Source organism: Halobacillus kuroshimensis DSM 18393 (assembly GCF_000425705.1).
In the GTDB taxonomy this organism is placed as follows: Bacteria; Bacillota; Bacilli; order Bacillales; family Halobacillaceae; genus Halobacillus; species Halobacillus kuroshimensis.
The window spans coordinates 344,099-440,086 of the sequence record NZ_AUDY01000010.1; the positions used below are offsets into that span (position 1 = coordinate 344,099).

A 95,988-nucleotide genomic window follows, 5' to 3' on the forward strand; every position below is an offset into this window, starting at 1 on the left:
GGAATCCAGCCCTGTATCCTTTCTGCGGTTGCGGATCATAAGCTGACCGACAAGGGAGTGGATATGCTGGATATGCTCTTCTTCCTGGGCATGCTTTTGATATTTCTTTTTAAAGTCCGTCAGGTTTCCTAAATATCCGGGCTTCAGGATGGATACAAGGTTAAATAAGTCACTCAGTTTATTCTGAATGGGGGTGGCTGTGAGAAGAAGGCAGTAGGTCTTTTTTAAAGACTGGACAAACTGATAATTCTTCGTTTGATGATTCTTCAGCTTATGGGCTTCATCAATGATGATGAAATCGTATTCCTGGGAAAGAATCTCCTCCCTGTGATGGTCCCTTTTAGCCATATCAATGGATGTAACTGCCACATCCCATTCTTTCCAGGACGCCTGCTTTTTTCTCGGGGATGCTGCCCGGATGTAGAATTTCTCATTCAATTCCTGAATCCACTGATTGACGAGGGATGCAGGAGTAAGTATAAGAACTTTTTCAGCTCGGCCTCGAATCATGTATTCTTTTAAAATCAATCCGGCTTCCAATGTTTTTCCGAGTCCGACCTCATCAGCCAGAATCGCACGGCCGTTCATATGATGTACGACGGTTTCAGCCGCTTCTACCTGATGATCCATAAAGTCCACATGAGGAAGGTGATCAAGCGCCAGCAGACCCCCGAATTCCGGCACGGTTTTGAATTGGGCGGCCTGGTAGGCCAGTTTAAATCCTTCCCAGGAGGCCAGATGTTCCGAGTGGTCAAGGTGGCTGGACAGAGAGTGAATGAACGTTTGATCTGGATGAATAGTAAACATGGAAACAACCCTCCGTATTCCGATATTTTAAGATTGTGAATTGTTGTAGAATTTTCGTGTTCTTTGCCGGAGACGCATGATATAATGAACGGGAAAAGATGTGTCATCCATACATTACACGATAGTATGCCCGGTAAAATCTAGGAAAATACAAACGCGAATGACTGCAGAGGGAGAGACCCTTGTAAGGGCGCCGAAGGAGCAAGCAGAATTGTGAATCTCTCAGGCAAAAAGACCTCTGCAGGACGCAGCTCTGGAGAGCGTCTGCCTTCTACGGGCAGACCACCCAAGAAGCAAACACCCTCTACAGGTGTGAAACTTTCTGGTTCACGGACAGAGACTCCCGCTCATAGCGGAGGAGTCTCTTTTTTTATGGGCGGAACGACGTAAAGGAGTGGTTGAATTGACAGAATTGAAACGAACACCTTTATATGCAGAGTATGAAAAGCTTGGAGCGAAAACCATTGATTTCGGAGGCTGGGATCTGCCGGTGCATTTCTCCGGCATTAAAGATGAGCATGCTGCGACAAGAAATGCGGCTGGTCTTTTTGATGTGTCTCACATGGGGGAAATCATGATCGAAGGATCCGACAGCCTGGCTTTTCTGCAGAAAATGCTGACGAACGATGCTTCTAAGCTCGTCCCTGGAAAAGCGCAGTACACGATTATGTGCTATGAAAACGGCGGGACGGTTGATGATTTGATCGTTTATCACCTTTCTGAAAACACGTATCTATTAGTCGTTAATGCGGCGAACAGGGAAAAGGATTTTGAATGGCTTCAACGTCACGCAGAGGGCGATGTGTCTGTGAGAGACGTTTCCGATGCATATGTTCAACTGGCTGTCCAAGGGCCGAAGGCAGAAAAGATTCTTCAGAAGCTCACGGACACAGATGTGTCCACCATAAAGTTTTTCCGATTTGAACAGGGCGTTTCCTTTAATGGAGTGAAAGACAGCGCCATTGTTTCCCGTACAGGCTACACAGGGGAGGATGGATTTGAAATCTATCTTCCTTCAGCTTCAGGGCCGGATCTCTGGCAGGTTTTATTAAAAGCAGGTGAGCCGGAAGGGCTGCGTCCGATCGGTCTCGGTGCAAGAGATACGCTCAGGTTTGAAGCGAATCTCGCTCTTTACGGACAGGAGTTGAGCAGAGATATTACACCGATTGAAGCCGGTCTGAATTTTGCCGTCAAAATAAAGAAAGAAGAGGATTTCATTGGAAAGGAAACTCTCATGAAACAGAAAAAAGAGGGGCCCGAGCGGAAGCTGGTCGGTATTGAAATGCTCGATAAAGGTATTCCGCGTACTCATTATGAGGTATATGATAGAGATGCGAAGATTGGTTTTGTAACAACCGGGACCCAGTCGCCGACCTTAGGTAAAAATGTCGGACTCGCGCTTCTTAACCGTGCGTATACAGTGGAAGGGACAGAAGTAACTGTTCAGGTGCGGAAGAGACGCCTGAAGGCCAGGGTCGTCCCGACACCTTTCTACAAAAGATAAATACCTGAGGGGGATGGAACAATGGAATTTCGATATTTGCCTATGACGGAAAAAGATAAAAAAGAAATGCTTGAGACCATCGGTGTCCAGACATCTGAAGAATTGTTTGCTGATATTCCTGAACGCATAAGGTTTCAAGGTGATTTGAATATTAAGCCGCCGAAAAATGAATACCAGTTGATGAAAGAACTGGCGGATACAGCCGGTCGGAACGTCAATCTCAAATCCCATACGTCTTTTCTTGGAGCAGGGGTTTATGATCATTACATTCCTTCCATTGTTGACCACGTCATATCAAGGTCTGAATTTTATACAGCTTACACCCCTTATCAGCCGGAAATATCCCAGGGGGAGCTGCAGGCCATCTTTGAATTTCAAACGATGATTTGTGAATTGACAGGCATGGATGTGGCCAACTCTTCTATGTATGATGGCGGAACAGCACTGGCAGAAGCCGTTAACCTTGCTGCTGGACAGACGAAAAAGAAAAAAGTGCTTGTATCCAAAGCCGTCCATCCAGAATCTCTCGCTGTGATTCATTCCTACGCCAAGGGGCCGGGGGTTGAAATTATCGAAATCGATCACAAGGAAGGCTTGACAGACCTTGAACAGCTGGACCATCACCTCGATGAAGATACAGCTGGAGTAGTCGTTCAATATCCCAATTTCTTCGGCCAGGTGGAGCCGCTTGAGTCTATCCGCCGCCTCGTAGACAAGCAGAAAAAGGCGATGATGATTACTTCAAGCAATCCGCTTGCGCTCGGGTACTTAACTCCTCCTGGAGCGTTTGGCTCTGATATTGTCGTTGGCGATGCTCAAGTGTTTGGAATTCCTGCTCAGTATGGCGGTCCACACTGCGGTTATTTTGCAACAACGAAAAAGCTGATGAGAAAAGTGCCGGGCCGGCTTGTCGGCCAGACGGTGGATGAGGATGGACGCAGAGGTTTCGTCCTTACCCTTCAAGCCCGCGAACAGCATATCCGCCGGGATAAGGCGACCTCCAACATCTGTTCCAACCAGGCATTGAATGCGCTGGCGGCTTCTGTTGCTTTGTCGTCCATAGGAAAACAGGGATTGAAGAAGATGGCGGCGATGAACATTAAGAAGACGTTATACATGAAACAACAGCTTCAAGCCAGGGGCATCGAAGTTTTGTATAAGGGAGCCTTTTTCAATGAGCTGGTCATCCGGTTGAAGAAGCCTGTGAAAGACATCAATCAACAGCTGCTCGAGAAAGGGTTCATCGGAGGATATGACCTTGGACGGACGGAGGAGCGTCTGGCAGGCTGTATGCTGGTTGCTGTTACTGAAATCCGTACAAAAGAAGAAATCGACACCTTCGCAGGGGAAATGGGGGATTTGAATGGCTAATCAAGACTTTCCATTAATTTTTGAATGGAGCCAGGAGAGCCGGACAGGGTTCAGTCTTCCTGAACTGGATGTGCCGGATACCGATATTGATGAGATGTTTGAAGATGCGTACGTGAGACAGGACGCACCTCAACTGCCGGAGGTCAGTGAACTGCAGATTATGCGGCATTACACAGGTCTGTCCAAACGTAACCACGGGGTGGACTCCGGATTTTATCCTCTTGGATCGTGTACGATGAAATACAATCCGAAAATGAATGAAGATGTAGCCAGACTGGCTGGATTCAGCCATATCCATCCGTACCAGCCGGAGGAAACGGTTCAGGGGGCGCTCCACCTCATGTATGATCTCCAGGAATCGCTGGTGGAAATTACAGGAATGGATACCGTCACGCTTCAGCCTGCGGCAGGTGCTCATGGCGAATGGACAGGACTGATGATGATTCGTGCCTTCCATGAGGCGAATGGTGATCATCAGCGAACAAAAGTTATTGTGCCTGATTCTGCCCACGGGACAAACCCTGCTTCTGCTACGGTAGCTGGATTCGAAGCCGTGACGGTAAAATCAGACGAACGGGGATTAGTGGACCTTGAAGACCTGAAGCGAGTCGTAGACGAACAGACAGCTGCACTTATGCTGACAAACCCGAACACGCTCGGTCTGTTTGAAGAGGATATCGAAGAAATGGCGGCCATCGTCCATGAAGCGGGTGGCAGGCTGTATTACGACGGAGCCAACCTGAATGCTATATTAGGGTATGCAAGGCCGGGGGATATGGGCTTTGATGTTGTCCACTTGAACCTGCATAAGACCTTCACAGGCCCTCACGGCGGTGGTGGTCCGGGATCAGGTCCTGTGGGTGTTACGGCAGAGCTTGAGCCGTTTCTTCCAAAACCGATTCTTACGAAAAAAGACGGCCGGTACAAATTTGATGACGATCGTCCCCGTTCCATCGGCCGGGTGAAGCCTTATTACGGGAATTTCGGAATCAATGTACGAGCCTACACGTACATTCGCACCATGGGGCCGGAAGGGTTGAAAAAAGTAAGTGAGTACGCTGTTTTGAACGCCAACTATATGATGCGCAGACTGCAAGAAGCATTCGATCTTCCTTTTGACAGGCACTGTAAGCATGAATTTATTCTGTCGGGCCGCCGTCAGAAAAAACTCGGCGTACGAACACTGGATATGGCCAAGCGCCTGCTTGATTTCGGCTATCATCCGCCGACGATCTATTTCCCGATCAATGTTGAAGAAGCGTTGATGATTGAGCCGACGGAAACGGAGTCCAAGGAAACTCTTGATGACTTCATCGACCGTATGCTTCAAATAGCCAAGGAAGCAGAAGAAGAGCCCGAGACGGTTCAGGAAGCTCCTCATACGACAATTGTAAGCCGAATGGATGAAACTCAGGCGGCAAGAAAGCCTGTTCTTCGTCACCCGATGGAATAGAGAAAAACCGGCCCCTTCGTGGGAGCCGGTTTTCCTGTTTTGAGATATCTTCTGTTATTTCTTCGTCTTGATTTTACCGGTCCATTTCTTGAAGCCGCCTTCAAGCATGTTCAGGTCATTGTACCCTTTTTTATGAAGGGTCATTGCCGCACGTGCAGACCGTGCGCCGCTCTGGCAGTACAAGTAGACGGGTTTGTCCTTGCGGATTTCCACGAGCCTGTTGTTCAGCTGTGAGAGCGGAATATTTCTCGCTCCGAGGATGTGACCCCCGTCAAATTCCTTTGGTTCACGGACATCTATCAGCTGAGCTTTGCGGTAACCCTGACGGAATTCTTCTTCAGATATCGTGTTCAAGATTTTTCTTGTCTTGAAGAATCTATACAAACCGAAAGCAATAAGTAGAACTAGTGCTCCGAGTAAGATCCATAATTCCATTTTCATTTCCCCCCTGTTTTCTCTATTCTTTTATCTATTATAGAAGGGAAGGGCAGGTATTTCAAAAAAATTTTTCTTTCTTCCTGAAAAAAATGCCGTTTTGAAGGGGATTATATCGATTTAACAGATGCAAGACAGGAAAAATCGAAAAAAAAAGACATGAGAGGTGCTTTCCTCTTATTCCCTGCTTTTTTCTACCTGTATCTTACGATTTTCTGATTGACAAATTTCAACACATTCGTTCAATAACACAATATATGGTGATCGAATAATAAACAAACACAATATATTGATTAAAAATCTGTATATGTGGTATGTTACATATATCAATTATGGAATTGGCTTTTTCAAGATAAGGGAGAGATGCGAACATGCAGACTACAACTTCTAAAGATGTGCATACAAAAATCAACATAGACCGGCTGAATGCCGATATCAGACAGTTCCCACAGGTCCACCCGGTTACGGACAACATGTCCATTACCCACAAAGGGGTATCCAGGCTTGTCATGCTGGACCGTTATGCGTTCAAAGATACAGAAAAGCTGACGTTGTCCGAAGGGGATTTTGTCGTACTTACTGTAAAGGACGATCCAAAGTTCCCAGCCCGCGGCTTCGGTTTCATTCAGTCCGTTGACTGGCAGACCCATGAAGCGTTTGTAAAAGTGGAAGATGAGTTCGTGAACGTTCTCGACCGTGAGGAAGAAAGAGAGACCGGTGTCATCAAACGAAATCTTGATACCATCGATAAACCGCTGGAAGTCTATTATGAGCAAATTGCTTTAAGAAATGCGACAGGACTATCAGAGGTTGAAACAGATCCGGAAAGACAGACGCAGAGCTTTGAGGAATTTTACGAGGAGCTATCCAGCCTGAACTTCATTCCTGCCGGCCGTGTGCTGTACGGAGCAGGATCCAACACGGATGTGACCTACTTCAACTGTTACGTGATGCCTTATATCCAGGATTCACGGGAGGGTATTTCCGATCACCGTAAACAAGTCATGGAAATCATGTCACGCGGCGGTGGTGTCGGGACGAATGGATCGACCTTGCGCCCGAGGAACACGCTCGCCCGCGGGGTGAACGGGAAGTCATCCGGTTCCGTTTCATGGCTTGATGATATTGCTAAACTGACCCACTTGGTGGAGCAGGGAGGATCCAGACGCGGTGCCCAGATGATCATGCTGGCAGACTGGCATCCGGACATTCTTGAATTCATTATTTCCAAGATGCAGAACCCGCGTATCCTCCGTTTTCTCATCGAAAACACGGAAGACGAAACTATTAAACAACTGGCGAAGGACAAGCTGAAATTCACGCCGTTGACCGAAGTGGAAAAAGACCTTTATCAAAGTGTGGTCAATTACAAGCACATTCAGGGTCAGGGTGGTTTTACAGATCAAAGCGTGCAGGAAGCACAGGAAAAACTGGCTCTCGGCGGGACGTATTCCGTTCATAATTCAGAATTCCTGACAGGAGCCAACATTTCCGTCTGTATTACGAATGAGTTCATGGAAGCCGTGGAAAACGACGACGAATACCAGCTTCGTTTCCCTGATGTAGAGAATTACACAGCGGAGGAAATGAACGCCTATAATGAAGAATGGCATGAGAGCGGCGATGTACGTGAGTGGGAAAAACGCGGCTTCGGTGTGCGTGCCTACAAATCCATTAAAGCGAAAGAACTGTGGAATCTGATCAATGTCTGCGCGACGTATTCAGCAGAACCGGGGATTTTCTTTATTGATAATGCCAACGAAAAGACAAATGCCACAGCTTATGGACAGAAGGTCGTTGCGACCAACCCATGCGGGGAACAGCCGCTTGCACCATATTCCGTCTGTAACCTGGCTGCTGTAAACCTGGCGTCTGTAGCGGATAAGGAAAATAAAACGGTTGATTTTGACAAGCTTAAACAAACCGTTAAACGCGGTGTCCGTATGCAGGATAACGTGATTGATGCTACTCCTTACTTCCTGGAAGAAAATAAAGTACAGGCCCTTGGTGAGCGTCGTGTAGGCCTGGGTGTCATGGGTCTCCATGATCTTCTGATCTATTGTGAAACAACCTATGGATCAGAAGAAGGCAACAAACTGGTGGATGAAATCTTCGAAACGATTGCTGTAACCGCCTACCGCGCATCCATTGAACTTGCAAAGGAGAAAGGCAGCTTCCCGTTCCTTGTCGGAGCAACGGATGATGAAACACGACAGCTTCGTGAAAACTTTATTCAGACAGGGTATATGAAGCAGATGCCGGAAGACATTCGACAGGATGTTCTGGCTTATGGAATCCGTAACTCCCACCTGCTTACTGTAGCTCCAACCGGAAGTACAGGAACAATGGTAGGAGTGAGTACAGGTCTTGAGCCATACTTCTCCTTCTCCTACTACCGCAGTGGTCGTTTAGGCAAGTTTATTGAAGTGAAGGCGGATATCCTTCAGGAGTATCTGGATGCGCATCCAGAGCAGGATCCGGAGCAGCTTCCTGAATGGTTTGTGACGGCGATGACGATGTCTCCGGAAGCCCACGCTGATACACAGTGCGTCATTCAGCGCTGGGTCGACAGCAGTATCTCCAAGACGGTCAATGCACCGAAAGGATATACGGTCGAACAAGTGGAAAGCGTCTATCAGCGCCTGTACCGTGGCGGTGCCAAAGGTGGTACAGTGTACGTGGATGGGAGCCGTGACAGCCAGGTGCTTACTTTGAAAGCCGAGGAAAACGCTTTTGATGGAGAGCAGACGGAACTGTTTGAAGATGACAAGCGTCCTCGTGTTGTCCTGGTCGATACAGTTCATGAACTGGATAAGACTAACGTGACAATCGGATCAGAAGTCGGCGATACATGCCCGGTCTGCCGTCAAGGAACCGTGGAAGACATCGGTGGCTGTAACACATGTACCAACTGTAATGCTCAGTTGAAGTGCGGTTTGTAATAAATAAAAAATCAGCCCTTCAGATTTGAAGGGCTGTTTTTTATGTTAAACAGAGGCTGCTTGTATCGCATAAGAAACTAGTGTATCATTTTTCTATGTAGTCATCAGCAGATCACAAGCGTTATATCTACATAAAGACAGGGTATTGGAGGTTCATCATGCCAACACCAAGCATGGAAGATTATATTGAACAAATTTATATACTCATTGAAGAAAAGGGTTATGCCCGCGTCTCGGATATTGCTGAGAACCTGGATGTTCACCCGTCTTCCGTGACGAAGATGGTCCAGAAACTCGATCGCGACCAGTATTTGAATTATGAAAAATACAGGGGATTGATTTTGACTCCGAAAGGGAAAAAAATCGGGAAGCGGCTGGTATATCGCCACGAGCTGCTGGAACAGTTCCTGGAGCTGATCGGAGTAGATAAGGAAAACATCTATGAAGATGTCGAAGGTATTGAGCACCATATGAGCTGGAATTCCATCGACCGCATCGGCGACCTTGTCCAGTTCTTCGATGAGAATAAAGGGTATGTCGAAGCTTTGAGAGAAGTGCAGAAGAAAAACGAAGACCAGAATAACGAATAGAGTGCCTGAGACACGGATGTCCGTGTCTTTTTTTTGTGTCCAACAGCTCATGGGAGGGATCTTTGAGGAAGGGTGGAATTCTTCCACCTGCGTTCTATTTAGTGGACCCGCTGTTTATAATGAATTAAAGCGGGGTGAAGCATGGTGAAAGTAGATGGAGTGTTTTCTGGAGGTGGGGTGAAGGCACTCGCTTTTATAGGAGCCGTTGAGGAACTGCAGAGTCAGGGCTATGTGTTCAGACGTGTTGCCGGTACCTCCGCAGGAGCGATTCTGGCAGCATTAACAGCAGCGGGCTATACAGCCGGGGAAATCAAATCCCGCCTGATGTCCATGTCTTTTGAAGAGATGATCCATGTTCCACTGACAGACCGCGTCTTCCCTTTTATGAAATGGTTGTTCCTGTATTATCGTCTCGGCCTATACAACGGAGCGCAGATGGAAACCGTAATGGCTCACTGGCTGGAGGAAAAGGGTGTGCGTACGTTTGCAGATCTCCGGCCCGGATCGTTGAAGATTATCTGTTCAGATCTTACTTTAGGGAGAATCGTCGTCCTCCCTGATGACTTGAAGAGCACTTATGGCATTGATCCTGCTACCTTTTCCGTGGCAAAATCTGTAAGGATGAGCTCGAGTCTTCCATACTTCTTTATTCCTGTGAAGATTCATGGAAAGCGCGGGAAATCAGTGATTGTCGATGGAGGGGTCCTTAGTAATTTTCCGCTGTGGATATGGGAAAAGCAGGATGGGTGCCGGACGAGACCAGTAATCGGCTTAAAATTAAGTGATGAGCCGGATAAGCTTCCTGAACAGAAAATCAGAAACGCCATCCAGATGTTTCATGCGCTGTTTAAAACAATGCAGCGGGCTCATGACTCCCGCTACATTTCAAAATCCATCAGTAAGGATATTCTTTTCATCCCTGTAAGCGGCATTGAAACCACTGATTTTCATATGACGAATGAGGAAAAGGAACATTTGATGAATTACGGACGCCAGCATGCATTGGAGTTTTTAAAAAGGTGGACAAAATAAAATCGAGCCTTTAAAAAGAGGCTCGATTTTTGTCTTTGTTTTTATTTCCTTCAATGACCCGGAGTTGTGGCCCATTGGTTCTTCTGCTTTTTTTGCGTGGGAACGGAGCGGATTTAACAGCTGTTTTGGCAGCCGGACTTTTCTTAACGACCGGTGCAGGCTGTTTGTACTTCTGTTTGGATTGTTTAACGGCCTGTTTGTATTTTTTCATTTCATTGCGGTTGCCGGAACCCCCGCCAAATCCGCGTCCGCGGAGGAAGAAGTAGTAGATGGCTCCATAGAGGATAGCCGCCATCCCGATCATAACCACTATGTTTGTTAAGAAACCTGATGTATTGGTAAACAGCTGAACGCCTACAAAGAAAATGGCAAGCCCGATCAAAATGTACATGACTGGTGTCATCCAGTTACGCATATCAATGTCCTCCCTTCTAGTATTAGGTCACCTGTACGACATCTATTAGTTATATATACCCTGGATTGTACACTTTTCAACATTTCCTGTGGCGGGTATGTGCTATTTTCAATTGTTTCCGTAGTAGATGAATTTATGCAGTATTTATACTCAAAGTTCAGGTGAAAGATTCGGGGTTATTCTTTTCTTTCCTTTAGACTGTCACCTCTAAACTAGAAACATAATAAGTATCTCTGGACCTTTATTTTACAACAAATGGAGAAGAATCACTAGGTCTATTATGAAAGCAGGCATGAAAAAATGCGGGTTGGTTAAAATGAGGAAAGAGGTGATGGAGATGGCAGAACAAACTAAAGATCAACGGAAGCAAGAGCCTCGGCAGAGTGTTGCCTCAAAAGCGGCAGCAACAGGTTTTGCCGGGGGGCTTTTATGGAGTGCTCTGGGTGCCGGCGCCTATTATTTTCATTTTACGGAAGTGTCCGCAGCATCCTTTATATTCCGGTCCTTCTGGCAGACGGATTGGACTGGAACATGGCTCGCAGAAGTTCTGTCGGTGCTGATTGTTGCGCTTCTCTCAATCGGAACGGCGTTCGTTTATTACTTTACTTTAAGATCAAGAAAAGGGATTTGGCCGGGCGCCATTTTCGGACTGCTTCTGTGGGGCGTGGTCTATTTTGTGTTAACCCCTGTGTTTCCAGCGATCCCTGGTTTCATGGAACTGAGCAGTGATACGTGGGTGACAACGGCCTGTTTATTTATCTTATACGGTGTGTTTGTAGGGTATTCCATATCTTATGAGTATCATGAATTTAATCAAACGGCAGATTCTTATTCAAATAAGGAGGGAGTATGATAAGATTTAAATGTATGATCCTTTGGGGAACGGTGGGGATATGGAATGGAGAAAAAGAAGATTTATTTACTGAATGGGCCGAACCTGAACCGCCTGGGTGTCCGCGAGCCCGGTACATATGGTACCGGTACACTTGAGGATGTGGTCCGGCTCGTTACAGAGACCGCTCAGAAAGCCGGCTTCGAGGTGGAGGCTTACCAATCCAATCACGAGGGGGATCTCGTAGACTGGATTCATCAGGCTGAAGGAATGGCGGACGGCATCATCATCAATCCTGCTGCCTACACCCATACGAGTGTAGCCCTTCGGGATGCAGTGAGTTCTGTTTCCCTGCCTGTCATTGAAATCCACATTTCCAACGTCCACGCGAGAGAAGCTTTCCGGCACACGTCGATGCTTGCTCCTGTCACGGCAGGGCAGATCGTAGGATTCGGAATCGATGGGTATCGACTGGCGGTAGAAGGGTTGATTCAAAAGCTGAAGTGAGAGAGGAGACCACTAATATGATGAAATTGACAGGACTGCGTACAGCAGCTGCTTCAAAAGAACTGGATGGACTATTGATCACGAGTTCGAAAAACAGACGCTACCTTTCCGGCTTTACAGGTTCTTCCGGAGCTTTGCTCATTACAGACCGTGATTCTTTTCTAATTACAGACTTCCGATATACCAAGCAGGCCGCAGATCAGACGGAAGGGTTCGACATTATCGAGCATAAACGTCCCCTGCACGAAGAGGCGGCTGCCAAAGCCAAGGAACTTGGTTTGAAACGGATCGGCTTTGAAAAAGATCACGTTACATATTCGTCCTACGAGCAGTACAAACAGGTGATGGATGCTGAACTTGTCCCAACCTCAGGGCTCGTTGAAAAATTACGCTTGATTAAGACCGATGAGGAGATTAGTATATTAAAGGATGCTGTTAAGATTGCCGATGACGCTTTTGACCACATTCTAAGCTACATAAAACCAGGTGTGAAGGAAATTGATATTTCCAATGAACTGGAATTTTTCATGAGGAAGCAGGGAGCTGTCTCTTCCAGCTTTGACATTATAGTGGCGTCCGGTTACCGCTCAGCTCTTCCGCACGGCACAGCGTCGGAAAAGGAGATTCAGTCGGGGGAACTTGTCACGCTGGATTTTGGTGCTCTTTATAAAGGGTATTGTTCTGATATTACGAGAACCGTCGCTGTTGGGGAAATCAGTGATCAGCTTAGAGATATATATGACACGGTTTTGCAGGCCCAGTTAAGAGGTATGGAAGGAATTAAAGCAGGCATTACCGGTAAGGAAGCGGATGCTCTCACCCGTGACTATATTAAAGAAAAGGGATACGGAGACTATTTCGGGCACTCGACAGGCCATGGTATTGGACTTGATGTTCACGAGGGTCCGGGGCTTTCCTTCCGTTCTGAACAGACGATCCTTGAAGAAGGCATGGTCGTTACTGTAGAGCCGGGGATTTATGTGCCGGATGTCGGCGGATGCCGTATTGAGGATGACACAATCGTAACGAAGACCGGCAACGAGCGTCTGAGTCATTCAACGAAAGAGCTAATTACTTTGTAAGGAAAGAAGGAGGAGCAACGTATGATTTCAGTAAACGATTTTCGTACAGGTTTAACAATTGAAGTAGATGGTGGAATCTGGCAGGTCATGGAATTCCAACACGTAAAACCGGGCAAGGGAGCTGCTTTTGTTCGTTCGAAGCTTCGTAACCTGCGTAATGGAAACATCCAGGAAAAAACGTTCCGCGGCGGAGAAAAAGTAGAACGTGCTCATATTGAAAACCGTAAAATGCAGTACCTTTACGCTAATGGGGACATGCACGCATTCATGGATATGGAAACGTATGAGCAGGTGGAAATTCCTACTGCGACTATTCAGGAACAGCTGAATTATTTGAAGGAAAACATGGAAGTTCAGATTCAGTCATATCAGGGTGAGACGATCGGCGTCGAGCTTCCGAAAAACGTTGAATTGAAAGTAACAGAAACAGAACCGGGCATCAAAGGTGATACGGCAAGCGGAGGTACGAAGCCTGCGACGCTTGAAACAGGATTATCGGTTCAGGTACCTTTCTTCATTAATGAAGGAGAAGTACTACTCATCAGCACAACAGACGGCAAATATGTCTCCCGTGCGTAATGAAATAGATCATCAAGCGTGTTCCCGTTGGGAGCACGCTTTTTTTTATGTCCGCCCTCCTATTAGCATTAGATGCCCGCTCTAGTAGAACTCTAGTACGGGCTGATGTTCTTCTACTTTTATATGATTTGACCTGTCATAAGTATAAACGTGGGACATACATATGAAGTAAACCAAATAAAGGAGTAGGAGAAGGATGAAAGAGATATTACGTCTGTTTCCGCCTTCATTTCAGAAGGTTTTACTAGAGCAGGTGGATTGGAGGAGAGTCCAGGAGATCCGTTTAAGGGTGGATCGCCCCATAGAGATGATCAGCAGTTCAGGCTATTCCGTTATAGAGTCTCTCTCGATGACCGCGGATCATCTCTCCTACGTTTTGAACCAAATCAGCCAGTTTTCTCTCTATCGATTTAAGGATGAACTGAAAGAGGGGTTTATTACTATTGAAGGCGGCCACCGCGTTGGGCTGGCGGGCAAAGCGAACACACAGGAAGATAAAGTAGAGACGCTGAAGCATATTTCTTTTATGAACATCCGCGTCGCTCGGTCCACGAGGGGGCAGGTATCCTCTCTGCTTCCTTATCTTTATGACGATATGGGATGGAGAAGTGTTTTGATTATAGGCCCGCCTCATTCCGGAAAAACGACACTGCTCCGTGAACTTGCCTGTGTTATTGGCGCAGCAGCTGGTTCCTATTCACCGTCAAAAGTTGCCATTGTGGACGAGCGGTCGGAAATAGCAGCCAGTTTACGGGGAGTTCCGCAGCTGGATGTCGGCACCCGCACCGATGTGATGGATGCCTGTCCAAAAGCGGACGGTATGATGATGATGATCCGTTCCATGTCCCCGGATGTTTTAATCGTCGATGAAATCGGCGGTGAAAGGGATGCCCTTGCTGTTCAGGAAGCGGTTTATACCGGAGTGAAGGTCATATGCAGTCTGCATGGTAACGGGGTGGAATCCGTCAGCCGGCGACCGTCGGTTTCGCAGCTTATGCACGACCAGGTATTTGAACGTTACATCACACTCGAACGTCTGCGTGCAGGATCGGTCATTACGTGGAAGGTGTATAACCACCTTGGACAAGTTCTTGGTGAAGGGGAAGGAGGGCGGATGGATGGAGTGGATCGGCGCCGTCATCATTTTAACCGTTACAACACTGGGCGGGTTTGAAATTGCATCCCGGTTCAAAAAAAGACCCGGCCATATTAGACAGTGGAAAAATGCTCTTCAACTGATTGAAGCGGAGATGGTTTATGGTCAGTCTTCACTCTGGGAGGTGTGTGAAACCTTATCGAGGCATCTGCCTATGCCGGTAGCTGGATTTTTTGAGCAGCTTCAAAAAGAGCAGGACAGCTGCCGTGATTTTTCCGTTCTCTGGGAAACCCTCTTGAAAAAACATTGGCCCTGGAATGCCATGGGCAAAACAGAAATGGAAATTCTGCTTCAGTTTGGCCGGACCCTCGGACAACATGATCTGGAGCAGCAGCAGAAACAGATCCAATTGACCATCCACCATTTAGACAGAGTCCTTCATGAAGCATTGGAGGTAGGCGAGCAGTACCAGAAGATGGCCAGAGGGATGGGGGTTTTAAGCGGTCTTCTCGTCATCATTTTAATTATATAGAAGGGGGAAGGACCATTGTGCTCCAAGATGCCACAATCCTTTTTCAAATAGCGGGAGTAGGAATTATCGTCGCCATGATTCACAGTATTCTAAAACAAATGGGAAAGGAAGAGATCGCCCAGGCTGTCACATTGACAGGATTTATCATTGTACTGTTTATCGTCCTGCACCGTCTGGCTGACTTGTTCCAACAGATCAAATCCGTCTTTCTCTACCAGGGATAGCTTTATGGATATTATCCAGGTTGTTTCGCTGGGGCTTGTTGCGGCTATGCTGATCATTCTGCTGCAGGAACAGAAATCATCAGCCGCTTTTCTTCTTCTCCTTTTTACCGTCATCGTTATTTTCCTGACCGTCCTCGATCAGCTGACTTATGTATTTACATTGCTTTCCTATATGGCTGACCAGGCCCAGGTGGAACCGATGTATTTCAAAACGATTTTGAAAATCATCGGTATTGCATACATTGCTGAATTCGGTGCCCAGCTGATCCGGGATGCCGGCCTCAATGCTTTGGCATCGAAAGTGGAACTGGCTGGGAAGTTATTCATTTTGATGCTTGCGATCCCGATTGTTACAGCTGTTATTGAAACCATTCTTCAATTTATACCCGGAGGTTAGGGAGGCGGGGAGCAGATGAAACGTCTATGGATGTGGCTGTGTGCAGGAATCATCGGGGTTATCCTTTTTCCTTCGGCTTCTTCGGCATCCCCTGAAGCTCCGGAAACGACAGGACCTTCCATGTCGGAATACATTTCAACAGAAGATATGGAAGCGAACTGGGAGGACCTGCAGCAGCAGTATGGAGATTATATTCCGACTTTTCAACATGACAATTTTATGGAGTTTATTCAAAAGGAAGGGGCGCTCGAATCCTCCGACTGGTACTCCGGAATGGTGGAATTTTTCTTTCACGAACTTCTTTTAAACGGCCGGCTGCTCTCTTCTCTTTTATTTCTAACCTTATTCAGCACGCTCCTGCAGTCTGTGCAGTCTGCCTTTCAAAATTCAGTCGTAAGTAAAGCAGCGTACATGGTCGTCTATCTTGTCCTGCTGACTCTTGCATTGGAAAGTTTCAGGCAGGTGATTGTCTATACATTGGATGCGGTGGAGCGGATGAGCAGTTTCATGATCGGTCTGATCCCTCTTCTTCTTGGTATCATGGCTTCCTTCAGTCATCTCATGTCCATTTCTTTTTTCCATCCCATCATTATCGCTCTCGTTCAGTCCAGTGGTCTGCTGGTCAAATACCTGCTCATTCCGTTATTTACATCATCAGCTCTTTTATTGATTGTCGGGAGTTTGAATGAAGACTTCAAGGTCGATCACTTAGCAGAGCTCTTAAGGAAGACGGGGATGGCTGTCATGGGGATCTTCCTTACCGTTTTTCTTGGTGTCATTTCCGTCCAGGGAACCGTTACGGCTGTACAGGACGGCATCACGATGAAAACAGCCCGGTTTGTGACCGGAAATTTTGTGCCTGTTGTCGGGCGTTTGTTTACAGATGCCACCGACACCATCCTGGGGGCTTCCCTTGTATTAAAAAACACCCTTGGGATTGCAGGAGTGGTCATTCTCCTCGGTATTGCTGTTTTTCCGTCAATCAAAGTCCTTGCTATCGCGATTATCTATAAATTGGCGGCTGCCCTGCTGCAGCCTCTCGGCGATGGACCGGTCATCCAGGCGATGGATGTAGTCAGCCGGCACATTTTCTACATTTTTGCCGCGCTGCTTATGGTCTCCATGATGTTTTTCCTTGTCATAGTCATTATGGTGGCGGCAAGCAATATTACAATGATGATCAGATAGGGGGGAGCGGTAATGGAATTATTTATTGAGTGGATTACAAGAATTGTATTATTCCTTCTATTGGCAATGGTCGCAGATGCGCTCCTGCCATCGGGTGTCATGAAGAACTATGCAAGGCTTGTGATGTCCATTTTACTGCTTCTTGTTTTCCTTGGCCCCCTGCTTCAACTCCTGCAGATTGACCCTGAGCGTCTGTTGCAGTCGGCCGATCAGAAAATGGAAGAACAGTGGGATACCGACGGTTTGGATGACACTATTGAATCGAAGAAAAATGAAATACTGCAGGGACAAGATGCATATAGATTAGAACAGGTTACCCAAGCTCTATCTGCTGAACTGCAGCCTTCGTTGGAAGAAGAGAAGGATGTCATGCTTCAGGATACGTCGATGACTTTTACCGGACAGCCATACAGCGTGAAAACTCTTGAAAAGGTGACACTGACGATATCACGGAGCCAGGAGATGGGGGACGTGGAGAATGTCGATATCTCCTTTATGGATGAGCCCTCCCCGGCAGTCTCTTCAGAAGAGGATGCGGAACTGGTGAACTGGGTGGCTGGCAAACTGGACTTGAAGCCTGAACAAATAGAAATCCACTGGGAGGATCAGGATGAATAAATGGTGGAATAAGATCACTCTATCGTCCGATAAGGAAGGGAAGAAGGTGAACAAGACCAAGTATTTGATTGGTCTTGGAATGATCGGGGTTCTTATCATTCTTGTCAGCAGCTGGTTCCAGCCGGATGCAGAGCCGCGCACCCCTCCCGCGGCAGGGAGTACACAGGAGCAGGCGGCATCGGAAACTTCTCCATCTCTGGAACAGACCGATTCCATCACACAGCTGGAGGGAGAATATGAAAAACAGCTCAAGCCGCTTCTTGAAAATATTCAGGGTGTCAGCGCTGTGGACATTATGATAAATCTATCATCCACACACAAAAAGGAGTATGACAAAAACTTAATCATAGGCAAACAGAACACAAAAGAATCCGATAAGAATGGAGGAGAAAGAGAAATTGAAGATTATACGAGAGAACAACAGCTGGTTCTAGTCCGACAGGGCGACCGTGAAGTTCCGCTGCTCACCCAGACATCCAAGCCTGAAGTCAGCGGAGTTTTCGTAACGGCCAAGGGGGTCGATCAAATTCAGGTGAAGGAATGGGTGGTCGAAGCTGTTTCCCGGGTGCTTGATGTACCGACACATAGAATATCAGTTCTGCCTAAACAATAAGGAGGGATTACCTTGGTAAAAAAACAAACGGTGTGGCTGTTGACAATGTTGAGTCTTTTGATTGTGCTGAGTGTTTACTACATGACATCCCCGGAAAACGGAGAAATGGCTTTTATTCAGGAAGAGGACTGGGCTGAAATGACCAGTGAAGAAGCAGAAGGGGAAAATGTTGAAACAGCAGGAGACGGGACAGTGATTTCTCAAATTTCCACCGATGAATTATTTTCAGCTATCCGCCTGGATATGAAAAACCAGCGTGACCAGGTCCAGGAGCAGCTTTCCGAAATTGTAGCGTCCAGTGATTTCACGACTGAGGAGAAAAATGAAGCACTGGAAAAAATGGAAACGATTAAAACCAATCAATCAAAAGAATCCATCATCGAAAATACAATTCTGGCAAGTGCCCAGTATGATGATGTGCTCGTCCGTGCTGAAGATGATGTCGTTCACGTAACCGTCAAAGCCCAGGAGTTATCCAAGGAAGAAACGAACCAGATTATCCAGATGGTCTCCGATGAATTCGGACATAAGCAGGTCCAGGTTCAATTCCAGCCTGCAGGCTGAATAAAAGAAGCTGCCGTTGAAAACGGCAGCTTCTTTTTGTGCATGGTTAAAAAGCCGGCTGTATGGAAATAGTGGTGGAGAAAGAAATCCACAGACCTATAGAACTGCCAATTGTTAACGGATAAGGTCTGTCTTTCTACCTTCTTTCAGGAGGTTCAGTTGCAGGGAAGCAGGAATTTATAATAGAATGTTAAGAGGAGTTATTAGTACCAGTTATAAAGCAACTATACATAAAAGGGGTGCCAGCTATGTTAAAGGTACAGGAAATCAGAGAAATTATTAAGCTGATCGATCAGTCTTCCATCGATGAATTCAGCTATGAAGCTAATGGGACGAAAGTTTCGATGAAAAAACAACAGGAGCAGGTTGTTACAGAAGCTGTACAGCCGCAGCAGGCGGTCCAGGCACAGCCTAAACCACAGACTCAGGAGCCTGCACAGAGCAAGGAAGTAGAACAGGAGCCCGCTGTAGAGGAAGCACCTAAAGCAGATACATCCTCCAGCGATTACGATGCTGAAATCAAGTCTCCGATGGTTGGAACATTTTATGTATCTCCGTCACCGGACCAGGATGCCTACGTGAAACTCGGCGACGATGTCAAAGAGGACTCTGTCGTATGTATCGTGGAAGCGATGAAGCTTTTCAATGAAATTGAAGCGGAAGTTTCTGGTGAGGTTGTAGAAATTCTTGTTAAAGACGGCGAACTGGTCGAATATGGACAGCCGTTGTTCCGAGTGAAGTCTAAGTAAGCGGGGGATGAGACGTTGATAAAAAAAGTTTTAATAGCCAACAGAGGTGAAATTGCTGTCCGGATCATCCGTGCCTGCAAAGAGATGGGCATCGAGACGGTCGCCATTTATTCTGAAGCAGATAAAGAAGCCTTGCACGTCCAGCTGGCGGATGAAGCCTATTGTGTTGGACCTACATTAAGTAAAGACAGTTACTTGAGCTACACCAATATTTTAAGTCTGGCGACGCTGACGCAGACGGATGCGATCCATCCAGGATACGGGTTCCTTTCTGAAAACGCAGAGTTCGCCGAGATGTGTGAAGAATGTAACATCACTTTCATTGGCCCATCCGCCTATGCCATTCAAAAAATGGGGACGAAAGATGTGGCCAGAGAAACGATGAGAGAAGCAGGGGTTCCGGTTGTACCCGGTTCCGCTGGAATCATCAACAGCGAGGAAGAAGGCTTGAAGGTAGCGGAAGACATCGGATACCCGGTCATCATCAAAGCGACAGCCGGCGGTGGAGGAAAAGGAATCCGTGTAGCCCGTAATGAAGATGATTTGAAAACAGGAATCCGCATGACCCAGCAGGAAGCGGAAACGGCGTTCGGCAACCCCGGCGTCTATATTGAGAAGTTCATAGAGGATTTCCGCCACGTGGAAATCCAGGTGCTTGCCGATAATCACGGGAATGCTGTTCACCTGGGAGAGCGCGACTGTACGATCCAGCGCCGTCTTCAGAAGCTCATTGAAGAAACGCCATCTCCGGCTATTTCCGAAAAGATGAGGAAGAAGATGGGGGATGCTGCAGTCAAAGCCGCTCTTGCTGTCAATTATTCAGGGGCCGGTACCGTAGAATTCATTTTCGATAAAGAGTCGGACTCCTTCTACTTTATGGAAATGAATACGCGTATTCAAGTGGAGCACCCGGTGACCGAAATGGTAACAGGCGTAGATCTTATTAAAGAGATGCTTCTGGTTGCCAACGATGAAAAACTTTCCTTTAAACAAGAAGACATCGAGTTTGAAGGCTGGTCCATTGAATGCCGGATCAATGCGGAGAATCCTTATAAAAACTTCATGCCTTCTGCAGGTAAAATTGATATGTACCTGCCGCCGGGTGGTCTCGGCGTGCGTGTGGATTCTGCAGCTTACCCGGGTTATACCATCCCTCCCTATTATGATTCTATGGTGGCCAAGCTCATTACGTACGGCCGTGACAGAGATGAAGCCATCCGCCGTATGAGACGTGCTCTCGATGAATTTGTCGTAGAGGGTGTCCATACAACGATTCCGTTCCATCAGCGTATGATGGAGCATGAAGTCTTTGTAAATGGCGACTTTAATACGAAATTCCTTGAGAAGTATACGATTATGAAAGATGAAGCTTAAAAGGAGTGGTCATAAATGACTGATAAGCAATTGTTGAATGTGACAGATGGATCGACATTAGGCAATATTGAGATTGCTCCTGAAGTAATTGAAGTCATCGCGGGCATTGCCGTATCCGAAGTGGCTGGAGTTGCTTCGATGCGGGGGAACTTTGCCTCCGGTGTTGCAGAACGACTGGGTAAGAAAAATCACGGCAAGGGTGTCAAAGTGGAGCTGACAGAAAGCGGCATTTTGATTGATGCCTACGTCGTTATGGATTATGGCATCAGTATTCCTGATACCGCCCAGAAAATCCAGGACAATACCCGCCAGGCATTGAAAAATATGACAGCTCTTGAAATTAGTGAAATCAACGTGCACATCGTTGGTATCCAAATGGATGGAGCAAAAGAAGAAGAAAACGAAACGGAAGCCTATTCATAGGAATCAGAAAGGGGAGACCCTTTCTGATTTTTCTTTTTGCACAAAGGAAACACCAGGCTGTATATCCCTGTTATCATGGCTTTTATCCAACTAAAATGTTATGATTCTAACGGATATTACCTTAAAGGAGAATGAACATGAAACGACGCACAGCACGAGAAAAAGCATTTCAGGCGCTTTTTCAAACGATTACAGAGGATATTGATACGGATGAGGCCATCCAGCACGTGGTAGAAGATCCGGAGGTTGATCCATTTTTGCACGACCTGGTTCACGGAGTCATGGACTACAGGGATGACCTGGATCAGTGGATTGCCGACCATTTGGACAACTGGACGTTCCCACGTCTTCCTAAAGTAGAGAAGACCGTTCTTCGAATGGCCGCGTATGAAATGAAACATAACGAAGATGTCCCGACACAAGTAGCAATCAACGAAGCAGTAGAACTTGCTAAAATCTTCGGTGAAGAAGATTCCGGGAAGTTCGTCAACGGCGTTTTATCCAAGATGATCTAACTTTGAACAGGGGGAATCGGAGATGGCAGCAGAAGTTATTTATGGAAAACAGTTAGCGGAAGATTTACGGGAAGAGATGAAGCAGGAGGTGGCGGTGCTCCATGAAAAAGGTGTACACCCTAAACTGGTTGTCGTCATTATCGGAGAAGATCCTGCCTCAAAATCTTATGTAAAAGGGAAGCAGCGGGCTTCTGAAAAAATCGGTATGGATTCTGATCTCATTGAACTTTCTGAGGAAACCTCCGAGCAGGAGCTTCTGGATTTGATTCACCGGTTGAACCAAGATGATACGGTTCATGGTATTCTGGTGCAGCTTCCAGTTCCGGAGCATATTTCTGACCAGAAAATAATTGAAGCAATCGACCCTGGCAAGGACGTGGATGGCTTCCACCCTGAAAACGCAGGCAGGATGCTGACAGGCCAGGATACCTTTTTCCCCTGCACACCATATGGGATTATGGTGATGCTTGAACGTGCGGCTATTGATGTGGAAGGAAAACACGCCGTCATTATAGGACGCAGCAACCTCGTCGGCAAGCCTGTTGGACAGCTTCTTCTCAATAAGAATGCAACGGTCACCCACTGTCACTCCCGTACAAAGGATTTAAAATCCCATACGAAACAGGCAGATATTCTGATTGTAGCCGCAGGCAGGCCGGGACTTGTATCCGGGGAGCATGTGAAGGAAGGCGCTGTCGTCATTGATGTCGGAGTCAACCGTGTCGATGGGAAATTGACCGGCGATGTTGACTTTGAATCAGCAAAGGAAGTGGCCTCCCATATCACTCCTGTTCCAAAAGGGGTGGGGCCGATGACCATTACCATGCTGCTCCACAATACCATTAAGGCGGCGAAGCAGATTCACCGCGTGTAAGGAGGCGTTGTCGTGCAGGATCAGTATTTGACGGTAACGGCTTTAACCAAATATATCAAACGGAAACTATCCGGTGATCCTCATTTGAAGACCGTATGGCTCAGAGGAGAAATTTCCAACTTCAAACATCATTCCAGAGGGCATATGTACATGTCCTTAAAAGATGATCAGGCAAGAATTCAGGCGGTTATGTTTGCCGGAAGCAACCGCTCGCTGAAATTCATTCCTGAAAACGGTATGAATGTCCTCGTAAAAGGTGAGATCAACGTATACGAACCGATGGGGCAGTATCAGCTTTATATTAAGGAAATGCAGCCGGATGGAATCGGTGCCTTGTATTTTGCTTTTGAACAGCTGAAGGAGAAATTGGAGAAGGAAGGTCTGTTTGCTGAAGAACGTAAGAAAAAGCTTCCTACATATCCAAAGCATATCGGTGTGATCACTTCTCCTACCGGTGCGGCCGTCAGGGACATTTTGACAACGATCAAGAGACGCTATCCGATTGTGCCGGTATCTATCCTTCCGGTTCTTGTCCAGGGGGAGCGCGCAGCAGAATCGGTTTCCAACGCCATAAGGTACGCCAATGAGCATCTGGATTGCGATGTTTTAATCGTCGGCCGCGGAGGTGGATCTATTGAAGATCTCTGGGGATTCAATGAAGAAATAGTCGCCCGGGCGATTGCAGCATCTTCGATGCCCATTATTTCTGCCGTCGGTCACGAAACGGATACAACCATCAGTGATTTTGCAGCTGATTGGAGAGCTCCGACGCCTACCGGGGCTGCAGAAGTAGCCGTACCTTCCATTACGGAACTGAGAGAACAGGTGCAGCAGTTCAGACAGAGGCTCATAAGATCCATGGACGGGCAGCGGACTGAATCAAGGCAGAAGCTGAACCGATTAAAAAAATCCTATGCGTTTAAGTATCCGGAACAGCTGATGCGTCAAAAAGAACAGGACCTGGACCGAGTGCTGGAGCGTCTGACCAAACAGATGAACCGTCAGCAGTCGAGCCGGCGTGAGCAGCTGGGTTATTTAACCAAACGGCTGGAGCAGCAGGGACCGGATAAAAAAATCAAAGAAGGAACAGAGGCTCTTCAAAGGGATACGAAACAGCTCCAGAAAGCTTTCGATACCATCGTCTCCCGGAAAAAAGACCGTTTTCATTCGACGCTGGATAAGCTGACCCTGCTGAATCCACTTGAAATTATGAAACGCGGCTATGCCATTCCTTTTGACGAGGAAAATAAGGTCATTAAAAAGGCTGCTCAGGTGTCGGAGGGAAACAGTCTTTCCCTTCAAGTCCAGGACGGTTTCATTCAATGTCAGGTTACATCGGTGAAGGAGGATGAACATGGAGGAAAATAAACAGGAAATCAGTTTTGAAGAAGCCATGAATCAGCTTGAGGAAATTGTCGAGAAGCTAGAAACCGGCGAAGTCCCTCTTGAAAAAGCTATTCAATACTATCAAGAGGGGATGAAGCTTTCAAAGGTATGCAGTGAAAAGCTCGGAACAGTGGAAGAGCAGATGCAGCAGATTATGAATGAGCATGGGAATTTTGAACCTTTCACCGTACAGGAGGAAGAATAGCCTGTGGACTTGAATGCTTATTTAAAAGATAAACAAACATTCATTAACGATCAGTTGACCATGTATGTGAGAGATTATACCGTGCCGGGCAGACTTCAGGATTCGATCCTTTATTCCATTGAAGCCGGTGGGAAAAGGCTGCGTCCTATTCTGCTTCTGGCCACAGCGGAAGCCTTTGGCGCGCCGGTGGGAAAAGGGCTGAGCGCCGCCGCCGCTCTTGAAATGGTCCACACGTACTCCTTGATTCATGACGACCTTCCAGCTATGGATGATGATGATATCAGGCGCGGGCTGCCTACCAATCATAAAGAATTCGATGAAGCAACAGCTATCCTTGCCGGAGATGCCCTGCTCACCATGAGTACCCAGCTGATTGCAGAAGACCCATCCCTTGAACAGGAAGAAAAAATATTTCTTATTCAGGAGCTGACTAAAGCCGCCGGTCCAAGAGGTATGGTCGAGGGTCAGATGCAGGATATGCTGAGTGAAGGAAAAGAGATTTCTCTGGAATCTCTGGAAGCTATTCATAAGAATAAAACCGGCGAGTTATTAAAATATGCGATCCGTGCAGGTGCAAAGCTCGGAAAGGCCTCAGAGCAATCCATGCAGCAGATGAGTGAGATGGCGGAAGCGCTCGGCCTTATTTTCCAGATTCAGGACGACATTCTGGATGTGACCGGCGATGCAGAGGTGATCGGTAAGCCTGTAGGCAGTGATGTGGTGAATGATAAAAGTACCTATCCGGGTCTTCTCGGTCTGGACGGTGCAAAAGAGCAGAAGAATCATTACGTCAAAACAGCTGAGTCCGCTTTAACGGAAGCAGGTGTTAAAGGTACGGTTCTGTCACAACTTATTCAATATTTGAGCACGCGCGATCATTAATCGGAAGGATTTCGATTGAGGTGTGTGCTGAAATATGATATATTATTTTTACAAAAGGAATGGTGCAGTATTCTAGTCGGTCCTCCGTTCCTGAAGGCGGGCCTAAAAATCCGCCAAAGGGCACATCGATGAAGTTCCTTGTGTTGGCTTGAGGCGCCCAGCCTTGGGTCGATGCTGGGAGTTAAGGTCGCAGGGCGATCCACAAAGGCATGTGGGCGTTGACCCTGCTTCCGCGGAGGCCCATTCTTGTAACGGGCTCTGAGCCAGATACCGTTATGAAATGGGGTATGAACCTGCAGCATATGGAGTAACATCTATATGCGCAGCGTAGCCTGCCTTGAGTGGTTTTTGAGGGGATTACAGTCCATGAGCCCCTGTGACTACAGATGGCCACTGTGGTCCTGGGACGTAAGCTGTATGAAATCACAACTGCAAAAGAGGCTAAGGAACGGTCAAAGGCTGTCGGGGAAATCCCCTAGACTGTTCTATGGACATAAAACGGGAATTATAGTGCGGACTAAGTGGCAATCTAGTCCAGTTATCGGAAACGAGGCTGAGTCGAGTTTAAAGGGGAACCGCCAGAGTGGTGACACTCGGTACTTGATTGGGAAAACCTACTAGACCTAAGCCGCAATTTTTACCCGTTTTGTGACCATTCCTTTCTGTTTACATAAACAAATTATGATTATATATAGATATAGAGGGTAAGAATGGATAATAAATTAAAAAAAGCCGTAAATTTCAGTTTGAGCATTGCCGTTATCACATTTGTGTTAGCGGCTATTTTTTCAGTTATCTCTTCTTCCGTTTTAAGTGGAGTCATGTGGGTCATTGGACTGATCATTGTATTTATCATCGTGCTTACCGGTGTAGTCTTTGATATGCTTGGTATAGCAGCTACAGCTGCTGAAGAGAAGCCCTTCCATGCGATGGCTTCCGAGAAAGTCCCGGGCTCCAAGGAAGCTATTGCGATTGTCAGAAATGCGGATCGATTCGCAAGTTTCTGTAACGACGTTATAGGGGATATATCTGGTATAGTTAGTGGTACGGCCTCCACTGTCGTCGTACTTCAGCTCGCTTCGAGTTTCGGGTATACAGAAGGGTCTGCCGTCCAAATCGGTATTAACGTGGCCCTTACCAGTATCGTGGCAGCAGTGACGGTGGGAGGAAAAGCCATTGGTAAATTCTTCGCCATCAATAAATCCACGCAGATTATCTTTTTCGCTGCCAGGGTGATTGCATGGTTAGAAACCAAATTAAATGTAAGAATATTATCAAATGTCATGTCGTCCACTAAAAAATCAAGATAATTACAAGGGGGTCCTTCAATGGATCTGAGCAGAATCAACGACCCTTCGTTATTGAAGGATATGAATACGAAACAATTGGAAGAATTTGCAGCAGAAGTGAGACAGTTTTTAATTGAAAACCTGGCCACAACAGGCGGCCACCTCGGTGCGAACCTGGGGGTAGTGGAGCTGACCCTGGCTCTTCATAAAGTATATAACAGTCCCGTCGACCGTTTTATTTGGGATGTCGGGCACCAGTCGTATATCCATAAGATTCTGACCGGCCGTGGAGGGCAGTTCGACACACTGCGGCAGTATAAGGGACTGTGCGGGTTCCCGAAGCGGGATGAAAGTGAGCATGATGTATGGGAAACCGGCCACAGTTCAACTTCATTGTCCGCTGCCATGGGGATGGCTATTGCGCGCGACTTGAAAAAACAGGATCATTCCATCCTTCCCATCATTGGTGATGGAGCCCTGACAGGGGGGATGGCGCTGGAGGCGCTGAACCATATCGGGCATGAGAAAAAGAATGTAACCGTTATCTTGAATGATAATGAAATGTCGATTGCCAAAAACGTAGGAGCCCTGCATGGTGCGCTCGGACGGATGAGAAGCGCAGGGAAGTACAATCGTGCCAAGGATGATCTCGAATGGCTTCTTAAGAAGATTCCCGCCGTTGGAGGAAAGCTGGCGCAGGCAGCAGAGCGCTTGAAGGACAGCATGAAGTACTTTGTTGTTCCGGGAATGTTCTTTGAAGAGCTCGGGTTTACGTATTACGGACCGGTGGATGGGCATGATTTTGAAGACTTGATGGAAAACCTGAATTATGCAAGAAAAACAGACGGACCGGTTATCGTTCATGTGATGACCAAGAAAGGGAAGGGGTATCATCCCGCCGAAACCGATGTGAAGGATAAGTGGCACGGTGTAGGTCCTTATAAAATCGAATCAGGTGAGAAGATCAAACCGGTCGATGCACCTCCCGCGTGGAGCTCGGTCATCAGTGATGCGCTGATTAAAAAAGCGCGTGAAGATGAGCGCATTGTGGCTGTGACTCCTGCCATGATTCTCGGGTCCAAACTGGAAAAATTCGGTGAGGAATTCCCGGACCGTTTATTTGATGTAGGCATTGCCGAACAGCATGCTACGACGATGTCCGCTGGCCTTGCAACTCAGGGCATGAAGCCGTTTCTGGCCATTTATTCCACCTTCCTGCAGCGTGGTTATGATCAGGTGGTTCATGATGTGGCCCGTCAGAAATTGAATGTGATTTTCGGTATTGACCGCGCAGGACTCGTCGGAGCTGACGGAGAGACCCACCAGGGTGTGTTTGATATTGCATTCCTGAGGTCTGTTCCGAATATGATTATCAGCATGCCAAAAGATGAGGATGAAGCCCAGCACCTCGTTCATACAGCTGCAGAATATGAAGAGGGGCCATTTGCGATCCGTTATCCGCGGGGTAACGCGAAAGGGATCGATACGGATAAACATATGAGGTCCATTCCCGTCGGCAGCTGGGAAGTCCTGAAAGAGGGGACAGAGGCTGTCATCCTTACGTTCGGGACGACCATTGATGCAGCCCTTGATGCGGCGGGTCGCCTGGAAAAAGAAGGACGGTCTGTGCGGGTGGTAAATGCCCGTTACATCAAACCGATGGACGAGTCTATGCTGCATGATATGATGAAGCAGGGGCTGCCGATTCTTACGGTAGAGGAAGCGGTTCTGCTGGGAGGATTCGGTTCAGCAGTGCTTGAATTCGCTGAGGAAAACAATTACACCTCCCAATGGGTGCGCCGGATGGGCGTTCCAGACCGGTTCATCGAACACGGCAGTGTACCGAAACTCTGGGAAGAGATCGGGTTGACCCCGGAAAACATGGTGAAAAACCTAAAAGAATTGATACCTACAAAACAACAGAGGGCATAAATCATATGGGCAGAAAAGTACGTTTAGATGTTTTACTTGTAGAAAAAGGCTATATAGAAACGCGTGAAAAAGCGAAACGGACCATCATGGCGGGACTTGTTTTTCATGAGCAGGTCCGCCTTGATAAACCCGGCTTGAAAGTGGATGAGGAACTGGAATTGATTGTTAAAGGCCGTCCCATTCCGTATGTCAGCCGCGGCGGATTAAAGCTTGAAAAAGCATTGAAGCACTTTGATCTTTCCGTTAAGGACAAGATTATGATTGATATCGGTTCATCCACCGGCGGTTTTACGGACTGCGCGCTTCAGAACGGTGCCAGGCTCAGCTATGCCGTGGATGTCGGATATAATCAGCTTGACTGGCGTCTCCGTAATCATGACCAGGTGGTCGTTATGGAACGGACCAATTTCCGATATGTGACGAAAGAGGATCTTACACACGGTCAGCCGCAGTTTGCTTCCATCGATGTCTCCTTCATATCCCTCCGTATCATTCTGCCGGTTCTTGCTGAGATTCTGGAGCAGCAGGGAGATGTGGCAGCACTAATAAAACCACAGTTCGAAGCAGGTAGAGAACAGGTAGGGAAAAAAGGAATTGTAAGAGACCCATCGATTCATAAAGAGGTCGTAAAAACAATTCTTGATTTTGCTTCTGATCACGGATATTCTGTTTATGGACTCACTTTTTCTCCGATTACCGGCGGGGATGGGAATATAGAATTCCTCGTCCATCTGCGGCTTGATGATGGCGGCAGCAGTGGAGAACAGGTGGATATCGATGCTGTAGTCAAAGAAGCGCATGAGGCGCACAGCAGAAACGCATAATGAGTGTAAAAGGGCTTAGCACAGGCCCTTTTCTTATGGAAGGACTTGAAACGGAGGATGGTCATGAACAAAGGACAACGTCACATCAAAATCAGGGAACTGATCACAAACGACGATATTGAAACCCAGGATGAGCTGGTCGATCGATTGAAGGGTATGGGATACAATGTCACTCAGGCAACCGTATCCCGCGATATCAAAGAACTGCATCTTGTAAAGGTGCCGATGATGGATGGCCGGTACAAATACAGTCTCCCTGCAGATCAGCGCTTCAATCCGTTTGAAAAGCTGAAACGGCTCATGATGGATGCCTTTGTCAGTATAGATCGGGCCGGACATTTTATTATTTTGAAAACTCTGCCGGGAAACGCCAATGCTGTAGGTGCTCTCGTGGATAATCTGGAATGGGATGAAATTATGGGGACCATCTGCGGAGATGATACCTGCTTAATTATCTGCCGCAGTGAAGATCATACGGAGTCAATTAGTGAGCAGTTGCTAAATATGCTATAACTGAGGTGGATGGTTTCATGCTAACAGAGTTGTCTATTCGTGATTTTGCAATCATTGATGAGATCTCAATCACGTTCAAAGAAGGGTTAACTGTACTGACCGGTGAAACAGGTGCTGGTAAATCCATCATTATTGATGCGATCCAGCTTCTTTCCGGTGGTCGGGGATCCGTTGAGTTTGTTCGTCATGGAACAAAAAAAGCTGAAATTGAAGGGTTGTTTACCGTGCAGCCTGACCATCCGATCTATAAGGTCGGACAGAACTATGGTGTCGATATTGATGAGGACGGCATGGTGGTGCTTGAACGGACCATTACCCATCAGGGGAAAAGCATCTGCCGGGTGAATGGAAAGCTGGTTACACTCGGAATCATGAAGGAGTTCGGACATTCCTTGATAGACATTCACAGCCAGCATGAGACGCAGTCGCTTATGGATCCTGACCGGCACGTCGAGCTTCTTGATGTATTTGCCGGTGAAGAGCTTCGCTCGGTCCTGGACGAGTATGTAAGCGTTTATGACAAATACAGAACGATGAAGAAGCGTTATAAAGAATTGAGTGAGAATGAACAGGAAATGGCTCAGCGTCTGGATCTGCTTGAATTTCAGCTCCGTGAGCTTCAAGGAGCTGAAATGCAGCCGCTTGAAGATGAAGAGCTTTCCGAAGAGCGGAAGAAACTCATGAATTTTGAGAAGGTGTACCAAGGCATTCATGATGCGTATTATTCTTTGTACGGGGAACAGCGCGGAATGGACTGGCTGAGTCATGCAATGACCTCTTTGGAAAGTACATCCGATGTGGATGATAACCTGGCAAAACTTTCGGAAGAAATGACGAACACATATTACCTGATGGAAGAAATGACGTTTAAGCTGAGTAATCAGATGGCAGAGCTCGAATTTGACCCTGAAAGACTCAACCAGATCGAATCCCGGCTGAACGAACTGAACCGTCTGAAGAAGAAGTACGGAGCTACGGTGGATGATATGCTGCAGTATGCTTCACGGATTGAAGAGGAGATTGATGAAATCCGCAATAAAGATTCTCATCTGAGTAAGATGGAGAGTGAAATTGCCGAATTGTCCGAGGATGCTCTTCTTGAGGCGCAGGGGATGCGTGAAATCCGTGTGAAAGCTGCAGATCAGCTGGCTGAATTCATTCATGTAGAATTGAGAGATCTTTACTTGGAGAAAGCAGCTTTTGCTGTGGACCTGCAGACGAAACCGGGGAAACAAGGAGATCCGGAACTGGATGGTACTCCTGTCCAGCTGCTGCCGAACGGTATTGATTTAGTGAAATTCCTGATCACGACCAATCCCGGAGAGCCGTTGAAGGAACTACATAAAGTAGCATCCGGGGGTGAGATGTCCCGGATTATGCTTGCGTTGAAGCGGATTTTCTCTCGTCATCAGGGCATTACAAGCGTGATTTTTGATGAAGTGGATACGGGTGTCAGCGGAAGAGTGGCCCAGGCAATTGCTGAGAAGATTTACGGGATCTCAGAGGGATCACAGGTGCTCTGTATTTCCCACCTGCCACAGGTAGCGGCTATGGCGGATACACATGTCCGCATTGAAAAACGTGTGGAGGATGAGCGGACGTCGACAGCAGCCAAGGAACTTTCAATGGACGAAAAAGCTGACGAAATCTCCCGCATGATTACCGGAGCAGAATTAACCGCTACAACCGTTGAGCATGCGCGGGAACTGCTTACGATGGCAGATAAACATAAAAGTAAATCATAATGATGAACCTAAGCGCATGGACGAGTCCATGCGCTTTTGTTTGTTTTATCATTTCCACCGACACACCTCTTTATACAACGTTTACCTATACGTTGGAGAATGTTTCAAAGCAAGGCAAACGGTACTATAATTACTCAGATTATGCTCGTTTAAAAAGGATTAAGGAAGACCACATTATAAGTAAGCCATTTAGTTGGTACTGGAGTACAAGGAGAGTGAACCCGTGAAAAATCAAGCCTTTAACTATATATGTGGTTCTGTTCTCCTGCTGTTTATGCTTATTTTGCCCTTTTATGCCCCTGTCCAGCACTATCTATCCATCCCGACAGAAGTAAAGGTCGGCGCCAGCCCTGATCAGCATTCTGTTGATCAGGAAGCGTGGACGGCGTTTTCGTCCACAAATGATCACGAAGTGTTTTATGAATTTGCAGGTGTACCGGTTAAGAAAACAAGCCTGGAGCCGTTCAAAGATATCCGGTTGATCCCCGGCGGTCAGTCGGTAGGTGTAGAGCTTCATACGAAAGGTGTGCTTGTCGTAGGGCACCACCTTGTAAACGGCAAAGGCGAACAACGGACTTCGCCAGGAGAACAAGCGGAAATTCTCATCGGCGACATCCTGCTTGAAGGTAATGGAGAGGAAATTAACAGTATGGAGAAATTATCCTCCATCGTAAAGGAAACCGGAGAAAAGGAAGAATCCCTGGAACTGAAAATTAAACGGGGAAAGGAAATAACGACGGCAAGTCTGACGCCGGCCTACAACCCGCGGGAAAAGGAATATCAGATTGGTCTGTATATTCGTGATTCTGCAGCCGGCATAGGGACAATGACTTTTTATGATCCTGAAACGAAAAAGTACGGCGCTCTCGGTCATGTCATTTCGGATATGGATACGAAAAAGCCGATTGAAATCCATGAAGGCACCATTGTCAAATCGCAGGTCACCTCCATTGAAAAAGGAGCACAGGGCGTTCCAGGAGAGAAAAAAGCCAGGTTTTCCTTGAGGAACGACCGCCTCGGAATCATCACCAAAAACACGCCGTTCGGTATCTTTGGAACATTGGATGATGATATGACGAATGAGGAATACCCGGAGGGACTTCCGATCGGTTTCGCAGAACAGGTGGAAGAAGGTCCGGCTCAAATCATGACGGTCCTTGACGGGGAAAAAATGCAGACCTTCGATGTGGAGATTGTCAGCAATATGCCAAAGAAATCTGCGGTGACAAAAGGAATGATTGTTAAAATCACAGACCCTGAACTTCTGGATAAAACGGGAGGAATTGTTCAGGGGATGAGTGGCAGCCCGATCATCCAGAATGGAAAAATCATCGGTGCAGTGACCCATGTGTTTGTCAATGATCCGACAAGCGGATACGGCGTCCATATTGAATGGATGCTTCAGGAAGCAGGTATTTCCCTTCATGAAGAAGAAGGGGAAAAGAAAGCAGGCTAGGAGCTCATAAAGGGCTCCTTTTCCTTTTTGTCGACAAATTTCGACAAAACTGACCGGTCATATGTCGAATACATACGAAAAAACGAGTATTTTTAAGCATTTGCCAGATATTCTCTAATTCCTTATATTTTTTGTTATAATAAAAAAGGAATGTTTCTTATGCCTGTCGAATACGTGTATTACGGAAATAAAGAGGACTATTCTCTTAAGGAGGAAAAAGGAATGGAAAAGATTCAAGTGTGTTTGGCTGATGATAATAGAGAGCTGGTAAAGCTTCTTGAAGAGTATTTTGAAGACACTCACGATATAGAAGTGGTCGGTACTTCCTACAATGGAAAAGACTGTCTGCAAATGGTCGAAGAGAAGAAACCGGACGTGCTGATTTTGGATATCATTATGCCGCATCTCGACGGTCTTGCTGTGTTGAACAAGCTGAGGGATATGGACAAGCATCCTGAGGTCATTATGTTAACAGCGTTCGGGCAGGAAGAAGTGACGAAAAAAGCTGTCGAACTTGGAGCGGCTTATTTTATGATGAAGCCATTCGATCTTGATCACCTTGGAGAGCAGGTCCGCCAGATCAAACATGCCGGCGATCCAATCAATCGTGCCCTCGGCAGCAGTTATTCCTCAGCAAGATCGAAAAAACCGGATCTGGATACAAGCATCACCCATATCATTCATGAAGTCGGGGTGCCGGCCCACATTAAAGGGTATCAGTACCTTCGTGAAGCCATCACAATGGTTTATAAAGATTTGGAACTGCTTGGATCCATTACAAAAGTTCTTTATCCAGATATCGCCACTAAATATAATACGACCGCTTCCCGTGTCGAACGGGCCATCCGCCACGCCATTGAAGTAGCTTGGAACAGAGGCAATATCGATGCTATTTCCTCCTTGTTCGGCTATACGATTTCCAATACAAAAGCAAAACCCACGAACAGCGAATTCATCGCGATGGTGGCTGATCGTCTCCGCCTGGAGCATCGAGCAAGCTAATCCATTGAAAAAGCACGTATGTGACAACATACGTGCTTTTTTATGTCATTAGCTGTTTAATTTGACCTGCGAGTTCTGCGTTATCATAAACCCCTTCGTCAATGGAGAAGAGCTCCTCCTTCAAGAAATCATGGGCTTCCTTATCGACAAAGGCAAGGCCGTCGAGGTTAATCAACCGGTAACTGAAAGGAAGGTCCAAATATTGAATAATGACATATCTGTGTCCTTGATCAAAATAGCTGCAAAGGACAGACATTTCGCTGTTTTCTGGATAATATCGTGTTCCACCGAACCCGTCATTCATCAAAACCATCTGATCACCCTTCCTCCTAGTATCCATAATATAGGATAATGAACAAATATGTAACAAATTTATAAGGAAATTGTAAAAAACTTGTAGAAATATAAGAAAAAAAGTTTTTGAAAATTTTTTGATAAATCTGTTCAACTTTGCACCTCATTTGTGTTACAATTCTTAATTATTAATTACTTTGGTACTCTAATGAGGTGTTGTACATATGAAAGTCGTAAAATTTGGCGGCAGCTCCGTTGCCGATGCAGGACAGCTCCAAAAAGTGAAGAATATCGTTACATCTGAAGACAATCGTCGTGTTGTCGTCGTCTCCGCCCCTGGGAAACGATACAGCGGCGATCAGAAAGTGACCGATCTGCTCATCAAACTGGGCGAATCAATCCAACACGATCAGGTTGACCATGAGGTATATAAAATGATCGTTGACCGTTTTCAATCGATGGTAGATGAGTTGAACCTTCCGCTGAATGTATTGGAAGAAGTGAGGAAGCGGTTGGAGTTCTCAATGGAGCAGGTGCAGAAAAAAGAAGCCAAAGCCATAGACTCCCTGAAATCCTGTGGTGAAGATGGGACTGCATTAATCTTGAGCGCTTATTTAAGACAGGAAGGCTATGATTCCTCGTATGTAAATCCGAAGGAAGCGGGCATTCTGGTTCGTGATGAGCCAGGTGGCGCTCTTGTGTTAGAAGAAAGTTTCGACCAGCTTTACCGTTTAAGGGAGCGCAGGGAAATCCTCGTGATTCCTGGATTTTTCGGTTATACACCTGAAGGGACACTCGTGACCTTCTCCAGAGGTGGATCGGATATTACTGGTTCGATTGTTGCAGCAGGGCTGCAGGCGGAGCTTTATGAGAACTTCACCGATGTGGATTCAGTCTATTGTGTGAATCCGATGTATGTGGACCGGCCGAAGGAACTTACATCTCTGACTTACAGGGAGATGCGTGAATTATCGTATGCCGGCTTTTCGGTTTTTCATGATGAAGCGCTTATTCCTGCTTTTAAAGCTAAAATTCCCGTCTGTATTAAAAACACAAACAACCCTTCCGCCCCTGGTACGATGATTACAGCAGATCTGCCTGACCGTGAATCCCATGTAGTGGGAATTGCCAGTGACAAAGGCTTTCTTAACTTGTATGTCAGTAAATACTTGATGAACAGAGAGCTTGGTTTTGGGCGGAAACTTCTGCAGATTCTGGAAGATGAAGGAGTCTCTTTTGAGCATGCACCTTCTGGAATCGATGACATGTCTGTTGTACTAAGGGATCACCAGCTTCCGCCGGAGAAAGAGAAAGTGGTTGTCGGCAGAATTAAGGAAGAATTGAAAGTGGACACGGTTATCATTGAACGGGATATGGCAATGATTATGATCGTGGGAGAAGGAATGAACCAGACCATCGGAATTGCCAGCCAGGCAGCCTGTGCCTTCAGAGAAGCCGATGTGAACATCGAGATGATTAACCAGGGATCTTCTGAGGTTTCCATGATGTTTGGGGTGAAGACAGAAGGACTGGCCGATGCTGTTCAGTCGTTATACCGTACATTTTTTGAATAACAGATAGAAAAAGACGAAGCCCTTATGACCGGGGCTTCGTCTTTTTTAGACCATCTAACTGCTGGTATAAATCATTCAGCGTGTGAATGCCATGCTGTTCGGTCTTCTCCAAAAGGAAACGGAACAACTCTGCAGTCATAATGGCATCATTCAAGGCATGGTGCCGGTCCCTTTTTTCAATGCCGACATGTTTCAATAGTGGATCGAGCTGATGACGGACATGCGGGAGCAGCCATTGGGCCATCACCTGGGAATCAATCACGTGCGGGTCATAGTCAGGGAGCTTCCATCGTTTCAACATCGTTTTGAGAAAACGCATATCAAATTTAGCTGGATGAGCGACTAAGACGGATCCTTCGCTGAACTCCATGAAAGATTGAAACCCTTCTATAAAGGGGCTGGCGTTTTTCAACTGATCCTTGGAAAGGCCTGTAAGGCGGAGAGTCTGCTTGTTGACAGGCCGGATCGGCCGGATCACTTGATAAAACGTCTTCCTGTGACAGGCATTCCATCCGTTCAGACGAATCGCCCCGATGGAAATGATCTCGTGACCGATCTCAGGAAGAAAGCCGGTGGTCTCTAAATCGAAGATGGTAAAATCGAGAGAGGTCAGCGACTGTTCTTTGAAGTGCGCCTCTTTCCCGGCCTCGTGAAGCCTCTGTTCCAGCTGGTGATACGTATGCCATTTTAAATAAGGCTTTATCTTGTAATAATATAAAGGTTTTTCAAAAAGCAGATACTTTATGATCTGTAAGTCAACAGGTAACATCAAACCACCCGATTTCGGTTATAACTCAGTTCAAGCACCTGCTGCAGCCGCTTCGCAATAATAAGTGCTTCTCTCAAGGAGCGGCGTTCTTCCTTTTTCAGTGGAGCGAGCTTTAAATCATTGGATAAGGTGTCTCCTTCTTCCAACTGCTCAAGGTTGGACTGCAGACGGAAAAGCATCAGCCTGTGCAGGGCTGTTTTTGCGTTTTCCACGTCCCTGGGGTGGAAACGTTCATGTTCGGCCAGGGCGTCCAGGCGGTTGACTGTATTGATTTCTTCAATTCCATATTTCATGCTGTATATGCGTATGGCGTTGACAATCTGCATGATGGCAGATTTTTTAATATTCAAGGTCCGTTTTTTACCGATGCCTGAAATCCTGCCAAAGGGCTGGACGGGTACGCGGAACCGGAGGGTATCCTTCATCAGAAGCTGATGAAGGTTCAAGGATTTCTGAACTTTTTGTGTTACGTATTTTTTTAAATCATAGGCCAGGGAGTAGTCTCCGCTGATAGGTCTGAAATCCATAAAAATAGTGAAGTCGCGGATTTCTTCTGCATCCATCTTGGAGATCCATTGATCGATATCCGCATGCCACTCATCTGTCTGTTTTCTCCATTTGTCCTCTTTGGCCATGATTCCTCCTGTGCAGTACGGATATCCGCACTCATTAAGCATATCATTGATCTTCCTGGAAAAAATGGAGAAATAGGCATCGATTTTCTTCTTATGCTTGGACTTATCGTAATCCGCCATGATCATCGCATTATCCTGATCGGTGGAAAAGGCCTGTTCTTTACGGCCTTCACTTCCGAGCACAAGAAAACAATAGTTCACCGGCGGCGCCCCATAGCCCTCGCGGATCATTTCATCTTCTGCAATTTGAACAATCTGCTTATGAATTCTATCGTTGTAGTTCGTCATCAATTCCGCAATATCATAGGCGAGCATCTTGTCTTTAATCAAGCTGCGGACAAACTGCTGGAACCGTTCATTATAAATCGGGGACAATGACTTGATTTCCTCCACACTTGCAGAATTGGAAATTTTGTAGGTAAGGTCGAAATAAACCGAGTTCTTAATGGTGAAAAACGACGACTGCCTTAAGATGCCGACCACTTTGTCCTTATGCAGGACCGGAATGATTTCCGTCGGATGGTGTTTCAAATAACTAAGCGCATCATAGATGAACTCCTGCTCACTAATTTCATATGCTTCCTCAGACATATAGGCTTGGACGGGGTTGTTATGATCATTTTCGAAGTAGGCCTTTAAAATTTCACTGTAGCCGATCATCCCAAGCATTGACCTTGAATCTTCGCTCACGATAAGCGCTTCAATTTTCTGCTGCTGCAGCATCCGGGCTGCTTTTTCAATGGAGGCCTGGGGATGGATGAATGTAGGGGGCTCCATGTAAGCGTCGGCTCTTTTTTTATATAATTCACGGTCGTCCTCTTCATCTGTGGAGGAACTCTTATATTTGACTTCGTCATACAAGCTTTTCATCAAGTGGCTGATTCCGTCCATCACCACTTTGGAAAACTGGGTGTTGTTTGACATGATCTGCAGGAAGGATTCACGTTCAAAACAGATCGTTTTTATCGGCTCAAGAGCCTGTACAGAGAATCGCATTTCTCCGCTGGTCAATAAGATCATGACCCCGATCAAATCACCGGGGTAATAAAAGCGGACAGACAGCTGCCGGCCGTTGGACCGGTGCATAATATTCTTGGCGAGACCGGAGATCATAAAGTGGATATCGATCGAATCATCTTCCTGATCCTCATGAATGATAAATTCGTTCGTGCTGTATTCCTTTACGGAAGCTTTTCCGAAAACGTCCTGGAATTCCTCCTCAGACAACAGATCAAACGGGTACTGCTGCCTGAATAATTCAAACTCTGTCACAGAGCAAAACTCCTTCATTCTGGATAGTTAGATTGTTTGAACCTTCCTTTAGTCAAGTTCCTTTTTCTGTCCCGGTGGAGAATGAAGCCTCCAATGAAAGCCAGTCCGCCTGCGAAAAATAGAATACCAGCCAGACCCTGGAGGGCAATATGAAAATAAAGATCATGGAATTCCCCGAACAGGGCATCACGGATTAATTTTATGCCGTAGACGGCGATCAAACCCGGAGTTACTAATAGCAGTAGTGCTATGAGGCGCATGGGCATCGCTCCTTTTTATAGTCCATTCACAGTATATCAAATGGGGAAGGAAGTGGAAACAATCCCATGCTTGCTAAAATGTGCAGATTGATATACGATGAAGTTACGCAAAATATTGCAGGGTGTGGTGAAATGAAACGAGTATTGATTGTTGGAGCCGGCAAAGGCGGTACTGCTCTGCTGAAGCTGCTTAGTCAAGTGGACCGTATGCAGGTAGTGGCTGTGACAGACATCAATTCAGACGCTCCTGGTCTTGCTCTTGCGGAATCCTATGGAATTCCAGCGGGCCGGTCCTGGGAGCAGTGGATACATAAAAAGATTGATATCGTTATTGAAGCGACTGGACAGGAAGATGTGTTCCAGTCGATTAGAGAAGAAAGAGATGAAACGACGGTGGTTATTCCAGGGTCAGTGGCTTATGTGACAGCTGAACTTCTGGAAGAAAAGGAAGCTCTTGTTCAAAAGCTGAAACGGCAGACGGATAACCAGCATTTCATTTTAAACAGCATTCACGATGGTATGATTGTCGTCGATCACAAGGAGAACATTACATTCATCAACCCCAGCGCTGCCCGGATTCTGGGCAGAAATCATCAGGACGTTCTCCATTGTCCCGTTCAAGAGATTATTCCTGCCTCCAGACTGCCTTACACGATGGCTTCCAAACAGGAGGAAGTGAACAAGAAGCTGGAACTGGAAAATGGAAAGACGGTGGTGACGACCAGGATTCCAATGATTGACGAAAGTGGAAGTGTCATTGGTGCCTATGCGGTGTTCAAGGATATCACAGAGGTGGTTCACCTGGCTGAGGAAGTCACCGATTTGAAAGAAGTCAAAACAATGCTGGAAGCTATTATACAATCGTCGGATGAGGCGATTTCTGTTGTAGATGAGAATGGAAGCGGTTTAATGGTGAATCCTGCCTACACAAGGATTACTGGTCTCCCGGAAAAAGACATCGTCGGAAAGCCTGCGACAGTGGATATTTCAGAAGGGGAAAGTATGCATATGAAAGTCCTCCGTACGCGCAGACCTGTCCGAGGAGTGCGGATGAAGGTTGGTCCTGCCAGGAAAGATGTCCTCGTTAACGTAGCCCCTGTCATTGTCGATGGCAAATTAAAGGGAAGTGTCGGGGTTCTGCATGATGTGTCAGAGATTAAATCCCTGACGAGTGAATTGAAAAGAGCCCGGCAGATCATCCGAAGCCTTGAAGCGAAATACACGTTTGATGATATTATCGGAGATTCTCCTGAAATGACCCTGGCGCTCGAACAGGCTAAGGTTGGAGCGCGGACTCCGGCTTCTGTGCTTCTGCGTGGCGAATCAGGTACAGGGAAGGAACTGTTTGCGCACGCCATCCATAACGAAAGCGGGAGACGTCATAACAAGTTTATCCGGGTGAATTGCGCGGCCATAGCCGAGTCGCTGCTTGAAAGTGAGTTGTTCGGATATGAGGATGGGGCTTTCTCCGGGGCACGCCGTGGAGGGAAAAAGGGATTATTTGAGGAAGCAGACAACGGGAGCATTTTTCTAGATGAAATCGGCGAGTTGACCCTGCCGATGCAGGCGAAACTTTTGCGTGTGCTTCAAGAAAATGAAATGATTCGTGTGGGCGGAACCAAACCGGTTCACATTGATGTGCGGGTCATTGCTGCTACAAATATAAATCTGGAAAAAGCGATTATGAATAAAAATTTCAGAGAAGACTTGTACTACCGGCTGAACCGTCTTCCTATCTATATCCCCCCTCTCCGGGAAAGGATTGAGGACATCCCATTGCTGACCGCCCACCTGATTCAAAAGCTCAATGAGGATTATGGGCGGAACGTAACGTCCCTCAATGGAGAGGCTTACCAGTGTTTAATGGACTATCCGTGGCCTGGAAACGTAAGGGAACTGGAGAATATTATCGGAAGAGCTATGATCTATATGGAACATACAGATGAAATCATAAAGCCTGAACATCTGCCCACTCTTAAAAAACAAGAGGATGCCGTCGAACCGGGCCGGACAGCTTCCGGTTGGACAGGGGAGACGCTGCAGGAGGCTGTGGACGACTATGAAAAGAAACTGCTCGTCGAAGCGTATCGTTCGCACGAGTTTAATAAGACCAAAACAGCCAAGGCTCTCGGTATTTCCATTAGAAATCTTTATTATAAGCTTGAAAAGTATGGGTTGGATAAAAACAGCATGCAGTATTTTTCATAATGCAGAATCCTGCATGTGCCGAAAAGCCTTGTATGGCTGTCCGGGCGCATCAGACTTTTGGCATGAAATTTGCATGAATGAGATTAGGGATGAGGTGAAGCTTTGAAATCGTTAGATGAACTGGTAGAGACAATTGACCGCACCAGCAGACAAACCGTGGCTGTCGCACAGGCCGCAGATCCAGAAGTGTTAAAAGCCGTGAAAATGGCCTTGGACCAGGATCTGGCTCGTTTTATCCTTACAGGTGAAGAAGCGGATCTTAAAACGTGTGCCGCGGAGGCGGGCCTGCCGCTTGACCACCCGGATCTGCAGTGGAAACCGGCGCAGGCGAAAGAAAGTGCCCTCCTGGCTGTACAGGCTGTAGCAGAGGGGGAAGCGGATGTCCTGATGAAAGGGCATGTAGATACGAAAACCCTCCTGCAGGCAGTGCTCCATAAGGAATACGGCCTTAAAAAAAGAAAGGTCCTTTCCCACGTAGCTTTGTTTGAAATTCCCGGGAGAGACCGATTAATATACTTAACAGATGCCGCTATGAACATTCAGCCAACGCTGGAGGACAAAGTGGAGATTATTCTCAATGCGGTGGAAGTGGCCCACAAAGCAGGGTGGGACAATCCGAAAGTGGCTGCCCTCGCAGCCGTAGAGGCAGTCAACCCTAAAATGCCGGCATCCACCGATGCTGCCTTGCTGACCCAGATGAACCGCCGTGGTCAAATCGCGGGATGTGTGGTGGACGGGCCGCTCGCCTTTGACAATGCGGTGGATGCAGAAGCGGCTGCTCATAAGAACATTCAGTCAGAAGTAGCCGGTCAGGCAGATATCCTCGTTGTTCCTACCATCGAGACGGCCAATGCGCTTTATAAATCGTTTGTATACTTTGCCCATGCCAAAGTGGCGGGTGTGATCAGTGGAGCATCCGCTCCCATCGTGTTAACATCAAGGGCTGATGATGCCCAGAGCAAAATTTACTCACTGGCTTTAGCTTTAAAAGCCAGTCAATCCTAGGAGGAATACAAAATGGAAATTTTCAGCTATATGCAGGAATATGATTACGAGCAATTGTTGTTTTGTCAGGATGAACAGTCTGGTTTGAAAGCGATTATCGCCGTCCATGATACGACCCTCGGACCCGCTCTTGGAGGGACACGCATGTGGACGTATGCATCTGAAGACGATGCTGTTGAAGATGCTCTGCGTCTTGCTAAAGGAATGACCTATAAAAACGCAGCGGCCGGTCTGAATCTCGGCGGTGGAAAGACCGTAATCATCGGTGATCCGAAAAAGGATAAAAATGAGGAGATGTTCCGCGCATTCGGCCGTTACATTCAAGGACTGAACGGAAGGTACATTACAGCGGAAGATGTGGGAACAACGGTTCAGGATATGGATTTAATTCATGAGGAAACCGATTATGTCACTGGGATTTCACCTGCCTTCGGTTCTTCCGGCAACCCTTCCCCAGTAACAGCCTATGGGGTGTACCGCGGAATGAAAGCAGCTGCTAAGGAAGGCTTTGGATCAGATTCCCTGGAAGGTAAAACAGTTGCTGTCCAGGGTGTCGGGAACGTAGCTTTCACCTTGTGCCGCCATCTTCACGAGGAAGGTGCGAATCTGGTTGTGACCGATATTAATAAAGAAGCTGTTCAGCGTGCTGTTGAGGAATTCGGAGCTAAAGCAGTGGAGACGGACGAAATCTACAGCGTGGACTGTGATATTTATGCACCGTGTGCCCTGGGTGCGACCATCAATGATGAAACGATTCCACAGTTGAAAGCGAAAGTCATTGCCGGTGCAGCAAACAACCAGCTCAAAGAAACGAAACATGGTGATATTCTTCATGAGAAAGGCATCGTCTATACACCGGACTATGTCATCAATGCGGGTGGCGTGATCAACGTCGCCGATGAACTTCACGGGTACAATAAGGACCGTGCGATGAAGCGAGTGGAAACCATCTACGATAACGTATCCCGTGTATTTGAAATTTCCCGCCGTGATAATATCCCTACGTATCTTGCAGCGGATCGTATGGCGGAAGAACGCATTGAGCGTATGCGTCGTTCCCGCAGCCAGTTCCTTCAGAACGGCCATCACATCCTAAGCAGAAGACAGAACGGATAACGGAGGTCTTTGTTGTGCACACTCATCGAATCCTGGTTATAAACCCCGGTTCCACGTCAACAAAAATCGGTGTGTTTGATGACCTGGAAGCCGTCTTTGAAAAAACGATCCGCCACAGCGGAGATGAAATCAATCAATTCAAACGTATTATCGACCAGTACGATTTTCGAAAGCAGGTCATTCTTGATGTGCTCGATCAGGAAGGGATTAACATAAGCAAACTCAGCGCCGTCTGCGGAAGAGGGGGACTCCTGCGTCCAATTGAAGGCGGCACCTACGAAGTGAATGCCGCTATGCTTGAAGATTTGAAAAACGGCTATAATGGAGAACATGCCTCCAACCTTGGCGGCATCATCGCCTATGAAATTGCCCGCGGCCTGAACATCGGAGCCTATATCGTCGATCCCGTGGTTGTCGATGAGCTCCAGGAGCTTGCCCGGATCTCAGGCGTGCCGGAAATCCCAAGGAAGAGTATTTTCCACGCCTTGAACCAGAAGGCGGTCGCCCGGCGTGCGGCAGCTGATCTGGAGATGGATTATCCGGAGGCCCGTCTGATTGTCGCTCATATGGGGGGAGGAATTACCGTCGGTGCTCATATTGGAGGCCGGGTGGTTGATGTTAACAACGGTCTTCACGGCGATGGTCCTTTTTCACCTGAAAGAGCCGGTACCGTGCCTGCCGGTGACCTTGTCTCGATGTGTTACTCAGGCCAGTATTACCGTGATGAAGTTATGAAGAAACTCGTCGGGCAGGGAGGCCTCATGGCTTATCTCGATACCAATGACGCCAGGGAAGTCGAAAATATGATCGCCCATGGCGACAAAAAGGCCGAAATGGTCTTCAACGCTATGGCCTATCAGATTGCCAAAGAGATCGGAAGCATGAGTGCTGTGATGGAAGGCCGGGTGGACGCCGTCGCTTTGACAGGTGGACTGGCCTATGGGAAAGCCTTCATCAAAGAGATTTCCAAACGGGTGCACTGGATTGCTGATGTGCTTGTTTATCCGGGAGAAAATGAACTGGAGGCATTGAACGAAGGAACGCTGCGCGTCCTCAATCACGAAGAAATTCCAAAGCAGTATCCGAATTTTCAGGAATAAAAAGGAGCGGTAGATATGGCAGAGGAGTATGATCTAGTAGTTCTAGGAGGCGGGACGGGAGGATACGTGGCCGCCATCCGTGCTTCAAGGATCGGCTTGAAAACAGCGATTGTTGAAAAACGTGAGCTGGGCGGAACCTGTCTTCACAGAGGCTGTATTCCATCAAAAGCATTATTGAGAAGTGCAGAAGTTTTCAAACAAACGAAAGAAGCCGACAGCTACGGCATTACAGTTGAAAACCCTGTATTGAACTTCCAGAAAGTCCAGGAGCGTAAGCAGTCGATTGTGGACACATTACATAAAGGTGTTCAAGGTTTGATGAAAAAAGGGAAAATTGATGTTTATGAAGGTGTCGGCCGAATTCTCGGCCCTTCCATCTTTTCACCGACCGCAGGAACCATCTCTGTTGAAATGAACAACGGTGAAGAGAATGAAATGCTGATTCCGAAAAACGTCCTTATTGCAACCGGCTCCAGTCCAAAAAGTCTGCCCGGCCTGGAAGTAGATGGACAGTATGTGATGACCTCAGATGAAGCCTTGAATATGGAAGAACTGCCATCGTCCATCATCATTGTCGGGGGCGGAGTTATCGGCATCGAGTGGGCTTCCATGCTCGCGGACTTCGGCGTTGAGGTGACGGTCCTTGAGTATCTTCCTCACATTCTCCCAACAGAAGACGAGGATATTTCCAGGGAAATGAAAAAACAGATGAAGAAAAAAGGTGTGGACGTTGTTACCGGTGCCAAAGTCCTTTCCGAAACGCTTGAAACGGATGATGGTGTCACGATCCAGGTTGAAGTTGACGGAGAAACCACAACCTATAAAGCAGAAAAAATGCTTGTATCTGTCGGGCGGTCCGCCAATGTGACCAACATCGGCCTTGAGAATACGGATATTCAAGTGGAGAACGGGTTCATACAAACGAATGACTATTATCAAACAAAAGAAAGTCATATTTATGCGATCGGTGATGTGATCGGTGGTATGCAGCTGGCCCATGTCGCTTCCCATGAAGGAATGACGGCGGTGGAGCACATGTCAGACAACGAGCCCCATCCATTGAATCCCGAACAAATTCCAAGCTGCATTTATTCCAGCCCGGAAGCCTCCAGTGTCGGACTGACGGAAGCACAGGCCAAGGAAAAAGGTTATAACATTAAGACCGGTAAGTTTCCGTTTCAGGCCATCGGTAAGGCACTCGTACATGGGGAAACGGACGGATTCGTGAAAATCATTGCTGATAAGGACACCGACGATCTGCTGGGTGTCCATATGATCGGCCCGCATGTCACCGATATGATTTCGGAAGCAGGGCTGGCCAAAGTTCTGGATGCAACCCCTTGGGAGATTGCTGAAACCATCCATCCTCACCCAACCCTCGCCGAGGCTGTCGGAGAGGCAGCGATGGCTGTTGATGGGAATCAGATTCACGGATAAGAACAAAGGAGGGAAACCCATGGCTGAAAACCGCCATAAGGATTTAGGATTAACGGATGAACAGGTGCTGGATATGTTCCGCACCATGCTATTAGCTAGAAGAATTGACGAACGGATGTGGCTTTTGAACCGTGCAGGGAAAATCCCATTCGTCATTTCCTGTCAAGGGCAGGAAGCCGCCCAGGTCGGCGCCTCCTATGCACTTGATCGAGATAAGGACTATGCGCTGCCTTACTACCGTGACATGGGAGTTGTGCTTTCCTTTGGTATGACGGCACAGGATTTGATGCTTTCCGGTTTCGCCAAAGCGGAAGATCCTAACTCCGGGGGGAGACAGATGCCTGGACACTTCGGTCAGAAGAAAAACCGGATTGTTACAGGGTCATCTCCAGTAACCACCCAGGTTCCTCACGCTGTAGGAATCGCTCTTGCAGGGAAAATGGAGAAGAAAGATTTCGTTTCTCTTGTTACTTTTGGAGAAGGATCTTCCAACCAAGGGGATTTTCATGAGGGAGCCAACTTTGCAGGCGTCCATAAACTCCCTGTGATCTTCATGGTTGAAAATAATAAATACGCTATTTCTGTTCCGGTCTCCAAACAGCTGGCCTGTGAGAAGGTATCAGACCGGGCGATCGGGTACGGCATGCCTGGGTATACAGTCGACGGAAATGATCCACTTGCCGTTTATGAAGCAGTAAAAGCTGCTGCAGACCGCGGACGTAACGGAGAGGGGCCGACATTGATCGAGACGGTTTCCTACCGCCTGACGCCGCACTCCAGTGATGATGACGACCGTGTTTATCGTGAGCGTGACGAAGTGGATGAAGCGAAGAAGAAAGATTCCATCGTTACGTTTGCCAACTATCTCCGTGAACAGGGGATTTTGACGGAAGAGAAAGAAACAGAGCTGAATGACGAAATCAATCAAATCGTCAATGAAGCCACCGACTATGCTGAAAACGCGGCTTATGCCGAGCCGGAATCAGCAATGAAATTCGTGTACGAAGAGTAAGGAGGGGGCACGATTATGGCAGTCATTTCGTATATTCAAGCTGTCACCCAGGCACTTCGGGAAGAAATGCAGCGGGATGAAAAAGTATTTGTATTAGGAGAGGACGTTGGTAAACGCGGAGGCGTTTTCCGTGCAACGGACGGCCTTTATGATGAATTTGGAGAAGATCGTGTACTGGATACGCCTCTTGCCGAGTCTGCGATTGCTGGTGTAGGCATAGGAGCGGCTATGTATGGGATGCGCCCGGTTGCTGAAATGCAGTTTGCTGACTTTATCATGCCGGCGGTCAACCAGATTATTTCAGAAGCAGCGAAGATCCGTTACCGGTCCAACAACGACTGGAGCGCTCCTATCACTATTCGTGCGCCTTATGGCGGGGGAGTTCACGGGGCTCTTTACCACTCTCAGTCTGTTGAAGCAGTATTCGCCAATCAACCGGGCCTTAAAATTGTTATGCCGTCCACACCATATGATGTGAAAGGTCTGCTTAAAGCGTCCATCCGTGATAACGATCCTGTTCTTTTCTTTGAGCATAAACGGGCCTACCGTTTGATCAAAGGGGAAGTTCCTGAAGAAGATTACACACTTCCGATTGGAAAAGCAGATGTGAAGCGGGAAGGCTCGGACATTACGGTCATTACGTATGGATTGTGCGTTCATTTTGCTCTTCAGGCAGCAGAAAAGCTTGCAGAAGAAGGCATTGATGCCCACATCCTCGACCTTCGTACGGTCTATCCTTTAGATAAGGAAAGCATCATTGAAGCAGCTTCCAAAACTGGAAAAGTGCTGCTTGTGACGGAAGATAACAAAGAAGGCGGGATTATTTCAGAGGTTTCTGCTATTGTCAGCGAAAACTGTCTGTTTGATCTGGACGCTCCTGTCCAGCGTCTCGCTGGTCCTGATATTCCTTCCATGCCGTATGCACCAACAATGGAAAAGCATTTCATGATGAATCCTGATAAAGTCGAAAAAGCGATGCGTGATCTCGCAGAATTTTAATGAAGGAGGCGTTCGTCGTGGGCGTAGAAAAAATCAATATGCCTCAACTCGGAGAGAGTGTAACAGAGGGCACCATCAGCACTTGGCTGGTCCAGCCAGGAGATAAAGTAAACAAATATGATCCGATTGCTGAAGTCATGACGGATAAGGTGAACGCGGAAGTCCCTTCCTCCTTCACGGGTGTGATCAAAGATTTAGTGGCATCTGAAGGAGATACCATCGAAGTTGGTGAACTGATGTGTCATATTGAAATCGAAGGAGGAGGCTCTTCCTCAGAACCGGCAGCGGCTGAGCAGAAAGAAGACGAACCTTCAACGACGACTTCAAAGTCACAGGCATCCGAGTCAGCTTCGAATGGGAAAGACCAGGGGCAGAAGAAACGCTATTCACCGGCAGTTATGACCCTTGCTCAGGAAAATGACATTGATTTAAATCAGGTGGAAGGGACTGGACGCGGCGGCCGGATCACCCGCAAAGACATCGAGAAGGTGATTGAAAGTGGAGGGGTTTCAAAAGCCGAAGACCGTCCACAGACGGAACAGAAAGCCCCGTCTGCCGAACCGTCTGCGCCCGAATCCGCAGCAAAGCCGGCTCCATCTGTTCCTGATGTCCAGGCAGGAGAAGGGGATATCGAAATCCCTGTCACCGGCGTCCGTAAGGCGATTGCCGCCAATATGGTGAAATCCAAAACCGAAATTCCACATGCGTGGATGATGGTCGAAGTGGATGTGACCAATCTGGTGGAGCTTAGAAATGCGAAGAAAAATCAATTTAAAAAACAGGAAGGCTACAGCCTGACGTATTTTGCTTTCTTCGTCAAAGCTGTCGCCCAGGCCTTGAAAGAATATCCACAGCTTAATAGTACATGGGCAGGCGATAAGATCATTCAACGCAAGGCGATTAACTTGAACATCGCTGTCGCTAAAGAAGATCAGTTGTTTGTGCCAGTGATTAAAAATGCGGATGAAAAAAGTATCAAAGGCATTGCCCGTGATATTACAGAACTGGCTGGTAAAGCCCGTGACGGGAAATTGACGTCCAAGGATATGGAAGGCGGAACCTTTACTGTAAACAATACGGGTTCGTTCGGATCCGTTCAGTCCATGGGTGTAATCAATCATCCACAATCAGCCATTTTACAGGTGGAATCCATTGTGAAAAAACCGGTTTATCAAAACGGCATGTTCGGTGCGCGTGATATGGTTAATCTCTGTCTGTCGCTGGATCACCGTGTGCTTGATGGTCTTGTTGCTGGTAATTTCCTTGCCCGTGTAAAGGAAATACTCGAGAAAATGAGTGAAGAGAATACTTCCATCTACTAAAGAGGAAAAGCGGCTCCATCGGCTGCTTCCAGGCTGCCTGCTAAAGTTTCAGGCAGCCTGATTTTTATTGGATCCCTCTTTGCCGGAAGATGTTTTATGATCTGCCGGACATCGATATGTCTCTGGGGGAAAAGTATAGTTCCAGGTTCCGGCAGGGGGAAAGGTTTTTATAGACAGGAAAGAAACGGCAGAAGAATTGAAAGCCTTCTGTTATCTTGGTAAAATGTTCATAGTATTTATAAAAAGGGGCCATGTCTAATGGATTTCAATATTTTCATGAATGATGTCGTTACAAAAGCACGTGAAGAAATTACGCAAGCGGGGTACACCGAACTTACTTCACCTGAAGAAGTCGATCAGGCACTGACTCAGGAAGGAACCACTCTTGTCATGGTCAATTCCGTCTGCGGGTGTGCAGGAGGGATTGCACGTCCAGCCGCTGCTCATGCTATTCATTATGATAAACGCCCGGACCGCCTGGTCACAGTGTTTGCCGGTCAGGATCGCGAAGCGACGAACCGGGCACGTGAGTATTTCGAAGGATACCCGCCGTCTTCTCCTTCCTTCGCACTTTTGAAGGATGGGAAAATCCAGACGATGGTGGAGCGTCATGATATCGAAGGCTTTGAACCGATGGAAGTCATCGGAAAGCTTCAGCGCAGTTTTGAAGAATACTGCGAAGAGGTATAATAAAGAAAAGGCTTGGGATCTTTGTGATGAGCAAAGGTCCTTTTGCATTTCTGATTGGTTTTTAGACAGTATTAGGAAGAGAAAGGATTAGACAGACATTGAAGATAGGATACCGTACCATTAAGACAGCGTTAGGCACCCCTTTTGCCATCTGGGTGGCCCAGATGCTGCAGCTGGAAAACTTTGCATCAGCAGGGATCTTGACGATTCTCTGCATCCAGATTACGAGGAAGCGGTCATTTTTAAGTGCATGGCACCGTTTTTCAGCGTGTATTGTAGCTATGGTTTTTTCGTTCGCCTTTTTTGAGCTGATTGGATATAACCCGCTGGCTATCGGGATCATGCTGTTTGCCTTTATCCCTGTGACCGTCTGGCTGAACATTACACCTGGTATTGTGACGAGTTCAGTCATCATTCTCCATCTATACGGCTCAGGCAGTATAGGCTGGGAGATTATTATAAACGAAGTGATCCTGATTACTGTAGGAATCGGTACGGCTCTGCTGCTGAATTTATACATGCCGAGTCTGGAAAATAAACTGGGGGAGTACCGGAGTCAGGTCGAGCATAACTTTTCCCTGATCATGAAGGAGCTTGCTACGTTTTTAAGAGATGGAGACAATGACTGGACAGGACACGAGCTTACAGAAACAGCGGCACTGCTTGAAAAAGCCAAGTCCTTATCCTACAGGGATGTTGAAAACCACCTGCTTCGGACTCATAACCATTTTTATCATTACTTTCACATGCGGACGAAACAGTTTGAGTTATTGGAGAGGATGCTTCCGCTTGTGAGCCGGATTTCCACCTCGAATATGCACAGCTCTAAAATCGCTGATTTCTTTGATGATTTAGCCGGTGCAATTCATCCTGGTAATACAGCGGTCATTTACCTGCAGCGGTTCAAAGAGATGAAGGAGGAGTTCAGGGAGGATGACCTTCCACAGACGCGCGAGGAATTTGAGATGCGTGCCAGTCTTTTTCACCTGCTTAATGAGATTGAGGAATATTTAATCATTAAACGGTCATTTAAGAAGAGTGACGTATAAAGGACATGAGGGCGGGGAAACTTGAATTAAAAAGAAGGGATATGCATGACATTCTTTTTTCTGGTCTTCTCCAGCCTCCAGCTGCTGCTTCCTGCGTCAGCTGAAGAGCCTGTCGTTCTTGTCAACAAAGCCGTACACGAACTCGTAGTGTATGAGGACGGGGAGCGGACATTCCAAGCTCCTGCGGCTATCGGGAAAACCGATGAACTCACACCGGAAGGACTATTCGTAATTAAAGTGAAAGCCGTAGATCCGTATTATCGAAAAAACAATATTCCAGGCGGCGTTCCGGAAAATCCTCTGGGAAGCCGTTGGATCGGGTTTGATGCAGAGGGAACGGACGGCCGGATTTACGGCATCCACGGTACGAATCAGCCGGAGTCGGTCGGAACCTCTGCTTCCGCAGGGTGTATCAGGCTGAAGAATGACGACGTCGAAACCTTATACACCATGATCGAAGAAGAGATGGACGTGTGGATCGTGGACGATCCGGACGTATCAATGGAAGTTTTGTATGAACAGTGGCTGAAAAAGAAATGGCAGCAGTTTCTGAATTAAAAAAAGCCGGGAAGGGTGGAGAACCACCTTGCCCGGCTTTTCCTCTTTTATAGGAAGAAGCTCGCTCCCGCCAGTACCGTAGAGAGAACCATGGAGAGAATCATAATATAAATAACGATTTTCATGCGGCGTTCTCGCTTTGAGCGTTTTTTCGTTTCAGCCAAGGTTGGTAACCTCCTTCTCAGTCGTTCCTGTTCAATATTTTACCGAAAAAAAAGAAAATGGACAAGGGGACGTTTGGATTCACAATTTGTTGTGAATTATGTTAATTTTTAGATAGGTAAGCGCTTCATTTCTGGTATGCTAGAAGAGAATAGACGAAAGAGGAGGCTTTTCCAATGACCCTGTCATCCAATGGACAACATTTCAAGCAGGAATGGGAGAAGAATGTAGAAAAAACCATGCAGCGTTTCCCAGAGCGCCGTCGTTCTTTTCATACGAGTTCGGATATTCCTGTGGATCGTCTCTATACACCCGAATCGTTAAGTGAAGATTACATAAACCAAATCGGTTTTCCAGGCCAGTATCCATATACGCGAGGGATTCAGCCGACGATGTTCCGCTCCCGGTACTGGACAATGCGCCAGTATGCAGGTTTTGGTTCAGCAGAAGAGACGAACGAACGTTTTCGTTACCTGCTGAAACAGGGCCAGACAGGCTTATCCGTCGCCTTTGATCTGCCGACGCAGATCGGCTATGACTCAGACGACCCCATGGCTGAGGGCGAAGTCGGCAAAGTTGGAGTAGCGATTGATTCACTGAAAGATATGGAGCAGCTGTTCCATGAAATTCCACTCGATCAAGTGAGCACCTCCATGACTATAAACGCGCCTGCAGGCATACTCCTTGCGATGTACATTGCTGTAGGGGAGAAGCAGGGGGTGCCGAGGGAAAAGCTGACCGGTACGATTCAAAACGATATTTTGAAGGAGTACATTGCCCGAGGGACGTATATTTATCCTCCTAAACCATCGATGCGGCTCATCACGGATATTTTTGCCTACTGTCAGGAGCACCTGCCTAAATTCAACACCATCAGCATATCCGGCTATCATATCCGTGAAGCAGGATCGACCGCTGTGCAGGAAGTCGCTTTTACGATCGCCAACGGCATGGCTTATGTAGATGCTGCCATTGAAGCAGGATTGAAAGTGGATCAATTTGCTCCCCGCCTGGCCTTCTTCTTTAATGCCCACAATCAGTTTTTTGAAGAAGCAGCCAAATTCAGGGCAGCACGCCGGATGTGGGCGAAAATCATGAAAGAGCACTACAAAGCGGAAGATCCAAAGAGCTGGAAAATGCGTTTCCACACCCAGACAGGTGGAAGTACGCTGACGGCCCAGCAGCCGGATAATAATATTGTCCGCGTAACGATGCAGGCTCTGGCTGCTGTATTAGGAGGCACACAGAGTCTTCATACCAATTCCAGGGATGAGGCTCTGGCGCTCCCGACAGAGGATTCTGCGAGGATTGCTCTGCGGACACAGCAGATTATCGCCAATGAGAGCGGTGTCGCTGATACAGTCGATCCGCTTGCTGGATCCTACTATGTCGAGTCCTTGACTGACCAGATTGAAAAAGAGGCCGGTGCGTACCTGGAGCGGATCAGTGAATTCGGCGGGGCTGTTCAGGCTGTAGAAGAGGGGTACATGCAGCGGGAAATCCATCAGGCGGCCTACGAGGCGCAGAAACGGATGGAATCCAAAGAGGATATCGTTGTCGGCATGAACGAGTATCAGGTGGATGAAGAAATCCACGCGGATCTCTTGAAAGTGGATGAAGCCCTTGAAAAAGGACAGATAGAAAAAACAAAGCAGGTAAGAGAGCAGAGAAATCAGGAAATTGTCGATCGCTGCCTTCAGGAACTCCGCAACGCAGCAGCGAAGCAGGACAATGTCATGCCTCCGATCGTCAGGGCTGTCCAGGCTTACGCCACAGTCGGGGAAATTGCCAACGTCCTGCGTGAGGAATTCGGTGAATATACAGCGATGTAGAAAGGGATGAGTCAGTATGAAGCCAATTCGAGTACTTATAGCTAAACCAGGACTGGATGGGCATGACCGTGGTGCTTTAATCATCGCCCAGGCTCTCCGGGACCACGGAATGGAAGTCATCTATACAGGTCTCAGACAGTCTGCCGTGCAGATTGCCCGGGCTGCCGTGCAGGAGGATGTCGATGTCGTCGGTTTATCTTCGTTATCCGGAGCGCACAAATCCTTGTTTCCGAAAGTAGTGGAAGCTCTCAAGAAGGAAGGGGCCGATGACATCCCTGTCATCGGTGGAGGAGTTATTCCCGCTGAGGATATTCCGTATCTGGAAGGAAAAGGGGTCCATAAAATTTTCACCAGCGGATCGCCGACAGACGCTATTGCCGTTTATATTAAACAGCTGATCCATCAGGAAACGATCAGCACTCCAAAGAAAATTGCCCACATTGGGATTGCAGTGGAAAGTATAGATGCAGCACTTCCTTTTTATCAGCATACGCTGGGGATGGAACTGGAAGCTGTAGAGGACGTGGAATCGGAGCATGTTCGTGCTGCTTTTTTAAGAATTGGTGAAACGAAGCTGGAGCTTTTGGAGCCTCTGAATGAAACCTCCGCCATCGCTTCCTTTTTGGAGAAAAGAGGCAGTGGAATCCATCACATCGCCTTGGAAGTCGATGATCTGCATAAACGCCTCCAGCAATACAAGGAACAGGGAATCCGGATGATACATGACGAACCGAAAACCGGGGCTCATCAGGCCGATATTGCCTTTATGCATCCGAAAGCCTCCGGCGGTGTCCTTTATGAACTCTGGCAGCCAGGGAAGGGGGAGTAGACATGGATATTTTCGATAAAATCAATGAACTTTACGATAAGCGCAGAGAGGTTGAACTCGGCGGCGGGGATGAACGCATCGATAAGCAGCACGAAAAAGGGAAATGGACGGCCCGTGAACGGATCGATCACCTTTTGGATGAGGACAGTTTCATTGAGCTGAACCCTTTCATAGAGCATCGCCATGATGCCTTCGGGATGGACGATAAAACAGCACCGGGAGAAGGGGTAGTCACAGGATACGGGAAAATTGATGGAAGAAGTGTGTATCTTTTTGCCCAGGATTTCACAGTTTACGGTGGAGCATTGGGAGAGATGCACGCAAAGAAAATTGCTGCCGTCATGGACCTGGCTGCCAAAAACGGAACGCCTTTCATTGGTTTGAATGACTCGGGAGGAGCGAGAATCCAGGAGGGGGTTTCATCTCTGGATGGATATGGACAGGTGTTTTACCGTAATTCGATCTATTCGGGAGTCATCCCCCAGATCTCAGTCATCATGGGGCCGTGTGCAGGTGGAGCGGTCTATTCACCGGCCATCACCGATTTTGTCATCATGGTGGAAAAGACGTCCCAGATGTTCATTACAGGTCCGAAAGTCATTGAAACGGTTACGGGAGAACAAATATCCGCTGAGGATCTCGGAGGCGCCGGTGTTCACAATACGCTCAGTGGAAATGCCCATATGAAGACAAAGGATGAAGCGGAGGCCCTGGATGCTGTACGAAAGATCATCAGTTATCTTCCTCAGAATAACGAAGAGAAGACACCAATGATCCAGGAAGAAATGAAGGATCATTTCCGTCCGGACCTGACCGATAAGATCCCTTTTGATCCCATCCGTCCTTATGATGTCCGCGTCATTATTGATGAAGTGGTGGACGAGTCGTCATTCTTTGAAATTCAAAAAGACTTTGCCAAAAACATTGTCGTTGGTTTTGCCCGAATGAACGGCCGGGCTGTCGGCCTTGTCTGCAATCAGCCGAAATATATGGCGGGCGGACTGGATATCGACTCCAGCGATAAAGCCGCACGATTTATCCGTACGTGCGATTCCTTTAACATCCCAATTATTACGTTTGAGGATGTTACCGGATTTTTCCCCGGTATTAAGCAGGAACACGGGGGAATCATACGACACGGAGCAAAAATTCTGTATGCTTATTCAGAAGCTACGGTGCCCAAACTTACAGTGATCACCCGAAAGGCGTATGGCGGGGCCTATGTGGCGCTGAACAGTAAGTCCATAGGAGCGGATCTTGTCTACGCTTGGCCGAACGCTGAGATTGCTGTCATGGGGCCTGAAGGGGCAGCCAACATCATTTTCGCCAAGGAAATCAAGGAAAGTGAACAGCCTGAAGAAACGAGGAAGAATAAGATCAATGAATACCGCGAACGTTTTGCCAACCCTTACGTTGCTGCAGGGCTCGGGATGATCGATGATGTCATCGATCCACGGGAAACGCGGAGCACACTTGTAAAGGCTTTGGATATGCTGCAGGACAAGCGGGAGGAACGCCCTTATAAAAAGCATGGAAATATTCCTCTTTAATTGACATGATTCTTTCGTTCCGCTAACGTACAAAGAGGAATGTGGTTACATATGAAGGAGGAAACATCCATGGCAGAAATCAACAAACAGCGCTTGCTGGACGAATTTTTAGAACTCGTACAAATTGATTCCGAAACAACGCAGGAAGCAGAGATTTCCAAAGTACTCAAGAAGAAATTTACGGACCTCGGACTTGAAGTACTGGAAGATGAGGCGGCTTCCGCGACAGGTCACGGAGCCAACAACCTGATCTGTAATCTCAAAGGCTCGAAAGATGGAGCCGATACGATTTACTTCACTTCGCATATGGATACCGTTGTGCCAGGGAACGGCGTGAAACCTTCCATCGAGGACGGGTATGTCGTCACGGACGGAACGACGATTCTCGGTGCGGATGACAAAGCAGGGATTGCTGCGATCCTTGAGGCCATCCGTTCTCTGAAAGAACAAAGCGTAGAGCATGGAGATATTCAATTCGTTATTACAGTCGGAGAAGAGAGCGGCCTTGTCGGTGCGAAAGCTCTGGACAGTTCCCTCTTGAAAGCGAAATACGGCTATGCGATTGACAGTGACGGGCAGGTTGGAAATATTGTCGTGGCTGCTCCGACACAGGCGAAAATCAATGCTGTCGTCAAAGGCAGAACGGCTCATGCCGGTGTAGCTCCTGAAAAAGGGGTTTCAGCTATCACGCTGGCGTCACGCGCCATCGCAAAAATGCCTCTGGGACGTATTGATGAGGAAACGACAGCGAATATCGGTCGCTTTGAAGGTGGTCAGAAAACCAACATCGTGTGCGATCATGCCGAAATTCTCGCTGAAGCCCGCTCGCTCGACCCTGCGAAAATGGAAGAGCAGGTCGAAAAAATGAAACAGGCATTTTATGAAACAGCAGAAGAAATGGGTGGAGAAGTGGACTTGGATATCCAGGTCATGTACCCGGGCTATAAACAGGAGGCTGGTGACGAAGTGGTCGAAGTGGCCCGCTCGGCAGCCAAACGAATCGGCCGGGAAAGCGAACTGCTCCGCAGCGGCGGCGGCAGTGATGCCAACGTGATTGCCGGCCACGGAGTTCCGACGGTAAACTTGAGCGTCGGTTACGAAGAAATCCATACGACCAATGAGCGCATCTCTGTAGCTGAACTTGAAAAAATTGCCGAATTTATTACAGCTATTGCTGAAGAAGCAGCATCATAACGAAGAGGAAGAGTTCCTTCCCCGGTACACAACCCGTACGGTGATCCACAACCACCGTACGGGTTTTTATTTCGGCCGTTTTTTCAGTTGAATGATGCAGCGTGTCCTCTGCGAGCAGTCCGCTCCATACATCCCGTGGTCTATGCTATAATAAAAGAACAAATGTTCTAATGGAGGAAAGATGTATGGCTTCAAAGTGGTATCCAAAAAAAGGGCGGGTCATTTTTCATGTGGATATGAACAGCTTCTATGCTTCAGTGGAAGCTGCCTTTGATCCCAGCTTAAAAGGGAAGCCTTTAGCTATTGCCGGAAATCCGGAAGAACGCCGCGGGATCATCGTGACGAGCAGCTATGAAGCAAGAAAATACGGAGTGAAAACGACAATGCCGCTTGGAGAAGCCAGAAGGCTCTGTCCGGACCTGATGGTGATGCGGCCGAATTTTGAACGCTATCGCACAGCATCCAAAGAGATGTTTAAAATTCTTGCCGATGTGACCTCTCTCGTGCAGCCTGTATCCATTGATGAAGGCTATATGGACATTACCGAGTGTTCCGACCAAGGTTCTCCTCCTGAAATTGCAGAACGCATTCAGCAGCGGATAGCCGAAGAGCTTGACCTTCCATGCAGTATCGGGATTGCTCCCAATAAATTTCTGGCGAAAATGGCTTCCGATATGAAAAAACCCATGGGGATAACCATTTTAAGGAAAAGGGATCTCGAACATACGCTCTGGAAGCTTCCGATTGAAGACATGCATGGCGTGGGATCAAAAACAGCAGAGAAGTTAAGAAAAATTGGGATCGAAACGATCGGCGGACTTGCTTCGCACTCCGTCATAGAACTGAAAGGGATCCTCGGTATAAATGGAGAGCGCCTGCAGAACAGAGCCAACGGATTGGACGACAGACCGGTGGACCCTGAAGCTGTGCATGATTTCAAAAGTATCGGCACTTCCACGACGCTTCCTCATGACACGACGGACGAGGATGAAATCCAAACCGTCCTGCGCCGTCTTTCCAATAAGGTTGCTGCGAGGATGAACGGGAAAAAGGTCCTCGCCAGGAACGTGCAGCTCATGATCCGGTATCATGACAGGAAAACGGTGACGAGGAGCCGCCAGCTCCAGGAATTCATCAGTAAACCCGATGAACTGTTCCAACACAGCATCCAGCTTTTTGACCAGCACTGGAATCAGGACCCTGTCCGGCTTCTCGGTGTAACCGCCGGTGACCTCGCAGAAAAATCCGAGGTCACCCAGCAGCTTGATCTATTCAATTATGAGCAGTATGCCGGTAAGGAAAAGCTGTATAAAACCATTGATACACTCACGGAGAAATATGGGAAAAACCCTTTCCGCACGTTGACGAATCCGGATGAAACTAAAGTATCCACCAGCTTTCAAAAAGACTTTCTGGACGATTACAAAAAGTGATTCCCAGGCATGACTCCGCTTTTTTGTTTCATACTAAACAGGAAGGGAGGAAGGAATCATGGGTAGAGATCGACAAGAAAAGAAATTGAAAAAGTCCGGAAAGGTCCAGTCCGACCGTGATCAGAGCCTCAGTTATCCAGGGGCGACGATGATGGAGGGGCCGGAGCCTGCTCGAAAACGCAGATAAGGAGGCGGTTTCTTATGGGTGGACGCCGCATGGGACCCAAACAACAAACGCGTCCGGACATTCCTCTCGGTCCGGATCAGGCATATGGCGAAAAGGCGCAGGGCTCACACAAAGCCAAGCAGGCCCGTCATTCCCGTCAAAAACAAAAAACTTCGCACGACATGTAATCAAAAGTAGCCGGAAGCGGCTGCTTTTTCCATTCTTTACTGTTCATAGCTTCAAGGCTGCAGGGGATTCTATAAAGGAGGAGGTTGAGAACTATGCCGGAACGAATTGTCGCTGTAAAAAAGAACGGGCAGGGAAGCATTGTTGAGATGCAGCTGTCGTCAGGACGTGTGGTCGATTATAAACAGGCCCACGATATGGCGCGCAGCGGTGAGCTGGAACACGTGAACCTGATTCGTGGTAAGGATGGGGAAGACCATCTGCGCAGTGAGCCGGATGGCATACAATCCAACAACCTGGACAACCTTCCCTCTTTCTAAAGAAAGCCGGACAGAGCACACAAAGCTCTGTCCGGTTTTTTTGCTTTCAAATATAGAGATCAATGGACAGATCAGATGGATGTGATAAAAATGAAATAAGATCATATAAATATTTCAAAAGTAGTTGACTTTTTTTAGGGGTGTTGTAAACTTAAAATGAAATATAAAACATAAAATATTACAAAACTTTTTAATGGGGATGATGAAATGGCGATCTTCGCAGAAAAGGTAACAAAGACGTATCAAAGCGGAGAGGTGACGGTTAAGGCGCTGCGTGAGGCGAGCCTGACTGTACCGGACAAAAAGATTGTCACAATTCTAGGACCTTCCGGATCGGGTAAATCCACACTATTGAACGTAATCGGCGGCATCGACCGCTATGACGAAGGACAGATTGTAGTGGATGGCCGGACGCTTGATGGATTGAAGGACAAACAGCTGACGGAATATCGAAGAAAAAACATTGGGTTCATTTTTCAACAGTATAATCTTATTCCCACTCTCACTGTCGAGGAAAATGTTGAAGTCGGCCGGGAGTTGAGCAGTAATCCGCTTCCTATGGAGGATACGCTGAAAAAAGTGGGAATGCTTGATAAAAAAGCTAAATTCCCCTTTCAATTGAGTGGTGGAGAGCAGCAGCGTGTGGCCATCGCCCGTGCATTAATCAAAAATCCGAACATCCTATTATGTGATGAGCCTACGGGAGCCCTGGATGAGGATACGGGTAAGAATATTTTGAAGCTGCTGAAATACGTGAACGAAACCTACGGAACGACCGTTCTCATCATTACTCATAACCAGGGAATCGGAGAGATGGCCCATCAGGTGATCCGGATGAGCAGCGGGGAAATCGTAGAGACGTTTGAAAACGAGACACTAGTGGACCCTGAGCAGGTGACGTGGTCATGATTTTAAAAAAATCGATGATCCGTACACTGAAAGAGAAGAAATTTCAATATGCAGGTGTCAGTCTGCTCCTCCTGCTGGCTGTTACACTGTATGTCTCCTTGTCGATGGCTGTGACGACGTTGGAAGAGCGGAATGCCAGGTTTACCGAAGATTATAAACAGGAGACCTTCCATTTCGTACCATCTGAACCTGTGGACTCCTCCAAGCTGCAGGAGTGGGAGGAGGAGTTTGATGTCACCCTTGAGGCCAGGTCCTATTATGATGCTGATGTAGACGATTCAGTACTCAGGGTCTTTTCACAAACAGAAGAAATCAACCTTCCTTATCTATCAGAGGGTTCAAACCCGACAGACGGTAGTGAAATCGCTGTTTCCTCCGTTTTCGCTGAAAAAAATGATCTCCATATCGGTGATGAGGTGGAAATCAGCGGAGAACGGATGGAAGTGACAGGATTTGTTTATCTTCCTGACTATATTTACATGATTGAACAATTGACGGATTTGATCAGCGATGCCGAGAAATTCGGTATAGCCATAGCTTCAGAAAGTGTCATGGATCAATGGTCTTCCCGGTCCCAGACAGAAATCACGGGCTGGACCAGTGATGGAGAGGTTCCTGATGGTTTCATGGAGGCTGTCCGTGCGGAGACGACCATTCTGCAATTTGTAGAAGCCGGTGACAACCCCCGGATTCAGTTCGTGGATACGGAAATTGAAGGCGCAAAAAGTATGAACAATACGCTCCCGCTCTTCATTCTGGCTCTTGCTGCAGCGATGGTCCTTCTTTTAATGAGACGCCGGATCGAGATGCAGCGCAAGGAAATCGGGACGCTGCTGGCGCTTGGCTACCGGAGGAATGAACTGCTTCGGCATTACCTCGGCTATGCGTGGGTCATCGGCCTAAGTGGTACGGTTCTCGGACTGGCAGCTGGTGCCGGCTTATCCGTTCCGTTATCTAATCTATATGCAAACTATTTCAATCTACCTGCCTTATCTATGTTCGATTTTAATCCGATGGTGCTCGTCATTGGTCTGATTATTCCTCTGGTGCTCATGCTCTCATTGACAGCGTGGGGGATTCACAGGGCTTTAAAAGTCGAGCCTTTGACACTTCTGCGCCCGAAAGAAGTGACGGTCGGCAGGAAATCGTGGCTGGAGCGTCTTCCGTTATTGAACAAAGGCAGCTTTATTCAACGGTTCCGACTGCGTCTCCTTGTACGTAACAAAGCGAGGAGTCTCTATATATTCCTTGGTGTCATGTTTTCAACCGTTTTACTGCTGTTTGGTTTTATTACATTCAACAGTATGGATCAACTGGTGGAAACGACGTATGAGGACATTATGACCTACGATTATGCGGTTTATTACCAGTCTTTACAAACGGAAGAACCAGCCGATGGTTCTGATCCTTTTACTGTCGGCGAAGTGAATGTAAAAGGTCAGGATGCAAAATTGACGGGATATGGAATCGAAACAGGCACCCCTTATATCCATCTTCTTTCTGACGAGGAAAAACTCAACTCCGAACTTAAGGAAGGTGCTGTTCTGAGTACACCGGCTGCGGCAGTCCTTGGTGTCGGGGCAGGGGAGGACATAACGCTTACCAACTCCTTAAATGACGAGGAAATGACCGTTCAGGTAGCGGGAGTGGCTGATGTGTATATTGGCAGTCAGATCTACCTGCCCCGGGAGGTATTTAACGAATTTCTCGGCTATCCCGGTGATGCTTACAGTGCCGTCTGGCAGGCTGAAAAACCGGAACGGGGGGCGGATGTTTATCAAATCGAAGATAAGCAGAAGGTGATTGACAGTTTTGAAGCGACATCCGGAGCTACGCGGTCATCGGTGATCGGAATGGCTGTTTTTGCTGTCGTCATCAGTGTCATCGTCCTTACGCTGCTGACGAATTTGATCGTGGAGGAAAATTCGCCTTCCATCTCCTTGTTCAAGGTCATGGGCTATCACAACAGTGAAGTATCCAAGCTTGTTCTTAGTGTTTATACACCTGTTGTTATGCTCTCTTATTTGATTTCGATACCTCTGGCAGGTTTGACACTTGGGCAGTTGATGAATTCCCTCGTAGAGCAGACAGGATTCATTCTTCCGACAGATGTATCCTTGTGGATGGCTGCTACAGGATTTGTCGTCATTATGCTGACCTATGCGCTCTCGATTGCTCTTTCCAAACGGAAGTTGAAGCAAGTCTCCCTGCAGGAAGCTTTGAAAAAACAACAGGATTAATAGAAAAAAAGACACTCATGAAAAACGGAGTGTCTTTTTTTATTGGCTCTGCTGAAGTTTAATGTTGATATTATATACCGCTCGCGCCATCTTCATCGTTGGATGAAGTTTATTGAATGTATGATAGAGGGTTAGCAGCCAAGTTGATGGGAGACGTTATCCACGTAACCTTGTTCTATTGGAGGCACAAGCTTCTTTCGGCATTAAAACAGATGGAAAGTTCAACATTCCAGGGTATCGTTGAAATGGACGAGACCTATTTCCTGTACCTGACTTAGTTTCAGGTGTTAGAGAGTATTTTCGCTAAAGGGCAGGTTAATTGAAGACTCGAATTCAAGATAAACACCTTCTTTTACCAATATTTATGTTATGATTTGGAAAAAGGAGGAGTTTGAATGAGAGATTCTAACCAACAAATTTCTGATGAAGAAGTTGCGACATCAAGACCTCGATTACATAAGTTGAAAATTAAGAATTTCAGAGCAATTGGACCAACACCTGTCACAATCGATTTGGATGAGATTGTGGTTTTAGTAGGACCTAATAATGCAGGTAAAAGCTCCATATTAAGAGCTTATCAAGTAGTAATGTCAGAAGGGTCAAATAATGCAAAGTTATTTATTGATGATTTTCCTAATAAGGTAGTAGATCCTAATAATGCACCCGAAATTGAATTATACTCTATTGTTAATTCAGAAAACTCACCAGGGAAAAGATGGATCGATAATTCATCCGGTGAAATGATAGTCAGAGAAAGATGGAAATGGGCAGAGCCTGGCTCTCCAAGAAGACAAGGTTATGATGCTAATATCAATGATTGGGCTGAAGAAGTACCATGGGGGGCTGCTAATGTTGCAAACTCACGAAGGCCAGAACCTCATAGGGTGGATGCATTTGAAAACCCAGAGGATCAAGCGAAATCAATTATTAAAATATTAGAGTCTATTCTAAATGAAAAAGTGAAGGAAGTAACTTCAAATATAGAAGCAGATGGTGACAAGACTGAATTTGGTTCGCTTTTAGAACAAATAAAGGGAATACAGAAAAAGATTGTTGACGAGTCGGAATCTCAAATAAGAATAGTTGAATCTGAACTAACTAGTTCAATAAATAAAGTATTCCCAGGATATCAAGTTAGTTTTGATGCCAAACCTGAAGATGAGATAGAGAAGTCAATTAGTTTTTTTAAGAGTTCACCTCAATTATTAATGGGTCCTGAGAATGGTTTTAAAAGTGATATCGAAAAGCAAGGTAGTGGTGCACGAAGAACACTCCTATGGGCTGCTTTGAGGTTCATCACAGAGAATGGATATCACAAGAAAAGTAAAAAAGATCGTCAAAGTTCATTAGAGAGACCTAATGTGTTACTAATTGATGAACCAGAATTATGTTTGCATCCAAGTGCAATTAGAGAAGCATGTAAAGTACTTTACGACCTGCCTAAAACTAATAACTGGCAAGTGATGGTGACGACACATTCTCCAGCATTCATAGATTTATCTAGAGATAACACTACAATTGTTAGAGTAGAAAGAGATATTGATGGAGCTATTCAGGGTACTACACTATTCAGACCTGATAAAGTACAACTTGATGAAGATGATAAACGTTTATTGAAACTCTTAAATCAATTTGATCCATATGTAGCTGAGTTTTTCTTTGGAGGACGTTCAATTATTGTTGAGGGTGACACTGAATATACCGCATTTAAGTATGTAATTAATAATGAAGGCGATTTCTTTAAAGATACTCATGTGATTAGAGCGAGAGGGAAAGCAACGATTGCTTCATTAGTTAAAATTTTGAATCACTTCAATTGTAGTTATTCAGTGTTACATGATAGTGATACACCTTTAAACAAAAATAGAGGTAAAAGTGCGGCTTGGGGAACAAATAAAAATATTTTGAATTCTGTTAAGCGACATTCTAATCCTGAAGAGGTAAGGCTTGTAAGTTCTATTAAAAACTTCGAATCTGCTTTCTTAAGCAAGGAAGTAAGTAGTGACAAACCTTATAATGCTCTTATGGAGTTGACTAGGGATGATGAGGCTTATAAAAGCATAAGGGAGCTCTTACATGCTTTGTACAATCATGACCACAACTTACCAAAAGGTGCTATTGAATGGGATCATATTTCTCAACTTGAGGAAGCTGTTAGTGAGATGTAAGTTTATTTGGATTACTTTTCTTAATTTAAAAGGTTGTTTTCATACTGCCAAGTAATCACCAAAGAAGCCTCTGAACTTAAAGATGGTAAGAAAAAAGATCACAGACTTGTGTATAACCCTAATCATTAATATTAAGAATATCTCGTTTTCAAGTCTTCAACTATAGGGGGCGTTTCTTCAATTGAAGGATCGCCTTTTTTACATTGGTATAGTTTGGGAATGTACTCCGCTGGTAATAGAGGTCAGTAAGGACAGAGATTAAATATAGGTAGTAGGAGGAGAATTGCAATATGAATAAAAGAATTAAGGATCGCATTATCTCTGCACTCGCTTATGCAGTCGCTGCTATTCTCTTCGGATACTTCATATTCGGTGAAATGAACTGGTCACTTGTATTAGGATTAACGCTAGGCGGTTTCACTTTTCCTATAACAGGCAAGTTTGGGCGTAGTAACACATCGTAAAAACCACTCGAATTCAAGTCTTAAAGAAACGGGGGCAATTACTCAATAGAGTTTTTGTCTAATGTGTAATGCGTGACATTCTAACTATCTATACTTAGGAGGGCTATTAATGGAGATTACAGCAATAAGTGATATTTCCAAGGCTAAAGTAATTGATTTTTTCAAGCAGCATTGGGGTAGTACAGTAATGGTTATTTCTTCTGGGATTTATGATTGTAGTAAACTGGACGGATATGCGGTATTAGATAATGACGAGGCAGTTATTGGTTTAATTACTTATATAATTACCAACGATACATGCGGAATTATTTCTTTGGATAGCACAGAAGAAAATAAAGGGATCGGGACCTCTCTTATAAAAGCAGTTGAGAGAGGTGCATTAGAGAATGAATGTAAATACATAAACCTTATAACCACTAATGATAATTTATTAGCACTGAAGTTTTACCAAAAACGTGGTTATGTTTTAGCAGATTTATATAGAAATGCAGTTGGAAAAGCAAGGGAATTGAAGCCCGAAATTCCATTTGAAGGTAACGATGGTATTCCTATTAGAGACGAAATTAAGCTCGAAAAATTATTAAGATAATAGCCAGAGTAGTTTGTATTTCACTCTAATCTCTTGAGTCTAAGCCTTTCGCTGGTGTGGGCTATTCTTCAATAAAGACGAAAGCTTTTGTGCTCACAGAGAAGGATAGTTGAAGAAGGGTTTTGATATTTACGAAGGGGGATTAAAATGATCTTTGAGGATATTGATATAAATAAACATCAAGATACAGTAGTTAGATTTCGGAAAGATTCATTTTATGTAAGTTTTGGGGATACTATGAGTTTCGGTGAAGAAGAGGAATATTTAAGCTGGTTAGATGAAAAAATCGGAGATTTTCCTGAAGGTTTTGTATTAGCCAAAGAAGATGGTAAATATATCGGACAACTTGAATTAACTATTCATAAATACGAAGGCAATAAAATTGGGTATGTAAACTTGTATTATTTAACACCGGAAATGCGTGGACAAGGTAAAGGGAAAGTTTTACACCAATATGCAAAGCAATTCTTTAAAAACAATGAAGTTCGTGAGTATCATCTAAGAGTCTCTCCATCAAATAACCACGCGATCAAGTTTTATCGTTCATTCGGAATGGATGAAATCGGTCCAGAAGTTGGTGGAAAAGTAATTAGAATGAAAGGTTATATATGAGATTTTATATAGTTCTAGTGGACGCTTAGTTTAACACTTGAATTCAAGATATTTCGAATTCAAGTGTTAAACAAAAGGGACTTTAGTTCAATAAGTCAATTACCAAAAAAAGGAACCCCATAAAATTGGAAGTTCCTTTTTGTAGTAATATCAACTCTAAAATTTAACAGAGTCTTTTAATTAACCGAAGATCCGCTTCATGATAGCCAGTCCAAGGGATGAACCGGGATAACGGAAGCTTTGATCGAATTTAGTGGTTTGTTTTGTAATGCTCTTCTGATGGGTGAACGTGTCAAAGCTGGCCTGGCCGTGGTAATGACCCATGCCACTTTCACCAACGCCCCCGAAGGGGAGGTGAGGGTTGATAATATGGTAAAGGGTGTCATTGATACAGCCTCCACCGAATGAAATGCGGTTGAGCACCTGCTGCTGTTCGATTTCATTTTCTCCGAAGTAATAAAGGGCCAGTGGTTTTGGACGTTCGTTAATCTGTTCAACCACCTCATCCAGTTCATCATAGGTGAGGACCGGAAGAATCGGTCCGAAAATCTCATCCTGCATCACAGGATCAGCCCAAGTCACCTGATCGAGGATGGTGGGAGCGATTTTCTCCTGGCGTTCATCGACAGCTCCCCCGACAACGGTCGTACCGGACGTTAAATAATTGGAAAGTCTCTCAAAGTGGGAGGCATTCACGATTTTCGTATAGTCCGGGTTTTTGAGAGGATGTTCTCCGTAGAACTCCTGGATGTACTTCTTCATCGATCGGATCAGGTCAGCCTTCACTTCATGATGGACGTACAAATAGTCCGGAGCAATGCAGGTCTGCCCGGCATTGGTGAATTTCCCCCAGACAATCCGTTTGGCAGCAAGGTCTACGGAAGCATCTTTATGGACGATGGTCGGGCTCTTCCCGCCAAGTTCGAGTGTGACTGGAATCAACCGTTGGCTCGCTTTTTCCATGATGATTTTCCCAACCGGAACACTTCCTGTGAAGAAGATGTAGTCCAGAGGCTGGTCGAGCAGCTCCTGTGTCACGTCCTTATCCCCTTCCACAACAGTAATATAGGAGGAAGGGAAGTACTGCTCCACCATCTTTTTCAATACCCAGGAAACGGTCGGTGTCAGTTCGGAGGGTTTAAGGATGACCGTATTTCCAGCCGCAACGGCTCCGATCACCGGGGCGAGGGCCAGCTGAATCGGATAATTCCACGGGGCAATGACAAGGACGGTTCCGAATGGCTCTTTTTTGATGTAGTTTTTTGAACCGGTATGTGTGAGAGGCGCTTTAACCTTTGTCGGCTGCATCCAATTTTTCAACTGTTTAAGATGATGGTCGATTTCACTCTTAAGAAAAGCAATCTCTGAGGCATAGGCTTCATATTCGGATTTGTTCAAATCAAATTTTAATGCATTCAAAATCGGTTTTTCAAAGGTGGTGAGCATCTGTTTCATCTTCTGCAGCTGCTCCCTGCGAAAGGTGTAGCTTCTCGTGTGACCTTCCTGGAACCATGATTTCTGTGCTTGTACAATGGTATGCATCCTAGGGCCTCCTCAATGATTTCTGGAAATATAATGCTGGTAAAAATCCTTGGAAATGGTCGTGTTCGGGAAAATTTCCCTGGCTTCATCCAGCAGCTGCTGGACAGCTTTTCCCTGGTACCTGGATGAGATGTGGTTGAGAATCAACTCGCGCACGCCGGCTTCTTTAGCAAGGGAGGCGGCCTGTTTCACGGTGGAATGGAAATAATTAAAGGCCATTTCCTCCTGATCACCGGCAAATGTTGCTTCATGAACGAGGACATCAAAGTCTTTCAAGGTCCCTGCAAGCTCCGGAAGACAGCGGGTATCACCAAGAATGGCTACTTTCCTTCCTTTTTTAGGGGGACCGGTGACATCGTTCCGTCGAATGATTCGTCCATCCTCGAGCTCTGTTTCCGGCCGGCTTTTAATCTGCTGATAAAGAGGGCCGGGATGGATACCAAGCTCCTGCAGCTTTGATGGGAGGAGTTCACCGAGCTGGTCCTTTTCCTTTAGGAGATACCCAAAGCTCTCAAGCCCATGCTCCAGACGGACAGCTTCAACAATAAACTGTTTATCCTCAAACAACAGCCCCTCTTCAACCTCTTCGACATACAGAGGGTAACGCAGGTGTGTTCCGCTTAATCTCAAGCTGATATCAATGTATTCTTTTAATCCGCGAGGACCGTAAACGGTTACAGGACTCTCGCCGCCCTGGAAGGACCGGCTGCTTAATAAACCGGGCAGCCCGTATATATGGTCGCCGTGCAGGTGGGTAATGAAAATAGCTTCGATTCTGCGGGGCCTTATCGTTGTATTCAGGATCTGCTGCTGGGTGCCTTCCCCGCAGTCAAAGACCCATGTGGTTCCCCGTTCTTCGAGCATTCGTAAAACGAGCGAAGAAACATTCCGCTCTTTTGATGGGACTCCGGATCCTGTCCCTAGAAAAAATAGTTCCATAGCAACACACTCCTACTTTCTCCATCATACCATCCGCGGAAGGAGAACTCACTTCATATGGTACAAAAAACTGCTGGACTTGGATCCGGCAGTTGAGGTGCATCCTTTACCAGGCTCTTGTATACGGCCTTGGTCCTTCTAATGAATAACCAAGATCATCAGCAGCCTGTTTCGGCCAGTAAGGGTTCCTTAAAAAAGCGCGGGCGATGAAGATCAAGTCGGCCCGTTCGTTCTGCAGAATTTCCTCTGCCTGTACCCCGCTGGTGATTAACCCGACGGCTCCTGCCGCAATATCCGCCCCGTGCTTGATCTGTTCAGCAAATGTCACCTGATAACCGGGGTAAGGATCGATGGATGCAGGGACGACGCCCCCTGAGCTGACATCGATGAGATCCACTCCCTGCGTTTTCATCTCGGAGGAGAAATAAAGAAAGTCATCCATGGTATTCCCATCCTCATGATATTCTTCACCGGATATCCGTACAAACAATGGACCGGACCACACTTCTTTGACGGCTTCAATGACTTTACGAAGAAAGAGGTACCGGCGCTCGCGGCTGCCTCCGTATTGGTCCGTCCGGAAGTTGGTGAGCGGGGACAAAAACTGGTTAATCAAGTAGCCATGGGCGGCGTGAAGTTCGATGATATCGAATCCGGCTTTTTCTGCACGTTCGGCACTTTTGCGGAAAGCTTCGATGGCTGATTCAATTTTTTCCTTGGACATTTCCACAGGTTCTTTCATCGAAGAGTTGAATGCTTTTGCACTCGGAGCGAAAATCTCTCCCTGGAGATTCGCTTTACGTCCGGCATGAGCAAGTTGTATGGCGGAGGCAGCTCCATGACGGTGAATGCCATCATTGATCTTCTTCAATCCTTCGATATGGTCATCCTCCCAGATGCCGAGGTCCTCGTGGGAGATCCTTCCTTCCGGTAGAACGGAGGTTGCTTCAATCATCACAAGACCAGCCTGGCCGGCAGCGCGGCTTTCGTAGTGGGCGAGATGGAAGGGCTGGACTCTTCCGTCCTGTTCGTGTGAGGAATACATACACATGGGAGACATAACGATCCGGTTTTTTAACGTGACGTTTTTTATCGTGCAGGGTTGGAACAATTGATGTTTCATTCAGACTCCTCCTTGGTGTCCCGGAAATTCTGTTTCAGTTCACGCAGCGAATACCGGCTTCCCCGCCATTCAATGCCGCCTCTGAACCATGTCAGGATGAGGGCCCGTGTCAGCATGTAGAGAAACAGAACGGCGGACAGCGGGAGGGCAGAGGCAAGCCACAGTGGATACGTTGTAAACGCCCGGGTCGATAAGATATATAAATAAAATAACAAAAGGACATTGATGAAGCTAATCATCTGCACGGAGGAATCGGGATGAAACAAAAGGAAAAAGGGAAGGACCTGGGATAGAAAGACACCAAATAAAGCAGAAATGGAAAGCAGGAATGAATAGTTCAGTCCGGCAAAGGCGTTTTTCTCAAACCCTTTCAGGGCAGAAGGGAGATCTGGATACCATTCAACAGAGAGGTGCTGTGTAGCGGAAACGAACATTTGAGAGTAACGTGCGGCTTTCATCCGCTGACCAAGAGCCAGATCATCGTCCGCCCGCATTTTCATTTTTTCATGGCCGCCGATATTTTGATACGCCTCAGCTCGAATGAACTGGAAGGCACCAATTCCCATCCCTTGATTTGACTCCGGATCATTTGCGGTCCATGGTCGTTTCAAGTAACTGAACCCGAATAAGAAAAAAGAGATTAAACCTTTTAAAAGGAACGAACCGGCCTTGAGATCAGGAGCGGCTGTTACATAGTCGAGCTGATGCTTTTCCATCAGCTTCACGGCATATCGGAGGGTATCCTCGTGGAAATGGATATCCGCATCTGTAAATACTAGATAGTCTCCTCCGGCCTTGGAGGCTCCCAGGTGAAGGGCGTGATTTTTACCGAGCCAGCCTTCCGGGAGATCCGTTACGTGAACAGGGATAATCTGCGGATGACGGGCAGCCGCCTCATCAATCCATGTGCCCGTCTTGTCGGTAGAGCGGTCATTGATGACGATGATTTCATTAGGAGGGAGGGTTTGTTGAACAAGGGAATCCAGCGTCTGGGTGATCGCTGTTTCCTCGTCCTTCGCAGCGATGATAATGGAAATGTCCGCCACCGGCTCTGAATGTGAAAGGCCGGCTGAAGACAGGAAGGGGACTTTCCGTATCCCTGTCTTAAAATCAACAAGTAAAACGAACCATACAACCGCTGTCAGCACGTAGATCCAGAACAGCATTATCGTCCACTCCGTTTATGGTGCAGATCTCTGTATTCAAGAGCAAGGTGCGGCACATCGGTAAAAATGCCATTGACTCCAAGCTTGTAGCATTTTTTCATCAGGGCCGGTCGATTGACGGTATAGATGCGCAGGGCCAGTTTTTCCTTGGCGGCCTGTTTAACGAGTCGTTTGTCCAACAGGCGGTGTTTCACATGAAGGGCATCGGCCTGCAGGGATTTCGCATAGTGAGGAAGCCGCCTCATTTTTGTAGAGGTGAGAAAGGCTGTCTCTACGGAGGGGTTAATTTTTTTCATCCGTTCGATAGAATCCGAATTGAAGCTTGATATGACGGTCCGTTCCAGAACGTGATACCGCTTTAAGGAATCGTAGACGATGCGTTCAATATTCTTGTATTCAATGACATTTGTTTTTAATTCCACATTCAGGAACATCGGCTGGTCCCGAAACCAGCGAAGGAACTCGTCTAGTGATACAATGGATGTATCAGAAAATTCCGGCGAAAACCAGCTTCCAGCATCAAGAAGCCGGAGTTCCGCATATGTATAATCTTGTACGAACCCGGTTCCATTCGTCGTACGTCTCAGGTTTTCATCATGGATGAGGACGGGAACCTGGTCTTTCGTCAGCTGGACGTCGGTTTCAATTCCCTCTGCGCCAGCCTGACGAGCCAGCTCAAAAGCGGGCATGGTGTTTTCCGGAGCCAGTTTACTTGCTCCTCTGTGGGCATAAACGAGTGTTTTTACCAAGGGGGTCACCTCTTCCAAGTGGGCTCTATGAGTCTGATTGTGTTTGATATTCTGTGAAAAGTCAACAAGGAGTGTGGAGTGATGAAGGTATGGCAGACGAAAGAACAATTGACGGATCTGCTCTGTTCGCTGGTGGAGTATCCGAGTATTACGAACAGTGATGAAGAGATCGCCATCATTGAATACTTATATTATATTTTGGAGGACAGGGATTATTATAAAAAGCATCCCGATCACCTCAAGCGGCATCCTCTTGATGATGGACGACAGCTTCTCACTGCGCTTGTGAAAAATGGAGAAGCGGAGGAAACCATCGTCCTGCTTGCTCATGTGGATGTCGTTGGTGTCGAAGATTACGGATCGTATCAGAATCTGGCGTTCTATCCACGTGAGTTAACACAGGAACTACATAAAAACAGCAGCGACCTGCCAAAAGAAGCGTTGAAGGATTTGGAATCCGGAAACTGGCTCTTCGGGCGGGGGACGATGGATATGAAAGCCGGTCTAACCGTTCATTTGTCTCTTCTGGAAAAGGCGATGAATGGTGAATTTGAAGGGAATCTACTGCTCATTGCGGTCCCCGATGAGGAAGTGAACTCTGAAGGGATGCTGGCAGCACTCCCGGCCTTGAGGGAAATCAAAGAACAAGAAAGTCTCGTGTATAAGACCGCTTTGAACGGCGAGCCGATGTTCAGTAAGTATCCTGGTGATCCGGCCTACTATTTATATACCGGTTCCATAGGGAAAGCGCTGCCCGGTTTCCTGTGTTACGGGAAGGAAACCCATGCAGGGGAGCCCTTCGGTGGTTTGAATGCCAATTTAATGGTCAGCTATCTGGCTCAGGAAATGGAGCTGAATGAAGCCTTTATCGAAAAGGTCGGGGAGGAGCGGACACCGCCGCCGATCAGTTTGATGCAGCGGGACTTGAAATTTGAATATTCCGTACAGACCCCGCAGGCAGCTGTGGCCATGTACAACGTCCTGTATATGAAGCAGACGATCAAGGAATTGAATGAGAAGCTGCTGCTGGCCGCCCAACGTGCAAAAGCCAAGATCATCAATCATTATCATCATCAGGCATCGTATTATTTGGAAGGCACCCAGACGTCAGCCTTTCATCCGGATATCACGATCCTTACGTATGACCAGCTTTACAAAGAAGCGGTCGAAAGGTATGGGGAGATGGAAGTGGAACGTCGGCAGAACCGGCTTGTTAAACTGCGTGATCAGGGAGATCGTGATTTCTCAACGACTCTCGTGCAGAGTCTCGCTTCCCTGTGTAAGGATATCAGTCCGATGATTGTTCTTTTTTACAGTCCACCGTTCTACCCGGCGGTTTCCTCGCACCACGATCCAATGATCCAGCACGGAGCGCAGACAGCTATGGATTATGCCCGGACACATTATGGTGAAGAACTCGAAGTGGTGGAGTACTTTACAGGATTGTCAGACTTGAGTTTCATCGGCCCGACATCCGCCCGCTCGTCCCTGACGGATTTGACGAAACAGATGCCGATTCACGGAAATGGGTTTGAATGGCCGGCGGAGGACATGGAATCGATCACAATGCCGATTATTAACGTAGGCCCTCTGGGTAGGGACCCTCACCAGTGGACGGAGCGGCTTGAGTTGACCTACAGTTTTGAAAAGCTTCCAAAAATCGTAACCGAAACGATTCACGAACTATTTAAAGCTTGAAACACATAAGAAAAGCCTGGAATGAAAATCATTCCAGGCTTTTTGATTATCCATTGTATTCGAAACCGGCACCAGGACCGATTGGAAGACCTGTCATCATCCAGATGAGGAGCATAATCATCCAGATGATGAAGAATGCAATGGAATATGGGAGCATGGCGGAAATCAGTGTACCAATGCCCACTTTTTTATCATATTTTTGTGCAAAAGCAATCACAATCGCAAAGTACGGCATCAACGGTGAGATGACGTTGGTCGTAGAATCTGCAATCCGGTAGGCAAGGGTTGTCAGTTCCGGTGAATAGCCGAGCTGCATCATAAGTGGCACGAAAACCGGCGCCATGATGGCCCATTTGGCGGAAGAGCTTCCGATAAACAGGTTGATGAAACCAGCGACAAAAATGAACGCAATGATTAACCCGATGCCTGTAAAGCCGAGATTATCAAGGAATTCCGCGCCACTGACGGCAATGACTTTACCAAGGTTGGTATGGTTGAAGTAGGCAACGAACTGTCCTGCCGTAAAGGCAAGGACGATGTACATGCCCATGGAAGCCATCGTATCGGACATCTGCCCGGCGACATCCTTATCGTTTTTAATTTCCTTCGTCACTTTTCCATAAATAAATCCTGGGACAAAGAACAAAATCAAGATAACAGGAACAAGGCTGTGGAAAAATGGTGAAGCGAGAAAGTCATCCGGATCCCGCAGCGGCCCCCACTCCGGGACAACAAGAAGAGCCATGAGAGCGATGGTCACGATGAAACCGATCAGAGCACCTGTCATTCCTTTTTTCTCAAGGGCTGTTAAGTAGTTGACTTCTTCCTTCACGCCACCCTTATACGTGCCAAGACGCGGCTCAACGATTTTATCTGTTACAATGGTACCGACAATCGTTAAGACAAACACAGAGACAATCATGAAGTAATAGTTCATCGTATACAAAATCGTGTCCGCATACTCCGGATCAATGGTAGCAGCTGCCTGAATCGTTAAATCACCAAGCAGTGGATCCAGAGCGGTCAGCAGCAGGTTGGCACTGAACCCGGCGGATACACCGGCAAAAGCAGCTGCAAGTCCTGCGAGCGGATGTCGGCCGAGGCCGGCAAACAGTACGGCGCCGAGAGGCGTCAGTACGACATACCCGGCGTCTGCGGCCATACTGGACATAATTCCTCCGAAAACGAGGGACGCGGTCATTAATGAGCGTGGCACGGAAGTAACCAGACCCCGGAGCATCGCACTGATCAATCCGGACCTCTCAGCAATCCCGATACCCAGCATCGTGACCAACACGGTTCCAAGCGGTGCGAACCCTACAAAGTTTTCAACCATACTTTCAAACATATATTTAATACCTTCACTGGAAAGCAGATTCACCACCTGCAGGGTTTCACCTGAAGCGGGATCTTCCACTTCAACACCTGCTGTGGAAGCAATCCATGAAGCAATGATAACCAGCAGTGCAAAAACAGCAAACAATGTAACAGGGTGGGGAAGTTTGTTCCCGACACGTTCCACGCCGTCAAGCAGGCGCATTGTCAGCCCTTTTTTCTCCTGTTTTTCCATGATTCTCCTCCTTACAGCTTTTCAAAAAGTTCTTTCTTTTACATAGACGCGTTAAAGTATAAAGAATTGTAAGACTTTTTTGAAGGGTGTTTGAAAAAGTGCTACTAGAAAGAGTATTACGAATTATAGGATATTTAAACATCCGCACACGGGAAATCCGAAAAGAAACATGGTACAATATAAGAAATGAATGTTCATTCAGTTTGGAGGAAGGGTATGAAAACGTTGAAAGATACAATTACTCAAATCACAATGCCGACGCCCTATGCGGTGGGAGATGTCCATACGTACCTGTTGAAAGGGGACCGCCTTACCCTTGTGGATGCCGGTGTCCGTACAGAAGATGCCTGGAACGCGCTTGTCGATCAGTTGAAAATGACAGGGTACCAGCCGGAGGATATTGAGCAGGTGATCCTTACTCATCATCATCCGGATCATATGGGATGGGTGGATCGTTTTTCACGTGTCCAGACGATCGCAGGTCATCCTAAATTGAAGCCGTGGCTGGAGAGGGATGACGGCTTCTTTGAACGGTACGAATCTTTTTTTAAGTGGATGTATAAGGAATCGGGTGTCCCGGAGCGTTTTGATTCCCTTTTGAAAGGACTGAAAAAACCTTTGAAATGGACGGCAGAGGGGAAAATGACGCACCTCCTGGAAGAAGGCCGTCTTCTTCCGGGCCATGACGAATGGCAGGTGCTTGAAACCCCTGGTCATGCCCAGAACCATCTGTCCTTTTTCCGCAAAGAGGACGGTGCCCTGATCGGGGGAGATCATCTTCTTGCCCATATTTCCTCCAACCCTTTACTGGAGCCTGCCTACAGTCCGGGAGAAGGACGGCCGAAGCCTCTTCTTCAGTACCGGGCTTCCATGAAAAAACTGCTTCCTTTGAACATGAACACGGTTTACCCTGGCCATGGGAAGGTGTTCGGTGACGTGAACGCTCTTATACAAACGCGTCTGACAAAGCAGGAGCAGCGGGCGGAAAAAGTTTTCCGCATGTTTAAGGACGGACCGCAGCGTGCCTATGACATATGTGAGCGTCTGTTTCCCAAGCATGTAGAATCCCAGCTTGGGCTGACGATGTCGGAGACTGTAGGGCAGCTGGATTATTTGGAGTCGATAAATCGGCTGAAAACGTCTATCATAGAAGGGGAGAAATTTTACGAAATGAACGGGTGATGACATGAATGAACGTTTAAAGGGAAAAAAGATCCTGATTACCGGGGCCTCCAGTGGAATCGGACAGTTTCTTGCCATCCATGCAGCATCAGAAGGTGCTGTTCCGATTTTGACGGCCAGGTCAGAGGATAAACTTGAACTGATGAGTGAAACCATTGAAAGCACTTTCGGCACATCCTGCCCATGGTATAAAGCGGATCTGTCCAATGATGCAGAATGGAAAGACACGATTGACAGAATCTGCTATGAGCAGGGGTCTGTTGATGCATTGATTAACAATGCAGGGGTGGCAGTGTTCGATTATGTAGCCGATTCAAACTGGCAGGATATTGACCGGATGGTGTCGGTCAATGTGACGTCGTTGTTCCGCGCGACTCATCAACTGCTGCCCCACCTGCTTCAGAACGGGGAAGGGCATATTGTGAATATCGCCTCCCAGGCTGGAAAGATGGCGACGCCTAAATCCGCTGTTTACGCCGCTACGAAACATGCGGTACTCGGGTTTACCAACGCATTAAGGATGGAAGTAGAGCCGCTCGGCCTTCATGTTACGAGCGTCAATCTCGGCCCTGTCCGTACAAACTTTTTTAAACAGGCGGACCCGAGCGGGAATTATGAAAAAGCCGTGGATAAGATGATGCTGGATCCGAATAAGGTGGCAAGGATTGTCATCAGCCGCTTATTCACGAAACAGCGGGAGATCAACCTGCCTTCCTGGATGAATTCAGGAAGTAAAGTCTACGCGGTGGCACCTTCAGCGGTCGAAAAAATCATGCATAAACAGTTTAAGAAAAAATAAGGATATCCCACCTCCGGGCCTGCTGCCCGGAGGTTTTTTATATTCAGGAGCAGGATGACAGGAATTGGAACTTGCAAACACGAACATATATTCGCATAATAGTAGTAAAAACGAAAGGAGAAGGGGCATGAGCAATCCGAATATTGATTACACCCGCTATCCGGATCGTGGAATCCTCTGTGTAGATATGAAAAGTTTTTACGCCAGCTGTGCAGCGATTGACCGCGGGCTTGATCCTTTAACCTGTCCACTGGCCGTCGTTGCGGATATGAACCGGAGAGGGAGCGTTGTTTTGGCTGCTACACCGGCCATGAAACAGAAATACGGCATCCGCACGGGGAGCCGTCTGTTTGAAATACCATCGTCACCGGATATTGTGATTGTGTCCGCTCAGATGAGGAAATATTTGGAGGTGTCTACACAAGTCACGCACCTCTTTCATAAATTCGTTCCCAAAGAGAACATCCATACGTACAGTGTCGATGAAAGCTTTTTGGAAGTTGGGGGGAACAAGGGGAAATTCGGCCGTCCGGATGAGACGGCACGGATGATTATTAATGAATTGAAGGAAACCTTCCATTTGGATGCCGCCATCGGAATCGGACCGAATATGCTGTTATCAAAACTGTGTCTCGATCTGGAAGCGAAAAAAAAGGGCATAGCCCGCTGGACGTTTGAGAACTTCCAGGAGAAACTGTGGCCCGTCGCTCCCTTGTCTGAGATGTGGGGGATCGGGCCGCGGATGGAGCACAGGCTGAACCGGATGGGCATCTGGTCAGTCGGCCAGCTGGCAAAATTCCCGCTGGAACGACTGGAGAAGGCATTTGGTGTGATGGGGAATCAGCTTTATTACCATGCGAATGGGGTGGACTTATCCGATCCGGGAGCTCCGATTATCCATGGCCAGGTCAGCTATGGAAAAAGTCAGATTCTCCTCAGGGATTATCCGGACCCTGAGGAAGTGAAGTATGTTATCCTGGAAATGTGTGAGGAGGTGGCCCGTCGTGCGCGCCGCAAGGGCCATGCGGGCCGGACGATTTCGCTCGGTATCGGCTACAGTAAAAGGGAAGATGGCAGCGGCTTTCACCGGTCTGTATCCATCAACCAGCCGACAAGCATTACGATGGATATTTACCATGCCTGCCTCACATTGTTTCACCGCTTTTACCACGGGGGAGTCGTCCGCCGCATATCCATTTCGCTTGGCAATATTACGGAGGATGCCAGTGTTCAGCTGGACTTGTTTGATCAAGGAAGGGATAAAAAACGTGACCTCGGTTATGTCATGGATGAGATTCGTGAACGGTTCGGCCAGGATATGCTGCTCCGGGCGGTTTCCTGGACGGACGCCGGCACAGCTCGACATCGCAGCCGTCTAGTTGGCGGACATTATGCCGAATAAAATCAAAACGATTGTTCTTTGTCAAAGGATTTTTTACAATAGAAGGACAGGAGGGATGAAAGATGAAACTACGCATCACAGATGAAGCTAAACAACAGCTCGAGCAGATACAGGAAGCCGGCCGGCCGCTTCTCCGTCTTTTTTATGATACCGAAGGGTGCGGCTGTGGAGTGAACGGACTCCCGACCCTTCGTCTGGAGCATGAAGAACGGACGACGGATGAGAAAGTGGAAAATGAGGATTATCCGGTCATTATTGACAACCAGCAGGCCATTTTCTTCAAAAAGGAGATGAAGCTTGATTTTGTCCGTGGCACTTTCCGCCTTTCCAGCCCTGATGGTATCTTGAATCCGATCATCCCGATCAAAGACGTGAAAGAAGGAGCGACGATATGAGTAAAAGGAAACTGGAAGAAGGCTCTCTGGGCTCCCAGCTGAACGCCGATGTTTTATCCAAGCTCAAGTCGAAGCAGAATGAATGGAAACAGCAGGCAGCAGAACGGGAAGAACAGGAAAAACATCGCCGGATGGAAGAAAGAAAGCGCAGAGAAGCCAATAAGAGTTTTGAAGAGCTTCTTAATGAGAGTGAACTCGATTGGAAAAGCTTTAAAAAATAAGCACGCCCTCCAGGGGTGCTTATTTTTTAGTTTGCAGAGAAACCGCATGTTTTTCCAAACGGATCAGGGACCCGGTGATTCCTGCGAAAAAGGAGGCAGTGCAACCACTTTAGACATAAACACTTCTACGGCAGGGACTATTTATTTTTTGATGACTTTATTATATAGTGAATGATTATTCATTCATGTTACAATAGGGAAAGAATCAAAAAAGGAGTGAACCCTATGTTTCAAGTCTTTGAAAAAGAGCAGGTCACATGTGTGGAAATGGTCGTCCCTCATATGGGCAGTGTGTATGCGTATTACGTAGACGGTATGATTGTGGATACGGGCACCCGACATTTTGAAAATGAACTCATTTCGTTTTATGAACGCATGCCGATAGATGTGACAGCTCTGACACATAACCATGAAGATCATACAGGGACTGCTGCGTGGCTGGAGCAGCACCACCGTTCTCCGATCTATGTTCACCCATCTGGTATTGATACGTGTACAGAATTTGCTCCTTACCCGGAATACCGGAGGAAGACGTGGGGGCTTCGGGAAGCCTTTCATCCTGTCCCATACCCGTCTCAGCTTTCCTCCCGCCATTTGGATTGGGAAGTGATTGAAACTCCGGGCCATGCTGTGGATCACGTTTCCCTGTTCAACAAAGATCGTGGTCTGTTATTTTCAGGAGATTTGTTCGTACGGCCGAAGACAAAGGTAATCATGCGGGAGGAATCCATCCCGCAGATCATGGATTCCATACAAAAGGTGCTCACTTACGATTTTGGCCCGATGTTTTGTGGTCATGCCGGTTATATAGAGGATGGGCGCAGCCGCCTGGAAGAGAAACTGGACCATCTGCAGCACCTCTATGGAGAAGTCAAGCACCTTCACGAATCCGGACTGTCCGATCGTGACATTCAAAAGAAGCTGTTCCCGAAGGAATATCCGATTATTTCTTACTCTGATGGAGAATGGGATTCCTTTCACATCATTACGTCCATTGTCGCTGACGTGAACGCCCGTGTGTAAAGGATGAAAACCGACGTTTAACACAAAAAGGCCGGGTTCATCGTGTCCGGAAAATACTACTTATCGCATGACATGTGTGTGGTCGCGTTCCGCTTATCGGTGGATGCTTACGGCGGGCACGGCCTCCGTTGACTTGGAGAGGAAGAACACCTGCCGAAGTGGATCTTCGGCTCGTGCTGTTCCCGCAGGCGTCCCCAACGAACGCTCCTCGTGTACGCAGGTTCAAAAGAACGGCATGGGCTGCGCTATTGCGCACTTGCGTGGAAAACAAAAAGGGAAAGAACAGGCGCTTTCGCTCCTGGCGGTAAGAAAGAAAAAAGCTTGTAAAGAAACAGGGGTTTCTCTACAAGCTGAGACCGCTGCGGGGCAGCGGTCTGTCTTTTTGTTATGTTTTGGAGAGTTCGTTTGATACAGCTTCTCCTGCTTTTTTGAGGAGTTTCTCCCATCTTTCCTGATCAGCCAGGAGCTGATTGGTTTTTGCACCGACGATGGAGAGGGCTGCGGCGGTTTCGGTTTTGCTGAAAATCGGTACGGCCATGCTGATCGACCCATCAATCGGGTCATCCACGCTTTTGGAGAGCCGTTCTTCCTTTACGTGTTCCAGCTGCTTTATATATTCGCTACGATCGACAATGGAAAGGGATCCGTATTTCTCCAGTGGCTGGCCGGCTAAATAATTCTCCCGCTCGTCGATATCCATAAAAGCCAGAAATACTTTTCCGAAATTACCATACGTGACGGGGAGGGTTTGGCCTGCTTTGGAGAAAAACCTCAATTCCTTCGTTCCTTCCACCGCTTCGATGATCAGCAGCTGATCATTTTCCATAACAGCCAGCTGTACCGTTTCCCCCAACCGGTCACGCAGGTCCACCATATGGGGAACGGCTGCATTTCTTAATTCGTGATGAGCCTTTAATTGAACACCGAGTTCAAGAATTTGATAACCAAGAGAGTATTTTTGTGTAGCGCTGTCTTGTTTAACAAATCCTCGGGATTCCAATGTCTGAAGCGTCCGGTGCAGCGTGCTTTTTGAGATATCAAGCTGGCCGCCAAGCTCCCGGATGCTCTTTTCTTTGTTCTGGCTGAGAACCATTAATATGTCAATCGCATTATCAATGGCTGCAATACGCGCAGGCATCGCATGACCTCCTTTACGTAACAAACGCATTTTCCCTCTATCATACCACGTCTTTTTAGTGGATGGACTTTTTAAGACGGGTACCGGGCAGCGAGCTTTTGATAACTGCTCATCATTTCTTTTGCGAGCTGGAGGCTGTCTTCCGGTCTGAAGCTGGCATGATCGAAATGCAGCATTTCTTTCAAAATCTGATGGGTGTAGTCCGAATAATAAATGGCCCCATCCTCGCTGATGTGATCAATCCCATCCAGCTTGGCAGAAGCTTCATTGATCTGAACGGCTTCTTCCAGCGTCAATCCTTCTGGGAGGACGGGTTCAGCCCCTTCCCGGCTCAAATAGACAGGATACCCGCCGGGCAGTCCTAGAGGAGAGGGGGAGTGTGTAAACCACTTGGCCGGCTGGAGGAGGGCAAACATATTTTTAATTGTGGAGCTTGCGGAAACGGTCGTGAATGCTGTGCCCTCCGGATACTGTTTGATGGCGTCCCACAGCAGCTGTTCGGTGTCAAACTGGCTCGTAACATCTTGGTCATGCACCATGATTTTCATATAATGCGGGGCTTTCTGATAGCCGGCTTCTCTTGGATAGACCCACCATTGATGATGGATGACCAGGTAGATCGTTACGGCGTCGGCCGGTACATGAAGGGTTTCAGCAACTGAAAGTTTTACAGAAGGTTCGATTACATCCACATTCCCAATGCCGATGGTAGGGGCAAGTCCGAGTTTCCCAAGGGCAGGATTGACCAGGTCGGATAAAGCTGTATTAATCACGTGCGGGGAAACAGAAGACTGGCAGACGGCCAGCATAAGGTGATAGACAAGGGCGAGCTGGCATGGAAGCCAGGCTCCCAGACTGGCTGCGCTCAACTTTTCATAGATTTCCTTAGGAAGCTTGCGAATGGTATGCCATGTCTGAAGAACGGCGCAGTTAATGATTACGTCTGGTTGCTCTCTATTAATGAGATCAGCTGTTTCGTGGACATTGGTTACGTCCAGCCTTTTGAACGTAACTTCAGGGTACAAACGGTGGACGGCCGCTCCGCTTAAGGCGTTATGCACTTTCTTCCTGCCGTTTTCCTCATTAATATCACAAACCACCAGCTCCGGGCATTTAGGATCACGAACGAGAAATTCCATAATATGACTGCCAACTTCACCAGTTCCGATCAACAGCACTTTATTCATCGTAAAACCTCCATTTTGGGACAGTGTCCCTTTTTTGATATTATACGTACGGAGATGATGGTGGGTCAATAGAGAACTTGTACTGCAAAGATATGAATATTGATTATGAATAAAAATTTATTGTTTTTCGATAAATGTATCGATAAAATAGAAAACAAGAATGGGGGGAGGAAAGTGAAAAAAGGATCGACGATATTTTTAACGGCTGTGATTTATGTGCTGGGACTGGGAGTGCTGATTTTATGCGTGTTTCTGCTTCCTTGGACAGAAGCGGGAGCAAGGGGGATGTGGGGTTCTCATTATCCTGTGCTGATCGGGATGTATGCAGCGGCTGTTCCTTTTTTTACCGCCTTATACGAGGCACTCCGCCTGCTGCGGCTGATTGAAAAAGAAGCGGCATTTTCCGAGGCATCGGTACACTCATTAGCCAAAATCAAGCGGAGTGCTTTTGCGGTCAGTGCGATTTATGTGCTGGTGTTTCCGTTCTTTTACAGAGCAGGGGAAGTGGATGATGCTCCTGGATTGATTGCCGCCGGCCTTGCCTTCATGGCAGCGTCCTTTGTCATAGGCGTTTTCGCTGCGGTCCTGCAGGCCCTGCTTAAACAGGCACTTGAAATAAAAAAAGAAAATGATCTGACGGTGTGAGGTGATGAGATGGCGGTGAGGGTTCATATAGATGTGATGCTTGCGAAAAGGAAGATGAGTGTGACAGAACTGGCGGATAAAGTGGGGATAACGATGGCCAACCTTTCCATTTTGAAAAATGGTAAAGCGAAGGCCGTTCGTTTTTCCACCTTGGAAGCCATTTGTAAAGCCTTGGACTGCCAGCCTGGTGATTTGTTGGAGTATGTAGAGGATGAACGTGATGAAACATAGATGTTTTCATAAGGTGTCAGACGCTGTGCATCAGCTTTTTCACTTTGGCTGGCAGCAGGCACTATCATGCATCTTTCCGGTTATCATTTTTGCAGCGCTTGCAGTTACGCAGGTATTCCCGCTGCCTGTTCTTCCACGTTATGACTGGCTGTTGATCTTCTTCTTACTGACGCAGTGGCTGATGCTTCGGTTCGGTCTTGAAACAAAAGATGAACTGAAGGTGATCACGCTTTTTCACGTCATCGGTCTGGCATTGGAAATCTTTAAAGTGCACATGGGTTCGTGGTCATATCCGGAGCCCGGATACAGTAAGGTCTGGGGAGTCCCGTTGTACAGCGGATTTATGTATGCCAGTGTAGCCAGTTATCTGTGTCAAGCTTGGAGGAGACTGGACGTACAGTTGGTTCACTGGCCTTCCTCCCTGTTGGCCGGAGGTTTGGCAGGGGCGGTTTACCTCAATTTCTTCTTTCATCACTTCTGGATTGATATCCGTTGGTGGCTCGCCTCCCTTGTCGTTCTCCTGTTTATTCGGACACGGGTAACTTATATTGTTCATGGGCGGGAATATTCAATGCCGCTCGTTCTGTCCTTTGTCCTGATCGGTTTTTTTATCTGGATTGCTGAAAACATTGCAACATTTTTCGGTGCGTGGCAGTATCCCGGCCAGCAGGAAGCCTGGACGCTTGTTCACGTGGGGAAGATCAGCTCCTGGCTGCTGCTTGTGATTGTCAGTTTTCTTATTGTTGCTCTCTTGAAGCATGTGAAGGGAAAGCGTTCAGGAACAGGTGAGGAGAAGGAAACAAAGGCTGTATGAGCAAAAAAGAGGAAGCCTCATATTCAGGCTTCCTCTTTTTTATAGTCTGCGGATTGAATGAGCATGTGTGCCGTTTCTTTCGCTCCAGCGGTCCCTCGTTCATAAATATCAAGGGAATAGGTCACCATTAATCCTTCGTGAAGAATAAACAATTGTTCTGCTATAGGATCAGGATTTTCCAGCTGCAGTTGTCCTAAAAGAGAGGCAAACAATTCCTTCAGCCATTTTTTCTCTTCAATAATAACCTTCCGTCCTGGATGGGTTTCTTCAGAAAGCTCAGCCAGGGCATTTACGAAGGCGCAGCCTCTTTTGTTCCGTGTGCTCATCCAGTTTTCAAGGGCATCGAAAATACGCAGGATTTTATCCACCGGCTGATCGTCCGGAACTTCGTCCATGCAGGAGAACAGGTGCTTCCTCCACTTTTGATCCCGCTCTTCCAAGTACGCTACAATAAGCTGATCTTTGGATCCGAAACGGTCATACAAGGTCTTTTTGGTGACACCAGCTTCACTTGCGATTGTTTCCACACCTACAGCATGGATGCCTTTGGAATAAAACAGCTCTGAAGCGGTATCGAGAATCCGCCTGGCCGCCGGTGTCATTTTTGTCGTTTCACCCATGCAAGCCACCTCCATCTATCTGTTTGTATGGATCCGTCTCATAAGGACCGGCTTCTGCCTTTTGAATGACCCATACACCTAGAAAACATATTATCATTCCTAAGAGGGTTAAGAAACCAATTGTATCTCCAAACATAACATAAGCCCAGATCATTGTTACAGGTGGTGTTAAATAAAGGAGACTGCTGACTCTTGTGACACTGCCGATTTTTAAGTTCAACCAGTAAAAACCGTATCCTCCAATGGTGGACAAACCGGCGACCCAGGCGATTGCGAACCAGAAATCAAAGGTAGCCGGGGGCGCCGCATTGTCCGTTACTATCCCAATGACTGTAAAGAAAACTGCAGTTACGGCCGTTTGAATCGGCAGCGCATCCATTAAAGATAAGGGACGTTTGATTGTCTTTTCAAATAGTGTGGCGATGACAAGGGAAATCATGGCAGCAAATGATAGTCCATAAGCCCAGATCGGTACGTCTGAAGCTTTTCCTAGATCACCGTAAACGACGAACAATACGCCTGTGATGCCGATGAATAATCCGATCCACTGTTTACGTGATGTCCCTTCCTTTAAAACAGGTCCCGCCAGCAGTGCCGCAGCTATAGGCTGCAGCGTCGTTATTAAATTGGAGGTCCCTGCTGAAACTCCTTGTTCCACGGAAAGGAATACACAGTATAAGTATCCTCCCTGAGCCAGCAGTCCAATCAACACCTGTGTCATTACACTCTTAAGACTCAAACGGGTACGCTGTTTCCATAACCACCAAATTCCCAAAATAGTAGCGGCCGTTATAAAACGCCACATCAAAACCGTCATAGAAGCTGCTTCATCGGTCCCGAGCCTCGCTCCGATAAACCCTGAGCTCCACATGATTATAAAGCCTGTCGCAGCCAGTATATTTAATTGTTTATTCATGAATCCCCTTCCTTTCAAGTAAACCGATCGGTATATCTTAATACAATATAACCATACCGGTCGGTTTACTGTCAAGAAGAAGGAATAGATGGAACAGTAACGGAATTTTTTGAAAAAAGTGAAACATTTGCAAACGGAGTGACGTAAGGAGGTGTGAAAGGGGAGACGGAAAGTGGACCGCAGTTTACACGTGGCATCCGCGCTCATTACGGGTGATCGTTATTCACGTTACGTGCTTCCTGAGGGAGGGCTCATCAGTGCGGGCGCGGTCTGGTATGTGCTGACTATGAAAAAGCGTACATATACAGCCGTAGGTAAAAATGGATTAATGATCCATGGAGGATAGGGAGGCGGATACCTCAATCTTCCATTTCAAGACATTATGCGGATAACAAAAGTAAAGGACGTCTTGATTATAAAAGGAGGTCGGACCGCGCAGAGGAATTGTATATGGAGTACTGATGTCCAAAAGACCAGAAGTATCTGCTTCTGGAAATTGAAAATCACTGGGACCGGTCCATCCAATGAAAAGGGGAAAAATGAATGACGAAAATTACAAAGCACAACGAAAAAGCCTGGGATCGAAAAGTCGAGGATCAGGTCCGCTATACAAGAGCGGTCGATGCGGAAGTCATTAAGAAGGCTTCTGCTGGTGATTGGTCCGTCGGGGTGACGGCCGTACGTCAGGTGCCGATGGACTGGTTTCCTGCTCCTGTCCATACGTTGAAAATTTTGTGTTTAGCTTCCGGAGGCGGACAGCAGGGCCCGGTGCTCGCTGCCGCAGGAGCTGACGTAACGGTATTCGATTTATCGGCAGCTCAGTTGGAACAGGATAAAAGAGTCAGTGAAAGGGAAGGGCTTTCGCTTCAAACCGTTCAGGGAGATATGACTGACTTGTCCGTTTTTGAAGATGAAACCTTTGATTTGATTGTTCACCCGGTTTCCAACGTATTTGTGGAAAATGTCCGGCCGGTATGGAAGGAAGCCTCCCGGGTGTTGAAAACAAAAGGCACATTGATTGCTGGTTTTATGAATCCAGTGCTATATCTGTTTGATGATCAGAAAGAAGAGCAAGGAAAGCTTGAAGTGGCTCATGCGATTCCGTATTCAGGACTGGAAGATCCTGTTGAGGAAAACGAGGCAATAGAGTTTGGACATACGCTTGAAGATCAGATTCAAGGACAGATCGAAGCCGGACTGTTGATGACCGGTTTTTACGAGGATGATTTTGGAGACGGCCGGACTATCGATAAGTATATAAAGACGATGATTGCGACAAAGGCGGTTAAAGGGTAGGGGACAGAAGGTTTTGGTTGTAGGAGAATAACAGCAGGCAGCACCTTGATCAAGGTGCTGCCTGCTTTACGTACATTAGGGAGAATCTCTGATTACGGAAAAAAGGTTTGTTTCGCCTGGACCGCGGTGTGGACTTCCTCCAGAGACTGGCAGCAGGCAGCTTCTATTTCTCCTGAAAATTTTTCCGGTTTCTTTTTCAGCAGACGAAGCACATGACAATCGGTAAACCAGTCTCCTTCTTCCGCGGGAGGGTGGATCCAGTCATCCCAGGCACTTGTTAGCGCCGGACTGAAAAGCTTGTTTCTCCCAAGCCCTCTGCATGGACTTGAAGATGATACAGGTGTCGAACTGTTCCCTTCCATAAGGAATAACTCAGGCCAGTAATCCGCTCTTGATCCGGTATGAGGACGGGATTCGGCCCACAGAATGATGGATTCCAGCCGTGATTCTATAGAATAGAGGAGGTCGTAGAGGGAACGCCCCAGTGATACGCGTTTATTTACGGAAGTGAAATGGTGAACCGTCCCACCCGTCAATTTTATCCGCTTTTGTACAGGTGTCAGATAAGGGAAAAGGATGTGGTTCATGGACATGAGTTCCTGAAGCTTAAACATGACTTTATCCATCACTGTCTGCATGTACAGAGAGTTGTTAAGTACACGATTTTCAATATAATGCTGTTCGTTTACAATCAGGGCTTTGGTGATTTCTTCACTGCAGCCGCTTTCCCAGAAACGTTCCCAGAAAGGGCGCATGAAGGCGGATACATTCAGAGAGGGTAACAAATGCCAAAGGGGCTCTCCCCGCTTCCGGCTGTATTCATAGAGAAGAAGTTGAGGATAGGCATCCTGAAAAATGAGCCAGTTCCCCCGTTCCAAAAACATATAAAAATCGACCGCTTCTTTTGCTGTCAGCAGTTTAGGGAGATAAGTTCCCTTTAAATCGGTCATATTCCAACCGGCATTTCTCGAGACTAAATGGGCAAGGAGAGCCCAGTGGATTTCTGGGTGAATGAGAAAGAAATCCAAATAGGCTTTTGTACGGGTGACATTGTTCTGATTGGCTTTCTTCGTTTTATATCTGATGGTCTCCAACAGTTTTTTTTCTTTATTATCCAGCTGTGGTGGTGGACTCGATTTTAAAGCATTCTTCAACTGCTTCTTTAGAACACCTGCATCAGAACGGAAATTCACTGTACCCCCTCCCCTATACACAAAAGTGTTGAAGTTTTTCATGATTTTTCTAGTGTATGCAGGAATTTAAACCGTATGTAAAACAAGGAAGGAATATCGTTGGATCTCAACGAATCTTTCTAAAATAAGGGGATAAAGAGGGGGAAGTGTGGCAGCTCAGTGTCGAAATTACAAAGGAGGAAGTCCTATTGGTGCAGCGTATGATGTGGGATCATCTTGATGCCGCCGGTTCGGAATATGTGACGATAGACAAAGGGGCAGATGGTATGGAAGTGAACGGTACCGTGCTGTTGATCAGTGGCAGCAGCCCCTGCCGCATCTCTTATGTTTTAAGGCTTGGTCATGACTGGAAAACGAAGAAGCTGAAGGTTTTTACCAACGAAGAAAAAGACCCGTTCGTTATTGAAGCAGTTAAAGAGGACAAGTGGTGGGTGGGAGGCTGTTATATGGAGGCGCTGGATGGGGCGTCCAATGTCGATATGCCGATCACTCCTGTCACCCACTCGCTTCCGATCAACCGGGTTTCATGGATGGTTGGAGAGAAAAGAACGTTTAAAATGGTCTCTGTACAGCCGCTGAGCAGGGAAGTTATACCACTAATGCAGACGTATACGTATCTAGGGGATTCTGATGGCTGCCGGATTTTCCAGTACAGGTGCCGGAATTACGAAACGGCGCTGGTCGTTGACCAAAACGGATGGGTTGTCGAATATCCAGGATGTTTTTACAGGCAGGGAGTGTCAGATTACACGGGTATTTTTCCCGGGACACAGGTATTTCTCACTTCGGAAGGTAAATCAGGGGGAAGGCTACCATCCTGACGGCAATTCCGTCGGAGGAGAAGAGGATGGATAACTTGCTCGATATCAACAGTTTCTTTACACTTTTTGTAAGCGCTTTAAAATAGGAGGGTGTTAGCATGCATGTACCTTTAGTCTTAACAGATTTTCTGGATCGGGCGGTCGATTTATATGGAGAAAAAACAGCCGTTATTGATGATACCTTTTCCTTGACCTACAGTCAGTTGAATCAGAGGGTCAACCGGCTTTCCCGCGGCCTGCAGTCCATCGGCGTCGGAAAGGGGGATAAAGTCGCTTATCTGGCTCCCAATTCAACAGAAATGCTTGAAGGGTTCTACGGGGTCTTTCAACTCGGAGCGGTCATGACACCGTTGAATACCCGTCTGCAGCCGGCAGATTATCAATTTATTTTGAGACATAGTGAAAGTAAAGTTCTGCTTGTTGATGAAACGTTGTATCCAATGGTTGAAGGCATTGCTGGTGATATTCCTTCCCTGGAGCACGTGATTGTCCATGGGGATTCCTCCGATCAGGGATATGAACATTGGCTCCACTCCTTTTCCGGCGATCCATTTCCACGGGCTGAAGTAGAGGAAACGGACCCGGCCTCTCTCTTGTATACAAGCGGGACCACCGGAAACCCCAAAGGTGTGTTGCTGAATCATCGGTCGAACTATTTACATGCTTTATCATCGATGCACCATTTGCGTGTATCAGATCAGGATACCCTGCTGCATGTACTTCCGATGTTTCATGTAAACGGATGGGGGTCTCCTTTTTACTATACAGCAAATGGGGCGACACAGGTGATGCTCCGTAGAACTGAACCATCCCTCATCATTGATAAGGTGGAGAAGCATAAGGTGAGTGTCCTACATATGGCTCCCACGGTGTTGAATATGGTGATTGAGGCATATGAAGCGGCTGATCCAAAAATCGAGCAGGATGTCCGCGTCGTTATTGCGGGGTCGGCTCCTCCTCCGGCTTTTGTCAGGAAAGTGGAAGAGGGCTTAGGGTGGAAGTTCATTCAAGTGTACGGCATGACTGAAATCTCCCCACTCATTACGACCTCTGAGCTCAAGTCTATGGATAGGGAAAAGGCGCCGGAAGAACGCTATCGATTGAAGGCGAAAGCCGGTTACAGTATGATAGGAAGCCGGGTTAAGGTCGTGGATGAACAGGGAAATCAAGTGCCTCACGATGGAAGATCGATAGGCGAAATCATTACACGATCGAATAATGTCATGGACGGTTATTACAAAAACGAAGAAGCTACGACAGCTGCCATTCGTGATGGGTGGCTGTACACAGGAGATATGGCTGCGGTGGATAAAAACGGTTATATTGAAATCGTAGACCGGAAGAAGGACGTCATTATCAGCGGTGGTGAAAACATCTCTTCCATCGAGGTGGAAGGAACATTGTACGATCACCCCTCTATATTGGAGGCCGCGGTCGTAGCGGTTCCCCACGAAAAATGGGGGGAGGTTCCGCACGCAAGCATCGTTCTCAGAGAAGGGGAAATGCTCACAGAAGAAGAGGTGGTACGTTTCTGCAGGGAAAAACTCGCTCATTTTAAAGTGCCGAAGAGCATTTCCTTTATTGAAGAATTACCAAAAACCGCATCTGGAAAAATACAAAAAGTGGCGATCCGGAAGGAATTCTGGAAAGGTCACAGCCGGATGGTCCATTAATCAGTATCTCCCTCATTAAAATGGGGGGATCTGCGTTGACATTTATACCTTTGGGGGTATAAAATACAACTAGAAAAGGAGGGACGGATCATGACGGTAGTAATGACTGCCCTGGTTATGTTTGTCTTATACCATATCCTCTATCGGATTTGGCCGGTGCACTCGGTTCATAAAGTTCCCATGACTCCAGGTAAATCTTTTACAGGCAGAGCGGTTGTCGATACACGGGATTATCAGATTTCATATAAAGATCCGTATCCTCAGGCGTACTGCCTGCCTCTTGCCTATTTAAAACGGCACGCAGGAGAGCTGCCGGATCAGCCGCTTGTGTTGATCTCCACGAACGAAGTTGAGAAAAACATGGCGGCAAGGGTCCTTAGAAAAAAAGGATTCACCATTGAAGGCTACGCCATTGCCGGCGAGTGTGAAGAATGTTCGAAAGTTCCTTGTATGGCCGGCTCATAAATGTTCATGGTTAACGTAAGTACTCATGACGGATTCTAAAAAACGCTCCATTCCTCAGCTGCCCCTGCAGAGGAATGGAGCGTTTTTTTTTAAAGAGCCGTCCTTTAATCTTCCTCACATAAAACACGCTGCAGCTGCGTCTTCGGTACATTTTGCAGCCCCCAGTCACAGATCAAATCAAGCACAGGAATCAGGGACCGCCCGCGTTCTGTCAGAGAATATTCAACCTTGGGAGGAACTTCTGGATAAACCTTCCTGGAAAGAAGTCCGTCTTGTTCCAGTTCTCTTAACTGTCTTGTCAATGTTTTGTGGGATACATCTTGTATATACTGCTTCAAATCACCGAAACGTCTACAACCGGACTCATGAATTTCATACAGGATCAGAACTTTCCATTTTCCTTGAATGATCTGCAGCGTCGCATCGAACTCATTTAAATAAAGCGCCTTTTCCATACGGTTTCCTTTCCATACGTTACCTTCATGTCACCATCTGACATGAAAGTGCGTACTTTTTTCTGCATGGTTCCTACTGTACACTACCCATGAGTGAAAGAAAAGAAAGGGGAATGAAGATGAAATCGGGATTTATCGCCATTACAGGTGCTTCCAGCGGGATAGGGAAAGCGACGGCTTCATTATTTGTGAACAAGGGTTTTAATGTCCTGCTATTGGCCAGAAGACAGCATCTTCTGGAAGAATTTTCAGGAGATCACGTCATGAAAGTGGAAGTGGATGTTACAGATGAAAAGGCATTGAAGGAAGCCATAGGGAAAGCGGAGGAGCGGTTTGGTGCGGTTGACCTGATCGTAAACAATGCAGGACGGATGCTTCTTGGTGACATTACCAGTCAAAACTCAGCTGAATGGAAAGAAATGTATGATGTTAACGTGCTTGGGGTATTGAATGGGATGCAGGCCGTTCTCCCCTCGATGAAAGAACGGCAGCGCGGGACCATCATAAATATCGGATCGATTGCCGGTAGAAAAACCTTTCCGGATCATGCGGCTTATGTAGGGACAAAATTTGCCGTTCATGCGATGACGGAAAATGTGCGGGAGGAAGCAGCCGGCGACAATATCCGTGTCACGATCATAGCCCCGGGTGTTGTGGAAACAGAATTGCTCGATCATACATCTGATGACGGCATTAAGCAAGGCTACAAGGATTGGAAAGCCTCCATCAATGGAGGTCTTGAGCCGGACGTTGTCGCTGAGACAGTTTACTTTGCCTATCAGCAGCCATCATCTGTAACCATTCGGGAAATTGACCTGGCACCGACGAAGCAACAGGATTAAACAGAAAAAAAGCACAAATTGAAACGGTTTCCTTATCTTTTTCGTACGGTATAGTAGAGGATGAACAGGGAGGCCTATCCAATGATTCAAGTTATTGTGATACTCGTATCAGGTTTCGGTTTGTATATGTTATTCAACTGGCTTATGGGATACCGGAAAGGGCATATCCAAATGGATTTGGATCAGCGGTACTTTGATTTCGGTCCATATGTCAAAGCTGTTCTCGCTGAACTGAAGGATCGCGGATATGAAGCATCCTACGAAGGAAACGGTATATTTTCAATTAATGGAAGACGCTATGTTTTTATGGAACGAAATGTTTCCATGGGCGGCGCCCCTCTGCAGCGGACTATCTTAAAACCGGATAAATAAGCGTTAAGGCTCTCTCCATTTACGGGGGGAGCTTTTTTTCATGGAATAAGAAGGCCGACGCACACACGAGTGTAAGATCATAGATTAAGCCGGTTGAGGACACGTTCTCAACCGGCTTAATCTATGGATCAATAAAGAATGGTCTCATCGTATCTGCCGTAGGATTAAGTAAAGAAATGTAAAGAATCCTTACACAAACAATTGTGTTAACATTCTGACTTTGTTACAGTAGTATATATCATATGATGTTAAGAAATCTAACATGGAGGGAAAAGTCATGGAAGCTGCTTTTTTAATGAACAATCTCTGGATTGTTGTCTGTACGATTCTTGTTTTGTTGATGCAGGGTGGTTTTATCCTTTTGGAGGCAGGCTCAACACGAATGAAAAATGCTGGTCACATTGCAGGAAAGACCGTTTTTACAGTAGGGATCGTCTCGCTTGTTTTCTGGGCGGTCGGATATGGGTTGATTTACGGGGAAGGTAATGCCTTTGTCGGCTTATCCCAGTTCTTTTACGGGGATGCAGAAACAATGGGGGAAGGGTTAGCGGGTTCTGTTGATTTTATGTTCCAGTTGGCGTTCGCTGCTATTGCCATGACCATTGCATTTGGGGGCTTCGCTGAACGGGCGAAGCTGATGGGTTATGTTATTTTTGCCGTCTTATTTTCTATACTTATCTACCCGGTTATCGCTCATTGGATCTGGGGAGGCGGCTGGCTTGCCGAACACGGGAAGCAGGACTTCGCCGGCTCCACGGTTGTTCACCTGACCGGAGCTATGGCAGCTCTTGCCGCAACTATTATCTTAAAGCCTCGGATCGGAAAATATAACAACGATGGGACCTCCAACGAGATTGCTGGTCATAACCAAGTCTTTACAGCTCTTGGTGTACTTATTCTGTGGGTGGGATGGTTTGGGTTTAATGCAGGTAGTACGTTTGGTGTGGCGGATGCCTTTTTCGGTTATGTAGCCTTGAACACTCAGCTGGCAGCCGGTGCGGGTGCCGTGGGGGCCATGCTTATGGTGTGGGCTGTCACAGGTAAGGCCGATGTACCGACAACACTGAACGGGGCTTTGGCTGGTCTTGTTGCCATTACGGCCTCTTGTGCGTTCGTTGCTCCATGGGCGGCTGTTCTGATTGGTTTAATCGGGGGAGCGTTCGTATTTTTCAGTATGAGATTCTTTGATAAGCGGAGAATCGATGATCCTATATTCGCTCTTTCCGTTCACGGGACTGTAGGGGTATGGGGGACGTTATCCAACGGGTTGTTTGCAACGCCGGAACTTGCTGTTGTCGGTCGACCCGGACTTTTCTACGGTGGCGGCTTTGAACAGCTGGGCGTCCAGATTCTGGGGGTTGTAAGTGCAGGTCTCTATGCGTTTATCGTTTCCTTCATCATTCTGAAGGTGATGGATAAGGCGATGGGCGGTCTCCGTGTATCTGAAGAAGAAGAGATTCTGGGTCTTGATATAAGTGAACACGGTGGATATGGGTATCCGGAGAACTTGACCCCGCCGAAATCGAATTCCGGTGCCTGAATGGAGATAAAGGATGGAGTCAAGATGCACGAAAGCTACGAAGACCTGCGTATATGGCGGGACAATGAAATTCCTGGTCTGTTATCCGACTCGGAGCAATTGAACTTGTTCCATGATCAGCTCATTTCCAGAACGATGAGGCTTGCAGAGGAACGGGTGAAACGTGAGCAGGGAAATCCGCCTGCTCCATATGCTTTTTATCTCATGGGGAGCGCCGGACGCTGCGAGCAGTCGATTTGGAGCGATCAGGATCACGGGCTGATTTTTGCAGGGGGAAGATCTGAACAGGATTATTTTCTCTTCCTGGGTGCTGAAATTAAGCGAGGACTCGCAGTGGTCGGTTATGATGAATGTGAAGGCGGAGTCATGTCCTCCAATCCACTTTGGTGTCTGCCGGAAGAAGCAATGAAGCAGCAGGTATCGGGGTGGCTTCAGCAGGGGGACTGGCAGGCTCTCCGGCACATGCAGATTTTCTTCGATTCACGAGTTCTCATTGGTGAAAAAGACATGCTGACCCCGGTGAAAAACATCATATTCTCCACATTGAAGGAGCGCAATGACCTGTATCAAAGGCTTATTGAAAATGTAAGGCTGATAAAAAAAGGAAGGGGCGTATTTGGACAGCTGCTGCCTGAACAGAAAGGGAGCAGACAGGGCAGCCTCGACCTTAAACAAACGATTTATTTTCCTTTTGTCAACGCAGCGAGACTTCTGGCCTTTTATAAACAGCTGCATGTCCCTTCGACCCTTTCCAGGTATGCATGTCTGGAGGACGATTATCCCGCTCTCCGTTTTTATAAACGGCAGTTCAGTGAATTCCTTCAGTTCAGGCTCCAAAAAGTAGAGAAGTCGGACGGGTATGACCACGTGCATTATATTCCTGTACAGTCTTTGAATCCGGGGGAAAAGAAGCAGTTAAAAGCATGGATGAAATACAGTCAAGAAGCCTTTGAGTACGCCGGGAAGATTTTATCTAAAGCAGGTGTGCTATGAATCCATTTGCTCAATTTGTGAAGGACCTTTCCGGGCGGCTGGGCAGCGGTTTTTCATCCCTGAACCAGACCAGCGCTTCCAACCAGGCTTACATTCGAAACCTGGAGCGCGAAATCAAAGAAAAAAACGTGCTGGATCTGTCACTTATTGATCTGCCTGTAGTCGTCTTTGATTTGGAAACGACCGGCTTTCATCCTTACCAGGGAGACCGGATTCTTTCCATAGGGGCTGTAAAAGTCAGAGGTTTGCAGGTGGAAGAAGAACCCTTTTATTCACTCGTCCATAGCGGTGTATCCATATCTGAGGAAATCACCCGTCTCACCGGAATTACAAATGACATGACGGAGGCAGCCCCGTCCCTGAATGAAGTTCTGAATGGTTTTTACAGGTATATCCAAAGTGATGTTTTAGTGGCGCATCATGCCGGCCACGAGCGGAAGTTTATGAACCATGCTGCATGGACGACGATGAAGCGGAAGTTTCATCACCGCCTTCTTGATACAACTTTTCTCACCAGAGTGAATCGTCCGGACCAGGCTCTGAATTCGCTTGATGAATGCTGTGCAGCGTATGAGATATCGATTGATCAGCGTCATCATGCTTTATCGGATGCCAAAGCCGCCGCTGCTTTATGGATTCAGTCTGTCAAGGAAGCACGAGAGAACGGTTACCGGACGCTCGGGGAAGTCTATACAAAACTTGCTTCTTTAAAATAAGGCACTCCTGATTGTGAACTGTACCCCATAATATGGACAGTTTATAAAAAGAGCCTTAGGCAGCTAAGAGATGGCCTCGGTATTGTACCGGGGTCATCTTATTTAAATTCCACTGATATCTCTCGTTATTATATTTACTTATATAGTTGTTCACTTCTTCTTTTAGTTGGTTAAAGCTCTCACATGCTTTATGATCCACCATATCTTTCAAATGACCAAAGAATGATTCCATTGGGGCGTTATCCCAACAGTTTCCTCTGCGGGACATCGACTGGAGAAGGCCAGCTTTTTTCACTCTAGATTGAAAATGAGGGTGAGTGTAATGAAAGCCTTGATCTGAATGAATCATGGCTTCCGG

The 95,988-nt window shown here is 47.0% G+C and carries 100 protein-coding genes, 1 pseudogene and 2 riboswitches (1 of these 103 running past the window's edge); of the genes and pseudogenes, 80 read left to right on the forward strand and 21 right to left on the reverse strand.

Going from position 1 to position 95,988, the window contains the following annotated elements; all coding sequences use genetic code 11:
- Positions 1-807, reverse strand: the beginning of a protein-coding gene (locus tag H615_RS0112205) for a DEAD/DEAH box helicase (protein WP_027955417.1). It extends 837 nt beyond the left edge of the window; the window shows 807 of its 1,644 coding nt (coding positions 1-807); its start codon is at positions 805-807; its stop codon lies off the left edge, out of view.
- A gap of 160 nt (positions 808-967) precedes the next feature.
- Positions 968-1,055: riboswitch (glycine riboswitch) on the forward strand.
- A gap of 3 nt (positions 1,056-1,058) precedes the next feature.
- Positions 1,059-1,146, forward strand: a riboswitch (glycine riboswitch).
- Positions 1,147-1,210: 64 nt separating this feature from the next.
- Here H615_RS0112205 and gcvT point away from each other — a divergent pair.
- From gcvT to gcvPB, 3 genes are read left to right on the forward strand one after another with little or no spacing between them, the layout of a single operon-like run.
- A complete protein-coding gene (gcvT, locus tag H615_RS0112210; protein ID WP_027955418.1) occupies positions 1,211-2,311 on the forward strand; it encodes a glycine cleavage system aminomethyltransferase GcvT in 1,101 nt (366 codons plus the stop codon).
- Positions 2,312-2,332: 21 nt separating this feature from the next.
- A complete protein-coding gene (gcvPA, locus tag H615_RS0112215; RefSeq protein ID WP_027955419.1) occupies positions 2,333-3,682 on the forward strand; it encodes an aminomethyl-transferring glycine dehydrogenase subunit GcvPA in 1,350 nt (449 codons plus the stop codon).
- Positions 3,675-5,135 carry an aminomethyl-transferring glycine dehydrogenase subunit GcvPB gene (gene gcvPB, locus H615_RS0112220; RefSeq protein WP_027955420.1) on the forward strand — a complete coding sequence of 487 codons (1,461 nt, stop codon included), beginning with the start codon at positions 3,675-3,677 and terminating at the stop codon, positions 5,133-5,135. Before gcvPA ends, gcvPB begins: the two co-directional genes overlap by 8 nt.
- A 54-nt stretch (positions 5,136-5,189) precedes the next feature.
- Here the strand turns inward: gcvPB and H615_RS0112225 are convergent, their stop codons facing one another.
- A complete protein-coding gene (locus H615_RS0112225) occupies positions 5,190-5,570 on the reverse strand; it encodes a rhodanese-like domain-containing protein (RefSeq protein ID WP_027955421.1) in 381 nt (126 codons plus the stop codon).
- Positions 5,571-5,941: 371 nt separating this feature from the next.
- Here H615_RS0112225 and H615_RS0112230 point away from each other — a divergent pair, with 371 nt between their 5' ends.
- The 3 genes from H615_RS0112230 to H615_RS0112240 all read left to right on the forward strand — a co-directional run bounded on the left by H615_RS0112230 (position 5,942) and on the right by H615_RS0112240 (position 10,134).
- Positions 5,942-8,512: a vitamin B12-dependent ribonucleotide reductase gene (locus tag H615_RS0112230; protein WP_051254691.1), complete on the forward strand. Its 2,571-nt coding sequence runs from the start codon at positions 5,942-5,944 to the stop codon at positions 8,510-8,512.
- Between the two features lie 158 nt (positions 8,513-8,670).
- Positions 8,671-9,102 carry a transcriptional regulator MntR gene (gene mntR, locus H615_RS0112235; RefSeq protein ID WP_027955423.1) on the forward strand — a complete coding sequence of 144 codons (432 nt, stop codon included), beginning with the start codon at positions 8,671-8,673 and terminating at the stop codon, positions 9,100-9,102.
- A gap of 141 nt (positions 9,103-9,243) precedes the next feature.
- Entirely contained in the window at positions 9,244-10,134 is an 891-nt protein-coding gene (locus tag H615_RS0112240) for a patatin-like phospholipase family protein (protein WP_342341474.1), read from the forward strand.
- Positions 10,135-10,144: 10 nt separating this feature from the next.
- Here H615_RS0112240 and H615_RS0112245 read toward each other — a convergent pair whose 3' ends face one another.
- Entirely contained in the window at positions 10,145-10,549 is a 405-nt protein-coding gene (locus tag H615_RS0112245) for an SA1362 family protein (protein ID WP_027955425.1), read from the reverse strand.
- A 337-nt stretch (positions 10,550-10,886) separates the two neighbouring features.
- Between H615_RS0112245 and H615_RS21310 the strand changes: the two genes are divergently transcribed.
- The 27 genes from H615_RS21310 (at position 10,887) to spo0A (ending at position 33,950) form a co-directional block, all read left to right on the forward strand.
- Complete coding sequence (locus tag H615_RS21310; protein ID WP_051254697.1) at positions 10,887-11,402, forward strand: YqhR family membrane protein; 516 nt, start codon at positions 10,887-10,889, stop codon at positions 11,400-11,402.
- A 45-nt stretch (positions 11,403-11,447) separates the two neighbouring features.
- The gene (gene aroQ / locus H615_RS0112255; protein ID WP_027955426.1) at positions 11,448-11,888 is read left to right on the forward strand and encodes a type II 3-dehydroquinate dehydratase; all 441 of its coding nucleotides are present in this window, start codon (positions 11,448-11,450) and stop codon (positions 11,886-11,888) included.
- Between the two features lie 17 nt (positions 11,889-11,905).
- Positions 11,906-12,970 carry a M24 family metallopeptidase gene (locus H615_RS0112260; protein WP_027955427.1) on the forward strand — a complete coding sequence of 355 codons (1,065 nt, stop codon included), beginning with the start codon at positions 11,906-11,908 and terminating at the stop codon, positions 12,968-12,970.
- 21 nt (positions 12,971-12,991) lie between these two features.
- Positions 12,992-13,549 (forward strand): elongation factor P, encoded by a 558-nt coding sequence (gene efp / locus H615_RS0112265; RefSeq protein ID WP_027955428.1) that lies wholly within the window; start codon positions 12,992-12,994, stop codon positions 13,547-13,549.
- A 196-nt stretch (positions 13,550-13,745) separates the two neighbouring features.
- Positions 13,746-14,723: a stage III sporulation protein AA gene (gene spoIIIAA / locus H615_RS0112270; protein WP_027955429.1), complete on the forward strand. Its 978-nt coding sequence runs from the start codon at positions 13,746-13,748 to the stop codon at positions 14,721-14,723.
- Positions 14,668-15,177 (forward strand): stage III sporulation protein SpoIIIAB, encoded by a 510-nt coding sequence (gene spoIIIAB, locus H615_RS0112275; RefSeq protein WP_027955430.1) that lies wholly within the window; start codon positions 14,668-14,670, stop codon positions 15,175-15,177. Before spoIIIAA ends, spoIIIAB begins: the two co-directional genes overlap by 56 nt.
- Before the next feature lie 17 nt (positions 15,178-15,194).
- Positions 15,195-15,401 (forward strand): stage III sporulation protein AC, encoded by a 207-nt coding sequence (gene spoIIIAC, locus H615_RS0112280; protein WP_008637060.1) that lies wholly within the window; start codon positions 15,195-15,197, stop codon positions 15,399-15,401.
- A 4-nt stretch (positions 15,402-15,405) separates the two neighbouring features.
- Positions 15,406-15,798: a stage III sporulation protein AD gene (gene spoIIIAD, locus H615_RS0112285; protein ID WP_027955431.1), complete on the forward strand. Its 393-nt coding sequence runs from the start codon at positions 15,406-15,408 to the stop codon at positions 15,796-15,798.
- Between the two features lie 15 nt (positions 15,799-15,813).
- On the forward strand, positions 15,814-16,986 hold the full coding sequence (gene spoIIIAE / locus H615_RS0112290; protein WP_027955432.1) for a stage III sporulation protein AE: 1,173 nt from the start codon (positions 15,814-15,816) through the stop codon (positions 16,984-16,986).
- Between the two features lie 12 nt (positions 16,987-16,998).
- Positions 16,999-17,604 carry a stage III sporulation protein AF gene (gene spoIIIAF / locus H615_RS0112295; protein ID WP_027955433.1) on the forward strand — a complete coding sequence of 202 codons (606 nt, stop codon included), beginning with the start codon at positions 16,999-17,001 and terminating at the stop codon, positions 17,602-17,604.
- Entirely contained in the window at positions 17,597-18,217 is a 621-nt protein-coding gene (gene spoIIIAG / locus H615_RS0112300; RefSeq protein WP_027955434.1) for a stage III sporulation protein AG, read from the forward strand. Before spoIIIAF ends, spoIIIAG begins: the two co-directional genes overlap by 8 nt.
- A gap of 12 nt (positions 18,218-18,229) precedes the next feature.
- Entirely contained in the window at positions 18,230-18,781 is a 552-nt protein-coding gene (locus H615_RS0112305) for a SpoIIIAH-like family protein (protein ID WP_027955435.1), read from the forward strand.
- A gap of 248 nt (positions 18,782-19,029) precedes the next feature.
- Positions 19,030-19,530: an acetyl-CoA carboxylase biotin carboxyl carrier protein gene (accB, locus tag H615_RS0112310; RefSeq protein ID WP_027955436.1), complete on the forward strand. Its 501-nt coding sequence runs from the start codon at positions 19,030-19,032 to the stop codon at positions 19,528-19,530.
- A gap of 15 nt (positions 19,531-19,545) precedes the next feature.
- Positions 19,546-20,904: an acetyl-CoA carboxylase biotin carboxylase subunit gene (accC, locus tag H615_RS0112315; RefSeq protein WP_027955437.1), complete on the forward strand. Its 1,359-nt coding sequence runs from the start codon at positions 19,546-19,548 to the stop codon at positions 20,902-20,904.
- A 15-nt stretch (positions 20,905-20,919) separates the two neighbouring features.
- The gene (locus H615_RS0112320) at positions 20,920-21,327 is read left to right on the forward strand and encodes an Asp23/Gls24 family envelope stress response protein (protein ID WP_027955438.1); all 408 of its coding nucleotides are present in this window, start codon (positions 20,920-20,922) and stop codon (positions 21,325-21,327) included.
- Between the two features lie 137 nt (positions 21,328-21,464).
- Positions 21,465-21,842: a transcription antitermination factor NusB gene (nusB, locus tag H615_RS0112325; protein WP_027955439.1), complete on the forward strand. Its 378-nt coding sequence runs from the start codon at positions 21,465-21,467 to the stop codon at positions 21,840-21,842.
- A 22-nt stretch (positions 21,843-21,864) separates the two neighbouring features.
- Positions 21,865-22,716, forward strand: a complete 852-nt coding sequence (folD, locus tag H615_RS0112330) for a bifunctional methylenetetrahydrofolate dehydrogenase/methenyltetrahydrofolate cyclohydrolase FolD (protein WP_027955440.1) — start codon at positions 21,865-21,867, stop codon at positions 22,714-22,716.
- A gap of 12 nt (positions 22,717-22,728) precedes the next feature.
- Positions 22,729-24,084 (forward strand): exodeoxyribonuclease VII large subunit, encoded by a 1,356-nt coding sequence (xseA, locus tag H615_RS0112335; protein ID WP_027955441.1) that lies wholly within the window; start codon positions 22,729-22,731, stop codon positions 24,082-24,084.
- Positions 24,071-24,307 (forward strand): exodeoxyribonuclease VII small subunit, encoded by a 237-nt coding sequence (locus tag H615_RS0112340; RefSeq protein ID WP_027955442.1) that lies wholly within the window; start codon positions 24,071-24,073, stop codon positions 24,305-24,307. Before xseA ends, H615_RS0112340 begins: the two co-directional genes overlap by 14 nt.
- Before the next feature lie 9 nt (positions 24,308-24,316).
- A complete protein-coding gene (locus H615_RS0112345) occupies positions 24,317-25,189 on the forward strand; it encodes a polyprenyl synthetase family protein (protein ID WP_027955443.1) in 873 nt (290 codons plus the stop codon).
- A gap of 710 nt (positions 25,190-25,899) precedes the next feature.
- Complete coding sequence (locus H615_RS0112355) at positions 25,900-26,499, forward strand: hypothetical protein (RefSeq protein ID WP_027955445.1); 600 nt, start codon at positions 25,900-25,902, stop codon at positions 26,497-26,499.
- Positions 26,500-26,517: 18 nt separating this feature from the next.
- The gene (dxs, locus tag H615_RS0112360) at positions 26,518-28,410 is read left to right on the forward strand and encodes a 1-deoxy-D-xylulose-5-phosphate synthase (protein ID WP_027955446.1); all 1,893 of its coding nucleotides are present in this window, start codon (positions 26,518-26,520) and stop codon (positions 28,408-28,410) included.
- A gap of 5 nt (positions 28,411-28,415) precedes the next feature.
- The gene (locus tag H615_RS0112365; RefSeq protein WP_027955447.1) at positions 28,416-29,234 is read left to right on the forward strand and encodes a TlyA family RNA methyltransferase; all 819 of its coding nucleotides are present in this window, start codon (positions 28,416-28,418) and stop codon (positions 29,232-29,234) included.
- 63 nt (positions 29,235-29,297) lie between these two features.
- The gene (ahrC, locus tag H615_RS0112370; RefSeq protein WP_027955448.1) at positions 29,298-29,747 is read left to right on the forward strand and encodes a transcriptional regulator AhrC/ArgR; all 450 of its coding nucleotides are present in this window, start codon (positions 29,298-29,300) and stop codon (positions 29,745-29,747) included.
- A 17-nt stretch (positions 29,748-29,764) separates the two neighbouring features.
- Positions 29,765-31,492, forward strand: a complete 1,728-nt coding sequence (gene recN / locus H615_RS0112375; RefSeq protein ID WP_027955449.1) for a DNA repair protein RecN — start codon at positions 29,765-29,767, stop codon at positions 31,490-31,492.
- A gap of 223 nt (positions 31,493-31,715) precedes the next feature.
- Positions 31,716-32,948, forward strand: a complete 1,233-nt coding sequence (spoIVB, locus tag H615_RS0112380) for a SpoIVB peptidase (RefSeq protein WP_027955450.1) — start codon at positions 31,716-31,718, stop codon at positions 32,946-32,948.
- A 222-nt stretch (positions 32,949-33,170) separates the two neighbouring features.
- Positions 33,171-33,950 carry a sporulation transcription factor Spo0A gene (spo0A, locus tag H615_RS0112385; protein WP_027955451.1) on the forward strand — a complete coding sequence of 260 codons (780 nt, stop codon included), beginning with the start codon at positions 33,171-33,173 and terminating at the stop codon, positions 33,948-33,950.
- A gap of 40 nt (positions 33,951-33,990) precedes the next feature.
- Here spo0A and H615_RS0112390 read toward each other — a convergent pair whose 3' ends face one another.
- Positions 33,991-34,263 carry a hypothetical protein gene (locus tag H615_RS0112390; protein ID WP_027955452.1) on the reverse strand — a complete coding sequence of 91 codons (273 nt, stop codon included), beginning with the start codon at positions 34,261-34,263 and terminating at the stop codon, positions 33,991-33,993.
- Between the two features lie 205 nt (positions 34,264-34,468).
- Between H615_RS0112390 and H615_RS0112395 the strand changes: the two genes are divergently transcribed.
- The gene (locus H615_RS0112395; protein WP_027955453.1) at positions 34,469-35,818 is read left to right on the forward strand and encodes an aspartate kinase; all 1,350 of its coding nucleotides are present in this window, start codon (positions 34,469-34,471) and stop codon (positions 35,816-35,818) included.
- Positions 35,819-35,840: 22 nt separating this feature from the next.
- Here the strand turns inward: H615_RS0112395 and H615_RS0112400 are convergent, their stop codons facing one another.
- Genes H615_RS0112400 through H615_RS0112410 form a run of 3 tightly spaced genes read right to left on the reverse strand, consistent with a single transcriptional unit; the run spans position 35,841 to position 38,754 of the window.
- Positions 35,841-36,587, reverse strand: a complete 747-nt coding sequence (locus H615_RS0112400; protein ID WP_027955454.1) for a 3'-5' exonuclease — start codon at positions 36,585-36,587, stop codon at positions 35,841-35,843.
- On the reverse strand, positions 36,587-38,494 hold the full coding sequence (locus tag H615_RS0112405; RefSeq protein ID WP_027955455.1) for a DUF294 nucleotidyltransferase-like domain-containing protein: 1,908 nt from the start codon (positions 38,492-38,494) through the stop codon (positions 36,587-36,589). The genes H615_RS0112400 and H615_RS0112405 overlap by 1 nt, the downstream gene beginning before the upstream one ends.
- A 14-nt stretch (positions 38,495-38,508) precedes the next feature.
- Positions 38,509-38,754 (reverse strand): DUF2627 domain-containing protein, encoded by a 246-nt coding sequence (locus H615_RS0112410; RefSeq protein ID WP_027955456.1) that lies wholly within the window; start codon positions 38,752-38,754, stop codon positions 38,509-38,511.
- 132 nt (positions 38,755-38,886) lie between these two features.
- On the opposite strand from H615_RS0112410, the gene H615_RS0112415 reads away from it, so the two are divergent.
- From H615_RS0112415 to H615_RS0112465, 11 genes are all read left to right on the forward strand, one after another.
- On the forward strand, positions 38,887-40,962 hold the full coding sequence (locus H615_RS0112415) for a sigma 54-interacting transcriptional regulator (protein ID WP_027955457.1): 2,076 nt from the start codon (positions 38,887-38,889) through the stop codon (positions 40,960-40,962).
- 102 nt (positions 40,963-41,064) lie between these two features.
- Positions 41,065-41,967, forward strand: a complete 903-nt coding sequence (gene yqiS, locus H615_RS0112420; protein ID WP_027955458.1) for a phosphate butyryltransferase — start codon at positions 41,065-41,067, stop codon at positions 41,965-41,967.
- A gap of 12 nt (positions 41,968-41,979) precedes the next feature.
- Positions 41,980-43,083, forward strand: coding sequence for a branched-chain amino acid dehydrogenase (gene bcd / locus H615_RS0112425; RefSeq protein ID WP_027955459.1), 1,104 nt, complete (start codon positions 41,980-41,982; stop codon positions 43,081-43,083).
- Positions 43,084-43,097: 14 nt separating this feature from the next.
- The gene (buk, locus tag H615_RS0112430) at positions 43,098-44,183 is read left to right on the forward strand and encodes a butyrate kinase (protein ID WP_027955460.1); all 1,086 of its coding nucleotides are present in this window, start codon (positions 43,098-43,100) and stop codon (positions 44,181-44,183) included.
- A 15-nt stretch (positions 44,184-44,198) separates the two neighbouring features.
- Positions 44,199-45,620 (forward strand): dihydrolipoyl dehydrogenase, encoded by a 1,422-nt coding sequence (gene lpdA / locus H615_RS0112435; RefSeq protein WP_027955461.1) that lies wholly within the window; start codon positions 44,199-44,201, stop codon positions 45,618-45,620.
- A gap of 19 nt (positions 45,621-45,639) precedes the next feature.
- Positions 45,640-46,632 (forward strand): thiamine pyrophosphate-dependent dehydrogenase E1 component subunit alpha, encoded by a 993-nt coding sequence (locus H615_RS0112440; protein WP_027955462.1) that lies wholly within the window; start codon positions 45,640-45,642, stop codon positions 46,630-46,632.
- A gap of 15 nt (positions 46,633-46,647) precedes the next feature.
- Positions 46,648-47,631: an alpha-ketoacid dehydrogenase subunit beta gene (locus H615_RS0112445; RefSeq protein WP_027955463.1), complete on the forward strand. Its 984-nt coding sequence runs from the start codon at positions 46,648-46,650 to the stop codon at positions 47,629-47,631.
- 17 nt (positions 47,632-47,648) lie between these two features.
- Complete coding sequence (locus H615_RS0112450) at positions 47,649-48,953, forward strand: dihydrolipoamide acetyltransferase family protein (protein ID WP_027955464.1); 1,305 nt, start codon at positions 47,649-47,651, stop codon at positions 48,951-48,953.
- A 258-nt stretch (positions 48,954-49,211) separates the two neighbouring features.
- Entirely contained in the window at positions 49,212-49,643 is a 432-nt protein-coding gene (locus tag H615_RS0112455) for a BrxA/BrxB family bacilliredoxin (RefSeq protein WP_027955465.1), read from the forward strand.
- Positions 49,644-49,741: 98 nt separating this feature from the next.
- Positions 49,742-50,692, forward strand: coding sequence for an aromatic acid exporter family protein (locus H615_RS0112460; RefSeq protein ID WP_027955466.1), 951 nt, complete (start codon positions 49,742-49,744; stop codon positions 50,690-50,692).
- A gap of 45 nt (positions 50,693-50,737) precedes the next feature.
- Positions 50,738-51,250 (forward strand): L,D-transpeptidase, encoded by a 513-nt coding sequence (locus H615_RS0112465; protein ID WP_027955467.1) that lies wholly within the window; start codon positions 50,738-50,740, stop codon positions 51,248-51,250.
- A gap of 47 nt (positions 51,251-51,297) precedes the next feature.
- On the opposite strand, the gene prli42 is transcribed toward H615_RS0112465, so the two are convergent.
- Positions 51,298-51,414, reverse strand: coding sequence for a stressosome-associated protein Prli42 (prli42, locus tag H615_RS22340; protein WP_242520466.1), 117 nt, complete (start codon positions 51,412-51,414; stop codon positions 51,298-51,300).
- A gap of 174 nt (positions 51,415-51,588) precedes the next feature.
- On the opposite strand from prli42, the gene H615_RS0112475 reads away from it, so the two are divergent.
- The 15 genes and pseudogenes from H615_RS0112475 to H615_RS0112545 all read left to right on the forward strand — a co-directional run bounded on the left by H615_RS0112475 (position 51,589) and on the right by H615_RS0112545 (position 65,904).
- On the forward strand, positions 51,589-53,244 hold the full coding sequence (locus H615_RS0112475; RefSeq protein ID WP_027955468.1) for an acyl-CoA mutase large subunit family protein: 1,656 nt from the start codon (positions 51,589-51,591) through the stop codon (positions 53,242-53,244).
- A 16-nt stretch (positions 53,245-53,260) separates the two neighbouring features.
- Complete coding sequence (gene mce / locus H615_RS0112480) at positions 53,261-54,073, forward strand: methylmalonyl-CoA epimerase (RefSeq protein WP_027955469.1); 813 nt, start codon at positions 53,261-53,263, stop codon at positions 54,071-54,073.
- 2 nt (positions 54,074-54,075) lie between these two features.
- Positions 54,076-55,623: an acyl-CoA carboxylase subunit beta gene (locus tag H615_RS0112485; protein WP_027955470.1), complete on the forward strand. Its 1,548-nt coding sequence runs from the start codon at positions 54,076-54,078 to the stop codon at positions 55,621-55,623.
- Positions 55,624-55,692: 69 nt separating this feature from the next.
- A complete protein-coding gene (locus H615_RS0112490; protein ID WP_027955471.1) occupies positions 55,693-56,817 on the forward strand; it encodes a M20/M25/M40 family metallo-hydrolase in 1,125 nt (374 codons plus the stop codon).
- 185 nt (positions 56,818-57,002) lie between these two features.
- Positions 57,003-58,250, forward strand: a complete 1,248-nt coding sequence (locus H615_RS0112495) for a DNA polymerase IV (protein ID WP_027955472.1) — start codon at positions 57,003-57,005, stop codon at positions 58,248-58,250.
- A 58-nt stretch (positions 58,251-58,308) separates the two neighbouring features.
- Positions 58,309-58,437 (forward strand): YpzI family protein, encoded by a 129-nt coding sequence (locus tag H615_RS22100; protein WP_084163123.1) that lies wholly within the window; start codon positions 58,309-58,311, stop codon positions 58,435-58,437.
- Positions 58,438-58,451: 14 nt separating this feature from the next.
- Positions 58,452-58,604 carry a small acid-soluble spore protein P gene (locus tag H615_RS0112505; protein WP_027955473.1) on the forward strand — a complete coding sequence of 51 codons (153 nt, stop codon included), beginning with the start codon at positions 58,452-58,454 and terminating at the stop codon, positions 58,602-58,604.
- Between the two features lie 93 nt (positions 58,605-58,697).
- Positions 58,698-58,922: a DUF3892 domain-containing protein gene (locus H615_RS0112510; protein WP_027955474.1), complete on the forward strand. Its 225-nt coding sequence runs from the start codon at positions 58,698-58,700 to the stop codon at positions 58,920-58,922.
- Positions 58,923-59,129: 207 nt separating this feature from the next.
- Positions 59,130-59,831, forward strand: a complete 702-nt coding sequence (locus tag H615_RS0112515) for an ABC transporter ATP-binding protein (RefSeq protein WP_027955475.1) — start codon at positions 59,130-59,132, stop codon at positions 59,829-59,831.
- A complete protein-coding gene (locus tag H615_RS0112520) occupies positions 59,828-62,071 on the forward strand; it encodes an ABC transporter permease (protein WP_027955476.1) in 2,244 nt (747 codons plus the stop codon). The genes H615_RS0112515 and H615_RS0112520 overlap by 4 nt, the downstream gene beginning before the upstream one ends.
- A 72-nt stretch (positions 62,072-62,143) precedes the next feature.
- A pseudogene (locus tag H615_RS22105) lies at positions 62,144-62,340 on the forward strand (IS1595 family transposase); the annotation flags it as partial.
- Positions 62,341-62,466: 126 nt separating this feature from the next.
- Positions 62,467-64,239 (forward strand): ATP-dependent nuclease, encoded by a 1,773-nt coding sequence (locus H615_RS0112530; protein WP_027955477.1) that lies wholly within the window; start codon positions 62,467-62,469, stop codon positions 64,237-64,239.
- Between the two features lie 290 nt (positions 64,240-64,529).
- Positions 64,530-64,703, forward strand: a complete 174-nt coding sequence (locus tag H615_RS22570; RefSeq protein WP_169516202.1) for a hypothetical protein — start codon at positions 64,530-64,532, stop codon at positions 64,701-64,703.
- A 109-nt stretch (positions 64,704-64,812) separates the two neighbouring features.
- Positions 64,813-65,292 (forward strand): GNAT family N-acetyltransferase, encoded by a 480-nt coding sequence (locus H615_RS0112540; protein WP_027955478.1) that lies wholly within the window; start codon positions 64,813-64,815, stop codon positions 65,290-65,292.
- Positions 65,293-65,439: 147 nt separating this feature from the next.
- Positions 65,440-65,904, forward strand: coding sequence for a GNAT family N-acetyltransferase (locus H615_RS0112545; RefSeq protein ID WP_027955479.1), 465 nt, complete (start codon positions 65,440-65,442; stop codon positions 65,902-65,904).
- Between the two features lie 180 nt (positions 65,905-66,084).
- Here the strand turns inward: H615_RS0112545 and H615_RS0112550 are convergent, their stop codons facing one another.
- From H615_RS0112550 to H615_RS0112570, 5 genes are all read right to left on the reverse strand, one after another.
- Positions 66,085-67,446 carry an aldehyde dehydrogenase gene (locus H615_RS0112550; RefSeq protein WP_027955480.1) on the reverse strand — a complete coding sequence of 454 codons (1,362 nt, stop codon included), beginning with the start codon at positions 67,444-67,446 and terminating at the stop codon, positions 66,085-66,087.
- Positions 67,447-67,458: 12 nt separating this feature from the next.
- Complete coding sequence (gene rnz / locus H615_RS0112555) at positions 67,459-68,385, reverse strand: ribonuclease Z (RefSeq protein WP_027955481.1); 927 nt, start codon at positions 68,383-68,385, stop codon at positions 67,459-67,461.
- A gap of 106 nt (positions 68,386-68,491) precedes the next feature.
- Complete coding sequence (namA, locus tag H615_RS0112560; RefSeq protein ID WP_027955482.1) at positions 68,492-69,508, reverse strand: NADPH dehydrogenase NamA; 1,017 nt, start codon at positions 69,506-69,508, stop codon at positions 68,492-68,494.
- A complete protein-coding gene (locus H615_RS0112565) occupies positions 69,505-70,674 on the reverse strand; it encodes a glycosyltransferase family 2 protein (protein ID WP_027955483.1) in 1,170 nt (389 codons plus the stop codon). The genes namA and H615_RS0112565 overlap by 4 nt, the downstream gene beginning before the upstream one ends.
- Positions 70,674-71,423, reverse strand: a complete 750-nt coding sequence (locus tag H615_RS0112570) for a glycerophosphodiester phosphodiesterase (RefSeq protein WP_035532061.1) — start codon at positions 71,421-71,423, stop codon at positions 70,674-70,676. The genes H615_RS0112565 and H615_RS0112570 overlap by 1 nt, the downstream gene beginning before the upstream one ends.
- Before the next feature lie 81 nt (positions 71,424-71,504).
- Between H615_RS0112570 and H615_RS0112575 the strand changes: the two genes are divergently transcribed.
- A complete protein-coding gene (locus H615_RS0112575) occupies positions 71,505-73,121 on the forward strand; it encodes a M20/M25/M40 family metallo-hydrolase (protein ID WP_027955485.1) in 1,617 nt (538 codons plus the stop codon).
- 46 nt (positions 73,122-73,167) lie between these two features.
- Here the strand turns inward: H615_RS0112575 and H615_RS0112580 are convergent, their stop codons facing one another.
- Positions 73,168-74,691 carry an AbgT family transporter gene (locus H615_RS0112580; RefSeq protein ID WP_027955486.1) on the reverse strand — a complete coding sequence of 508 codons (1,524 nt, stop codon included), beginning with the start codon at positions 74,689-74,691 and terminating at the stop codon, positions 73,168-73,170.
- A gap of 216 nt (positions 74,692-74,907) precedes the next feature.
- Here H615_RS0112580 and H615_RS0112585 point away from each other — a divergent pair, with 216 nt between their 5' ends.
- The 6 genes from H615_RS0112585 to H615_RS0112610 all read left to right on the forward strand — a co-directional run bounded on the left by H615_RS0112585 (position 74,908) and on the right by H615_RS0112610 (position 79,713).
- Positions 74,908-75,873 (forward strand): MBL fold metallo-hydrolase, encoded by a 966-nt coding sequence (locus H615_RS0112585; protein ID WP_027955487.1) that lies wholly within the window; start codon positions 74,908-74,910, stop codon positions 75,871-75,873.
- A gap of 4 nt (positions 75,874-75,877) precedes the next feature.
- Complete coding sequence (locus H615_RS0112590) at positions 75,878-76,672, forward strand: SDR family NAD(P)-dependent oxidoreductase (RefSeq protein WP_027955488.1); 795 nt, start codon at positions 75,878-75,880, stop codon at positions 76,670-76,672.
- A 127-nt stretch (positions 76,673-76,799) separates the two neighbouring features.
- Entirely contained in the window at positions 76,800-78,074 is a 1,275-nt protein-coding gene (locus H615_RS0112595; RefSeq protein ID WP_035532063.1) for a Y-family DNA polymerase, read from the forward strand.
- Between the two features lie 62 nt (positions 78,075-78,136).
- Entirely contained in the window at positions 78,137-78,469 is a 333-nt protein-coding gene (locus H615_RS0112600; RefSeq protein WP_027955490.1) for an iron-sulfur cluster biosynthesis family protein, read from the forward strand.
- Complete coding sequence (locus H615_RS0112605) at positions 78,466-78,690, forward strand: YqkE family protein (protein WP_027955491.1); 225 nt, start codon at positions 78,466-78,468, stop codon at positions 78,688-78,690. Before H615_RS0112600 ends, H615_RS0112605 begins: the two co-directional genes overlap by 4 nt.
- A gap of 225 nt (positions 78,691-78,915) precedes the next feature.
- A complete protein-coding gene (locus H615_RS0112610; protein WP_027955492.1) occupies positions 78,916-79,713 on the forward strand; it encodes an MBL fold metallo-hydrolase in 798 nt (265 codons plus the stop codon).
- A 385-nt stretch (positions 79,714-80,098) separates the two neighbouring features.
- Here H615_RS0112610 and H615_RS0112615 read toward each other — a convergent pair whose 3' ends face one another.
- Positions 80,099-80,851 carry an IclR family transcriptional regulator gene (locus H615_RS0112615; RefSeq protein ID WP_027955493.1) on the reverse strand — a complete coding sequence of 251 codons (753 nt, stop codon included), beginning with the start codon at positions 80,849-80,851 and terminating at the stop codon, positions 80,099-80,101.
- A gap of 71 nt (positions 80,852-80,922) precedes the next feature.
- Positions 80,923-82,038, reverse strand: coding sequence for a saccharopine dehydrogenase NADP-binding domain-containing protein (locus H615_RS0112620; protein ID WP_027955494.1), 1,116 nt, complete (start codon positions 82,036-82,038; stop codon positions 80,923-80,925).
- A 174-nt stretch (positions 82,039-82,212) separates the two neighbouring features.
- Between H615_RS0112620 and H615_RS0112625 the strand changes: the two genes are divergently transcribed.
- The 3 genes from H615_RS0112625 to H615_RS0112635 are packed head-to-tail and all read left to right on the forward strand — an operon-like array spanning position 82,213 to position 83,728.
- Positions 82,213-82,683, forward strand: coding sequence for a DUF2975 domain-containing protein (locus H615_RS0112625; RefSeq protein ID WP_027955495.1), 471 nt, complete (start codon positions 82,213-82,215; stop codon positions 82,681-82,683).
- Between the two features lie 9 nt (positions 82,684-82,692).
- Positions 82,693-82,914 (forward strand): helix-turn-helix domain-containing protein, encoded by a 222-nt coding sequence (locus H615_RS0112630; protein ID WP_027955496.1) that lies wholly within the window; start codon positions 82,693-82,695, stop codon positions 82,912-82,914.
- Positions 82,904-83,728, forward strand: a complete 825-nt coding sequence (locus H615_RS0112635; RefSeq protein ID WP_211225370.1) for a DUF817 domain-containing protein — start codon at positions 82,904-82,906, stop codon at positions 83,726-83,728. The genes H615_RS0112630 and H615_RS0112635 overlap by 11 nt, the downstream gene beginning before the upstream one ends.
- 23 nt (positions 83,729-83,751) lie before the next feature.
- Here the strand turns inward: H615_RS0112635 and H615_RS0112640 are convergent, their stop codons facing one another.
- On the reverse strand, positions 83,752-84,348 hold the full coding sequence (locus H615_RS0112640) for a TetR/AcrR family transcriptional regulator (protein ID WP_027955498.1): 597 nt from the start codon (positions 84,346-84,348) through the stop codon (positions 83,752-83,754).
- Positions 84,341-85,264: a DMT family transporter gene (locus H615_RS21315; RefSeq protein WP_084163128.1), complete on the reverse strand. Its 924-nt coding sequence runs from the start codon at positions 85,262-85,264 to the stop codon at positions 84,341-84,343. The genes H615_RS0112640 and H615_RS21315 overlap by 8 nt, the downstream gene beginning before the upstream one ends.
- Before the next feature lie 172 nt (positions 85,265-85,436).
- On the opposite strand from H615_RS21315, the gene H615_RS22345 reads away from it, so the two are divergent.
- Entirely contained in the window at positions 85,437-85,610 is a 174-nt protein-coding gene (locus H615_RS22345) for a hypothetical protein (protein WP_156896483.1), read from the forward strand.
- Between the two features lie 197 nt (positions 85,611-85,807).
- Positions 85,808-86,560, forward strand: coding sequence for a class I SAM-dependent methyltransferase (locus H615_RS0112660; RefSeq protein WP_027955499.1), 753 nt, complete (start codon positions 85,808-85,810; stop codon positions 86,558-86,560).
- A gap of 92 nt (positions 86,561-86,652) precedes the next feature.
- Here the strand turns inward: H615_RS0112660 and H615_RS0112665 are convergent, their stop codons facing one another.
- Positions 86,653-87,753, reverse strand: a complete 1,101-nt coding sequence (locus H615_RS0112665; protein ID WP_035532071.1) for a DUF2515 family protein — start codon at positions 87,751-87,753, stop codon at positions 86,653-86,655.
- 200 nt (positions 87,754-87,953) lie between these two features.
- Here H615_RS0112665 and H615_RS0112670 point away from each other — a divergent pair, with 200 nt between their 5' ends.
- The 3 genes from H615_RS0112670 (at position 87,954) to H615_RS0112680 (ending at position 90,712) form a co-directional block, all read left to right on the forward strand.
- Positions 87,954-88,574, forward strand: a complete 621-nt coding sequence (locus tag H615_RS0112670) for a putative glycolipid-binding domain-containing protein (RefSeq protein WP_244877752.1) — start codon at positions 87,954-87,956, stop codon at positions 88,572-88,574.
- Between the two features lie 98 nt (positions 88,575-88,672).
- A complete protein-coding gene (locus tag H615_RS0112675; protein ID WP_027955502.1) occupies positions 88,673-90,247 on the forward strand; it encodes a long-chain-fatty-acid--CoA ligase in 1,575 nt (524 codons plus the stop codon).
- A gap of 90 nt (positions 90,248-90,337) precedes the next feature.
- Positions 90,338-90,712 (forward strand): rhodanese-like domain-containing protein, encoded by a 375-nt coding sequence (locus H615_RS0112680; protein ID WP_027955503.1) that lies wholly within the window; start codon positions 90,338-90,340, stop codon positions 90,710-90,712.
- A 104-nt stretch (positions 90,713-90,816) separates the two neighbouring features.
- Here H615_RS0112680 and H615_RS0112685 read toward each other — a convergent pair whose 3' ends face one another.
- The gene (locus tag H615_RS0112685; protein ID WP_027955504.1) at positions 90,817-91,167 is read right to left on the reverse strand and encodes a winged helix-turn-helix transcriptional regulator; all 351 of its coding nucleotides are present in this window, start codon (positions 91,165-91,167) and stop codon (positions 90,817-90,819) included.
- Between the two features lie 119 nt (positions 91,168-91,286).
- Between H615_RS0112685 and H615_RS0112690 the strand changes: the two genes are divergently transcribed.
- From H615_RS0112690 to H615_RS0112710, 5 genes are all read left to right on the forward strand, one after another.
- A complete protein-coding gene (locus H615_RS0112690; RefSeq protein WP_027955505.1) occupies positions 91,287-92,009 on the forward strand; it encodes an SDR family oxidoreductase in 723 nt (240 codons plus the stop codon).
- An 81-nt stretch (positions 92,010-92,090) separates the two neighbouring features.
- Positions 92,091-92,381 carry a hypothetical protein gene (locus H615_RS0112695; protein ID WP_035532074.1) on the forward strand — a complete coding sequence of 97 codons (291 nt, stop codon included), beginning with the start codon at positions 92,091-92,093 and terminating at the stop codon, positions 92,379-92,381.
- A gap of 277 nt (positions 92,382-92,658) precedes the next feature.
- Positions 92,659-93,921: an ammonium transporter gene (locus tag H615_RS0112700; RefSeq protein WP_027955507.1), complete on the forward strand. Its 1,263-nt coding sequence runs from the start codon at positions 92,659-92,661 to the stop codon at positions 93,919-93,921.
- A 24-nt stretch (positions 93,922-93,945) separates the two neighbouring features.
- Positions 93,946-94,914: a DUF294 nucleotidyltransferase-like domain-containing protein gene (locus H615_RS0112705; RefSeq protein WP_027955508.1), complete on the forward strand. Its 969-nt coding sequence runs from the start codon at positions 93,946-93,948 to the stop codon at positions 94,912-94,914.
- On the forward strand, positions 94,911-95,630 hold the full coding sequence (locus tag H615_RS0112710; protein ID WP_027955509.1) for an exonuclease domain-containing protein: 720 nt from the start codon (positions 94,911-94,913) through the stop codon (positions 95,628-95,630). The genes H615_RS0112705 and H615_RS0112710 overlap by 4 nt, the downstream gene beginning before the upstream one ends.
- A 55-nt stretch (positions 95,631-95,685) precedes the next feature.
- Here H615_RS0112710 and H615_RS0112715 read toward each other — a convergent pair.
- Positions 95,686-95,988 (reverse strand): IS3 family transposase (locus H615_RS0112715; protein WP_027955510.1); only part of this gene is annotated, 303 nt, incomplete at its 5' end.

Bases quoted from the DNA above. Each gene is read 5' to 3' on its own strand.
- gcvPA (WP_027955419.1), top strand. From the start codon at position 2,333: ATGGAATTTCGATATTTGCCTATGACGGAAAAAGATAAAAAAGAAATG.
- gcvPB (WP_027955420.1), top strand. From the start codon at position 3,675: ATGGCTAATCAAGACTTTCCATTAATTTTTGAATGGAGCCAGGAGAGC.
- H615_RS0112225 (WP_027955421.1), bottom strand. From the start codon at position 5,570: ATGGAATTATGGATCTTACTCGGAGCACTAGTTCTACTTATTGCTTTC.
- H615_RS0112230 (WP_051254691.1), top strand. From the start codon at position 5,942: ATGCAGACTACAACTTCTAAAGATGTGCATACAAAAATCAACATAGAC.
- mntR (WP_027955423.1), top strand. From the start codon at position 8,671: ATGCCAACACCAAGCATGGAAGATTATATTGAACAAATTTATATACTC.
- H615_RS0112240 (WP_342341474.1), top strand. From the start codon at position 9,244: ATGGTGAAAGTAGATGGAGTGTTTTCTGGAGGTGGGGTGAAGGCACTC.
- H615_RS0112245 (WP_027955425.1), bottom strand. From the start codon at position 10,549: ATGCGTAACTGGATGACACCAGTCATGTACATTTTGATCGGGCTTGCC.
- H615_RS21310 (WP_051254697.1), top strand. From the start codon at position 10,887: ATGGCAGAACAAACTAAAGATCAACGGAAGCAAGAGCCTCGGCAGAGT.
- aroQ (WP_027955426.1), top strand. From the start codon at position 11,448: ATGGAGAAAAAGAAGATTTATTTACTGAATGGGCCGAACCTGAACCGC.
- H615_RS0112260 (WP_027955427.1), top strand. From the start codon at position 11,906: ATGATGAAATTGACAGGACTGCGTACAGCAGCTGCTTCAAAAGAACTG.
- efp (WP_027955428.1), top strand. From the start codon at position 12,992: ATGATTTCAGTAAACGATTTTCGTACAGGTTTAACAATTGAAGTAGAT.
- spoIIIAA (WP_027955429.1), top strand. From the start codon at position 13,746: ATGAAAGAGATATTACGTCTGTTTCCGCCTTCATTTCAGAAGGTTTTA.
- spoIIIAB (WP_027955430.1), top strand. From the start codon at position 14,668: ATGGAGTGGATCGGCGCCGTCATCATTTTAACCGTTACAACACTGGGC.
- spoIIIAD (WP_027955431.1), top strand. From the start codon at position 15,406: ATGGATATTATCCAGGTTGTTTCGCTGGGGCTTGTTGCGGCTATGCTG.
- spoIIIAE (WP_027955432.1), top strand. From the start codon at position 15,814: ATGAAACGTCTATGGATGTGGCTGTGTGCAGGAATCATCGGGGTTATC.
- spoIIIAF (WP_027955433.1), top strand. From the start codon at position 16,999: ATGGAATTATTTATTGAGTGGATTACAAGAATTGTATTATTCCTTCTA.
- spoIIIAG (WP_027955434.1), top strand. From the start codon at position 17,597: ATGAATAAATGGTGGAATAAGATCACTCTATCGTCCGATAAGGAAGGG.
- accB (WP_027955436.1), top strand. From the start codon at position 19,030: ATGTTAAAGGTACAGGAAATCAGAGAAATTATTAAGCTGATCGATCAG.
- H615_RS0112320 (WP_027955438.1), top strand. From the start codon at position 20,920: ATGACTGATAAGCAATTGTTGAATGTGACAGATGGATCGACATTAGGC.
- nusB (WP_027955439.1), top strand. From the start codon at position 21,465: ATGAAACGACGCACAGCACGAGAAAAAGCATTTCAGGCGCTTTTTCAA.
- folD (WP_027955440.1), top strand. From the start codon at position 21,865: ATGGCAGCAGAAGTTATTTATGGAAAACAGTTAGCGGAAGATTTACGG.
- H615_RS0112340 (WP_027955442.1), top strand. From the start codon at position 24,071: ATGGAGGAAAATAAACAGGAAATCAGTTTTGAAGAAGCCATGAATCAG.
- H615_RS0112355 (WP_027955445.1), top strand. From the start codon at position 25,900: ATGGATAATAAATTAAAAAAAGCCGTAAATTTCAGTTTGAGCATTGCC.
- dxs (WP_027955446.1), top strand. From the start codon at position 26,518: ATGGATCTGAGCAGAATCAACGACCCTTCGTTATTGAAGGATATGAAT.
- H615_RS0112365 (WP_027955447.1), top strand. From the start codon at position 28,416: ATGGGCAGAAAAGTACGTTTAGATGTTTTACTTGTAGAAAAAGGCTAT.
- ahrC (WP_027955448.1), top strand. From the start codon at position 29,298: ATGAACAAAGGACAACGTCACATCAAAATCAGGGAACTGATCACAAAC.
- recN (WP_027955449.1), top strand. From the start codon at position 29,765: ATGCTAACAGAGTTGTCTATTCGTGATTTTGCAATCATTGATGAGATC.
- spo0A (WP_027955451.1), top strand. From the start codon at position 33,171: ATGGAAAAGATTCAAGTGTGTTTGGCTGATGATAATAGAGAGCTGGTA.
- H615_RS0112390 (WP_027955452.1), bottom strand. From the start codon at position 34,263: ATGGTTTTGATGAATGACGGGTTCGGTGGAACACGATATTATCCAGAA.
- H615_RS0112395 (WP_027955453.1), top strand. From the start codon at position 34,469: ATGAAAGTCGTAAAATTTGGCGGCAGCTCCGTTGCCGATGCAGGACAG.
- H615_RS0112400 (WP_027955454.1), bottom strand. From the start codon at position 36,587: ATGTTACCTGTTGACTTACAGATCATAAAGTATCTGCTTTTTGAAAAA.
- H615_RS0112410 (WP_027955456.1), bottom strand. From the start codon at position 38,754: ATGCGCCTCATAGCACTACTGCTATTAGTAACTCCGGGTTTGATCGCC.
- H615_RS0112415 (WP_027955457.1), top strand. From the start codon at position 38,887: ATGAAACGAGTATTGATTGTTGGAGCCGGCAAAGGCGGTACTGCTCTG.
- bcd (WP_027955459.1), top strand. From the start codon at position 41,980: ATGGAAATTTTCAGCTATATGCAGGAATATGATTACGAGCAATTGTTG.
- lpdA (WP_027955461.1), top strand. From the start codon at position 44,199: ATGGCAGAGGAGTATGATCTAGTAGTTCTAGGAGGCGGGACGGGAGGA.
- H615_RS0112440 (WP_027955462.1), top strand. From the start codon at position 45,640: ATGGCTGAAAACCGCCATAAGGATTTAGGATTAACGGATGAACAGGTG.
- H615_RS0112445 (WP_027955463.1), top strand. From the start codon at position 46,648: ATGGCAGTCATTTCGTATATTCAAGCTGTCACCCAGGCACTTCGGGAA.
- H615_RS0112455 (WP_027955465.1), top strand. From the start codon at position 49,212: ATGGATTTCAATATTTTCATGAATGATGTCGTTACAAAAGCACGTGAA.
- H615_RS0112465 (WP_027955467.1), top strand. From the start codon at position 50,738: ATGACATTCTTTTTTCTGGTCTTCTCCAGCCTCCAGCTGCTGCTTCCT.
- H615_RS0112475 (WP_027955468.1), top strand. From the start codon at position 51,589: ATGACCCTGTCATCCAATGGACAACATTTCAAGCAGGAATGGGAGAAG.
- mce (WP_027955469.1), top strand. From the start codon at position 53,261: ATGAAGCCAATTCGAGTACTTATAGCTAAACCAGGACTGGATGGGCAT.
- H615_RS0112485 (WP_027955470.1), top strand. From the start codon at position 54,076: ATGGATATTTTCGATAAAATCAATGAACTTTACGATAAGCGCAGAGAG.
- H615_RS0112490 (WP_027955471.1), top strand. From the start codon at position 55,693: ATGGCAGAAATCAACAAACAGCGCTTGCTGGACGAATTTTTAGAACTC.
- H615_RS0112495 (WP_027955472.1), top strand. From the start codon at position 57,003: ATGGCTTCAAAGTGGTATCCAAAAAAAGGGCGGGTCATTTTTCATGTG.
- H615_RS22100 (WP_084163123.1), top strand. From the start codon at position 58,309: ATGGGTAGAGATCGACAAGAAAAGAAATTGAAAAAGTCCGGAAAGGTC.
- H615_RS0112505 (WP_027955473.1), top strand. From the start codon at position 58,452: ATGGGTGGACGCCGCATGGGACCCAAACAACAAACGCGTCCGGACATT.
- H615_RS0112510 (WP_027955474.1), top strand. From the start codon at position 58,698: ATGCCGGAACGAATTGTCGCTGTAAAAAAGAACGGGCAGGGAAGCATT.
- H615_RS0112515 (WP_027955475.1), top strand. From the start codon at position 59,130: ATGGCGATCTTCGCAGAAAAGGTAACAAAGACGTATCAAAGCGGAGAG.
- H615_RS0112520 (WP_027955476.1), top strand. From the start codon at position 59,828: ATGATTTTAAAAAAATCGATGATCCGTACACTGAAAGAGAAGAAATTT.
- H615_RS0112530 (WP_027955477.1), top strand. From the start codon at position 62,467: ATGAGAGATTCTAACCAACAAATTTCTGATGAAGAAGTTGCGACATCA.
- H615_RS22570 (WP_169516202.1), top strand. From the start codon at position 64,530: ATGAATAAAAGAATTAAGGATCGCATTATCTCTGCACTCGCTTATGCA.
- H615_RS0112540 (WP_027955478.1), top strand. From the start codon at position 64,813: ATGGAGATTACAGCAATAAGTGATATTTCCAAGGCTAAAGTAATTGAT.
- H615_RS0112545 (WP_027955479.1), top strand. From the start codon at position 65,440: ATGATCTTTGAGGATATTGATATAAATAAACATCAAGATACAGTAGTT.
- H615_RS0112550 (WP_027955480.1), bottom strand. From the start codon at position 67,446: ATGCATACCATTGTACAAGCACAGAAATCATGGTTCCAGGAAGGTCAC.
- rnz (WP_027955481.1), bottom strand. From the start codon at position 68,385: ATGGAACTATTTTTTCTAGGGACAGGATCCGGAGTCCCATCAAAAGAG.
- namA (WP_027955482.1), bottom strand. From the start codon at position 69,508: ATGAAACATCAATTGTTCCAACCCTGCACGATAAAAAACGTCACGTTA.
- H615_RS0112565 (WP_027955483.1), bottom strand. From the start codon at position 70,674: ATGCTGTTCTGGATCTACGTGCTGACAGCGGTTGTATGGTTCGTTTTA.
- H615_RS0112575 (WP_027955485.1), top strand. From the start codon at position 71,505: ATGAAGGTATGGCAGACGAAAGAACAATTGACGGATCTGCTCTGTTCG.
- H615_RS0112580 (WP_027955486.1), bottom strand. From the start codon at position 74,691: ATGGAAAAACAGGAGAAAAAAGGGCTGACAATGCGCCTGCTTGACGGC.
- H615_RS0112585 (WP_027955487.1), top strand. From the start codon at position 74,908: ATGAAAACGTTGAAAGATACAATTACTCAAATCACAATGCCGACGCCC.
- H615_RS0112590 (WP_027955488.1), top strand. From the start codon at position 75,878: ATGAATGAACGTTTAAAGGGAAAAAAGATCCTGATTACCGGGGCCTCC.
- H615_RS0112595 (WP_035532063.1), top strand. From the start codon at position 76,800: ATGAGCAATCCGAATATTGATTACACCCGCTATCCGGATCGTGGAATC.
- H615_RS0112600 (WP_027955490.1), top strand. From the start codon at position 78,137: ATGAAACTACGCATCACAGATGAAGCTAAACAACAGCTCGAGCAGATA.
- H615_RS0112605 (WP_027955491.1), top strand. From the start codon at position 78,466: ATGAGTAAAAGGAAACTGGAAGAAGGCTCTCTGGGCTCCCAGCTGAAC.
- H615_RS0112610 (WP_027955492.1), top strand. From the start codon at position 78,916: ATGTTTCAAGTCTTTGAAAAAGAGCAGGTCACATGTGTGGAAATGGTC.
- H615_RS0112615 (WP_027955493.1), bottom strand. From the start codon at position 80,851: ATGCCTGCGCGTATTGCAGCCATTGATAATGCGATTGACATATTAATG.
- H615_RS0112620 (WP_027955494.1), bottom strand. From the start codon at position 82,038: ATGAATAAAGTGCTGTTGATCGGAACTGGTGAAGTTGGCAGTCATATT.
- H615_RS0112630 (WP_027955496.1), top strand. From the start codon at position 82,693: ATGGCGGTGAGGGTTCATATAGATGTGATGCTTGCGAAAAGGAAGATG.
- H615_RS0112635 (WP_211225370.1), top strand. From the start codon at position 82,904: ATGAAACATAGATGTTTTCATAAGGTGTCAGACGCTGTGCATCAGCTT.
- H615_RS0112640 (WP_027955498.1), bottom strand. From the start codon at position 84,348: ATGGGTGAAACGACAAAAATGACACCGGCGGCCAGGCGGATTCTCGAT.
- H615_RS21315 (WP_084163128.1), bottom strand. From the start codon at position 85,264: ATGAATAAACAATTAAATATACTGGCTGCGACAGGCTTTATAATCATG.
- H615_RS0112660 (WP_027955499.1), top strand. From the start codon at position 85,808: ATGACGAAAATTACAAAGCACAACGAAAAAGCCTGGGATCGAAAAGTC.
- H615_RS0112670 (WP_244877752.1), top strand. From the start codon at position 87,954: ATGATGTGGGATCATCTTGATGCCGCCGGTTCGGAATATGTGACGATA.
- H615_RS0112675 (WP_027955502.1), top strand. From the start codon at position 88,673: ATGCATGTACCTTTAGTCTTAACAGATTTTCTGGATCGGGCGGTCGAT.
- H615_RS0112680 (WP_027955503.1), top strand. From the start codon at position 90,338: ATGACGGTAGTAATGACTGCCCTGGTTATGTTTGTCTTATACCATATC.
- H615_RS0112685 (WP_027955504.1), bottom strand. From the start codon at position 91,167: ATGGAAAAGGCGCTTTATTTAAATGAGTTCGATGCGACGCTGCAGATC.
- H615_RS0112690 (WP_027955505.1), top strand. From the start codon at position 91,287: ATGAAATCGGGATTTATCGCCATTACAGGTGCTTCCAGCGGGATAGGG.
- H615_RS0112695 (WP_035532074.1), top strand. From the start codon at position 92,091: ATGATTCAAGTTATTGTGATACTCGTATCAGGTTTCGGTTTGTATATG.
- H615_RS0112700 (WP_027955507.1), top strand. From the start codon at position 92,659: ATGGAAGCTGCTTTTTTAATGAACAATCTCTGGATTGTTGTCTGTACG.
- H615_RS0112705 (WP_027955508.1), top strand. From the start codon at position 93,946: ATGCACGAAAGCTACGAAGACCTGCGTATATGGCGGGACAATGAAATT.
- H615_RS0112710 (WP_027955509.1), top strand. From the start codon at position 94,911: ATGAATCCATTTGCTCAATTTGTGAAGGACCTTTCCGGGCGGCTGGGC.